The sequence below is a fragment of the Streptomyces albiflavescens genome (assembly GCF_014645835.1).
GTDB lineage: Bacteria > Actinomycetota > Actinomycetes > Streptomycetales > Streptomycetaceae > Streptomyces > Streptomyces albiflavescens.
The window spans coordinates 1-111937 of the sequence record NZ_BMMM01000006.1 but is presented as its reverse complement, the minus strand read 5'-3'; the positions used below and the strand labels follow the sequence as shown (position 1 = coordinate 111937).

The window sequence follows — 111937 nt, the reverse complement described above, 5'->3', positions numbered from 1 at the left end:
CAGCCAGCCCTTGGCGGGGTGACGGTCGCCGAAGGTCATCTCGCACGTGTTGGAGGCCTTGAGGCCCATCTTGTGCTCGACGTTCGTCGCGTAGACGCCGTTGCGCTCGCCCAGCTCGCCGGTCTCGAAGTCGAACTCGTACTTCGGGACGAGGAAGAGGGACAGGCCCTTGGTGCCGGGGCCGTGGCCCTCGGGGCGGGCGAGGACGTAGTGGAGGATGTTCTCCTCCATGTCGTGCTCGCCGGACGTGATGAAGCGCTTCACGCCCTCGATGTGCCAGGAGCCGTCCTCCTGCTGGACGGCCTTGGTGCGGCCCGCGCCCACGTCCGAGCCGGCGTCCGGCTCGGTGAGCACCATGGTGGAGCCCCACTGCTTCTCGACGGCGATCTTCGCGATGTGCTTCTGGACCTCGTTGCCCTCCTCGTAGAGGATGCCCGCGAAGGCCGGGCCGGAGGAGTACATCCAGACCGCCGGGTTGGCGCCGAGCACGAGCTCCGCGTAGGCCCAGATCAGGGAGCGGGGCGAGGTGGTGCCGCCGATCTCCTCGGGCAGGCCGAGGCGCCAGTACTCGGAGTCCATGAAGGCCTTGTAGCTCTTCTTGAAGGACTCGGGCACGGGCGCCGTGTTGGTCTCCGGGTCGAAGACCGGCGGGTTGCGGTCGGCGTCCGCGAAGGATTCGGCCAGCTCGTTCTCCGAGAGGCGCGTCAGCTCCTCGAGGATGCTCTTGGCGGTGTCCGTGTCCATCTCCGCGAACGGGCCGGTGCCGTACAGCTTGTCGCGCCCGAGCACCTCGAAGAGGTTGAACTCGATGTCGCGGAGATTCGACTTGTAGTGCCCCATGGCGACGGCTCCGTTAAGGGATCGGCGAGGCACTGACTCCTCGCACCTAGTTCACGTACCAACAAGTAGCTACGATGATGCTACCCGTCAGTAATAAGAATCAACCCCTGATGGTCCATATGTGGCCCACTACTCTTTGACGCATGTACGGCTACGACCAGAGCGCAGGCGCCCAGCAGGGGTACGTCCCGCCGCAGCAGCAGATGCCCGGGCAGATGCCGGGCGGGCAGATGCCCGGCGGCTACGGCCAGCAGCCCCCGCTGTACCCGGAGCCGTCTCCACCGTCCCTCGCGGACGCGGTCCGCGCGTTCACCACGGGGTCGCTGTCCGCGGAGGACTTCCAGCAGGTCTTCGCGACGTCGAAGGTGTACTGCCCGCGCGGTGACAACCCCGGATTCCTCGCGCTGCACAACACCCAGCAGCCGGTGATCCCGATGTTCACCTCGCTCAAGGAGCTGCGCCGGTACGCCGGTAAGGAGTCCAAGTACTTCGTGATCACCGGTGCCGAGGTGATCGACCTGCTGCCGACGGGCTACGGCTTCGTCCTCGACATGGAGGGCGAGCACCGGATGGTCTTCGACGCCAAGGCCGTGGAGCAGATGGTGGACTTCGCGATGCGCCGTATGTACGGATAGATCTCGCGGGCCCCAGGTCCCGCTCTCGTACGACATCCCGGACGCCCGGAGGGAATGCCCTCCGGGCGTCCGTCGTTACGGGTGGCAGAAAGTTCATTGTTCAACTAAACTCGCACCACAAGGAGGTACCGACATGCCTGCAGTGACCGTCGAGAACCCGCTGACCCTGCCCCGTGTGGTCGCGCCGGCCGACGCCGTTTCCCGCCCCGTGCTCGCCGTGACGACCGCCCCCAGCGGCTTCGAGGGCGAGGGTTTCCCGGTCCGCCGGGCGTTCGCCGGGATCAATTACCAGCACCTCGACCCGTTCATCATGATGGACCAGATGGGCGAGGTGGAGTACGCGCCGGGAGAGCCGAAGGGCACCCCCTGGCACCCCCACCGCGGCTTCGAGACCGTGACCTACATCATCGACGGCATCTTCGACCACCAGGACTCCAACGGTGGTGGCGGCACCATCACCAACGGTGACACCCAGTGGATGACCGCGGGCTCGGGCCTCCTGCACATCGAGGCGCCGCCGGAGTCGCTCGTCATGTCCGGCGGCCTCTTCCACGGCCTCCAGCTGTGGGTGAACCTCCCGGCCAAGGACAAGATGATGGCCCCGAGGTACCAGGACATCCGCGGTGGCACGGTCCAGCTGCTGAGCACCCCGGACGGCGGCGCGCTGCTGCGCGTCATCGCCGGTGAGCTCGACGGTCATCAGGGCCCCGGCATCACGCACACGCCGATCACCATGGTGCACGCGACCGTGGCGCCCGGCGCCGAGATCACGCTCCCGTGGCGCGAGGACTTCAACGGCCTCGCGTACGTCCTCGCCGGGCGCGGCAGCGTCGGTACGGACCGCCGTCCGGTGCACACCGGGCAGACCGCCGTGTTCGGCAAGGGCGGCTCGCTGACCGTGCGCGCGGACGAGAAGCAGGACTCCCACACCCCGGACCTGGAGGTCGTCCTCCTCGGCGGACAGCCCATCCGTGAGCCCATGGCCCACTACGGCCCCTTCGTGATGAACACCCGCGAGGAGCTCCAGCAGGCCTTCGAGGACTTCCAGAAGGGCCGGCTCGGGACGATCCCCGCCGTGCACGGGATGTCCGAGGGCGGGCTGTAAGCCTTCGCCGTACGAGTCACGGGAAAGCCCCGTCCGGTCCACCGGACGGGGCTTTCCCGTGCGCGCGTGCTGTTCGGCATGCCCGCCCGGGGCGCGGCCGGTAGCTTGTCGTCCAGACGTGTTGGCGGGGTCGTCACATCCCGGCTCTTCTCTTCCGGGCCACCGCAACTCACCTGCTAGGAGCGCTCCATGCTCACCTCGACGAATGTTCCGGGCGGGCCGAACTGGCTCGACCTGGGGACACCGGACATCGACGCCGCCGTCGCCTTCTACGAGGGCACGTTCGGCTGGCAGTTCCAGTCCGCGGGACCGGAGGCCGGGGGCTACGGCTTCCTGCAGAAGGACGGCAAGACCCTGGCCGCCGTCGGCCCGCTGACCGAGGAGGGGGCGTCGTCCGCCTGGACGGTCTACTTCCGCACCCTGGACGCCGACGCCACCGCGAAAGCGGTGGAACAGGCCGGCGGCACGGTCCGCTTCCCGCCCACGGACATCTTCACCGAAGGGCGGATGGCCGGCTTCACGGACCCCGCGGGCGCCGAGTTCGCCGTGTGGGAAGCCCGGGACATGGACGGCCTGGAGGTCGTCAACGAGCCACGCACCCTCAGCTGGATCGAGCTCTACACCACGGACGCCGCGGCGGCGAAGGACTTCTACCGCGCCGTCCTGTCGTGGGAGATGCGTGACATGCCCATGGGCCCGGACGTCGTCTACACCATCGCCGGGCCCGCGGGCGGCGGCGAGGCAACCATGCACGGCGGCATCATGCAGCTCCCGGCGGAGCACATGCAGCGTGGCTCGTCCTCCGAATGGCACCCGTACTTCGAGGTCGAGAACTGCGACACGGTGGTGGCCAGGGCCCAGGAGCTGGGCGCGACGGTCATCATCCCCGCCGTCGACGCCGATGGCGTCGGACGCCTCGCCATGCTCCTCGACCCGTTCGGAGCGCCCTTCGCCGTGATCACCAGCGAAACGGCCTGAACCGAGCTGCTCAGCGCCGGTCGCTGACGCCGTGTCACCCGGGCGGGCCCTCCCCACAGGACGGCCCGCCCGCTGCGTGTTCGGGTGGAAGCGTGCAGCTACTCCCCGAAGGCGCCCGGCGGCTGGCCGCGTGGTGCGTCGTGATCCTGCTCGTCGCCGGTGTGGCGTGGGTCGGGATCCGGCTGTGCGGGGAGTTCCGAACGGCGGTGGTGCCGGTGCTGCTCGCCCTGCTCGGCACCGCGCTGCTCAGGCCGCTGTTCCGGCAGTTGGTGAAGGTACGGGTCAACCGGTCGCTCGCCGCCGGGCTCACCTGTGTGGGTGTGGTCGTGGTCGTCGGCGGCGCCGTCTACATCGTCGTCGCCGCGCTCATCGACACCGGCGACCAGATCGTTGCCTCGCTCAAGCAGGCGGCGAAGTCCGTCGCCGAACACTTCGGTGCGGCGGGCACGTCCCTCGACGACCTCGCCTCCAACTCCAAGGAACTGCTGACCAAGTTCGGCGGCACGGCCGCGTCCAATGTCATCAGCGGCGTGAGCGTCGTGGGCGAGTCCATCGCCGTGGCCGTACTGGCGCTGCTGCTCGTCTTCTTCTTCCTGCGGGACTCGCACCGGGCGGCCGACACGCTTCGATCGCTGGCGCCGCGCGGCACCTCCGACACGGTCGAAGCCATGGCCCGGCGCGCCTTCCAGGCCGTCGAGGGCTTCATGCGCGGGACGACGATCATCGCGCTCATCGACGCCCTCTGCATCACCATCGGGTTGCTGATCCTGCGCGTCCCGGGCGCGGTGGGGCTGGGTGCGCTCGTCTTCGTGACCGCGTACATCCCGTATCTCGGCGCGTTCCTCTCCGGCTCGGTGGCCGTGCTGGTGGCGCTCGCGGACCGCGGGTTCGTCATCGCGCTGTGGGCGCTCGGGGTCGTCCTCGCCGTGCAGGTCCTGGAGGGGCATGTGCTGCAGCCGATGATCCAGAGCCGGACCGTGCAGATGCATCCGGCGGTGGTGATGCTCACGATCACGGGGGGCGCGTCCGTCGCCGGAATCCTGGGCATGCTGCTCGCCGTCCCGCTGACGGCGGCCGCGTTCGGGGTCTTCTCGGAGCTGCGTACGCGTTACGCCTCGCCGGACGGCTCAGCGGGCTCGTAGAACTCGAACCAGATGCTCTTCCCCTCGCCCCGCGGGTCCACGCCCCACGATTCCGCGAGGAGCTCCACGAGCACCAATCCCCGGCCGGAGGAGGCCAGTTCGCCGGGATAGCGCCGGTGGGGCAGGTCGTCGCCGGCGTCGGTGACCTCGACCCGCATCCGCCGCTTGCCCGGATCGCCCGTTATTTCGGCGACGAGCAGCGCGTCGGCGTCGGTGTGCACGAGGACGTTGGTGACCATCTCCGAGACGAGCAGGACCGCGGAGTCGAGCTGGTCCTCGCAGGCCCAGTCGTGGAGGAGTTCCCGCAGCTGCTGGCGGGCTCCGGCGATCCGCTCGGGCTCGGCCTGCGCCACGGTCAGCACCGTGCGCCGCATCGGCGGCAGTACGGCGGTGGCCGTGTCGCCGCAGCCGCAGCCCGGCCCCACGCGGCACAGCAGCAGTACGGCGATGTCATCCTCGCGCCGGTCGGCCAGCGGCCCGGTGGTGTGGTGCGAGGAGGGCCCGTGCACGGCTTGGACCAGGGCGTCGGCGAGAGACTCCATGTCGCCGTCGTGGGCTTCGAGGGTCCGGCGGATGCGCCGCCAGCCGGTGTCGAGGTCGTGGCCGCCGGTCTCGATCAGCCCGTCGGTGCAGAGCAGCATGGTTTCGCCGGGCTCCAGGACGAGCCGGGTCGTCGGGTAGTCGGCGTCCGGGTCGATGCCGAGCGGCAGCCCGCCCGCGGTCAGCCGCATCAGCACGGTTCCGTCGGCCATGCGTATCGCGGGGTCCGGGTGTCCGGCGCGGGCGATGTCGAGCGTCCCGGTCGTCGGGTCGACCTCGACGTACAGACAGGTCGCGAAGCGCAGGTCGGCGTCGTCGCCCCCGTCGGGCCCGCCGCCGCGCGCGCCGTCGTTCGTACCGCCGCCGCTCGACCCGTACGTCACCGAGTCCGTGACCCCGTACAGGAACCGTGAGGCCCGGGAGAGCACCGCGTCCGGGCGGTGGCCTTCGGAGGCGTAGGCGCGCAGGGCGATGCGGAGCTGGCCCATCAGGCCGGCCGCGCGGACGTCGTGGCCCTGGACGTCGCCGATGACGAGGGCGAAGCGGCCGGTCGGGAGCGGGATCATGTCGTACCAGTCGCCGCCGACCTGGAGCCCGCCACCGGTGGGCACGTAGCGGGCGGCGACGGTCATGCCCGGGATCTCGGGGCCCAGGGTGGGCAGCATCGAGCGCTGGAGGCCGTCGGTCAGTTCCCGCTCGGTCTCGGCGGCTCCGGCGCGCGAGAGGGCCTGCGCGAGCATGCGGGCGACGGTCGTCAGAACCGAGCGCTCGTCGGGCGTGAAGCTGACGGGGTACGTGAAGGCCGCCATCCACGCGCCCATGGTGCGCCCCGCCACGGTGAGCGGCAGGAAGGCCCAGGACTGCCGGCCGAAGGTCCGGGCCAGCGGCCAGGAGGCCGGGTAGCGCTCTTTGTAGTCCTCGGGGGAGGAGAGATAGACGGCACGGCCCGTACGGACGACTTCCGCGGCCGGATAGTCCGTGGTCAGGGACATGTGCGAGAAGGGGCCCTCGGCCCCCGGCCGGTGCCCGTGGTGGCCGATGATCGTCAGCCGGTCGCCCTCCGCGCCGAAGACGGCGAGCCCGTCCGGCGAGAACCCGGGCATCGACAGGCCGGCCGCGACCCGCAGCACCTCCGCCGTGGACCGCGCCTCGGCGAGCGCGCGCCCCGCGTCCAGCAGGAACGCCTCCCGCGAGCGGCGCCAGTCCCCGGTGACGGGGGTGCGCGCGGCGGCGCCCGGCGGCTGCTCGGTGACCTCCTGGAGGGTGCCGATCAGCTCGTACTCCCCGGTCGTCGGGTCGATGATCGGCTTGGAGCGGCTGCGGACGGTGCGGATCACCCGGCCGTGCGCGTCCATGATCCGCATCCGGGCCTCGGCGAGGGTGCCCTCAGCGACGGCGAGCTGCACGATCCCGTCGATCTCGTTCCAGTCGACGGGATGGAAATGGGCGCGCGTCCCCGCCTCGGTGAGTGTCGCGGGCTCCGGGGGCAGCCCGATGAGCCGTGCGGCTTCGGCGTCGAAGGTGACCAGCCCCGCGGCGTTGTCCCAGCGCCACAGGCCGGTCGCGAGGGCGGCCAGGACGTCCCCCACGCCGGGCAGGGGCTCACCAGTGCGCATTGCCCCACTGTATGAAGAGTTGATCGATACCTGCCACCGAGAGTATAGGGAGTGGCGATCACGGGGTGCCCGGTACCCTTGGGGGGTCCGGGCCTCGGCCCCGACGTTTCACGTGAAACAGACCCGGATGAGCAGATCCGGATCATCAGCCCCCAATCCGCGAAGACTGGATGATCGACGATGCATCGGTACAGGTCCCACACCTGCGGCGAGCTCCGCGCCTCTGACGTCGAAAGCGACGTCCGGCTGAGCGGCTGGCTGCACAATCGCCGAGACCTGGGCGGCATCCTCTTCATCGATCTGCGCGACCACTACGGCATCACGCAGCTGGTCGCCCGCCCCGGCACGCCCGCCTACGAGGCCCTCGACAAGCTCTCCAAGGAGTCGACGGTCCGCATCGACGGCAAGGTCGTCTCGCGCGGCACGGAGAACGTGAACACGGACCTGCCCACCGGCGAGATCGAGGTCGAGGTGAGCGAGGTCGAGCTGCTCGGCGCGGCCGCCCCGCTCCCGTTCACGATCAACGCGGAGGACGGGGTCAACGAGGAGCGGCGCCTGGAGTACCGCTTCCTGGACCTGCGCCGCGAGCGCATGCACCGCAACATCCTGCTGCGTACGGCCGTGATCTCGGCGATCCGTCACAAGATGACGGCGCTGGGCTTCAACGAGATGGCGACGCCGATCCTGAGCGCGACCTCCCCCGAGGGCGCCCGCGACTTCGTGGTCCCCTCCCGTCTGAACCCGGGCAAGTTCTACGCCCTCCCCCAGGCTCCGCAGCAGTTCAAGCAGCTGCTGATGATCTCCGGCTTCGACCGCTACTTCCAGATCGCGCCCTGTTTCCGCGACGAGGACGCGCGCGCGGACCGCTCGCCGGGCGAGTTCTACCAGCTCGACGTCGAGATGAGCTTCGTGGAGCAGGAAGACGTCTTCCAGCCCATCGAGAAGCTCATGACGGAACTCTTCGAGGAGTTCGGGAACGGCCGTCATGTGACGTCCCCCTTCCCGCGCATCCCGTTCCGCGAGGCGATGCTGAAGTACGGCTCCGACAAGCCGGACCTGCGGGCCCAGCTGGAGCTCGTCGACATCACCGACATCTTCGAGGGCTCCGAGTTCAAGGCCTTCGCGGGCAAGCACGTACGCGCCCTACCGGTGCCGGACGTGTCCTCGCAGCCCCGGAAGTTCTTCGACCAGCTCGGTGACTTCGCGGTCTCGCAGGGCGCGAAGGGCCTGGCCTGGGTCCGTGTCGCCGAAGACGGCTCGCTGACGGGCCCGATCGCGAAGTTCCTGACGGAGGAGAACGTCGCGGAGCTGACGAAGCGCCTGTCGCTCTCCGGCGGCCACGCGGTCTTCTTCGGCGCGGGCGAGTTCGACGAGGTCTCGAAGATCATGGGCGCGGTGCGGGTGGAAGCCGCCAAGCGCGCCGGTCACTTCGAGGAGAACGTCTTCCGGTTCTGCTGGGTCGTCGACTTCCCGATGTACGAGAAGGACGAGGACGGGAAGATCGACTTCTCGCACAACCCCTTCTCGATGCCGCAGGGCGGCCTGGAGGCCCTGGAGACCCAGGACCCGCTGGACATCCTCGGCTGGCAGTACGACATCGTCTGCAACGGCGTCGAGCTGTCCTCCGGCGCGATCCGGAACCACGAGCCCGAGATCATGCTCAAGGCCTTCGAGATCGCGGGCTACGACCGTGAGACCGTCGAGGCGCAGTTCGCCGGCATGCTCCGCGCCTTCCGCTTCGGCGCTCCGCCGCACGGCGGCATCGCCCCGGGTGTCGACCGCATCGTGATGCTGCTCGCGGAGGAGCCGAACATCCGCGAGACGATCGCGTTCCCGCTCAACGGCAACGCGCAGGACCTGATGATGGGCGCGCCGACGGAGCTGGACGAGACACGTCTGCGGGAGCTGCACCTCTCCGTGCGGAAGCCGCAGCCGAAGTAGTTCTTCGCGTGAGGGTGGCTCGGAACCGACGCCGGTTCCGGGCCACTTTGCATGAGCGGGCGAAACCACAGTCCTTACCCACGTCATTGACAGGTTGCGTCCCTAGCGTCCGGCGCATGACTGAGACCCAAGGACCGGCGCACAAACGGAACATGACGCGACGCAAGGTCGTCGTCGCAGGTGGAGCGGCCGTCGCGGCCGTGGGCGTGGGCGGCGGCATCGCCGTGAACGCGTTCGCGGGCGAGACGAGCAGCGACACCTCGTCATCGTCGTCGAGCGCCGAGACGTGTTACAAGCTCACCACGGAGACCACTGAGGGCCCGTACTACATCGACGCGGACAAGATCCGCCAGGACATCACCGAGGACCAGGAGGGCATACCCCTGACCCTCAAGCTCAAGGTGATCGACGCGGAGACCTGCAAGCCCGTCAAGAACGCGGCCGTCGACATCTGGCACTGCACGGCGATGGGCGTGTACTCCGGCTACGAGGCGATGAGCAACGGCAGTGGTGGCGGCGCTCCGTCGGGCGCCCCCACGGACGCGCCCTCCGGCATTCCGACCGGCGAACCCCCGTCCGGCGCCCCCTCCGGCGGCACGGGCGGCGGCCACTCCGAGCCCACCGACGACGAGCGGTACCTGCGCGGCACCTGGAAGACCGACAAGCACGGCTACGTCACCTTCAAGACGATCTTCCCGGGCTGGTACCAGGGCCGCTGTGTGCACATCCATGTGAAGGTCCACGTGGACGGCGAGTGGACCTCCGCCGGTTACGAGGGCGGCCACACCTGCCACACCGGCCAGTTCTTCTTCGACGAGAAGTCGGTCCTGGCGTCGGCGGAGGTGTCCCCGTACTCCACGAACACCACCACCCGCACGACCCTCACCGAGGACACGATCTACCCGCAGAACGGCCATGAGGGCGGCCTGCTGTACCTCAAGTACAACAAGAAGAACATCGCCGAGGGCGTCCACGCCCACCTGACGATGGGCGTCGCCCCGGACGAGACCCACGACAGCACGGACACACAGCCGAGCGCGTCGGCTTCGGCGTCGTAGCCGTCGGTACGCACACCAGGGCGCCCGGGACTGCTGAAGTTCCGGGCGCCCCTTGGCGGTTTTGCTGCGCGGTGGCCCGCTACTTCGCCACGTACTGCGTGAGGATCGCCGGGACTTCGTAGATGTCGACGCCCTTGGTGAAGGTCTTCTCGACGGGGGCCGCGGTGCCGGAGATCCAGATCTTGAGCTCGGCGTCGAGGTCGAAGGTGCCGGCGGTCTCCACCGAGAAGTGGGTGATGCTGCGGTACGGGATGGAGTGGTACTCCACCTTCTTGCCGGTGATGCCCTGCTTGTCGACGAGGATGAGGCGGCGGTCGGTGAACAGGATGCTGTCGCGTATCAGCAGATACGCGGCGTGCACCTGCTCGCCCTGGCCCAGCAGGCGCGCGTAGTCCTGCCGGCACAGGCGCACCGCCGACCAGCGCGGCTCGCTACGGGCGCCGGTGGTCGAAGGCAAGAACGTACGAGTCAGGCCTGATCCGGGGTATCTTCCGCAGCCTCGGGGTTCCCGACGAACAGGTCCTCGGCAGCGGTGGCCGTCAGGGCGCGGTCGAACCAGAGGGCGAGAGTGTCGAGATCGGTGCAGGAGGTGATGCGGTCGCGGGTGTCCTCGGGGACGGAGACCCCGTGCTTGTCCAGCACGCGCAGAATCAGCGAGGCCCGATCTTCGGCCTTGCCTTCGGCCTTCCCTTCGAGGTAGGCCGTCTCGCGAACGGTGCCCCGGCCCGGGAAGTAGCTGACGAAACTCAAGATTTCCCTCCACTTGTCTCCGGCGGGGGTGGCCCCCAGACCGACTTCCACGAACTCGTAGTAGTACTCGGCAGACTTTCCGTCCATTGACTGAAGGACGCGGGCCAGTGGATCCAGTATGGCCGTACCCTCCGTGCTGCGACCGTGTACGACGGCGGAAAAGGCCGCCATCGCGACGTTCTCCGCCACGGCCCTCCGTTCCGTGATCACTGGTAGGTTGTCCGGCCCGACGACCAGAGGGTGTGTGGTCTGCGCGGTCCAGCCCCGAGCCCCGCAGGAGAAGGGGCCCGTCGCCCATTTCGCCGTGCCCCGGTCCTGGCAGACGACGAGTAGCAGTACCGGTAGGCGGTATTTCGCCCAGAGGTACGACACGTAGTACGCCCAGCTCGACTCCTTGTCCGCGTCTCGACGGCCCTGCGCCTCAATGGCGAGCAGGAAACCGTCTCCGTCGGACGGACCGATGCGCAGCACGCTGTCCACTCGTCGTTCGAGAGGGCGTAACTCCGTTGCGTCGGGCGTGAGTACGTCCACTGTTGCCTTCTCCGGCAGCGGGATGCCCAGGATTCCGAAGACGGGCGTGAGGATCTCCGGTCGCTCCTGGAAGATCCGGTGCGAGGCCTCGTGGGCTGATGTGACCATGTGGGGAACCTAGATGGATCAAGGGCCGGACTGGCAGCCGATGGAATGGGATCACTCTTTCGGGGGTGGAAGGAACGTTCACGCCGTCGCGGCCAGTTCGCACCAGATGTACTTGCCGGTGCCGACGATGTTCTTGGTGTCCCTTTGAGGGACCCAGCCCCAGGTGTCGGCGCAGGTGCGGATCAGGATCAGGCCGCGGCCCGTTTCGGCGTCCGGGGTGGTGCCGTCGGGCGGGCGCGGCGGTGTGGGGTCCGCGTCCCAGACGCCGATGCGCAGGGCGCCGTTCTCCGCGCGGAGTTTTATGGCGGCGGGGCCCTTCGTGTGTTGTACGGCGTTGGTGACCAGCTCCGTCGCCAGCAGTTCGGCGGCTTCCGTGAAGTGGGGCAGGCCGTGGGCGGCGAGGATCAGGCGGAGGGTGCGGCGGCAGATCGTGACGGCGCGGGGGTCGTTGGGGACGTAGAGGGTGTACTCCCAGGGTTGGTCGTCGGCGGGTTCTCCGCTTTTGGGCATGCGGGACTCCTGGTCAGGGAGGGGGAGTTGGGGGTGGCTGTGGAGTTCGGGCGGTGGCATGCCGCGCCCGCCATGGCATGGCGGGGCGGTGCGCTTCCGGTGGCCCCGGGTTCCGCAGCGTGTGCGTCGCGTCACTGACGGTAGGGCAACAATTTATGCTGAGGCAAGCTGTTGGCGTAATCTCGAACCCGAACGGGTTGGGGCAACAAGGCCTGCAATCAATGCTGTTGGCGAGAGGGGGAGCGGGTGACGCTGAGGAGTCAGCCAACCGCTCGTCAGGTCCGACTGGGTGCTGAGCTGCGCAAACTGCGAGATGCGGCAGGCATGACGGCCCGGGAGGTGGCGGGGCTCCTGGGATCCAACTCGGCCCAGATGAGCCAGATGGAAGCAGGCAACGCGGGTGCCAGCGAGGAGCGTGTCCGTCGGCTGGCCGCCCACTACGCCTGTACAGACACGGAGCTGATCGACGCCCTGGTGGAGATTGCGACGGATCGAACCCGAGAGTGGTGGGAGGAGTACAGGGGCGTTCTGCCCCCTGCGTTCCTGGATCTGGCGGAGCTGGAACACCATGCGACGTTCATCCAGGTGATCGGTACTGCGCACGTCCCCGGACTGCTCCAGACCGAGGAGTACGCACGTGCAGTGTTCGCGTACTGGCGCCCGGAACTCCCGGCGAGCGAGCTGCAGCCGAGGGTGGATCACCGAATGCGTCGCAGGGCAGTACTCGCCCGGGAGGACGCAGCCCCTTATTCGGCGGTGCTGCATGAGTCCGTGCTGCGTACGCGTGTCGCCGATCGGCGCGTCGCCCGGGCTCAACTCGACGAAATCCTGAAGGAGTCGGAGCGTCCCCATGTCACCGTGCGCGTGATTCCGTTCGACGTGGACGGCTTCGCCGGGGCAAGTTCATCGCTGGTGTACGCAGGTGGGCGCGTACCTGTGCTGGACACGGTTCAGAGAGACACACCGTACGGCTCCGCCTTCCTGGATGCCGCTGCTCAACTCCAGTCCATGCGAACACTCTTCCGTAAGGTGGAGTCGGCATCCCTGGATCCCGCCCAGTCGCGGGACTACATCCATGGACTGGCGAAGGAGTTGTAAGGCGTGACCGAGTGGCAGAAATCCTCGTTCTCCGGCGGTGCGGACGGCAACGAGTGCGTAGAACTCGCCCACGGCAACGGCACGTTGCTGCTCCGTGAAAGCGACCAGCCCGCCCGAATACTCCCCCTCTCCCGAGACGGCCTCGCCGCCCTGCTCCAGCAGATCCGCGCGGACCGTACATGAGCGACGACGAGTTCGCCCGCGTTCTCGAAGCCGTCCTTCGGGACCTCCGCGCCCAGTGCTCCGTACAACCGGACGTACGCGAGCCCGAGGACGACTATCCCGGCGTCATACTCTGGGCCCCCGACGGCTCCGGTCAGGGCGTGTACGGGGAGCCGGACGACCGGCCCGGTGTGCGGCTCGCCGAGGTCGCGGACCAGGCGCAGGACTGGGCGGTGGAAGCCCTCTGTGCGGCGGGGGAACCGGCGGTCTGGCCGCACTGTCCCGAACATCCGAACACGCACCCGCTGAACGCGATCCCCATCAAGGGGGAAGCCGTATGGGTCTGCCCGAGGACCGGGGCCGTGGTGGCCCGCATCGGCATGCTCGCGCCTCGCCGCACGTGAGCGTCACACCCTCGGCGCCACCACCAGGCTGGAGCAGTGCTCCCGCATCGACTCCGTCACGTTCTGCGGGCGGCCGCGCAGGTCCGACAGCATGATGGCCGGGAGCACCAGCGGGTTCGGCTGGCCGGTGGTCAGATGGGTCGTGCGGCGGGGGACGACGGTGACCCAGGGGTGGCCCGGGGTGCTCGGGCGCACGCCCGCGATGTTCGCCCAGGAGATGAAGCCGAAGCGGACGTAGGTCACGCCCTCGTCCGAGAGGATCAGCGGGGGGCGGCGCCATGAGAGCAGTCGTTTGACGAGGGGGTAGAGCCCCGCGAAGGCTCCCAGCACGAACGAGCTGGCGGCGCTCCCCGGGAGCCAGCCCATCTTCGGGACGTACTCCTTCAGGAGGCCCACGACGATGACCGGCGTGACGACCAGCCCGAGGACCAGCAGCAGCCCCAGCCACTGCGCCACCACCCGCGACGCCGGCCAGCGGTACTTCGTCACCGGCCCGTCGCCCGTCGGGGGAGCGAGTAGGGCCGCCGGTCTCGGATTCGGTGGCAGCAGGCGGGCGTCCTCGGCGGGACTGGCCGGAGCGGTGGGTTCCAGGGTGACCAGCAGGTCGCCGCGGCCGCCGTCCTCGGTCGGCGCGCCGCGGCCCGGGACCCGTACGACCGTCCCGTATTCGCAGCCGATCGGCACCCGCACTCCCACCCAGTCGCCCGACAGCCGAAGGGAGACCGTGTTGCCCGATGCTCGTTCGGCGTGGCTGATCGCCAGCGTGGTCAGGAGGTCGTCACCGGAGCGGGTCAGGTCGGGGTCGGTGTCGACGTGTACGGTCACCAGCAGGTCGCCGGGGCGCCCGCCACCGGGACCTGCCCAGCCCTCCCCCTCCAGCCGGACGATCTCGCCGTCCGCGGCACCGGGGCGCAGGCGCGTGCTCAGCGAGCGGTGGCCTGCCGCCTCACCCGTGCCGTGGCACGTGCCGCACTCCTCGTCGTCGATCTTGCCGACGCCCTCGCACGGGGCGCACCGCAGCGGCACGCGGAGCGAGACCGTCGCGCCCTTCAGCGCCTCGCGGAACGGGACGACTGCCTCAGCGCGGATGTCGCGGCCGCGCTCGCCCGCGGCGAGGTTGCGGGCGAAGTAGAAGTTGCTCGCCTGGTCGCTGGTACGGCATCCCGGTTCGGGTTTGCGGTCGCGGACCAGCTCGCCCGCGACGGTGTCGAAGATGGCGCCGAGCCGCAGTCCCTCTCCCTGCCCGGGTATGCCGCGCTCAACGACATCGACGAGGTATTTGGTGAAATAGGTCTGCGGCTGCTCGACCTCATCAGCTGACTCGAACCAGGCGGTCGAGAATTCACCGCTCGCCATCATCAGGAATGAGCCGGGCTTGGGCGGCAATGTTCCGGTACCCGACAGAGTGCCCTCACGCGGCCCCGCCAGCCCGGCGAAGCAGCAGTCCAGGATGGCTATCTTGATGGCGGCCCTGCTGGCTCTGAACGCACGGCGTACCTGGTCGAAGGCCAGGCTGCTCGTCGTACGCAGAGCGGCGTCCACATTCGACTCGCCCAGCGCGAGGCAGAGTTGGTCCTCGGCGTCGTATTGTCCGTGGCCGACGTAGTAGAAGAGCGCGACATCGGTCACGTCCACGAAGCTCTTCACCAGCTCGTGGGGCAGCTCCCCGAGGGAACCGCGGTTGGGCACCACGAGCAGTCGCTCCTCCGGCCATCCGCACAACGGACCGGTCAGCAGCCCGTGCAGCCGGTCCAGACTGTGTCGGGCGGCCGGGACGGGTGGCAGTTCGGCGTAGTCCCACGTGCCGACGAGAACCGCTCGGGAACGGGAGAAGTCGCCGTCGAGCGCGTCAGCCATGCAGCGCCTCGTCGATGAGGCGCAGGGCGTCATCGGCATTGGCGGCGGTGATGACGAATTCACGGTCGCCCGTCTTGACCGTCACCGAAACGTCGGTGCGGCGGGACTTGATGAATTCGGGCAGCGTCCGGATGGCGACCACCAGTACGCCGCCGCTCGCCGCTGTCACTTGGAGAAAGTCCCAGACGCCCAGCTCTCCGGGACCGGGAGTACCCGGGAGCTGTTCGACATCGAGATGTCCGTGTCTGCGGAGATGTTCGCGCAGTGACCTGGTTTCGGCCCGGTCCGACACTGAAATCGCAACTGTGACCATGACGAGTCCCCCGGCTTCCGTCCTGCGATCAATGATGGCGCGCAAAGTCCGACTGGTAACTCCCTGGATTTCACGCCACCATGACTCACGATCAGTTTGCCAGGGCAGTGTGCCTCGCGTCGGCGAAGTTGTCGATCAGCAAACCCACGAGACCGAGGAGGCACCGCCATGTCGTCGGCGTCCGGCACGATCGTGATCCACCGGGGCGTGGAGCCCGAATTCATCGCCAGCGCCTTCAAGGTGAGGATCGACGGTGTCGTCGCGGGACGGATCAGAGTCGGCGCCACGGTCGAGTTCCCGGTCACCCCTGGCACCCACCAACTCCAGCTGACCATCGCCTGGTACGCCAGTCTCCCTCTGTCCGTCGACGTCCGCCCCGGCGAGCGGCACGAGTTGACGGCGGGAATCGGTGCGTACCTCGCCTCATTCTTCCGGCCCAAGCGCTATCTCGTCCTCACCGAGTGACGAGAACCGGCCTGGCACCCCACCCCGGCAACCTCCCGACCGAGCTGGCGGCCACGACCGGTGCCGGGGTGCTTACCTCGTAGGGCTCGTGGGAGGGATCAGTCGCGGCGGCCCCGTGCGTGTTTTCCACGGGGCCGCCTGAAGAGGCTGAGCAGGGACTTGCGTGGCGGGGGTGCCGGGGCCGGATCCGGTGGCACGGCAGGCGGCTGAACCTCTGGAACAGGCAGCTGAACCTCTGGAAAGGGAGTGATCAGCAGGCGCCTGCCCCGTGTGCGGGATGCCGGGGCGGGGAGCGTCTGTACGCCCGTGCCGTGATCGGTGGCGTAGTACGAGGGCGCGTTGGCGCCCGATGCATACGGGTCGGGGTAGCCGCTGTACGAGTCGTCGCCGTACGAGTCGTAGCCGTACGGGGCGGCATGGTCGTACGAGACCGGGTGACCGTCGTACGCGGCCGAGTAGCCGCCGAACCAGGCGGAGGAGTCGTACTGCGTGCCTGGGTCCGTGAAGTCCGCGATGAGCGCGTGCGGCGCGAGGCTGGTCCACGGAGGCAGGCCGATGGTGGCCTGATCGGTCACCGCCGGAGCGGCGTTGGCGGGAGCAGCGGCGGTGGACAGCTGCACGGCCGCCGACTCCCGGGCCCTCGTTTCGTTGAGTGTCGTCGTGAGCGCGGCGAGTCGGTCGCGGGCTGCTGCCGCGTCGCCCTCCAGGAGCTTGAGGCGGGCGGTGAGACGAGCCTGTTGGGCTCGGTGGGACTCCTTCTGACGACGGCGCTCTTCGTCGCGTTTGGCCGCCACGGCCTGGACCTGCGGCGTGAGCCAGGCCGTGTACGCGCGATAGGCGTCCAGGCGTTCGTCCACCATGAAGCGTTCGTGCAGGGAGGGAGCGCAGAGCCGGAGCATGTCGACGTAGCCGAGCAGGAAGGCCTGGCGGTCCTCCCTGGACAGGGGGCGGCCGTCCCGCGCCAACAGGTCGAGGAGCAGGTCGACTTCCCGGCGGTCGGGTGTCCGGGTGCCGTTGGCGATGGCTGCCAGATCGGCCGGGGTCAGCTCCTTGCCACGTGCTCCGTCAGATCCGCTGTCAGGGGGCAACTGCCGCAGTCGGACGCTGATGTCGTCGAAGTCTCCGCCCAGCGGGGTGAAGACGCGTCCGCGCAGCTCGGAGGCGAACCGCTGGGCGGACGCGGTGCCCGCGGTCGGCTCGGACGTCGCTTCCAGCTTGGCCGCCCGCCACAGCGCCTCGATTCTGGAGCAGATGTTCTGCTCCTCCTCGGGCGTGGACGGGTGCGCGCTGTTCATCCGTACGAGCGCGACGACTACGGCGTGCAGCGTCTCCCAGGTGGTCAGACGCTTGGCTCTGACGATCTCGGAGATCGTCGTACGGCTCGCGGTGCCCGGGAGTTCGTTCTTGTCGCTCGCGCCGATGAACTGCTCGACAGCACGCAGCGACGGGCCCTTGGCGGCCAGCCGTAGCGCGCTGATCTCGCGCGCCAGCCGGTGCAGCGCACCCTGTGGCTGTTGCTCATCCGGCGACCCTGCCGTCATGGTCGCGGTACCCCCGCTGTGTCGGACGCGATGTCAGATCTGTGTCAGATCGATGGGGCCCGAGCATCCCATATGTCAGCCGTTCGTCAGACGGTGTGAGGGGGCGTGCGTCAGAGCGCATCGATGGAAGTTCTGCCCCGTCAGAGGCGTCAGTGCCCGCCCCCGAGGGTGTCGACTGGAAGAACCGGCTGCTCAGCGACGGCCGGTCCTGCCGAGACCGGGCCGTGCTTCCTGCTGCCCGCCGGTCCGCGACGGCCCGGTCTCTCCCACCCACTTCATTCAAAGGGGCGATATGTTCAAGCTAAGGCAGACGTGTGCGCGTGGGGTGCTTCCTGGCCGAAGCGGTGGCTGTGCGGCGCCACTGCGGTACCGTTTGGTCCTTTGTGCGCTTCTGGTGGCATGCCTGCCCGTCGGGCCGGCGGCAGCCGCTCCCACGCCACCTCCTCCGGCGAGGGCGACGGCGACGGTCACGGCGACCGCGCCTGCGGTTCCGCGGGGCGCGACGAGCGGACATTCACTCGTACGGGACGCCCTGCCGGAGTTCCTCGGCTCGCTCGGGGCGGGTGTCCTGCTCGCGCTCGCAGGGGCCGGTGTCAAACGATTCCGCGCCCGTCGAGCCCGAGTGGAGGACGGGGCCCAGGTCGAGGATCGATCAGGCCCCGTCGGGTGAGCCGCAGGCCCGGTCAGGTGTCGTACGTGCCGTCCCACGGCTCGCCGAAGCCGAGGCGGTCCGGGTAGAGCTCGGCCCAGGCCTCGCCCTCGTCCTCTCCCGTCACCAGGCCGAACAGCACGCCGTCGACGGTGAGTTGGAAGGGGTGGATCGCGATGTCCGTGTAGGAGCGGCGCGGGAGGCTGCGCAGGAGCTTCGCCAGGTGGACCCGGGCGCGGGAGAGCACCGAGTCGTCACCGTGCGGGTCGCGCTGCTGTTCGGCCCAGGTGCCGGCGCACCAGATCTCCGAATCGCGGTAGCTGCCCGCGGAGTCGAAGGTATGGAGCACCACGTAGAGGCGCTTGTGCTCTTCCCAGCCGTCGTCGGGACGGAACCCTTCGGGGAAGGCATACGTGATCGACGCCAGGAACTGACCGTCCGCGTACCGTCCGATGGTCTCGGTGCGGTGCTTCGGCTCGTAGGCGATCGGAATGAGCTCGGGGACTGGGACTGCCATGGCGGAAACCATACGGGTGGGTGAGGACATGTCAGCGTCGGGGGCCACCCCCGGACCGGCTGCCGCGACAGCCCGGAAATGGTTCGTGCCGGCTTCGGCTTCGGCGGAGCAGTCGTCCGTACGACGACGAGGGCGCCCGGGACGTGAAGTCCCGGGCGCCCTGCGGCAGGTGAGGTGCCTCAGGAGAGGGACCTGTATCCGCCCCACCCGGTCGCGATCGCCGTACGCGAACCGAACGACCCCCTGCCGTCTCCGCTGTTGCGGTACAGGTTGCCGCTGGTGTCGCGGGAGACCAGGTCGGCCTTGCCGTCGTCGGTGATGTCGCCGACGCCGACGACGGCGTTGTAGGAGCCACCCCAGTCGGTGAACACCTTCGCGCGGGCCGCGAAGGTACCGTCGCCCTTGCCGTCGTAGCGGTAGAGGGTGTTCGCGGTGTCCTGGGCGAGCAGGTCGGCCTTGCCGTCGCCGGTGATGTCGCCGACGCCGACGATCTTCTTGTAGCCCTTCCAGCTGTCGTAGAGCTTCACGCGGGCGGCGAGCTTGCCGTCGCTCGTGCCTTTGTAGAGGTAGACGGTCCCGGTCGACGCGTTGCGCGCGATGAGATCCGGGCGGCCGTCGCCGCTCACGTCACCGGGCGAGGTGAGCGCGTTGTACTGGGTCCAGCCGCTGGTGGCGAGGGTCGTGTACGACGTCGACGGCGTGACCGCCTTGCCGCAGCCCGGCTTGTACAGGCGCAGCGCCCCGCTGCTGTACCGCACCAGGACGTCGTTGCAGCGGTCGCCGTTCAGGTCGCCGAAGGGGATCGCCGTGATGGTGGTGGCCCAGCCGGTGCCGGTGTACTTAGAGTTGAACTTGCCGGTGCCGGTGCCGCTGTGGAAGGTGAGGCCGCCGGAGGAGTTCAGGGTCAGCAGGTCGCCGCGGCCGTCCGGGCCGTCGGGGCTGGTGAAGTCGTGGCGTACGGCGACGCCCCGAGAGAGGAAGCCGTCGCCGCTGGCCACCGTGGTGGCGGTGGAGGTGCCGCGGCCTGTCGCCTTGAGGGTCCAGGTGAAGTGGCCGGTGGGGAAGTAACTCCCGCTCGCGGTCTTGCCGTACCAGTTGGTACTCACCCGCGCCGCGGACGCGCCGCCGGTGACCGTGAAGGTGGCCTTGCCGTTCGCACCGCTCTGGACCGAGGTGAAGGTCACGGACCAGGAGGTGACCGGGCGGGACAGCAGCCAGGAGCCCACGAAGGGCGTGTTCGGGTCGACGTAGCTGGGGACCTGCGTCTCGAAGGACGTCACGGCGGACGGGGCGATGCCGGTGGTGGCGACGTGCGTCTGCTCGTACGCGCCGACCCAGGCGACCAGACCCGTGTACTCGTCCACGGTCCAGCGGTATCGCCGGTCGGCGGCCATGCCGGTGTCGGGGACCCCGGAGGCAAGGACGCGGGTGGTACCGGTGGCCGCCTCGGTCAGGACCAGCTGGTCGGTGGCGTGGTCGTGGCGGACGGTGAAGCCGTCGCCGAGGAGCACGTCACCGGGGGTGACCGAGCGGGACGTACCGGCCTTGGAGTCGTACACGCCCGCCGAATCCGTGCCGCACGCCCAGTAGATCCAGCGGCCCGCCGCTTGGAGTTCGCTCGGCACACAGGCGAGGCCCGGGACCGTCACCGTGGCGAGGGTCTTGTCGGTGATGAGGCTGTACGAGATGAGCTGACCGGCGGTGGTGTTGGCGCTCCAGAGGGTGGGGCCGTTGAGGGCCGCGGCGCGGATGGAGCGCTTCAGCCTCTGGCCCTGCCCGAACTCGCCGACGTACTGCATCGGGGTCGAGCCGCCGGAGTTGTAGACGGCGTAGTTGTCGGAGACATCGACGATCGCGCCCTTCTCGGTGTGGAACTCCAGGGGGTTGGCGCCGATCGCGACCAGCCGGTCCGCGTTCGACAGGCCGCTGCCGCCCTCGTCGCCGTCGTAGTACGTGTCGAGGTAGACGTCCCTGGGCCCGTTGCCGAGGTTGCCCCACATCGCCGAGCAGGTGGTGCCGGTGTAGGGACACTTGGCGCTGATCGAGCCGTTCTCCGTGGCGGGGGTCGCGGTCAACTGGCCGCCGACGTTGTCGATGGTGCGCCACGAGGTGGTGTCGGAGGCGCTGGACGGGTTGTCCTCCGCGACACGCAGGCTGCCCCGGCTGAGGGCGAGCCCGGTCTTGGTGTTCTCGTACGGGGCGACCTTGAACAGCTTCTCCAGCTGCGGGGCGCCGTCCGCGCCCGGGGTGACCCGCTGGATCCACCAGTCGCTCGTGCTCGTGCCGCCCGTCACGAGGGCGTCGCCGTCGGGGGTGGCCAGCGGGGTGCCGTACGCCTTCGTCAGCAGCGTGCGGGTGGAGCTGTCACTGAGGGAGACGGAGGTGACGCCGCTGGACGTGGTGAGCACCAGCCAGTCGCCGACGAGGGTGGGGTAGCCGCCTGTGGTGGCCCCGGCGGCCACCGGGACAGTCTCCTCGGCGGTGAGGTCGGCGCGGGACTTGAGGTGCAGCCCGCCGGCGGCCGTGTACCAGCCGACGCGGTCGTCGGTGAGGACGAGTTCCGGCTCGCTCTCCAGGCCGGTGAAGACCGGGGTGAACTGCGCGGTGGCGAAGTCGATGTAGCTGACGGTGTACGTGTCGACGCCGGTGTTCGCGTCGTGGACGGCGTACGCCAGCAGGAAGCCGTTCTCGTCGCCGGTGCGCGGGGTGCTCACGTTCCAGGACCCGTCGGTCGGGTAGCCGGTCACCACGCGGTCGCGCTGTTCGCCGTCGACGAGGTCGACGAGGTGCAGCCAGTAGCCGTCCAGCTGTTCGGCGTCGACGACGCCGTTCCACTCGACCGTGACGAGCGTGTTGCCGTACGTGCCCACGTAGTCGGCCGACTGCCTCAGGTCGACGGTCCGCAACGCGCCGCCGTCCGGCGTCCACAGCGACACCGGGTCGCCGTAGGTGGCGTGCGGCAGCGCCACGGTGTCGACGGCCTGTCCGTACATGCCCGAGGCGCAGCGCATGCTGATGTCGTAGCAGGTGGTGGTGGTCGGCTTGTACACCCCGGACGGGCCCTCGATGGTGACGGTGCTGCCGTCGTCGTAGTCCGTCCACAGGAGTCCGGCGACGTTGGCCTGGCGGTGCAGGAATCCTGTCTCGCCGGCGGCGAGCAGCCGGTCGCTGCGCGGGGTGTCGAGCCGCGGATCGTCCAGGACGATCTCCGTCGTCCCGGTGGTGGAGGCGGCCGTGGTGGCTGCCTGCGCGGCGCCGCCGCCGTCCGGCGTGCCGGAGAACAGGGTGATGGTTCCGGCCACTACGGCGACCGTGAGTGCGGAGACGAGGGCGGTCGGACCGCCCCGTCTCAGGGCGTGTCTGCCCACGTGAAATGTCCCTCCCCGCGAGGGCCCCCGCCCTCGCACAAGTGAGCGGATGCTAACAAGGTCTGTCGGGGGCCCTGCGGGGAGGGCTTGCGGGCGCGCGGCGCTACTTCGCCACGTACTGCGTGAGGATCGCCTGGACTTCGTAGATGTCGACGCCCTTGGTGAAGGTCTTCTCGACGGGGGCCGCGGTGCCGGAGATCCAGATCTTGAGCTCGGCGTCGAGGTCGAAGGTGCCGGCGGTCTCCACCGAGAAGTGGGTGATGCTGCGGTACGGGATGGAGTGGTACTCCACCTTCTTGCCGGTGATGCCCTGCTTGTCGACGAGGATGAGGCGGCGGTCGGTGAACAGGATGCTGTCGCGTATCAGCAGATACGCGGCGTGCACCTGCTCGTTCTGACCCAGCAGGCGCCCGAAGTCCTGCTGTGCCGCGGCCGGGTCGATGGTGCTCGCGTTTCCGAACAGTGCCATGGATGAACCCCCCACTCAGTGGACTCGCATGTCCACTCAAGTCCCAGTAAGCCAATGGCTTCACATGATCTTCGCAATGTATACAGTGCGGGAGAGGGCGTGCACAGAGGAGCAGGGGGTTCCGCTTGGTGCCGCTGTCGCGTTCCGAGGCTCTGACGCCGAGGGCCCGGGAACTGTTCGTTCCCGGGCCCTCGGTCGCGTGGCTGCCGCTACTCCGGTGCGCCGCCGAAGCGCTCCTTGTACGCCTCCAGGTCCTCGTCCGTGATCTTGGCGAAGAGGACCGGGGGGACCGTGAAGGGGGTGCCGGCCGGGACCGAGTTCAGGGACCTGGCCTCGTCGGTCGTGACCCAGATGGCCGTGTCGTCCGTGAGGGCGAAGGCCGAGCGCATCGCGCGGGAGGACGCGGGGATGAAGGGTTCCGAGACCACCGCGTAGAGGTGGATCAGGTTCATCGCCGTGCGCAGGGTCAGGGCCGCGCCCTCGGGGTTGGTCTTGATCTCCAGCCAGGGGGCCTTCTCCTCCAGGTAGGAGTTGCCCGCCGACCACAGGGCGCGCAGGGCCGCCGCCGCCTTGCGGAACTGGAGAGCCTCCATCTGGGTCTCGTACTCGGCCAGGAGGGTCGCGATCTCCTCGCCGAGCTTCGCCTCCGGCTCGCCCGCCTCCGCGCCCGCCGGGACCTCCTCGCCGAAGCGCTTCTTGGAGAAGGACAGGACGCGGTTGACGAAGTTGCCGAGGGTGTCGGCCAGGTCCTTGTTGACCGTGGCCGTGAAGTGCTCCCAGGTGAAGGACGAGTCGTCCGACTCGGGGGCGTTGGCGATCAGGAAGTAGCGCCAGTAGTCGGCGGGGAGGATCTCCAGCGCGTGGTCGGTGAAGACACCGCGCTTCTGCGACGTGGAGAACTTGCCGCCGTAGTACGTCAGCCAGTTGAAGGCCTTGACGTAGTCGACCTTCTTCCAGGGCTCGCGCACGCCGAGTTCCGTGGCCGGGAACATGACGGTGTGGAAGGGCACGTTGTCCTTCGCCATGAACTCCGTGTAGCGGACCGTGTCGTCCGCCTCGTACCACCACGACTTCCAGTCGCGGTTCTCCGGGTCCTGGTCCGCCCACTCCTTCGTCGCACCGATGTACTCGATCGGGGCGTCGAACCAGACGTAGAAGACCTTGCCCTCGGCGGCGAGCTCCGGCCAGGTGTCGGCCGGGACCGGGACGCCCCAGTCCAGGTCACGGGTGATCGCACGGTCGTGCAGGCCCTCGGTCAGCCACTTGCGGGCGATGGAGGAGGCGAGCTGCGGCCACTCGTGCTCGTGGCGCGCCACCCACTCCGAGACCTCGCTCTGGAGCTTCGACTGGAGGAGGAAGAGGTGCTTGGTCTCGCGGACCTCCAGGTCCGTCGAGCCGGAGATCGCCGAGCGCGGGTTGATCAGGTCCGTCGGGTCCAGGACTCGGGTGCAGTTCTCGCACTGGTCACCGCGGGCCTTGTCGTAGCCGCAGTGCGGGCAGGTGCCCTCCACATAACGGTCCGGGAGGAAGCGGCCGTCCGCCGGCGAGTACACCTGGCGGATCGAGCGCTCCTCGATGAAGCCGTTCTCGTTCAGGCGGCGCGCGAAGTGCTGGGTGATCTCGCGGTTCTCCGGGCTGGAGCTGCGGCCGAAGTAGTCGAAGGCCAGCTCGAAGCCGTCGTACACGGCCTTCTGCGCGTCGTGCGCCTGCGCGCAGAACTCGTCGACCGGCAGGCCCTGCTCCTTGGCCGCCAGCTCGGCCGGGGTGCCGTGCTCGTCCGTCGCGCAGATGTAGAGAACGTCGTGGCCGCGCTGGCGGAGGTACCGGGAGTACACGTCCGCCGGGAGCATGGACCCCACCATGTTGCCCAGGTGCTTGATCCCGTTGATGTACGGAAGGGCGCTGGTGATGAGGTGTCGAGCCATCGCGGGCTGCTCCCAAGTCGCTACGTGGGGTGACGATCGTCGGTTCAGGTCGTGTCGTCGGTCGTCTTACGAACCTTGAAATCGTAGCCGACATGGGTGGGCCGCCCGCTTCCCGTTTTAAGAGGTGGGAAGCGGGCGGCCCGGTTCGTCGTGGGTGGGGCGGCTACGGGCGCCAGTTCTCCAGTACGCCGTCGTAGATCTCCGCGTCCGTCAGTTCGCGCGGGGTCGGGCCTGCGTGGAAGAAGGCCGTGTTGTCGGTCTTCAGCTTGCGGAGGTAGTCGAAGGCCTTGTTGTCGTGCTCGCCGAAGGCGATGAAGGAGAAGAAGACGGTGGGGTGGTCCTTCGCCGCGTCCGTGAGGGACTGGGTGGCGGGGGTCTTGGCGTCGGGGGCGCCGTCCGTCTGGAAGATCACGAGGGCCCGCTCCGCGTCCGGGTGGTGCTTCTCGTGGTGGGTGAGCACTTCCTGTACGGCGGCGTGGTAGCTGGTACGGCCCATGCGGCCGAGCCCTGCGTGCAGGTCGTCGATCTTGTTCTCGTACTCGGTGAGGGTGAGCTCGCCGGTGCCGTCCAGCTCCGTGGAGAAGAAGACGACGTGGGCGGTGGACTCCGGGTCGAGGTGCGCGGCGAGGGCGAGGGCCTGTTCGCCGAGGGCCTGGGCGGAGCCGTCCTTGTAGTACGGGCGCATACTCGCGGAGCGGTCGAGGACGAGGTAGAGGTGGGCGCGGGTGCCGGTGAGGTCCCGCTTCTTCAGCGCGGTTCCCGCCTCGTTGTATGCGGTGACCAGGGCCGGGGCGTGGGTCTTGACGTGGGTGAGGGGGGTGGCGGGCTCCGGCTCGGCCTCCGCCTCGGCTTCCGGCTCGGCCTCCGCCTCGGCTTCCGGCTCGGCCTCCGCCTCGGCTTCCGGCTCGGCCTCCGCCTCCGGCTCGGCTTCGCCTTCGGCGGCTACCGGTTCCGGGGCCGGCTCTGTGGTCTCCTCGGCTGTCGGTTCGGGCTCGGCCTCGGCTTCGCCTTCGGCCGTGTCGTTCCCGCCCGCACCACCCGTGCTGCTCTCGCTGTCGGCTGCGGGTGGTCCCTGTGGGGCCTGACCGCCGTCGGCGGCCGTCGACTCGTCCGCCTGTGCGGCCAGGGGTTCGTCCGCCTCCGCGGCCACCTCGTCCGCCTGTGCGGCCACCTCGTCCGTCTGTGCGGACACCTCGTCCGCCTGTGCGGCGGCCGGCTCGTCTGCCTCCGCAACGGTCGACTCGTCTGCCTCCGCGGCGGTCGGCTCGTCCATCTGTGCGGCCGGGGGTTCGTCCGCCTGTGCCGATGCGGGCTCGTCCGCCTGTACGGCGAGGGAAGCGGGCTCCTCGGTGATGACAGGCTCGGGCTCCGGCTCTGCCGCCGCTGCCTCGGCCGCGGGCTCCGGCTCTGCTGCCGGGACCTCTTCGGCTACGGGCTCGGGGGCGACCTCGATCTCGGGCTCGGCCTCGACCTCAGCCTCGGCGGCTGGCTCAGCCTCGGCGGCGGGCTCCGGCTCGGCCTCGATCTCGGGCTCGACCTCAGCCTCGGCCGCAGGCTCCGGCTCGGCCGCAGGCTCCGGCTCAGCCTCGGCCGCAGGCTCCAGCTCGGCCTCGACCAGGGGCTCAGCCTCGGCCGCAGGCTCCGGCTCGGCCTCGACCACGGGCTTCGGCTCGGCGGCGGGCTCCGGCTCCACCTCAGCCGCAGGCTCCGGCGTCACCTCAGCCGCCGTGGGCTCCGCGGGCTCCTCCACCGTCTCCGCCGCAGGTGCCGGCGTCGGCTTCGGGACCGTTACGTTGTCGAATGCCGCCGACACCAGCTCGTCCACCACGGACGGCTTGGCCTCCGGTGTCAGCTCCGGCTCGGGTGAGGGAGACGGAATCTTCGGCTCGGCGGCGGACTCCTGTACGGGAACCCGTGCGGCCTCCTCGGAGGAGGGAACCGGCTCGGCGGCCGGGGCCGGAACGGTCGGAGCCGAAGCCTCTCGCGAGGTCTCCGCGTCGGCGTCACGACCCTTGCGTGAGCGGCCGAACGCGTTCCGCAGGAGAGTGAGAATGCCCATGTGCGCAACCCTTCGCGTGAGTTGATGCCCGTTAATCCCTGGCCAGGACGGACACGTAAGGTTAGCGGCCGCCGTCGGTGATCTTGGGCAGGGGCGGGGGGCCGTAATGCCGCCGTGTCAATACCCCCTCGGCTCCCACAGGTTCACTCTTCGTTCACCGGAGTGCAGCGTTCCTGCATGCGCGCGCCCCTAACGTCACGCTGACACCAAGGGATCGCATGGGGAGAGTAAAGTGCGCAGACTGCTGCCGTTGATCGGAACGCCGGGGACATCGGGAACGCATCCCGGCGGGCGCTCGGCCATGACCTGTCGGTTCCGCTGTGGTGACGCCTGCTTCCACGAGGTGCCCAACACCAGCGACAACACGTACGTCGGTGACGTCATCGCCGGTGCGCTCAGCCGTCGTTCGATGATGCGGGCCGCGGCCGTCGTGACGGTGGCCACGGCGACGGGCGCGGCGGTCGTCGGCACGGGCGCCCCGCTGGCCCGAGCCGCGACCGAGTCGGCGGATAGTGGTGAAAAGGGGGCGCGTGGGCTTCGCTTCACGACCGTCGCTCCGAACACCACCGACGCCGTCGTCATCCCCGACGGATATCGGCAGAACGTTGTCATCCGGTGGGGCGAGCCCATCCTCCGCGGTGCCCCCGCCTTCGACCCGGAGAACCAGACCGCCGCGGCCCAGGCGGGCCAGTTCGGCTACAACAACGACTTTCTCGCTCTCCTCCCGCTGCCCGGCGAGCACGGCCGACAGGTCCTCGTCGCCAATCACGAGTACACCGACGAGATCCTGATGTTCCGCGGGTACGACGCCGAGAACCCCACCCGCGAGCAGGTCGAGGTCGCTTGGGCAGCGCACGGCCTGTCCGCCGTCGTCGTCCAGAACGACCACCGCACCGGCAAGCTCACCGCCGTCCCGCGCCACCACCTCAACCGCCGCGTCACCGCCACCACCGAGTTCCGGCTCACCGGCCCGGCCGCCGGATCGGATCTGCTGAAGACCTCCGCCGACCCGACCGGCCGCAAGGTCCTCGGCACGCTGAACAACTGCTCCGGCGGTACGACCCCCTGGGGGACCACCCTCCACGGCGAGGAGAACTTCAACCAGTACTTCGCCAACAGCAGCCGTGCCACGGACAAGCGGTACGGCATCGGCACGGGTGCCACCGAGCGCAAGTGGGAGCGTTTCGACAAGCGTTTCGACGTCGCCCAGGAACCGAATGAGGTGCACCGCTTCGGGTACGTCGTCGAGTTCGACCCGTACGACCCGACGTCCACGCCCCGCAAGCACACCGCTCTCGGCCGCTTCAAGCACGAGGCGGCGACCGTGCGTCTGACGGAGGACGGCCGGCCCGTCGTCTACACCGGTGACGACGAGCGCTTCGACTACTTCTACAAGTTCGTCGGCAGCAAGCGGATGAAGAAGGGGTCGAGCAGGGCGGTCCGCGAACACAATCTCTCCCTGCTCGACGAGGGCACGCTCTACGTCGCCAAGCTCACCGGCGACTCCCCGGCCACCGACATCGACGGCAGCGGGAAGCTGCCGGCCGACGGCGAGTTCGACGGGAGCGGGGAGTGGATCCCGCTGGCCACCGCGACCGCCGACGGCGCCGTCTCGCACGTCGACGGGATGACGGCCGAGGAGGTCTTCGTCTTCACGCGCCTCGCCGGTGACAAGGTCGGCGCCACCAAGATGGACCGGCCCGAGGACATCCAGCCCTCGCCGCACACCGGCAAGGTGTACGTAGTCCTCACCAACAACAGCAACCGTGGCAAGACCGGGTTCGCCGCCGCCGACGAGGCCAACCCCCGCAACGCCAACAAGCACGGCCACATCCTGGAGCTCACCGAGCGCGGCAACCGTGCCGAGAGCACCACCTTCGCCTGGTCGCTGTTCCTCGTCGCGGGCGACCCGGCGGACCCGGCCACCTACTTCGCGGGCTTCCCGAAGGACAAGGTCAGTCCGATCTCCTGCCCGGACAACGTGGCCTTCGACTCGTACGGCAACCTGTGGATCTCCACCGACGGCAACCAACTCGGCTCGCACGACGGCCTGTTCGGCGTCGCGACCAAGGGTGAGCGGCGCGGTGAGCTGAAGCAGTTCCTGACCGTGCCGACCGGCGCGGAGACCTGCGGCCCGCTCGTCCAGGACCGGCGCGTGCTCGTCGCCGTCCAGCACCCGGGCGAGATCGACGGCGCGTCCGTCGAGAAGCCGGCGAGCGTCTGGCCCGACGGCCCCGGGAAGATCGTCCGCCCGGCCGTGGTCGCGGTGTGGCGCGCTGACGGCTGCGATGTAGGGGTCTAGTGCTAGCGCGGTAGCGCCAGCGGTAGCGGTGCATACGGGATGGGGGCGCCCTTCGGCCCGAAGGGCGCCCCCATCCCGTACCGGATCATTCGGAGCAGAGCAGAGCAGAGCAGAGCAGGGCAGGGCAGAGCAGAGCAGAGCGGTGGGACGAACGTTCCGTCAGTGCGGTGAAGCGATCGCCCGCGCCGCCGCGACCTCCTGGCGGAGCGGTTCGAGCACGGAGCCCGAGGGGCCGGTGAGATCCGTACGGACGGCGAAGAGCACCTCGGTCTCGCGCAGCCCCTCGGACAACTCCCGCAGCTGCAGGACGACGTGGGCGACCTCGGCGGCGGACGGCTCGGGGGCGCCCTCTTTGACGCGGACCCGGGCCGCGGTCGTGGCGTCCACCATCCGTTCGACGGCCACGACGAGTGGCCACCAGGCGGCGGCGCGGCGCCCGGTCGGCGGCGGTTCGGTCAGGGCGCGCTGGAACTCCGTACGGACGGACGACAGGTCGCGGTACAGCCGTCGTCGTCTGCGGGCGCGGGCAGCGGGATCGACGCCCGCCCCGAACGCCAGCTCCACATAGCCGGCCGTGTCCGCGACCGCGTCGGCGAGCCGGTCGCCGACCCGGGTGTGCCAGCTCTCCGGCCACAGCAGGTATCCGGCGACGAGCGCGATCGCGCACCCCATGAGGGAGTCGACCAGGCGGGGGACAAGGAGCCCCGTGCCCTGGTGGTTGAGGACGTCGGAGAGGAGGAGGATCACCGGGGTGATCGCGGCGGTCTGGTAGCCGTAGCCGCGCGGGGTGAACGCCGGGATGAGCGGGCCCAGGACGAGCAGGACGGGCACGTCCCACCAGCCGCGTGGTACGACGGTGAGGACCCCGGCCGCGACGACGAGCCCGGCCACCGTGCCCAGCGCGCGCAGCAGCGCCCGGGAGAAGACCGACCCGAAGTCGGGCTTCATCACGAAGGTGATGGTGAGAGTGACCCAGTACGAGCGCGGCACCGGGATGATCGAGACCAGCACCTGGGCGAGGCCGATGCACAGGGCGAGGCGCAGTCCGTAGCGCCAGGAGGCGGCGGACAGGAGGACGTTTCGCGCGGCGCGCGCGGCGCGGATGCGGAGCGCGGCAGGCCGGCCGAGGCGGTCGTCGACGGGATGGGGTCCCGGCGCCTGGCCGGTCACGACGTCGGCGGCGTAGCGCAGGGCATGGTCGACGGCGCGCGCGGTCTCGTTGGCGGGGGCGGGCAGTCGGAGCCCTATCGGTCCGGTGTAGCCGGTCTCCACCGCTTCGGCGAGATGGCGTACGGCGGCGGGGACCTCGGCGGGCAGCGGCTTGCCGTGCTGGTGGGCGGCGGGGGCGGCCTCGACGACGGGCGTGACGGCGTTCAACTGCGCCAGCAGCCGGACGAGGTCGGGGCTGCGGCCGTGGTGGAAGGCGCGCCGGGCGAGAACGACGTCGTACGACTGGTTGAGGGATTCGGTGACGGCGTGGCGCAGATCGTCATAGGCGTCGGTGCCGCTCGCGGCGAGCAGGTCCGCGACCGTGCGGTACGTGCTCGCGACGGCGGCCCGCTCCGGCACCCCGGACCGCAGCGGCCAGGCGAGCAGTGCCAGGGCGAGGACGAGGAGCCCGCCGCCGGACATCAGCAGGGGCGCCAGCCACCACTCGCCCGGCAGTGGAAGTCCGGCGCCGATCGAGCAGTTCAGGAGCAGCAGCAGTCCGGACACGGAGGCCACGGCGCCGATCGTCGAGATCATCCCGGAGACCAGCGCGACCCCGGTGACGGCCCCGACGGCGACCCAGCCGTGCCCGAAGACGAGCGAGCCGATCGTGACGCCGATCGCGCCGAAGAGCTGCGGCACGGCGATGTTGAGGATCCGTAGGCGGTAGGCGTCCGCGGTGTCACCGATGACCCCGGACAGGGCGCCCATGGAGGCGAGCGCGCCGTAGCCCGGCTCTCCCGCGGCGAGACCGATGGCGAGCGGGAGGGCCAGGGCCATCGCGGCGCGGGCGATGGCCGCCCAGTTGACGGACGCCTGCTGCGGTTGGAGGTTCCGGACCAGCCAGTCGGGAGGGGTGAGGCCGACGGGGAACTCTCGGGACATGGACCAAGTATGACGGCCCGGCCGGGCCGCCCCCCGGCTCATCGGCGCTGGTGGAGAGTGAGATCGACGACCAGGGCGCGGTGATCGGTACCGGTGATGCGCGGGAACGTCGCCTCGTTCGCCGAGAAGTCCTCGGAGACGAGGACATGGTCGATCTGCGCGCCGAGCGTCGGGGTGGTCCGCGCGGGCCAGCTCGGGGTGCGGGGGTCTCCGGCGAGACGGGCGCTGTCGCGCAGGCCGGCATCGAGGACGCGGCGGAACGCGGCGTGGTCCTGGGAGGCGTTGAAGTCCCCGGCCATGATGGTCGGACCGCTGCCGTGGGCGGCGTAGTCACGCAGCTCGCCGAGCTCGCGCCGCCAGACGCCGAGCTGTCCGGGGAGCGGGGGCATGGGGTGCGCGAGCTGCAGCCGTACGTCGTGCCCGCGCACGTCGGCGACGGCTCCGGGCATGCCCATCGTCCCGCGCACGCCCTCGCCCCCGGTGAGCGGGAACCGGCTCATGATGACGGACCCGTCGGATCCGGCCCCCTCGACGGCCTCCCGGTACGGATAGACCCCGTCACTCCCGCCGAAGGCGTCCCGCAAGGCCCGCGAACACCCGTACTCGCACTCCTCCACGAACAGGATGTCGGGCTTCTCCCGTCGCACCACCGGAATCAGCGCGCCGGTCCCCCGCCCGAACTCCACGTTCGAGGTCATCACCCGCAGTTCGGCCACCGGAGTCCCACTGGGCTCGCTGGACTTCCCGTACGGCTCGACGAACCACGCGACGACCCCCAGCGACAGCACCGCCCACACCATCCCGACCCGCCACCGCGCGAGCAGCGCGAGCAGCAGCCCGAGCCCGGTGGGTGCCAGCAGCCACGGCAGAAACGCCAGCAACTGCGGCACGGGCGTGATCCCGTCACTGTCGGCCGCCCGGCAGCCGATGACCACGCTCACCCCGGCCAGCAACAACCCCGCCGCCCAGGCCTCGACCACGCGCCCGGTCCGCCGCCCCCCGACCGGTCTCTCCGAGCCCGTCCACTCGGCCGCCGCAGTGTCCAAGTCCCGGCCTTCCGCTCGTCCGTGGTGGGTGCCCGAATCCTCCCTCAAAGACGGGGTGGCGCGGCGGAGGGTTGCTCTCCGGAGGCCGCCGGGGTCGGCCCCGGGTCGCGGCGGGATCGGTCTCGGAGCCGTGACTGGGTCAGTTTCGAGCCGCCGCGGGCTCAGCTCCGAGCGGTGGCGGGACCGGTCTTCGACCGGGTCAGTTTTCGAGCCGCGCCAGGAAGGCCGCCAGCACCTCGTTGAACTCCTCCGCCCGCTCCAGGTTCGGCATGTGGGCCGCCGAATCGATCACGTGGAGCGTGGAGTCGGGGAGCGCCGTGTGCATCGCCCGGGCGTCGGAGACCGGGGTGTACTCGTCGTCGGCGCCCACGACGACCAGGGCCGGGACGGTGACCCGGGTCAGCAGTCCGCGGTAGTCGGGGCGTTCGGCCCGGCCCCGCAGGGCGGCCGCCGCTCCCTCGGGGGGTGTCGAGGTCATCATGCGGTGCACGTGGGCCGCGACCCGCGCGTCCGCGTACGGTGCGACCATCTTGTGCAGCACCTCGTCGGCGTACCCGCGCATTCCCTCGCGCAGGAGACGGTCCGCCATCTCGTTCCGTGTCTTCTTGCCCTCGGGCGTCTCGGCCGCCGGGAAGGTGTCGGCGAGTACCAGCCCGCGGATCCGTTCCGGAAACTGCCGGTAGCACTCCATGGCGATCTGGCCGCCCATGGAGAGCCCGGCCACGACGAACTCCGTCACCCCCAGTTCGTCCAGCAGCGCCGCGATGTCCTCGGCGAAGGTGGAGAGCGGAGTCACCCCGGGGGTCACGGGAGACGCGCCGTAACCGCGCAGGTCCGGGGCGATCACGCGGCGCCCCGCCGAGAACGCGGCGATCTGCGGGGCCCACATGGTGTGGTCGAAGGGGTGGCCGTGGATCAGGACGAGGGACGGCGCCGTCGAGTCGGCGCCCCCCTGGTCCTCGTACGCGAGGAGAGGTGCCATGACAACGACCCTAGGCTCGCCCAACTCCTCGGTGCAATAAGATCTTTGCCCTCGGTGCAATCCTGCTCCGGGGAGCGGAACAGGGGGTTGACGTGGTGGAGGACTACCGACGGATCGCCGACAGGATCGCCGACGAGATCGCCGCCGGGCGGCTCAGGCCCGGTGAACGGCTGCCCCCGCAGCGGGTGTTCGCACGACGGCGCGGGATCGCCGGATCGACGGCCGGGCGGGTGTACGGCGAGCTGGTACGGCGCGGACTGGTGGTCGGCGAGGTCGGGCGCGGCACGTTCGTCCGGGCCGCGCCGCCCGCCTCGGGCCACGCACTCGCCGAACCGGCGACCACATCGCCGATCAACCTGGAGCTCAACTACCCCTCCGCACCGGGCCAGTCGGAGCTCCTCGCCCCGGCCCTGGCCCCGCTGCTGCGCCCCGACGTCCTCACGGAGTCCCTGCGCACCGCTCCCGCCACCGGCACGGCCGCCGCCCGCGAGGCTGCCGCCGCGCTCCTCGCCACCCCGGGCTGGCGTCCCGCCCCGTCCCGGCTGGCCTTCGCGGGCAACGCCCGCCAGGCCATCGCGGCCGCGCTCGCCTCCCTCGTCCGGCCCGGCGGCCGCGTCGGTATCGAGTCCTTGACGTATCCCCTGGTCAAGGAGATCGCGACGCGCCTGGGCATCACCCTCGTCCCGCTGCCCATGGACGCGGAGGGGCTCCGCCCGGAGGCGGTCGCGGCCGCCCACCGCTCGACGCCGCTCTCCGCCGTGTACGTCCAGCCGACCCTGCACAATCCCACCTCGGTGACGATGGGGGATCGGCGCAGGCGTCAACTGGCCTCCGTGGTGACGGACTTGGATCTTCCCGTCGTCGAGGACCGCATCTGGTCCTTCCTCCACGAGGGGCCCCTCGATCCCCTCGGCGCGTACGCCTCCGAGCGCACGTACGTCGTCGACGGCCTTTCCAAGCGCGTGGCGCCGGGCCTGACGGTGGGTTTCCTCGTCGCCCCGGAGGGGCGGGTGGAGCAGGTGGCGGCGGCCCTGCGCTCCGGCGTGTGGACCGCGAGCCGGTTCGCGCTGGAGGCGGCGGTGCGCTGGATCGCCAACGGCACGGTGGAACACCTGGTCCGCGCCAAGCGAGCGGATGCGGCGAGCCGTCAGGCGCTCGTCGCCGAACACCTCGCCGGCTTCTCCCTACGGACCGACCCGCACGCGTATTACGCCTGGTGGGAGCTGCCGTACAGCTGGCGGGCTGACGCCTTCACGGCGGCGGCAGCGGACCGGGGGATAGCGATCACCCCGGGTTCGGCTTTCTCCGTCGGGGGCGTCGGCCCGCACGTGCGTGGTGCCGCTCCCCAGGGGACGGGCACCACCCCTGGCGGTACGCACGCCCACGGCCATGACGCCCGGCGAGCCACTTCACCGCAGGACTGCGTCAGGCTCGGACTCGCGTCGACGGCTCATCAGGAGCTTGCGAGGGCCCTGCGGACGCTCGCCGGTATCGCGCGTACGCACCCGTGAGCACGGCGCCCAGGGCCACCGCGAGGCCCAGCGCCAGCAGCCCCCAGGCGACGAGCCGCAGGGTTTCCGTGAGCGCGTCGTACACCGCTCCCGCGGCCGTCCGCGACACGTCGGGCGGCAGATCGGCGAGGGTGAGCCGGCGTCCCAGGGCGATCCCGGCGCCGAGCAGCGCGGCGCCCAGCGCGGTGCCGAGCCCGGTCGCGAACACCGCCCGGCGGCGGCACACCGCCAGAACGATGCCGGCGAGGGAGAAGACGACCGCGGCGACCGGCAGCCAGATGCCGGCGACTTCGAGCACGTGGAACCCCTTCCGGAGCTGGTCCAGATCCTCGGCTTCGAGCACCGTGATCTCGGTGTGCTCGACGGGGATCCGGCTCGCCAACGGCATGTGGTCGTCGGCGAGTTGGCGCTTCACCTGCTCGGTGATCGGCGCGAGATCGACGGTCACCGCCCCCTCGCGGTCCTCGCGCAGTGCCCGCATCACGGCTTCGTGCGCGGCCATGTTCGCGGCCTGCCACGCCGTGCGGTACGCCTCGGTCTCGGTGAACGAGCGCACCGCATCCCGCACGAAGTGGTTCACCGGCCCCTGCAGCCGCGGCCGTACATGGACCTCGCGCAGGATCCCGTCCGTGACGCCGGCCGCGATCGCGTCGCGTACGTCGGTGTCGGCGGCGAGCGGCGCCATCGTGGCCTCGTACCGCACGGGGTCGCCGAGCCCGTACATCGCCCAGGTCGACAGCGCGCCGAGCGGCGCGAGCAGGCAAGCGAGCACGATCAGCACGGCCGACAGAGCGCTCCGGAGACCTTGGGACACTCCACCAGGCAAGGCGTCCCGACCGCCCCGCGCGAGCGGCTCGACTGCAAATGGGCGCATAGGGCAAGCCGAACGGGGCCCGCGGGTCACTCACCCGGACCCCGCCCGCAGCTCGGCCGCCGCGAGGCCCGACACCCCGGTCATCACGGGCCGGGAGGCTCTCCGGTGGAGCGTTCACCCGAACGGGTGTTTCCTGGATCTGGGGAGAAGGAGGCCGACAGGCGCACCACTCCGGCCCTCCGGGCGCGGGCGCGACCCGAAGTGACAACTCCAACGGGAACGACTCGTCCGGGAACGGCGACCCCTGTGACGACCCCCGCCGGAGCTCCTCCGGCTCGGGAATCTGGAGCCTCGGCGTATCCGGCTCGTCCGGCTGGGACCTGAACGGCTCCTCCTCGGACTCCTCGGACTCCTGGGACTGGGTCCCAGGTGGCAGTAGGTGAGTGAGGGAGACGCACGAGGCCCCGGCGGCCTGCCGGGGCCTCGTGCGCCATGCGCCTAGGGCCTGTCGTCACATTCCCGTCGTCGCCCGAAGGGCGGCCCCGCGGCGTCTGGTGCGTGGTCTCGGCGTGCCGGGCGGAAGTCCTCGTACTGGACGTACTTGGGCTTTCGCCCGGTGCGGCGAGAGTGCGTGCCAGGCGTCGCGGGGCAGACGGGAATGTGACGACAGGCCCTGGCGCCGCGCGGCGCTAGCGCGGATCTGGGTGCCCCTCCGCGTCCTCGTGCGTGTAGTAGCGGTAGAAGGCCAGCACGAACACGCCCGCCGCGACGGCCAGTGCCATGAACGTGGACCGCAGGACGCTCGAGCCGGTCTGGCTGTACATGAACCCGAACGTGATGCCCGCGAACGCGCTCCACAGCACCGCGTGCAGTTCGCGCTTCAGCAGGGGCGCCACCAAACGGACGCCGATGTACAGAGCCGCGAACGCGATGGCGCTCACGAAGCCGAACAGGACGTTCCAGCCCGTGATCGGGCCACCGTCGCGGTTGATGCCCGCGGTCCAGTAGCCGTAGACGAGCCCGCCGACGACGGGGATCGCCCACCTGGCGATGGCGTGGGTGCGCTCGTCGAAGACATCGGGTGTGCTGGGTGTGGGTATCCGTGGTGGCTTCGGTACGGGTGCCGCATGAGCCATGGGAGCACTCCTCTCTCCTCGCCCCCGCCTTCCAGGGCACACCCCGCCAGGACGCCTGGCAAGTCGGGATGCGGCGCCTTTGCCCGCGTGTTTCGCTGAGTCCCATGAAGCTCGTTCTCTTCGGCGCCACCGGCATGGTCGGGACTCGTATCGCCACGGAGGCGGTGGCGCGCGGACACCAGGTCATCGCGGTGAGCCGGTCCGGGCAGTCCCCGATCCCCGGGGTCACGGCGACGGCGGCGGACGCCTCCGACCCGGCGAAGGTGGCCGGGCTGGCGGCGGGCGCGGACGCGGTGGCCTCCGCGTGCGTGCCGCCGAGAGACGGTTCGGAACCGCGCGAGCCCTTCCTGGCCCTCAACAAAGCGCTGGTCGAGGGCGTACGGCAGGCCGGAGTGCGGCGGCTCATGATCGTCGGAGGTGCGGGCACCCTGGAGAGCGCGCCCGGCCAGGCGCTGGTCGACCAGCCCGGCTTCCCCGAGGCCTATCTCTTGGAGGCCCTGGCCCACCGCGACGTCCTCGCCTTCTACCGCGCCCTCGACGACGGGGACCTCGACTGGACCTATGTCTCGCCCGCCGCCGAGATCCGCCCCGGTGAACGTACGGGCACGTTCCGTATTGGCGGTGACCGGATACTCACCGACGAGCACGGCAACAGCCGGATCAGCGCCGAGGACTACGCGATCGCCTTCGTCGACGAACTGGAGAAGGACGCCCACTCGCGCGCCCGGATGTCGGTCGCGTACTGATACCGGTCGCGGCGACGTGCGTCGTGGGCTGACAAGGACGAGAACGAGGTGGTACGGCGAGGTGGGCGGCCGGAGATCCGTACGCGACCAGCCGCCGCATGTGCGGCGGGCGGACGCTGCCCAGCGGCAGAAACTGCTGCGGGTGCGCGGCCGCAGTGTCGCGTGGCTGCCACCGCTGCTGCTGCTCGTCGTCATCGCGGTGCTCGACTGGAACACCTCGGGCGAGTTCCGGATCATCTCCTGGATCGTGCTGGTGCCCGGTGTCGCAGCGGCGATCTGCGGGGTGTGGGGCACGGCGGTGCTCGCTGTGCTCTCGCTGGCCGCCTACTTCATCGTGGACGCGTCCTGGCCGCACCAGTACCAGACAGGCCTTCCCGACTTCATCCTCGTCGCCGTCGGCGGCGTCCTCGCCGTCCTCGCCTGCGCTGTCCGGGTCCGCGGCGAGCAGCGCATGCTGCACATGCGGGACGTCGCCGAGACCACCCGGCGCACCGTGCTGCGCCCGCTGGCGCCGGGCTGGGGCGACCTGGACCACGCGGCCGTGTACCTCTCCGCCGACAGCGAGGCCCGCGTCGGCGGGGACTTCTACGACATCCAACCGGGCCTGCACGGCACCCGTGTCCTGCTCGGCGACGTCCAGGGCAAGGGGCTCGCGGCGGTGGAGGCGGCGGCCGCGCTGCTCGGCACGTTCCGTGAGGCGGCGTACCACGAACCCCTCCTGCACACGGTCGCCGACCGACTGGAGATCCGGATGCAGCGGCACGTCCGCTACACCGCCGCGCTCGGCCGGGGCGACAGCGACCGCTTCGCCACCGCGATGCTGATCGGCTTTCCGAAAGCGACCCCGGAGGCCCCGGACACCATCGAGGTGGTCAACTTCGGCCATGAGCCGCCGCTCGTGGTCGCCCCCGACGGCGTACGGTCGCTGCCGCCCGGCGACGGGCTGCCGCTCGGGCTCTGCGAGTTGACGCACGGCCTGCCGCCCGTTCTCAGCGTCGCGCTGGACCGCGGCGAGACGCTGCTGCTGGTCACCGACGGCGTGACGGAGGCCCGGGACGCGGGCGGCGTCTTCTTCCCGCTCCACGAGATCGTCGCCAAGGCCGTGGCGCAGGACCCGCGCACCGCCGACCCGCACGTGCTCGTGCGCTTCGTCCGCGACGGCACGCTGCGGCACAGCGGGGACCACTTGGCGGACGACACGACGATTTTCGCCGTACGACGCCCTTAGGGGCCCGGCACAGCCGGTCATCGGCGGGCGCTTCCCACTCCTGCTCCGGCGGGCGTTTGCACTCCTGCCGTCCCCCCTTTGCAGGCGCAGCGGTTACGGTGCTGCCGTACGTGATCGATGGGGGAGGGAACCTATGCCCGGAACCGTGCTGCTCCTCGCGGCCTCGCCGGTGGGCAAGGGGTGTCTGGTGGACGCGGCGTCCGTACTCCCCGTGCTGGCGGCGGTGTCGCCGGCGGTGCTGTCGGGCACCGACACCGCGAGCGTCGTGGAACTGGCCGACCCGCTGGAGCCGCAGGCGGTCCTCACCCGGCTGCGCGCGGCGGCGACGGCCCCCGGCCCGCTGACGGTGTTCGTGACCGGCCAGCTCCAGCTGGACCGCCGCCAGCACCTGCCCCACCTGGCCCTTGCCCGCACCACCCCGGCGACGGTCCGCTACACCGCCTTTCCCTGGCACTGGATCACCGAGGAGCTCCGCCTGCGCCCACCGGGCACGACCACCCTCTTCGTCGACCTGCACGCCGACGCGGAGAGCTGGGACCACCTCGTCGCCCGGCCGCTCACCGCCGGCCCGGCCGCCGCGCTCTACGGCCGGGTCGCGCCGCCTCCGCCGCGCCGCACGGTGGCGTCACCGACGTACATGCGAGCCGTCGCCACGATTCTCCGCAGCGGCTACCGTCCGCCGCTGCCGCAGCTGCACCAGCAGGCGCTGACACGGGTGTCGGTCGAGGGCGCGCGTACGGACATGGTGCTGGCGCCGGGGGCGCCCATGGCGGAGGCCCCGCCTGTGGCTGCCCCGCTGGTGGTGGCACCCCCGGTGGTGCCACCACCGCCCCTCCCGGCGCAGCCGCCCGCGCCCCCTGCGGACCCGCACGAGACCATCTCCGCCGCCGTCCAGGCGGGCCGGCACGATGAGGCCGAGGCGCTGGCCGGGCAGCGGGAGCAGGAGGCGCTGCGCACGTACGGTCCCGCCTCCGAGACGGTGCTGCACTGGATGGAGGTCCGGGCGGACCTGGCGATGTTCGCGGGGGACGCCGAGCGCAGTTGCCGTACCTGGCTGGCGATCGCGGGCGCCCGCCTGAACGCGGGGCAGGCCCCCGAATCCCCGGCCGTGGAGGCGGCCGTGGACCGGGCCCACCACCAGTGGGGCCGTATCGAGGACACGACGCGGGCCCGTGAACTCGGGCCGATGCTGGCCGACGTGAGGCTGCACGTGCCCGGGCGCAGGCAGGGTGCGCTGGACCATGTCCAGCAGCAGCTGCGCCGGCTGGAGCTCCAGACGCAGGCCTGAGGGTCAGGCCGGCGACAGCGAGGCGAGCGCTCCCGAGACCAGGGTCCGTACGCCCGGCGCGACCGTCGACAGGTCGGGGGCGAAGTGCGGACTGTGGTTGCTGGGCACCGCCGCGAGCCTCTCCATGATGTCGCCGCCACCGGGAGCCGCGTTCCACACGTCGGCCGGAGTGCTCGTCACGAACCAGTAGGAGTACGGCAGTCCACCCTCCGCGAGCCGGGGAAAGTCCTCGCTGCCCATCGCCGGACCGGGGTCGAGGATCGTCCCGGCGCCGAAGACCTCGCCGTGCACGGCGGCGACCCGGCGGTCGGTGTCGGGGTCGTTGACGGTCATCGGGAAGCTGCTGCCGACGGTGATGTCGGGCTCGCGCGGGCAACCGGCCGCCAGGCACTCGCCGGCCGCGATACGCCGGATCGCCGCGATCATCCGCTCGCGCACCTCCACCGACTGCGTACGGAGGTTGAGGGCGAGGTGGGCCTCGGACGGAATGATGTTGTGCCGGGTGCCCGCCTCGATCCTGCCCACGGTCAGCACCGCCGACTCGCGCGCCGCGACCTCCCGGCTGACGACCGTCTGCAGCCGGGTCACGAGGTAGGCCGCCGTCACCACGGGGTCGACGGTCGCCTCGGGCCGCGAACCGTGCCCGCCCCGCCCGTGCACCACGATGTCGATGTCGGTGGAGGCGGACATGATCAGGCCGGGCGAATGTGCGTACAGTCCCGCCGGGCCGGGCGCCGCGTGCTGGGCGAGCAGCACGTCCGGGCGCGGGAAGCGCTCGTACAGCCCGTCCGCGAGCATCCGTGCCGCGCCCTCCCCCGTCTCCTCGGCGGGCTGCCCGACCAGGACCAGCGTGCCGGACCAGGTGTCGCGCCCTGCCGCGAGCGCGTCGGCGGCGCCGGTCATCCAGGTGACGTGCAGGTCATGACCGCAGGCGTGCATGACTCCGGGGGTCTGGGAGGCGTACGACAGCCCGGTCTCCTCGGTGACGGGCAACGCGTCCATGTCGGCGCGCAGGAGCACGGTCGGCCCGTCCCCGTTCCGCAGCACCCCCACGACTCCCGTACCGCCCACGCCGTCGGCGGTCGCGTACCCGGCCTTCCGCAGCCGCTCCGCGAACGCGGCCGCCGTGCGGTGTTCGCGCAGCGACAGCTCAGGATGCCGGTGCAGATCCCGGTAGAAGTCCTCCAGGTCGGGGACCGGGAGGTCGGCGGTGATATCCAGCGCGGTGCGGGCGGCGGGTGACGTCACGGGGTCAGGGTATGCGGGGGAGAGCCGGAAGCGGCCGTCGGCGGAGGGGGGTTCCACCGACGGCCGCCGGCGCGGAGATCGCGCCCCGCGGGCGGATGGGCAGCTTGCCGAGCACGCGACCGGTGACCCGGTACGAGGGGGCGCTCAGGGGGTGGCTGCGGACCCGCCGACGTACTGGGCCTGCAGGGCGGGCTGCGGCTCCGCCGCCCTCGCCGGGCCCGCGTTCGCCGCCGTGACCAGTGCGGCCACGGCGATCACGGCCGCACCGAACCCTCGGAAGTAGCGCGCGTAAATACGTCGGAGCACAGCGACCTCGCAACAACAGCGGCGTATTAAGCATGCTTAACCTGTCGCTTAACGTAGAGGCTTCCGGCGCCAAAGGGCAAGAGGAACAAGGGGAGTTGGACATTGGTCAAGAGTCCACTGAATGTAAGTCGGCTTAATGGCATGCTTAATCCATGGCGGAGCGCGACGGCCCGGAGATCATCGGGCGCAGGGTGCAACAGCTGCGTACAGAACGCGGTTTGACACAGAAGCAGTTGGCGGAACCCGCGTATACGCCCGCGTACATCTCCACGCTGGAGGCGGGGCGGGTGCGGGCCTCAGAACCCGCCCTGCGGCACATCGCCGAGCGGCTCGGGGTCGCGTACGACGAGCTCGCCACCGGGCGGCCCGCCCACCTCGCCACCGACCTGCGGCTGCGGCTGACCGACGCGCAGCGCACGCTCGCCACCGGGGAGGCCGAGGTCGCGGCGGAGCAGTACGCCGGGCTGCTCGCGGAGGCGGAGGCGCACGGGCTGGTCGCCGAGCAGGCCGCCGCGCTGCTGGGGCTCGGCGAATGCGCCCTGGAGACCGGCGATCTGGCCACGGCGCGCGAGCGATTCGAGGAGTCCGAGCGCAGGATGGGGGACGCGCCGCTGCCGCAGCGCGTGCCCGCCGTGCGCGGAAGCGCCGTCTCCCACTATCTCGCCGGTGAACTCCGTTACGCCTGCTACCTGTTCGAGTCCACGCTCGACGAGCTCAATCGGACGGGACTGCACGACCCGGACGCGCTGCTGCTGCTCTACACCGGGGTCATCGCGCCCTACATGGACATGGGCGCGCACGCCCGGGCCGCCCAGGCGGCCGAGTTCGCGCTGGCCCTCGCGCCCCAGGTCGGCAACCCCGCGCTGGTGGCCCGGATGCACCGCTCGGTGGCCCGGACGATGATCGCCGAGGGGCGGATCGCCGAGGCCGACGTGTCCCTGGCCAAGGCCGCCGAGCTCTACCGCCAGCTCCAGATCCGCACGGAACTCGCCAACTGTCATTGGATGCGCGGGTACTTGTACGTCCAGAACGGTGAACTGGAGCGTGCCGAGGACGAGTTGCGTGAGGCGCAGGCCATGCTCTCCGCCAAGCGCGCCGCCCTCTACACCAGCCAGGTCGCCGTGGAGCTGGCGGACGTGCTGCACCGGCGCGGGAAGTCCGAGGAAGCCGCCGCGTTGCTGCACGAGGTGCTCGGGGACCTCAGCTCCGAGCGCGGGGCCGTGCACTCGGCCGGGGCGCACCGCCTCCTCGGGATCATCGCGGAGGACGCCCGGGACACGGAGGCGGCCGAGGAGCACTACGTGCGCGCGATGAGCCTGCTGGAGCGGGCCGGGGCGGCCGGGGACCTGGCCGACCTGTGCCGGCTGCTCGGGGATCTGCTGCGGCGTACCGGCCGGGTCGAGGCGGCGCTGGACGCCTACCGCACCGGACTCGGACACCGCACCGCGCCCGGCACCACGACCCTCGGCCCGGCTCCGGCACAGCCGCCGCTCTAGGGGGCTTCTGATGGATCTCCGCGGCGTCGCGACGCCCGGCACGCACTCTCGCCGCACCGGACAAAAGCCCTAGTAGCTCCTCCCCCACGCTCGGCTTCGCTCGCGCGGGGGGACCCCCATCGAGGACTTCCGCCCGGCACGCCGAGAGCACGCACCGAACGCCGCTCCTTCTTCCACGGAGATCCATCAGAAACCCCCTAGGACCCGTCCGGCGCCGGGACGGAAGGGCTGAACCTCGGCTCGCGTCCGAGGAAGGCCACGAGGCGCTCCACGGCGGGCGCGTTCTCGTCCACGGGGACGATCTCGCCGAAGGGCATGTTCTCGCCCCGGTACTGCGGGGGAAGCGTGGCCTGCGCCCGGGTCAGGGCTTCGGCCGCCTCCTCCTCGGTGAAGGGGGCCGGCCTGCCGGTGGCGACCGCCAGGTCCCAGCCGTGGGTCATGTACTCCATGAGCGTCATGTTGAACACCGTCTCGGCGGGCAACGTGCGGCTGCCGGTGACGGCGACCTCGCGATCGAAGCCGTACCGCTCCCAGCCTGCGACGAGACCGCCGGCCGCGGCGCGGAACTCGGCGGCCGGATCGGCGCCGCACCTGTGCCGGCCGGGATCACCGTCGTACGACCGGTCGTGACAGCCGGACTCGAACAGCAGGAGCCAGCCGACGAGGTGGTCGACCAGGGCCTCGACGTCGTAGTCGGGGCACGGGGTCGGCAGGCTCAGCTGGTCCGCGCCCACGCCCTCGACGAGGTCGCCGGTCTTGGTCAGGACGCCCGCGAGCAGATCGACTCTTTCCATGGGGCAACGGTAGGAGCAGGCGCGGTTCGCGGTCTTGAAGAAACCCGACACTTCGCCTTCGCCGCCTGGGCGCCCTCGTTATCTTGGTTGCGTGACTCGACCGGCCGAACAGGACACCCGCGGCATCGTCGACCCCCGGGCCGGGTTCGAGCGCTTCACGCTGACCCGGCACGAGCCCTCGGCCGATCTGGCCTGGGCCGTGGACCGCTACTGGGTGGTCCGCTGGGACCTGCGCGACGGGGACAGCTACGAGCAGCGCGTGATCCCGCACCCCGCCACGCATCTGGTGTTCGAGGCGGGCGCCGCGACCGTCGAGGCGATCTCGCCGCATGAATTCGTCCGTCGGCTGGAGGGCCGGGGCCAGGTCCTCGGCGTCAAGTTCCGGCCGGCCGGCTTCCGGCCGTTTCTGCGGGGCGCGATGGCGGACATCGCAGGGCAGCGGTCGGCCGCGTCGGTCGTGTTCGGTGCCGGGGTGGACGATGTCGCCCGCGTGCTGGGCGGGGCGGACGACGTGAACGGATGCACGGCCGTCGTGGAGGACTTCCTCCGCTCCTTCGGCACCCGGCCGCTGTCCAGGACCGCCGCCCTGAACGCCGTGGTCGAGCTCGTCGTCGCCGACAAGTCCCTCACCCGGGTCGGTGATCTCGCCGAGCGGCTCGGCATGAACACGCGCACCCTGCAGCGGCTCTTCGCCGACCATGTCGGCCTCAGCCCCAAGTGGGTCATCAACCGGTCCCGTATCCACGAGGTCGCGGACCTCGCCACCCGGCAGGAGTCCATCGACTGGGCGGCCCTCGCCGTCGAACTCGGCTACAGCGACCAGTCCCACCTGGTCCGCGATTTCACGGCGACGGTGGGCATGCCGCCGGGCCGGTACAGCAGGGGCTCGACTCCGGGGGCCTGATGCGGCTCGGGCAAGGCGCACGGGTTACGGCGTGACGACGGGGAAGGCCTTGTCCGGCTCGGAGACGTACGAGAGCAGGCGGGCCAGGAGCTCCGTGTCGCCGTCCGTCTCGATGCCGGCGAGGCCCTGGCCCGAGAGCAGCCCGAGCAGCTCGGGCCGGGTGAGGATCAGCGTCAGACCCGCGTGCGGCTTCGGTGTGTGGTGCACGGGCATGCTGCGGTGGGTGAGCGCCCCGTGGTGGAGATTGACCCGGTGGCGGCGCTGCTCGTCGATGACGACGAAGTCGAGGGTCAGGTGCTCGTTCCAGGCACGCGGGCCGTCGATGCGGACGGCGAGCGAGTCGAGGAGCATGCTCACGGTCAGCGCGGACGTCGTCTCGGAGCCGGCGGTGTCGATCTCGACAGCGGCCGTGCCCTCGCGCAGCTCCAGGGCGCCGGTGAGGTAGAAGTTGCGCCAGGTCCCGTTCTCGCAGCCGTGCCCGAGCCGGTCGTACACGGTGGCGAGGGCTTCCTTGGCCGCCGTGTTGTCCGGATCGGCGAAGACCAGGTGATTGAGCAGGGTCGCGGCGAAGCGAAGATCGCCGCCGTCGGCGTACGCGCGGGCCTTGTCGAGCACCTGCTCCGCACCGCCGCCCAGCTCCACGTACCGCCGGGCGAGTTCGACGGGCGGATGCTCCCAGAGGTGGGCGGGATTGCCGTCGTACCAGCCCATGTACCGCTGGTAGACGGCCTTGACGTTATGACTCAATGATCCGTAGTACCCCCGCGCATGCCAGGAGTTCTCCAAGGCGGGCGGCAGGCGCAGCTCCTCGGCGATCTCGGGGCCGGTGAGGCCGTTGTTGAGCAGGCGGAGGGTCTGGTCGTGCAGGTAGGCATACAGGTCCCGCTGCTCGCCCAGGAACCGGACGACGTTCTCGCGACCCCAGGTCGGCCAGTGGTGCGATCCGAAAGCGACGTCGTACATATCGCCGAAGACGTCGATCGTCTCGTCGAGGTACCGGGCCCAGACACGGGCGTCGCGGACCAGGGCGCCGCGCAGGGTGAGCACGTTGTGCAGGGTGTGGTTGGCGTTCTCGGCCACGCACAGGGCGCGCTGCTCGCGGAGCAGGAAGTTCATCTCGGCGGGCGCCTCGGTGCCGGGCGTCAGCTGGAAGACGAACCGCACCCCGTCGACGGTCTCCTCCTGCCCGGTACGGGTGATGTCCACGTTCGGCGCGACGAGACCGGTGCTGCCGGTGGAGATGACGGTGCCGAGCCCGGTACCGATCTGACCGCGCGGCCCCTTGGGCAGCCGGGTCCCGTACATGAAGTCGGCGCGCCGCAGCATCGCGTTCCCGGCGTAGACGTTCTCACTGACCGCGTGCTCCAGGAATCCTTCGGGCGCGAGCACCGCGACCCCGCCCTCGCTCCCGTGCGGCAGCACCCCGCGCGCACCGCCGAAATGATCGACGTGCGAGTGCGTGTAGATCAGCCCGGTCACGGGCCGCTGCCCCCGGTGCTCCCGGTACAGCGCGAGGGCGGCCGCCGCGCACTCGGCGGAGATCAAGGGGTCGATGACGATCACGCCCCGTGTGCCCTCGACGACGGTCATGTTCGAGAGATCGAGCCCCCGAACCTGGTACACGCCCTCGGTGACCTCGTACAACCCCTGCCGCGCGCACAACCGCGCCTGCCGCCACAGACTGGGATGCGCACTGTCCGGACAGTCGTCGGCCAAGAACGCGTACGCGTCCCCGTCATGGACGACCCGTCCCTCCCCGTCCCTGATCACACCCGGCACCAACGCCGCGATGAACCCCCGATCGGCGTTCTCGAAGTCCGTGAGATCGTCGAAGGGAAGGTCATCACGCGCCGGGGCAGTCATGCGTTCAGCCTGTGTCGCGGGCTGGGGGGTGGCTAGCCGTGTGGGCCGTTCGGGGAGTGGGTCAGAGTCGGTCCATCCGGGTGTAAGGGCTGAGGACGCGGACCTGGCGGGCGCCGAAGTCGACGAGCATCGCGATGCCCTCTTCGACGCCGACGATCGTGCCCAGGCCGTACTGGTCGTGGGAGACGCGGTCTCCGAGGCTGAACTCCTTGGCCACGGGGACGACCGGGGCGGCGAAGGGGCTGGTGGGCAGGTGGCGCCGGGGCGCGGAGGGTTTCGTCATCGTGTTGCCAGTATGGGCCCTATTTTTTTGCGGGGGGTAGGGCCTTATGGTCTCGATCCCGCTCCGACTCGGGCTTCCCGGCTCTCAGCCGGCCCCCTGGGCGCTGGACGTCTGTGCGGGGACGGGGACCGCTCCCGAGGCCGACGGCGCCAAACGGTCGCGTACGTCCGCGGTGACACGGGCGGCGAGATGCGAGGTGCCGGCGGGGAGCTGGGCCGTGCGGGGCGGGTGTTTGCCGTGTGCGGGGTGCTGGGCGAAGAGGGCGACGGTCACGGCGAGTCGCGGGTCGTATGTGTTCTGCCACAGGGTCCGGGTTCCGGCGCCCGCCGTGTACGTCGTCACGGGGGCCGGATCGGTGAAGTGCAGGAGTTTGGTGATCGTGGCCGCGCCGAACCGGTCCATCGCCGTCCGGGTGCGGGGGCGGGCGGTGAAGAGGGTGCGGCCCGCACGGGTGATCTTCTGGACGGTGTAGGGCTGGGCGTAGGTGCCCCCGGCCGCCGCCGTGGCGTACGCGGCGGCCATGTCCAGGGGCGTGGGGGCCGTGCGGCGGGGCAGGGCCGTCAGGGGCGCGCCCAGTTTCGCCGCCTTGAAGGGCTCGAGCGCCGTGCCCGCCTCCACCGCTCCGTGCAGCGCGTCGTTGAAGGGCTGCCGGGCGTAGTCCGCGCCGCCGTACAGCACGCGGACCGCGCCGTCGCCCGGCACCAGTGCGACCACTGCCGTGTGGAGTCGGGTGTCTTTGTCGGTCCCCGCGGGCCGATCGGCCGGCCCGTCGGTCACCAGTTCCGCCGTCGCGTCCTGGGCGGAGAGATCGAAGGTGGTGCGGACCGTGTAGCCGCCGCGGGCCAGCTCGTCCTGGGTGATGCCCAGCCGGTCGGCGGCCTCCGCCGCGGCCGCGTCGATCAGGTACTGGCGCTGGCCGTCCGTGTCCCCCGGAGGGTAGAAGCGGAACGCCGGGAAGCGGGCCGCGGCGCGCTGGGCGGGCGTGATGGCCCCGCTGTCGGCCATCGCGTCCAGCACCCACTCCCACCGGTCCGTCAGCCTGGCCGTCACTCTCGTGTCCGAGCCCGCCTTCTCGTAGTACGAGGGGATGTTGACGATGGCGGCCAGGGCGGCTCCCTGGCTGACCGTGAGGTCCTTCGCGTCCACGCCGAAGTAGTTGCGCGCCGCCGCCTGGATGCCCGCCGCGCCGCGGCCGAAGTACACCGTGTTCAGGTAGCCCCGCAGGATCTCGTCCTTCGACCGGGTGCGGTCGAGCTTGATCGCGATCAGGGCCTCCCGCGCCTTGCGGGACAAGGACTGCTGCGGGCTGAGCAGCGCGTTCTTCACGTACTGCTGAGTGATCGTGGAACCGCCCTGCCGGCCGCCGCCGCTCACCGTCGACCACGCCGCTCGGGCGATCGCGCTCGGCGAGATCCCCGTGTCCGTACGGAAGGAGCGGTTCTCCGCGGCGATCACCGCCTCCTGCACATGCCGCGGCACCTGCGAGAGCGGGATCTCCTGACGGTCGACCGGGCCGCGCCGCCCCAGATAGTCCCCGTGGGTGTCCACGAAGACCGTGCTCTGCATCGCCGTCTCCGGGTGCGGCTCGGGGATCACCGTCAGCTTGTACGCCACCACGGCCGCGCCGACGAGGGAGAGCAGCACGACGAGCAGGGCGATCAGCACGCGGCGCAGGCGGCGGCCACGGGTGCGGCGGGCCCGGACACGGCGGGCGCGGAGGTAGCGGCCGAGGCGGGCCCGGGCGCGTCGCCGCAGGGGCGGGCGGGTGTCGCCTCGTGTGCCCGCGCTCCTCCAGGCCCTCACGGCGCGAACTCCTGGCTCGCGATCACCCCGCCCGCCGCGTCGTACACGGTGACTCTCTTCGTGACGGTCGTCATGCCGCTCGCGGACGTCGCGGAGTCCGGCACCTTCGTCCGCAGGTACCAGACGCCCCAGCCGGGCTTGCCCGCGAGCGTGAGCGCGGTGCCGTTGCGGTCGCCCGCGGTGGTCACGACCTCCACACGTGCTGGTTCGCCCTTGCCATGGAAGATGCCGGAGAGGAAGTAGCTGCCGTCCTGCCCCGACTCCTGGAGGCTGACGCCGGGTTTGCTCATGTCGAGGTTGCCGTCGGAGACGCTGCGGAACTGGGCGTCGGGCACCCCCGGCTCCAGCCAGTGCTTGCCGTCCTCGGTCAGCCAGATCTTGATGCCGGGCGCGACCTGCACCCGCTCGCCGGGCGTTACGACCCGGACCTTGCCCGTGGGCGCCGAGGGCGAGGGGCTCGTGGTGCCGGCGCTCGCGGCGGGTGTCTTCACCCGCTCGCCGGGCCCACCGGCCGCGCCGTCGCGCAGCACCACCACGGCCAGCGGCACCAGCAGCGCCCCGCAGGCCGCCCCCAGTACGGCGGACCTGCGGCGCCGCCTGCGCCGGCGGCCCTCACGCTCGATGGCGGTCAGGGGCACCGCGGAGGGCGTGACGTCGTACGCGGCTTCGGCGAACACCTCGCGCAGCCGCTCGGCCTCGGCCGGGGGACGGGGGGAACGGAACGGGTGGTTCATGGGCGGGCTCCGGAAACGGGGTGTCGGCCGTCGAACAAGGGGTGGGCGCGCAGGGCCTCCAGGCCGCGCCGGGCATGGGTCTTGACCGTGCCGACCGAGCAGCCGAGCAGCTGGGCTATCTCGGGCTCGCCCAGGTCCTCCCAGTAGCGCAGCACCATCACGGCACGCTGCCGCGCCGACAGCGAGGCCAGCGCCTGGCCGAGGGCCGCACGCTGCTCGACGGCCTCCGCGTGCCCGGGCTCGCGCTGGTGCACCCGCTCCGGCAGGAACGGCATCAGCAGATGTGCGACCCGTCTCTTGCGCACCCGGCTGAGGTTGTTGTTGACCAGCGAGCGGCGTACGTAGAAGTCGATGTCGTCGCGCGGGATGCGCCGCCAGCGTGCGTAGACCTTGGCCAGGGTGGTCTGGACGAGATCCTCGGCCTCGTGGAAGTCGCCGGTGAGCATGTGCGCGGTGCGGACGAGGCGCGGCCAGGCCGCGGTGGCGTACGCCGCGAAGTCGCCGCTCTCGGCGGGGGCGTGGGAGGCGTCAGCGGGAACTTCGCGCGTGTCTGCGGCGATGTGGGAGGCGTCGGTGGGGTTGTGCGGCACGGCCGGCGGTCCCTCGGGTCGGGTGCGTGGGGGGTGGGGCGGTGCGGGGGACTCGGGACCTGAACCACCCGACTCCCCCGCCCGCACGCTCAGTTCAGCTTCAGCTGGGCGTAGACCTTGCCCGTGGTGGTGCGGACGGTGACGTTCTCGACGTAGTCGAGGCCGCCCTTGTCATCGGTCGTCGGCACCTCGGCGGTGGCGTACCAGACGCCCCAGCCGGGCTTGCCCGCCAGCTCCAGCAGCTTGCCGTGCACGGTCCCGGCCTTGGTCTCGACGGTGACGCGGGACGCGGTGCCCTTGCCGCCGTAGTAGAGGCCGGAGAGGAAGTAGTGGCCGTTCACGCCCTCCGTCTGCAGCGACACAGCGGGCCGAGTGAGGTCGATGTTCCCGTCGACGACACTGCGGAACTGCGGCTCGGGATTCTCGGGCGTCGTCCAGTGCTTGCCCTCCTCGGTGAGCCAGATCTCCGCGCCGCCGGGGACCTTCACGTGTTCGCCGGGGGCGACGATCCGAGCTGTAGGGGTCTTCTTGGCAGCGGCTCGGGCGACCGCGGCCTTCGCTTCGGTGACCCGCTGATGCGTGCCGGACGCCGCCTTCCCCTGTGAGGCGGCGTACGACACCGCAGGCGCCCCGACCAGTGCGACGGCGACCGCGGTGGCGGCCACGTACTTCTGTATCCGTGTCATGAACGGACAACTCCTCGCGATGCAGCGATGTGCGATGTACGAATCGGACTGGAGGGCGCCTCTCCACTCCTCCAAACTCCGGTCACCCGCACCCCGGATGACACCGGGGCCGAAATATCTCGCGCGGGCTTCACGCGAGGGCACTTCCCGCCCGCCACTGCTCCCAGCTCAGGTTCCAGTCGCCGTATCCATTGCCCACGGCCACCGTGTCCTTGGAGCCGACGACCGTGACGACGTCGCCGGGGATGACCTCGTCGTAGAAGCTCTTCGCCGTGCCGTCGGTGGCGAGCCCGATGCACCCGTGAGTGACGTTCTGGTGGCCGGCGTAGGTGTTGGCCTTCGGGTTCTGGTGGAGATAGGTGCCCGAGGTGGTGAGGTGCACGGCGTAGTAGTAGTAATCCGCGTACGCGTCGCCGTAGCCGACGGTCTGCGAGTTCATGAAGACCTTGGTCGCCTTGTCGGAGACGACCATGGTGCCGTTCCAGGTGTCCATGCCCGGGGCGCCCGCCGTGATGGGAACCCTTCGCGTCGAACCGGCCTTCTCAACCGTCATGGAGTGTGTGCGGACATCGACCGTGGCGACGAGGGAGCGGCCCACCGTGAAATGCCGAGTGATCCCGGCACCGGCCCGGACGGTGACCGCCGTGCCGGGCTTCCAGTACGTGCGCGGCCGGAAGTCGACGCGCTGCCCGTCCAGCAGATTGCGATCCTTGATCCAGCTCCAGGAGCCCTCGACATCCGCGCTGACCTTCAACTGCCGCTCCACGTCCGCCCGTTCGGCGGCGGGTATCACGTGGTCGAACGTCACGGATATGGGCATGCCGACGCCCACGGTCTGCCCGTCGGCGATGTTGACGCGGGCGCCCGCCAGGGACTTGAGCGGTGTGGACGTGGGCTTCGGCGTCGGATTGACCGTGGTGGTGACGGCCGGCTTCGCGCCGGCGTCCACCCCGGCGCCCGTACCCCCGCTCCCGTCCGCCACGGCCCGCGCGGAGCAGCCCGCCAGCGCGAGCGCACACACCGCCGCCGCGCCCCAGGCCCGCCCGAGCCGACGCCGGCCGGCTCCTCCGGCCCCCCAACTCCCCGTACTCCCCGTGCCCGTGGTCATCGCGCTCCCCCTGAGGTGTGTTTCGATGTGCGACGTACGGGACCTGTACGCACGGCAGGGACGGCCGGGTTGCATCGGGCCGCGGAAATTCCGGAAACTCCGGCGGGGGGCATGACCGAGGAAGAGTTCGACGCGTTCTACGCCGCCGCGTTCCCCCGGCTGACCGGCCAGCTCTACGCCTTCACCGGGGATCACAGCGAGGCGCAGGACGTCGTCCAGGAGGCGTTCGTACGCGCCTGGGACCGGCGGCGGGAGTTCCTCGCCGACGGGGCGCCCGAGGCGTGGATACGGACCGTGGCGATGCGGCTCGCGGTGAGCCGCTGGCGCCGTGCACGCCGCTGGCTGGAGCTCGTACGGCGCACTCCGCCGCCCGAGCACACCCCGGGCCCCGACCCCGAGCGCACCGCCCTGGTCGCCGCGCTGCGCACGCTGCCCGAGCCGCAGCGGATGGCGCTGGTCCTGCACCATCTGTGCGACCTGAGTGTCGAGCAGGTAGCCTCCGAAACCGGTGCCCCCGTGGGCACGGTCAAGGCCCGCCTGTCCCGCGGCCGGGCGGCGCTGGCACGGGTGCTGTCCGCGGACTCGGCGGAATCGGCGGATCCGGCCGGCAAGGGGGAGAGGGAGGACGACCGTGTCCGATGAACTCACCTCGGAACTGCGGGAGTTGGCCGCGGCCGGCGAAACGCTCCCGGCGCTGTCCGGTGCGGAGATCCGCGGACGGGCGGTACGCCGCCGACGCCGCCGCCGTACGACGCTGGCCGTGGCCGGCGTGTCCGCCGCGGCGGGGCTGGCCCTCGCGCTCGTCCTGAACCTCGGCGGCGGCACGGAACAGCGCCCGGCCCCGGCCGCGAGCCCCACCGGCACGCCCAGTCTCCCGGCGGTGCCGGACGCCACGGTCGACCTGTCCCGGCGGGTGATCTCGGTGGCGGGCCGCGAACTGCCACTTTCCTCCGGCACCGCGTGGACGCCCACGGGGACGGGCCGGATGACGGTCACCGCGAAGGAGTCCGTCAAGCTGGTGCCGGCCGGCGTGGCCGGACTCAAGGACGGCTACAACCTCAAAGTCCCCTGGGTGATCGAATTCAGTGCCTCCGACGGGAGGACGAACTACATCGCCGGCCTGACGTACGACGCGAAGGCCCCCGGCAACTACGACCTCACGACCGGCTGGATCGGCCTGCGCCAGAGCGACGCGAAGTGGCTGTACGAGCAGCTGAGCCCGGGCTCCGTGATCGACGTCGAGGGGACGGCTCCCTCGGCCACCCCGACCTCGAGGTCGACTTCCACGCCGCCCACCGCGACGCCGGGTGCGGGTACGGGTACGGGGACGTCCGGCGGCTAGGGCCTGTCGTCAGGGTCGCGGCGCGGAGGGTGAACGACGCGCGCTGCCGGGCCTGTTGCGCCGCATCGGTTCCGGCGGCGGCGGGTCCTAGGATCACTGGCCATGGAAATAACGGGTCTCTTCGTCCTCGCCGCGCTCATGATCGCGAGCTTCGCGGGGCTGGAAAGCAAGCTGGGTCGCACCGACCGCAGAATCGCGCGTGTCGAGCACAAACTCGACCTGATCCTCGACCACCTCGGCCTTCACCAGGACGACCCGCACCTTCCCCAGGTCGCCGCCCTCCTGCGCGACGGCAAGAAGATCCAGGCCATCAAGGCGTACCGCGAGGCCACGGGGGCCGACCTTCGGGAGGCGAAGGAAGCGGTCGAGCGGATGGGGTGAGCGGGGTGGTTTTCCGCCCCCTCCGCCCCTGCCCGACCCGTACCAGCCCTTCGGCTGCGGGCCGTTGGGAGCTTGTCGCGCAGTTCCCCGCGCCCCTGAGAGGGACGCGGCCCCCAGGTACGGGTCGGGGCGGAGGGGCGAGGGAACTCAGCCCTGTGTGGGCGGGGGCGTCTTGCCCGCCAGGACGTCCTTCAGACGGGTGGTGCCCGCTTGGACGGCCTGCTCGGTGGAGTCCTGCTCGGCTCCTTCGAGGCCGCCGTTGGTGAGGGAGAGGGCGCTGTCGCCGACGCGTACGGCGACGAAGTCCAGGGTCAAGGTGGAGGGAGCGCCGTCCACTTCACCGTCCACGGTGATCTGCAGCCCCTGGCGGGCGTCGCCCACGTTGGGCGGCGACGTCGAAATGACCTGGATGTTCTGCTGTGCGCCCTGAGCGTCGACGGCGGGGAACTGGTCGCACTTGTCCGGCAGCGTCTTCAGCCACGCCAGCTTCGCGTCCACGTCGGCCTTCGCGTACCCGGCGACCTGGTAGCGCATCTGCGCGTTGTTGCCGCTGTCGTCGAACGTGGTGGCGGCCTGTCCTCCCTTCGGGTCACCGAGCAGGTCCTCGGCGTACAGGCCGTCGAGCAGCTTCTGGCAGTCGACGGCGTTCTGCTTGTTCGTGACGAAGGCATTCGCGTCGACCTTGCCCTTGAGCAGTGAGTCGTGCCAGGTCGCCGTGCCCTGTGTCGCGGTCCACTGGGACCCCAGGTCGGAGTTGGTGATCAGCGCGGCCTGGGCCTGCTCCTGAGTGAGCGTGGTGGCGGTGGGGGAGTCCTTGGCCATGGCGGACGCCGGGACATCCGTATCACCGGAACCAGCACGGTCGCCGAAGCTCGAACACGCGGCCGTCGAGAGCAGCATGCCCGCGGTCAGGGCGGACGCGAGGAGACAGGACGGACGGTTCATGGCGAAGGCCTCCCGAGGACGTGGTGTGTCCTTCCACGCCACCACCGCGCACGGCCGCCCACCAGCGCACGGGGCCGTCCGGGTGAGCCCGGCCCCGCCCCGTCGGTGGACGCCCTCGGGGTGCCTTTCGTGGATCTGTCAGAGTGGAGGTGATGCACCTGCCCCAGGGAACCTCAGCGAGCCCCACCGACCGCTTTGAAGACGACGACTACCCCGCGTACACGATGGGCCGCGCCGCCGAGATGATCGGTGCCACCCCCGCGTTCCTGCGCGCCGTCGGCGAGGCGGGCCTGATCACGCCGCTGCGGTCCGGGGGCGGTCACCGCCGCTACTCCCGTAGCCAGCTGCGCGTCGCCGCACGCGCCCGCGACCTGGTCGACCAGGGCACGCCGGTGGGGGCCGCGTGCCGCATCGTCACCCTGGAGGACCGCCTCGACGAGGCCCTGCGGCTCAACGCGGAACTGCGCCGGTCGGCGACGCAGGACGCCTGACGACGGGCGCTCAGGGCCTGCGGCACCGTCTCCGGTCGGCCTGAATATCTGTTTCGGCCGATGCAGAAATTGGCTCGGGGTGCCGACAGATTTTTTATTCCCCGGAGTGGGGTGAGATAGTGCGCCCGCCTTCGGGACCAGTACCGTGCTAGTGTCGATATCAGTTGCAGTTGTGGTTCCCAAAGTTTTTCCGGTGCGTTTTCCGGATGGGGCAATCATCGCGGCGACGCAGGTCCACACAGTGTGGGCCTTCGAGCTTTGCCCCGAAGGAGATATGACATGGCTACTGGCACCGTGAAGTGGTTCAACGCGGAAAAGGGCTTCGGCTTCATCGAGCAGGACGGCGGCGGCGCCGACGTCTTCGCCCACTACTCGAACATCGCCACCCAGGGCTTCCGTGAGCTCCAGGAAGGCCAGAAGGTGACCTTCGACGTCACCCAGGGCCAGAAGGGCCCCCAGGCGGAGAACATCGTCCCCGCCTAGTCCGGGACCCGCTGACGCCTGACTTCCGAGTCGGCCGACGCTTACAGGTGACCGGGACCCGCACCCCTGAGGTGCGGGTCCCGGTCACCTGCTTTTTGTTTCCCTGGGGCTTCTTCCCGGCTTCCTCCGGGCGTCCTGCCTCAATGAATTTCGGGCGAATTTCTCGGCCCGCTTTACCCACTTTCGGTACCCCGAAACTCGCGTAACCCGTAATTCCCCGCGGTACTACACCGCCAGGACCGCGCGGACCGTCTTGCCGCCGAAGCCGGTGTTGACGACCTCCAGGCTGTGGGCGAGCTGCTGGACCATCGCGAGGCCGCGGCCGCTCTCCGAGTCGGCGTTCAGCGGGCCGACGTGGGGCCGCCCGGGGCTGTCGTCGTGGACCTCGACGGTCACCTGTCCCTGCCCCAGCTGCAGGCGCAGCCGGCAGCCGGTGCGGCCGTGCCGTATGGCGTTGGCGACGAGTTCCGAGGCGATCAGCGTGGCGTCGTCGACCTGGTCGGCCGTCGGCGCAGCCATCCGCGGCCGTGGCCGGGTGAGGAACGCCGACGTCAACCTGCGGGCCCTGCCCGCCGAGACGGCCGTACGCGGCAGTGTGTACTCCACACGGGCGGTCGTCCGGACGGCGCGCTGGTGCGCACGCATGACTGACACCTCTCTTCCCCCTCCAGGACAACCGGCACCCGGCGGCTCCATCCCCGCCGACCGGGACCCGCGCGAAAAGGTGCGCGGCCGGTCCTGCCTCCGGGTGATGCCCGCCCCTGGTGATCCGCAACCAGCGCCGTACGTCACAAAGCCGCGACGGAGTCTTTTCGGGCAGGTGTCACAGGCCCGAGTCGAGCATGCGGAAGTCCTCGTAGTCGAAGCCCGGGGCCACCACGCAACTGACCAGGACCTCCTGATCGGTTGCCGGGCGGGCGGACTGCCAGACACCGCCCGGGACGAGGGCCTGGGGGCGTTCGCCGGCCTCGATGGCGGGGCCGAGGCGGACGACCGTGGGGGTGGAGTCGGGGGTGTGGCCGTCGCCGCCGAGGAGCAGGTCCAAGGGGCCGCCACGGTGCCACAGCCACAGTTCGTCGGAACGCACCGTGTGCCAGGCGGACGTGTCGTGCGGGGTGAGCAGGAAGTAGATCGCGGTCGCGGCGGCGCGGGGGCCGGGGTAGCCGTCGGGGCGGAAGGCCTGTGGCGCCGTCCATGTCTCGACGAACCAGCCACCCTCGGGGTGTTGTTGCATGCCCAGTTCGGCGGCCAGCGGCGGGACGGCGGAAGGCGTCTCTGGAGAGGTCACCACATGGCTGTACCACGCAGATGAAGGCGGTTCAACCAACTCCCGGTGCGCGCCCCGACATGTCTGAAAGGGTGTGGGGATGCCGACCCTTCACAGAAAACTGCTAGGGCTGCTTCCCCGGATAGGGATGCGAGTGCTGGATCTCGGTTCGGGTACAGCGGTGGTCTACCGGCGTGGTGAGCGCAGACGCGTTCCGCTGGGCCGGGGTGCCGATCTGGTGCTGAGCGGCAGAACCGCGGCCTGGAGGAACGTGTCTCTCGGGGAGACCGGCGCACGCCTGCTCCTCGACGAGAAGGCGACGGCTGCCGACGAACGCCGCTTCCAGTTGTCGGCCGCGGCCTACCTCTGCGGGCAGCATGTCGCCGCACTCCTCGACCGGTACGAGGTGAACTGCGTCTTCGACGTGGGCGCCAACGCCGGCCAGTACGGACGCCAGTTGCGCCGCCTCGGCTACAGCGGCCGGATCGTCTCCTTCGAACCCACGGCGGAGGCCTTCGCCAAGCTCCAGAAGGCCGCGGAGGAGGACCCCGACTGGTGGGTGCACCAGGTCGGGCTGGGCCGCGAGGACGCCACCCGGTCCATCCATGTGGGCTGGAACACCATGAACTCCCTTCTCCCGCCCAGCGATTACGGCAAGGACCGCTACAAGCGGTTCGCGAAGACGCGCACGGAGGACATCGAGATCCGCCGGCTCGACGGGATGATGGACAAGGCGCTGGCCGGGATCACCGATCCCCGGCCCTATCTGAAGATGGACACCCAGGGGTACGACCTGGAGGTGTTCGCGGGCGCCGGGGAACGCGTCCCCGAGTTCGTCGGGATGCAGTCGGAGGTCGCGACACTGCGGCTGTACGAGGGCAGCCCCCGGATGGGCGAGGCGATCGCCGTGTACGAGGAGAGCGGCTTCGAGATCACGGGCATGTACCCGGTGTCGCGGGAAGCGGCGACGGGCCGGGTGGTGGAGTTCGACTGCGTGATGGTGCGCGCGGCCGCCGTGCCCGCGTCCGAATGATCGGCCGGGCAGGCACTGGGGCTATGCCGGATACGCGTGCGTCTGCGTGGCCTTCACCGTCGCCCAGACCGGGGCGCCCGGCTGCAGGTCGAGTTCCGCCGCGGCGACCGTCGTCAGGTCGGCGGCGAGCGGGAGTTCGCCGGTGAGGTCCGCGCGGATCTGGTCGCCGTGGGTCTCCAGTCCGCCGACCCGGCACTGCCACAGATTGCGGGCGCTGGAGCCGGTGGGGCGATCGCGGTACAGGGTGACGGCGCCGGGCGGGAAGGCCACGAAGACGGGTCCGTCGAGGTCCTCGGTGGTGGTGATCGCCGGGCCGGCGTCGAGCCGTACGGTGTGGCCCTCGGCCTGCCCCCGGTAGAGGTTGAGGCCGACCAGCTGGGCGATGTAATCGGTGCGCGGATGCCGGGCGATGTCCGACGGTGTCCCGTCCTGGACGACGCGCCCGTGCTCGATGACGACGAGCCGGTCGGCCAGCACCATGGCGTCCAGCGGGTCGTGCGTCACCAGGACGGCGACGGCCTCGAAGTCGGCCAGGTGGCGCCGGAGTTGGGCGCGCACATCGAGGCGGGTGCGGGCGTCGAGCGCGGCGAGCGGTTCGTCCAGCAGGAGCAGCCGGGGGTGGGTGGCCAGCGCGCGGGCGAGGGCGACGCGTTGCGCCTGCCCGCCGGAGAGGCGGCGCGGCTTGGCCCCGGCGTGCTCGGCCAGGCCCATGCGGTCCAGCCATGCGGCGGCCTGCGCCCGTGCCTCCGCCTTCCCCGCGCCCTGGCAGCGCGGTCCGAAGGCCACGTTGTCGAGGGCGGTCAGGTGCGGGAAGAGCAGATAGTCCTGGAAGACGACGCCGACGGGACGGGATTCGGGCGGCGTACGGTCCAGCGCGGCGCCGTCCAGCCGCAGATGCCCGCCGGCGGACAGCGGGGTGAGCCCGGCCAGTGTGCGCAGCGCGGTGGTCTTGCCCGCGCCGTTCGGACCGAGCAGCGCGACGACGTCGCCGGGGGCGGCGGTCAGCGCGACGTCGAGGTGGAAGGCGCCGCGGTGGACGACGAGGCGGGCGTCGAGGCCCTTGTCGGGTCCCTCGTCGGCGAAGCCCCGGTCGGCGGGGGCGGTCGGTTTCGTCATGGCGCCATCACCGTCTCGTAGGCGTCCGTCGGTCATGGCGCCACCACTGTCTCGTACCCGCCCGTCATGACGCCGCCGTCATCCAGCGGTCGCGCAGTCCCGCGAGGACCGCGATCGACACGGCCAGCAGCACCAGGCTCAGCGCGATCGCGGCGGCCGGGTCGTTCTGCAGGGCCAGGTACACGGCCAGCGGCATGGTCTGCGTACGGCCGGGGAAGTTGCCCGCGAAGGTGATCGTCGCGCCGAACTCGCCGAGCGCGCGGGCCCAGGCCAGCACGGAACCCGCCGCGATCCCGGGTGCTATCAGCGGCAGCGTGACCCGGCGAAAGGCGGTGAAGCGGGAGGCGCCCAGCGTCAGGGCGGCCTCCTCGTAGCGCGGATCGGCGGCACGCAGTGTGCCCTCCACGCTGATCACGAGGAAGGGCATCGCCACGAACGCCTCGGCCACGATCACCCCGGCCGTGGTGAACGGCAGCGTGATCCCGAAGGCCGAGTCCAGCCACTGCCCGACGATCCCGTTGCGGCCGAGGGCCAGCAGCAGGGCCACGCCTCCCACCACCGGGGGCAGCACGAGCGGCAGCGTCACCAGGGCCCGGACGAAGCCGCGCCCCGGGAAGTCGGTGCGCGCGAGCAGCCACGCGAGGGGCACGCCGAGCACCAGGCTCACCGCGGTGGCCGCCGTGGCGGTGACCAGGGACAGCTGGAGCGCCTGCCAGACCTCCGGGCTGGTCAGCTGGTCCGGCAGGCTGCGCCAGGGAGCCCGTACGAGGAGGGCGACCAGCGGGAGGAGCAGGAAGGCCAGGCCGACGAGGGCGGGCAGCAGCAGGGGAAGCGGCGCACCGCGTCGCGTACCTTTCCGGACGCGCCCGCGCCGCGGCCCACCGGTCAGGGTGTCGGCCGCGGCGTCGGAGGTGTCCAGACCTGTTGTCACGGCTTGAGGAATCCGGCCGCCGTCAGGACCTTCTGACCCTCGGCGGACTTCACCAGCTCGATGAACGCCTTCGCCGCGGCCGCGTTGGGCGCGTCCTTGAGCAGGGCGATCGGGTACGCGTTGATGGCCTTGGCCGACTCGGGGAACTCCACGCCCTCCACCTTGTCACCCGCAGCCTTCACATCGGTCTTGTAGACGACGGCGGCGTCGGCCTCCTTCAGCTCCACCTTCGTCAGGGCGCTCTTGACGTCCTGCTCGTAAGAGACCGGAGTGAGCTTGAGGCTGCTGGCGTCCAGCGCCTTCTGCGCGGCGGCGCCGCACGGCACCGTCTTGTCGCACAGGACGACCTTCAGGCCGGACTTGGTGAGGTCCTTCAGGGAGGTGACCTTGTCGGGGTTGCCGGGCAGGGTGGCGATCTCCAGCTGATTGCGGACGAAGGTGGCCGGGGTGCCGAGCGCGTCGCTCTTGTCCGTCACGATCGCCATCGTCTTGGGGCTGGCGGCGGCGAACACGTCGGCCGGGGCGCCGCCCGTGATGCTCGCGGCGAGCGTGTCACTGCCACCGAAGCTGAAGGTCACCTTCGTACCGGGGTGGGCCTTCTCGAATTCCTTGCCCAGCGTCGTGAAGCTCTCCTTGAGGGAGGCGGCGGCGAAGACGGTCACCGTGCCGGAGAGCTTCGAGGTGTCCTTGGCGGAGGCCGAGGAGTCCGGCTTCGCCGAGGAGTCGGACGAGGAGGAGCAGGCGCTCAGGGCCAGCAGCGCGGCGGCGCCGGCGCCTGCCACCTGCAGGGTCCGGCGGGTCCGGCGTGCGGTACGGGTCATCACGGTTCTACTCCTTCTCGAGCCTTAGTCATGCATACGCGGATCATACTTCCGCAGATGCCACCCGTAAGTCTCCTGTTGCATCGCATGAGCCCGGTGATCGACGCATGGATGTACGCATGTGCGTTTGTCCGGGACGGTGCTGCGGGTACCGTCTCCCGGGAGGTGGTACCCAGTGACCCAGTCCCTTACGGAACCGCCCGTCCGCCCGGCGGCGGAGCTGACCCTGACCGGAGACCTGGCCCGTCCCGCCCGGCTGACCGTGCCGGACCTGCTGGCCTGGCCCCAGCACCGGGTCCGGGTCAGCTTCGAGTGCGCCACCAGCGGCGTACAGCACCACCGCTTCGAGGGGCCGCTGCTGCATGACGTCCTGCACGCGGCCGGACCCGTCTTCGACCCGGCCCGCCGCAAGGACCGGCTGCGTTTCCTCATCGCGGTGACGGGCTCGGACGGCCACCACGCCCTGCTCACCTGGGCCGAGATCGACCCCGACTTCGCGCACTCCCCGGTGCTGCTGGCGGTCGGCATCGACGACACCCCGCTCGATGCGGCGGGTCCCCAGCTGGTGCTGCCCCAGGACCGCTGCGGCGCCCGGCACATCAGCGGCATCAACGCGATTCGCGTGGACGGCCGCTACACGTCGTGGACGGCCGGCGGCGACTGAGGCCGCCGAGCCGCCGCGTCCAGGGCCGGCCACACCCGGTCCCGGGTCAGCGGGAGCTCGGTGAACCGCGGTCCCGTCGCGTCGCGCAGGGCGTTCGAAGGCCGGGGCGACCGGGTTGAAGGGGCTCTCGCTCATCGACTCGGCGCCGAGGGGACCGATCGCGTCGGCGGTCTCCATGAAGTGGACCTCGGTGCGCCGGACGTCGGCGTACTGCGGCAGCCGGTAGCGGCGGAAGGCGGCCGTCTCGACCTCGCCGCGCCCGTCGACGCGCACGTTCTCGACGCCGGGAACACGTCCGCCGCGGCGCCGCTGAGGACCCTGGAGACGTTCCCCGCGTGCGACGGCTCCTGAGCACGGACGGCGGAGGCCCTGCACCTGCACGTCAACACCGTCCACTACCGCATTCAGCGCATCGAGCACTTCACCGGCCGCGACCTCTGCCGCCTCTACGACCGTCTCGACCTGTGGGCCGCCCTGCTCAGCCGGGAAGGCGACCCCTCCCATGACAGGATCGCCCGGCGTCTGCGACGCTGACCCGCCAACGGAGGTCACGCATGCTGCTGCGTCAGCTGGAGTACCTGGTCGCGCTCGCCCGGGAGCGGCACTTCGCGCGGGCGGCGGCGGCCTGTTTCGTCACGCAGCCGTCGCTGTCGGCGGCGATCCGCCGGCTGGAACACGAGCTGGACGTGCCGATCGTGCGGCGGGGCAGGAAGTACGAGGGGCTCACCCCGGAGGGCGAGGTCGTGCTCGCCTGGGCACACCGGATCCTCGCCGAGCGCGACGCCCTGCGCCAGGAGCTGTCGGCGCTGCGTGGCGGCCTGACCGGCACCCTGCGCCTGGGCATCGTCCCCACCGCGCTGCCCGCCGCCTCCCTTCTCACCACCCCGTTCTGCGAGCGGCACCCGCGGGCCCGGGTCAGGCTGGAGTCGTTGTCGTCCGCCGAGATCAGCCACGGCCTGGCCGAGTTCGAGCTGGACGCGGCGATGACGTATCTCGACGACGACGAGCTGCGTCACGTACGCCGCTTCCCGCTGTACGAGGAGCGGTATGTGCTGCTCACTCCGGTGGACGGCCCGCTGGCCACGGCGCCGACGGCCCGCTGGGCGCACGCGGCGGCGCTGCCGCTGTGTCTGCTGAGCCCCCGGATGCGCAACCGCCGGATCATCGACGAGTGCTTCGCCGCCGACGGCGCGACGGCCACCCCGGCGATCGAGTCGGACACCGTCGCCGGGCTGTACGCGCATCTGCCGGGCGGCCGCTGGTCCAGCGTGATCTCGCACGCCTGGCTGCACATGTTCGGGGTGCCCGAGGGGATGCGGGTGGTGTCGCTGGAAGGGCCCGCGCACGGGCCCCGGGTCGGGATCGTGGTGGCCCGGGAGGAGCCTCAGTCCGTGCTGGCGGAGGCGCTGTTGGAGGTGGCGCGGGAGGCGGACGTGCGGGACGCCCTCGATGCGCTGCTGAAGGAGCATCTGGGCGGGCGGAGCCGATAGCCGTCGGCTGTCCGGGTAGGGCAACGTTCGCTTTGGCCGGCGCGATTGACTCCGAGGTTGGTGAAAGCACCTCCCGATCAACGGAGTTGAGGAGAGACGCGTCATGGCCAAGGTGCTCTGCGTGCTGTACGACGACCCGGCCGACGGCCCCCCACGACGTACGCCCGGGACGATCTTCCCGTCATCGACCGCTGTCCCGGCGGTCGGACCACGCCCACCCCGAAGGCGACCGACTTCAACGTCCCCTCACGTGCGGTCGATGTGCACGTTCGTCGACTTCACCCGGGCGGTGGCCTCCATGCCGACCTCCAGGCCCAGTTCCTCGACGGCCTCTCGGGTCAGCAGCGAGACCAGCCGGTGCGGCCCCGCCTGGATCTCCACCTGGGCCGCGACGTCGCCGAGTTTGACGGCGGTGACGATGCCCGGGAACGCGTTGCGGACGGAGGTGTAGGAGGCACCCTCCTCACCGCCGGCCCCGGCCAGCTCGACGGAGAACGCGGCGAGATCCCGTCCGTCGATGAGCCGCCGCCCACCCTCGTCCCGATGCGTGGCCACCCGCCCGGCGTCCGCCCACCGCCGGGCGGTGTCGGGGCTCACGCCGAGGAGCCGGGCGGCCTGGCCGATTGTGTAGGACTGCATGGGCGTGACGATAACGCGACGACCGGAACGCGACGGCTCTACCGTGGCCCGCGCCGGGCCTCCGGGACGGCGGGCGGGAGCTGGGCCTGGACATCGGCGTTCACCTGGCCGCCCAGCGTCATCACGTTGAGCGTCGCGGAGTTCTCGTTGGCGATCGCCTTCTCGACGCGGGCGACCAGGGTGCGGAACGCCTCGCTCTCCGAGAGGCCCGTGTAGGGGCCCACCTTGGTCTCGAAGTAGATCCGCTCGTGGCCGAGGAGTTGTTCGGTCGAGCGGTAGTTCTTCCACTGCTCCCGGTAGCGGTACACGCTCTCCAGGGAGACGGAGCCGACCACGATCAGGCTGAGCACCGTCGCGGTGAGCTTGGCGAACGACAGATCGAGGTTGACTAAAACGGGCACCAGCGCGCCCCCGACGACGGAGATCGTCCGCATCCGCAGATGCATGGCCTTCATCCTGACGGCTTTCCTGTCGTACCAGCCCTGGTACTGCAGGAGCCTGCTCTCCAGATACCCCTGTGCCGTGACCGCCTCCGGACCGGGGGCGAGCGGGTGGCCGTCGAGCGACTGGTCTGCCGCCGGGTCGGTCATGGGGCAACTTCTCCTTCGCCGTGGAGTGCGGCACTGGCGCACACCGTTCAACGTCAACACCCAAGATACGTAGGTCACTTCGTGCGTGCGCCCGTGTCTGGAAGGGCGGCATGCGCAGGGTGCGGCGGGCGGGCGGTTCGATCGTGCGGCAGACGATGCCCGCGACCGCCGGGCTCCGCCCGCCGACGGGCCCGAAGCTCCCGAATGGCATGCGCCACAGTCCCGGAAAACCGCGGCGACTATGGTGTCGCTGCGTGTCGATGCGAATCGAACACCAGGAGAGACCACCAGGGGCACCAGAAACGTCGGCGAGGGGCGCGCAGTGTCGGACGAGGGGCGGCTGGTCGCCGGGCGCTACCGGTTGATCGACAGGATCGGCCGCGGTGGCATGGGCACCGTGTGGCGCGCCGAGGACGAGGTGCTGAGCCGCCAGGTCGCCCTGAAGCGGCTGCACGTCCAGCCGCATCTGAGCGACGACGAGCTCGCCACCCTCTACGAGCGCACCCGCCGCGAGGCACGCAGCGCCGCCCGTATCGCGCACTCGAACGTGGTCGTCGTCCATGACGTCGTGGACGACCAGGGGCTGCCCTGCATCGTCATGGAGTACGTCCCCTCGACCACCCTCGACGCACTGCTCAAGACAGGCGAGGTCCTCCCGCCCGCCGAGGCCGCCCGCATCGGACTCGGCATGATCGCCGCGCTGCGTGCCGCGCACACGGCCGGGGTGCTGCACCGCGACGTCAAGCCCGGCAACGTGCTGCTGGGCGCCGGCGGCCGCGTCGTGCTCACCGACTTCGGCATCGCGATGACGAGCGGCACCTCGACGCTGACGAAGACCGGCGAGATCGTCGGGTCGATCGACTACATCGCCCCCGAGCGGATGAAGGGCCGGAACTCCGGTCCCGCCGCGGACCTCTGGGCGCTGGGCGCGACCCTGTACCAGTCCGTCGAGGGACGGCCCCCGTTCCGCAAGGACACGGCCGTCGAGACGGCGTACGCCATCGTCGTCGACCCGCTCGCTCCCCTGAAGCAGGCCGGAGCTCTCGAACCCCTCATCGAGGCTCTGCTGGCCAAGGACCCGGCGGAGCGGCCGTCGATGGAGGAGACGGAGCGGGTGCTGCGGGCGGTGGCGTCGGAGGCTCCGACCCAGCTCCAGACGCAGCCCTTGTCGCAGCCGCGGCCACAACCGGCACCGACGCGCTCCCTGCCTGCACGGCCGTCCGATCCCACCCGCGTCGACAACGATGGCGGCGGTCGCCGCAAGGGCGACGACAACGATGGCAGCGGTCGCCGCAAGGACAAGGGCAAAGGCGGCCGTCGCAAGCGCCGCGGGCCCCTCCTGGGTGCGGTCGCCGTGACCGTCGTGGGCGCGGCCGTCGCGGGCGGACTGTACATGGCGGCGCACCGCGACAGCGGCTCGCGCACGCACGGCACCGAGGCGGCGCCCACGCCCGCGTCCGCGTCCGTCCCCAAGGGTTTCCACCTGGTCGAGGACAAGACGCTGGGCGCCTCCTATCCCGTCCCGGACGGCTGGAAGCGCGGCACTTCGAGCTTCGAGCAGGTCAAATACACCGACCCGTCCCGCCTGGTGGAACTCACCATCGGCACGGTGGACCCCGCGGGCCCGAACCCCGAGTCGCACTTCAAGAACATCGAGGCGAACACCAAGCGCAACTACTCCACGTACCGGAGGATCCGGATGGAGCGGACCACCTTCCAGGGGAAGGCCGCGGCGATCTGGGAGTTTACCTTCAAGGGACGGGTACGGGCGTTCCGCGCCATCGACCTGGGCTTCGGGCAGGAGGGCGGCAAGGAGTACGACATCTACGTCTCGGCGCCGGAGGCCCAGTGGGACAAGTACCGCCCCGTCTTCGACACGGTGAAGGCCGGCTTCCGCACGGACTGAGGCGTGCGCCGGCGGCCGAGGCACACCTTCGGGTGAGCGAAGGGCGGCGCGCGCGTTCAAATCAACTCTCCGGGTAGGCAACCCGGAAGAGGACTGGCCCCTCCTAGAGAACAGTCGAACCAACCCGGGTACTCGGAGAGGACTGTCAGGTGGCCCGTCAGTTGTCCCGCCGCAGGTTCATGGTCTACACGCTGGCGGCGTCCACCCTGACCGTCGCGGCGCCACTCGGCTGCGACGGATCCTCGGCGGAGGGCGTCGAGCCCACCGCGGCGGGCGTCAGCACCCCGTCCGACGTCCTGGTGACCGGCACCGACGAGGAGATGCTGGTCCTGGAAGTCACGGCGGCCAACAGGGTGGTCGTACGACTGCCACGCGTCGAGGTCGGCCAGGGCATCACGACCGCGGTCGCCATGATGATCGCCGAGGAGCTCGACGCCCGGCTCGCCGACGTCGACATCCCGCTCGCCGAGGCCCGGAAAAAGGGGAACCAGTACACCGGCGGCTCCAGTTCGGTCACTTCGCTGTACGGTCCCGCCCGCGAGCTGGCGGCCACCGCGCGCGCCAAGCTGGTGACCGCGGCCGCTCGGCGCTGGCACCTGCCGGCGGGGCAGCTGCGTACCCGGGACACGATGGTGATCGCACCCGACGGGCGTACGGCCACCTTCGGGTCGCTGACCGAGAGCGCCGCACGGATCCAGCACCCCGCCGTGTCGACCAAGCCCAAGCCGACGTCCGAGCACCGGGTGATCGGGCGGCCGACGACCCGGATCGACGCGCGGGACATCGTCACCGGCAGGGCGAAGTACGCCGGGGACGTGGCGGTGGCCGGAGCGAAGCCGACCGTGGTGGCGCGGCCGCCGACGCTCGGCGGGAAGGTCGTCTCGGTCGACGACCGGGCGGCCCGCGCCCTGCCGGGCGTCCACGCGGTCGTCAGGATCGCCGGTGGTGTCGCCGTGGTGGCGGACTCCTTCCACCACGCCTTCAAGGCCAGGGACGCGCTGCGGATCACCTGGGCCCCGGGCCCGCTCGCGGCTCTGTCCGACGCCGGGATCCGGTCCCGGCTGCGGGCCGCCGTTCCGCCGCTCGGGACCCCGCTGCTCGGAACGAGGCAGGTGACGGGCGAGTTCGAGTTCGCGTTCGTCAGCCACGCGCCGATGGAGGTGCTGACCGCGGTCGCGGACGTGCGCGCCGACCGTGCCGAGCTCTGGTTCTCGTCCCAGACGCCGATGGACGCGCGCGACAGCATCGCCTCGGCGGTGGGGCTGCCGGCGTCGAAGGTACGGGTCCATGTCACGCGGGGCGGCGGCTCGTTCGGACGGCGGCTGAACTTCGACGCGGCGATCGAGGCGGCCCTGATCTCCAAGGCGGCTCACCGGCCGGTGAAGCTGATGTGGAGCCGTAACGACGACATCAGGCACGGCAGGATGCGCCCGGCCAGCCACCACCGGATCCGCGCCAGCCACGCCGGCGGCAGGGTGGTGTCCTTCACCCACATGATGGCCTCGGTGAACGAGTCCTATGAGCAGGAGGGGCCGGCCGCCCAGGGCGGTGTCACCGGCGTCGTGTCCGGCTCCCGGGTGGCGGGCCCGCTGCCCAGCGACAGCGGGCTGTACAACTTCGGGCGCGTCTCCGGGGATTCGGGCGGAGTGGAACTGGCGATGCCCCTCGGCGCTTGGCGTTCGGTGGACTCCGGGACCTCGCGCACCGCGGAGGAGATCGTCGTCGACGAGGTCGCGGGGAGCCTGGGCGAGGACCCGGTCGCCTTCCGGCGTACGACACTCCGGAGCAAGAGGGTCAAGGCGGTGCTCGACAAGGTCGCGAGCACCGGGAACTGGGGCCGGACCATGCCGGCCGGCCAGGCCCAGGGCGTGGCCGTCCACGAGGAGTACGGCTCCTGCGTGGCCTGCCTGGTCGAGATCGACGCCACCGACCCGAAGAAACCCCGGGTGACCAAGGTGGTGATGGCGGCCGACGTCGGAACGGCCGTCAACCCGCGCGGGCTTCAGGCCCAGCTCATGGGCACCGCCGCCGACGGCATCTCCACCGTGCTGCAAGCGGGCCTGCACATCGACCGGGGCGCCGTCCGCGAGGGCAGCTTCGCCGACTTCCACTACGCCCGCCAGCGGCACGCTCCCCTGCATTTCGAGGCGCACATCATGCCCTCCCGGCGGGACCCCGGCGGGGCGGGCGAACTCGGCGTCCCCGCGGCTGCGGGCGCCGTCGCCAACGCCTACGCCCGCGCGACGGGTACCCGCCCCCGCCGATTCCCGATCAACTTCTGAGACGGTGCCGATGCCCTCCTACTCGTTCCTGCTCAACGGGAAGCCGGTCACCGTCGAGGCGCCGGCCGACATGCCGCTGCTGTGGGTCCTGCGCGACCTGCTGGACGTCACGGGTCCCAAGTACGGCTGCGGGGTCGGCGTCTGCCGCGCCTGCACCAGCCATCTCGACGGGGCGGAGATCCAGCCCTGCGTCGTCCCGGTCGCGGACTGCGCGGGCCGCAAGGTCACCACCATCGAGGGCCTGGCCGACGGCGACACGCTGCACCCGGTCCAACAGGCCTGGCTCGACTGCGATGTCGCCCAGTGCGGCTTCTGCCAGCCCGGGCAGATCATGGCCGCGGCGGCCCTCCTCAAGAAGACGTCCAGCCCGACGGACGCCGACATCGACCGCATCGAGAACGTCTGCCGCTGCGGTACGTACTCCCGGATCCGCGAGGCGATCAAGAAGGCCTCCGCCCAGGGCTGAGGATCTCGACGCCTCCCGACGGCCATGGCGGCCGTCGGCGCGCGACCGCCGCACGCCGTCGCCTTGTCCCGCTGATCGCGGTGGGTGCGCGGAAGGCCGAGCCTCCGCGCACCCACCGGGTACTCACTGGCCCCGTCGGGCCCGTCCGCTCACGTGGTGGGCAGGGCCGGAACCGCCGACGTCACGCCGCCGAGCAGCCCCGCGACCACGCCGAGCACGCCGAGCACCGACGACACCAGGCCCGTCGCCGTGCCCGGCGCGCCCGTCAGGGCCTTGACCGGATTGCCGACGGTCGACTGGAGCTGTGCCACCAGATCCGACACCGGATCGGCGAGCGCGACGCCGGCTCTGTCCGTGGCGCCGGAGGCGGAGTGGACCCGGTCCTTCAGCTGCCGCTGGGCGGATACGTTCGCCGTTTCCAGAGCCGGCCGCACCCTGACCAGTTCCTCACATGTCTCGTCCAGGCTGCCGATCATGGCTTCATCAACCAGTCGCCCGTTCCCCGTGGGGATGGCGGCCGCAGCCCTGGTCCTGACCGTGACGCTTGTCGGGTGCGCGGGCGCCGGGTCCACCGAATCGACCCCTGGAGCCCTCGGCACCCCCGGCACCCCCGGCACCACTCAGGCCATGCCCCGGCAATCCTCCGCGGCCGACGAGGCGTCCCCCGCAGCCGTCCCCGCGCCGCTGCCGGGCCTGGGCCCCGCGACGCTGGCCGGGATACCCCGGAACGCGCGGCAGGTCGTCCTGGTCACCGGCCGGGGCAAGGACTCCCCGATATCGCGGGTGGTGCTGTACCGGCGTACCAGCGGCGGGGGCTGGCGGCCGGGGGCCACCTGGCCGGCCCACAACGCCCTCAAGGGCTGGACGGACGACCACCACGCCGGTGATCTCCGCTCGCCCATCGGCGTGTTCGGCCTCACCGACGCCGGCGGGCTGCGGCCCGATCCCGGTACCAAGATGCCGTACGACCGCTCGGGTGGCTTCGCCGTCGGCGGCACGGGCTTCGGGGGCGAGCCGCTCGCGGGCTCCTTCGACTACGTCGTCGCGATCGACTACAACCGCGAGCCCGGAACCTCCCCCCTCGACTGGACCCGCCCCCTCGGCGCGGGCAAGGGCGGCGGCGTCTGGCTGCACGTCGACCACGGCGGCCCCACACACGGCTGTGTGAGCCTGGCACGGGAGCACATGAAGGAGCTGCTGCGCACCCTCGATCCCGGCCGGCACCCGGTGATCGTCATGGGGGACGCCGAGTCCCTCGCCCGCTGACGTCCCGGTCGAGGACGTACGACAAACCCCCTAGGCCCTGTCGTCACATTCCCGTCTGCCCCGCGACGCCATGCACGCACTCTCGCCGCACCGGGCACAGACCCAAGTACATCCAGTACGAGGGCCTGTGCCCGGCACGCCGAGAGCACGCACCTGACGCCGCGGGGCCCGCCCTCCGGGCGGACGACGGGAATTTGACGACAGGACCTAGGGGACGGTGACCAGGACCCGGCCGCGGACGCCGGCGTCGACGCGGTCGTGGGCGTGGGCGATCGCGTCGAGCGGGTAGCGCTCGCCGACGTCGACGGTGAGGGCGCCGACGGCGGCCGCGGCGGTGAGGTCGCGGGCGGCCTGTCGTTTCGCCTCGGCGGGGAAGTCGTCGCTGCCCAGCAGACGCAGGGTCACGTTGTGGAACAGCAGGGGCCAGAAGGGGAGGCGGGGCCGGTCGTCACGGGTGGCGTAGGCGGCGACGACCGCGTCGTTCGCGACGACCGCGGCGTCCAGGTCGGCGTTGTCGGACAGGTCCACCTCGACGACGCGCTGCACCCCTTCGGGGGCGTACGCGCGGATCGCCTCGGCCGGGTCGTCCCGGTCGAGGGCGACGGCGTGGGACACCACGTGGGGGTCGACGTGGTCCAGGTCCGCGCCGCGCCGCACGGTGCCGATCACCGTCGCACCGCCCCAGCGGGCGAGTTGCGCGGCCAGTGAGCCGACGCCGCCGAGGACGCCGTGCACCAGAACGGTCCTGCCGTCGACCGGGCCGTCGCCGAACACCGACCGGTGCGCGGTGATCCCGGGGATGCCCAGACTCGCGCCGAGTTCGTCGCTGAGGTGGTCGGGCAGGGGCACGGCTTGCGGGGCGGGCACCACGGTGTACTGGGCCGCGGTCCCGAACGGCCGGTAGGACTGGGCTCCGTGCACCCACACCCGCTGCCCGATGCGGTGTGCGTCGATCCCCTCGCCGACGGCGTCGACGACACCGGCCGCGTCGCTGTGCGGGACCACTCGGGGGAAGGGCATCGACGAATCGAGCCAGCCGCGCCGCTTCTTGGTGTCGCCGGGGCTGACTCCCGACACGGTCACGCGGACGCGGACCTCGCCGGGGCCGGGCTCGGGGTCGGGCAGCTCGCCGACCTGGAGCACGTCGGCCGCCGGGCCCTGCCGGTCGTACCAGGACGCGAGCATTGCGGACCTCCGTAGCCTCTCGGCGGGTGTGCCCGTCGAGCGTATGCGGATCATGCCCCCCGCGCGCGGAGTGCGGGTCGGCCCGTGAGCGTGTCGACCGGCCGGAGCGCGCTGCCCGCGCGTCACCGGAGCGGCTTGGCGCGCGTGGCGGTCGACGACGCGTTCACCGTCAGGGTCGGGTTGTTCAGCGTCGGGTCGCTGAGCGCCTTGAGGGTGTAGCCGCTGGTCGCCCCCACGAGGGCGAAGAGCCGGGAGCTGTCCGGGGCCCGGCGCAAGGGGGTCGGGCCGTGGTCGCGCCGGTGTTGTAGGTGCGGACCGACAGGGTCGCGTTCGGCTGGTGGACTGCCACCGTGTCGCCGTTGGACTGGGCGACCAGTCCGTTCGCGGCGATGTCGGCGCCCTGCCCGTCGGGGTAGGCGCCGTGGGCGGTGACCGACCGGTCCGACGCGGCGTCACCAGCCGGTGAACAGCAGGTGATTGAGGGTCAAGGCGAGGATGGCCTGTGCGGTGAGCCAGGCGCGCGGCCGGGGGAGGAACGCGCACGCCGGGAGCAGCCACATCGCGAACGGCAGCCAGATGCGCTCCGTCTCCGCCTTGCTCATGCCGGAGAGGTCGGCGACGAGAAGGGCGAGCAGGGCGGCGAACACCAGGAGCGACAGCCGGGGTTCGGCCGCGGGGTCACGGAGGCAGCCGCGGACGCCCTTGCGCACGGGGGCCGCACCCGCCCGGCGCAGGCCCGCCGCCGTCGCCGGGCCCACGATGAGCGCCGTGCACGCGAGGTTCGCCCACACCCAGTAGCCGTACGGCCGGATGCCGCCCGCTCCTTCGTAGTAGCGGGTGACGAGCAGGCGGTACGCCTCCCACCAGTTGAAGCCGAGCAGCGTGAATACCAGCGGCACGACGGCGAGTCCGGCGACGACGTACGGGAGAGGCTGCAGCCGTTGGCGGCCGAGCAGCAGGACGGCGCAGGCGATCACCGCGAACAGCGTCAGCCCGTACGAGAGATACGCGGTGAGGCCGAAGAGGAGCCCGGAGGCGAGACCGGTCGCCCGGGGCCGGTGTCCCGTGACCGCGAGGGCGAGGAACGCGACGGCCCAGGCCGCGACCGCCGTGAAGTACCCGTCCGCGGAGGTGCCCATCCACACGGCGGCCGGGGCGAGGACGAGGAACGGGGCGGCCCGGCGGGCGAGGGCCTCCCCGGCCAGCGTCCGTACGGTGACGAGGACCGCGGCGGCCGCCGTCGCCCCGACGGTGATGCACCAGACGCCCGCCCAGGCCCCGCCGCCCAGCCCGATCCGGTCGAGCAGCACGAAGGTGAGGGTGGCCGCGGGGGGATGTCCGGCGACATGCGCGGGCCAGTGGTCGGGGGAGTGGATCAGGATGTGGTGGGTGAAGTCCCGCAGGGCGGCCGGGATGTCGTGGAAGCGGTTGACGGGGCTGATGACCTGCAGATATTCGTACCCGGTCGTCAGCCGCCCGGCGATCCCGCGCTGCCAGCCGTCGATCAGCGCGAGGGAGTACGTCCACGCCATGGCGGTGCCCCAGGCGGCGAACGGCAGCGCGCGCCAGGGCAGCCGGGCGGCGAGCGGCGGCCCGTACGCGACGACGGCGACGGCCACCACGATCGCGGCCGCGGTGCCGGGGCCGACATGCGGTTCCCAGTGGGCGTACAGCGGAGGCCAACTGACGTGCAGTGTGCCGTCGCGGCGCTCGATGGAGTTGCCGATCAGGACGGCCGCCGTGACGAGCAGAGCCGCGGCGAGGGCGGCGGACAGATCGAGGAGAAGATCGCAGGGAAGGCCGCGGGGGTCGCGGGGGTGGCGCGGGAGATCGCCGGGTTCGCGGGGACGGTCGCGGAGGCCGTGGAGCGAGTCGCGGGGGTCGCGGGGAAGATCGCGGTTCACACCGGCACGCTAGGCCGGGGGCGGCCCGGTGGGGCCCCCGCAGGGCTGGACGTCAGAGTTTCGTCATGGTTTGCGGACCCGTTCGGGGGGTGTTCCCGGCCTACCGTCGGGGCATGCCACGGTCTCCCTCCTCCCCTGCGTTCTGGCGCAGCCCGCTGCGCGGCCCCTGGTTCACCTCCGTGCTGGGCGTCGTGCTGCTCGGCGGGATCACGGTGCTGTTCGTCACGGGTCTCCTGTCGTACGCCGCGTACAACCCGGACCTGTCGCCGGTCAACGACATGACCCCGGACAAGGGGCTGCTCGGCTTCTATCTCTTCTCCTGGCCGACCGACCCGTCCTGGCTGTACCGGCTCACCCAGGGCGTCCACGTCACGCTCGGCATCGTCCTGATCCCGGTACTCCTGGCGAAGCTGTGGTCGGTCGTGCCGAAGCTGTTCACGCTGCCGCCGGCCCGGTCCCTCGCGCACGCCCTGGAGCGGATCTCGCTGCTCCTGCTGGTCGGCGGCGCCCTCTTCGAGTTCACGACGGGCGTGCTCAACGTCCAGCTCGACTACGTCTTCCCCGGCTCCTTCTATCCGCTGCACTTCTACGGCGCGTGGGTGTTCTTCGCCGCGTTCGTGGCGCACGCGGTGCTGCGGGTGCCGATGGCCGTACGCACTCTGCGCCGCATGAAGGACGAGCGCCACCCGGGAGACGAGCGTCATCGGGACGAGGAGGGCGGCGAGTTGGTGGCGCCGGACCCCGCCCCGCCCACCGTCTCGCGGCGCGGTGCCCTCGGGTTCGTCGGCGGCGGCTCGCTGCTCCTGTTCGCCACGACGGCGGGCCACAGCTTCGACGGGCCGCTGCGGGAGACGGCCCTGCTCGCCCCGCACGGCGGCGCCGAACCGGGCTCCGGTCCCGCCGGATTCCAGATCAACAAGACGGCCGCCTCGCGCGGGATCAGCGCGAGCGAGACGAGCGGGGAGGCCTGGCGGCTGGTCGTCGAGGGGCCCCGCCGGACGGTCCGGCTGAGCCGGGCCGAGCTGCTGCGACTCCCGTTGCACAGCTCCGCGTTGCCCATCGCCTGCGTGGAGGGCTGGTCGACCTCCGACCAGTGGTGGCGGGGGGTGCGGCTGCGGGACCTGGCGGCTCTCGTCGGGTACGAGGAGGGCGCGGCGCCCGACGTGCTGGTGGAGTCGCTCCAGCGGCACGGGGCCTTCCGCCGGGCCGCCCTGCGCGACAACCAGGTGCGCGACCCGCGCTCCCTGCTCGCCCTGTTCGTCAACGGCGAGGATCTGACACCCGACCACGGCTACCCGGCGCGCATCATCGTTCCCGCCGCGCCCGGCGTGCTCAACACCAAGTGGGTGGCCCGGATGACGTTCGGAGACCTGTGATGCGACGGCCGTTCGGAAAGCCCGCGCTGGGCAGTCCGCTCCACATCCTGCTGTTCGCCTGCTCGTTCGCGCTCGCCGGGTACGCGGCGGTGCGACTGCTCGGCGACGACTGGTTCGAGGTCGCGCTGTGGTTCGTGGGCTTGGCGGTGCTGCACGACCTGGTGCTGGTGCCGCTGTACGCGGGGGCGGACCGGGCCGTCACGGGGGCGCTGGACGGGGTCGGCCACCGGGAGTGGACGGTGTACGTCCGGGTCCCGGCGGCGCTCTCCGCTCTCCTGCTGCTGGTGTGGTTTCCGCTGATCAGCGGGCAGGTCGCGGACCATTACAGGTCCGCGACCGTCCTCTCGGGCGACGACTTCCTGTCCCGCTGGCTGCTGATCACGGCGGTGCTGTTCGGCGGCTCGGCGCTGCTCCTCGTACGGAGGCTGCGGCGGTTGCGCAGGGCGACGAAGGAGCGGCCGCCGGTCGCCCACTGACCGTCCGGGCGCCAGCCCGCGCGCGTCGCGTGCCGCAGCAGGGCCGGGGTGCCGAGGCGGGCCCATGGGAAGGCCGGGCCCACGCCACCGTGGGCGCCGGCGACGCGGACGACGTGGACGTCGACGCATTCGTCGACGTCCACGTCAGGGACGGTCTCGGCGATCAACAGGCCGCCCGGGGCCAGGACGTGGGACATCCGGCTCAGCAGGGCGGCCGGGTCGCCGCCGATGCCGACATTGCCGTCGATGAGGAGCCCGGTGTCCCAGCGGCCCTCACCGGGGAGCGGCTCGAAGACGGAGCGCTGCAGCGCCTGCCCGCCGAGCCGCACCGTGTGCGCGACGGCGGCCTCGCTGACATCGATCCCGAGCGCGGGCCACCCCCACGCCGCAAGCTCGGCGACCAGCCGCCCCGGCCCGCATCCCACGTCGAGCACGGCCCCTTCGCAGCGCCGCAGCGCCTCCAGATCGGCCGCGTCGGCCCGCGCACACCACCGCTCTACGTCGAGAGGGAGCAGCCACCCGTCGGCACGGCGAAGGTAGAGGGGGCCTCGGCCGGTACGGAGCGCGTCGGAGTACGGGTCCGTGGACCAGGGAGCAGCCGTGGCCGTCTTGGCCGCGAGCATGCGTGCCGCCAGGGGTGGCGCTGGAGGGCGCGGCGGCATCGTGCAGGCGCCGGCACCCACCTCCAACTCGGCCCCGACGCCGGGTGCCGTGCTCATCGGTGGTTCACCGCCCGCACCCGGGCCAGCTCCGCGGCGAACCGGCCATGAGGCGCCCCCGCCGCGACCAACTCCGCGTCGCGGGCCGTGTCCACGTCCCGCAGGCGGGGCAGATCCCGCACCCGCAGCCCCGCGGCGACGAGCCGCCCACGCTGCGCCGCCCCCGTCGTCGGCGTGGACATCGGCACGCCCCGCAGCAGTCCGGGGTCGGGCTCCGCAAGCCCCAGCGCCCAGAACCCCCCGTCCTCGGCCGGCCCGAAGTACGCGTCACAGTCGGCGAAGTCCACGCTGAGCAGCTCGGGCGTCACCTGCGGCGTGTCCATGCCGATGAGCAGCGCCGGCCCGTCGCAGTGGGCGAAGGCCGCGGCCAGCCGCTCGTCCAGACCCCCCGCGCACTGCGGTAGGACGTCGAAGCCGGGCGGCAGCCAGGCCCCCGGCTCTCCGTCCAGCACCAGCACGCGACGCCGCGCGGGCGTCGCCGCCACCGTACGCAGGGTGTCCACGAGGGCCGCCTCGGCGAGCAGCGCGGCTTCCCGGGGCGTGAACGGCGGAGTGAGCCGGGTCTTGACCCGTCCTGGCCGCGGTTCCTTGGCGATGACGAGGAGAGTCGTCACTGGGTGGTTCCTCCCTGAGAGGGGGCGGGCGTCTCGAGGTGCGCCGGCGGTTCCGCGAGGACGCGGCGCATGTCCCGTACCGCCTGCCAGGTGCCCCGCCAGGTGCCGGTGACCTTGGAGACGCCGGTGCGCGGCAGGTACGGAACGTCGTGCTCGGTGATGTGCCAACCGGCGTCGGCGGCCCGGACGACCATCTGCAGTGGGTAGCCGCTGCGGCGGTCGGTGAGGCCGAGGCCCAGCAGCGGCTCGCGGCGGGCGGCCCGCAGCGGTCCGAGGTCGTGCAGGCGCAGCCCGGTGCGGCGCCGGAGCATCCGCGCCAGCGCAAGATTGCCCGCCCGGGCGTGCGCGGGCCACGCGCTCCGGCCCTGCGGGCGGCGCCGCCCGAGCACGAGATCGGCCCCACCGTCGCGCACGTCGCGGACGAACGGGACGAGGAGGGCCGGGTCGAGTGAGGCGTCGCAGTCGCAGAAGCACACGATGTCCGCGGTGGCGGCGGTCAGCCCCGCATGGCAGGCGGCACCGAACCCGCGCCGCGCCTCGCGCACCACGGTCGCGCCGAGGCCACGGGCCAGCTCCGCCGAGCCGTCCGTGGAGCCGTTGTCGACGACCAGCGCGCGCCAGCCGGGGGGGATGCGGGCGAGCACCCAGGGCAGGGCTTCGGCCTCGTTGAGACAGGGGAGGACCACGTCGACTTCCGGGTCCGATGGGGGACAGGCGGGATGGGCAGTCACGGCCTTCACCCTACGAACGCGAAAGGTAAATATCGGACTTGAGGTCCTTACGAAACGCGGACGTCGGGCCCGTCGCGGACACGGACGTCGGGACTCCTTACGAATCACGGACGTCCAGGTCGGAGGTCGGCACGGACCCGCGGCCGGTGGGAGGCTGGACACATGCATCAGCCGTACGAAGCCCCAGGTGCCGGAGCCGCCCCGAGCGGGTACGGGGCCACGACGCGCGTCCTCGTCGTGGACGACGACCCGACCGTCGCCGAGGTCGTCTCCGGGTATCTCGACCGTGCGGGCTACGTCGTGGACCGTGCCGCGGACGGACCCGCCGCGCTCGCCCTTGCCGCCGCGCAACGGCCGGACCTGGTGGTCCTGGACCTGATGCTGCCCGGCATGGACGGCCTGGAGGTGTGCCGGCGGATGCGCGGACGCGGACCCGTGCCGGTCATCATGCTCACCGCCCGCGGTGACGAGGACGACCGGATCCTGGGCCTGGAGGTGGGCGCGGACGACTACGTCACCAAGCCGTTCAGCCCCAGGGAACTGGTCCTGCGCGTGGAGTCCGTCCTGCGCCGGACCCGGCCCTCCCCCTCCGCGCAGCCCCTGCACACGGCCGGTCTCACCGTCGCCCCGGCCGCCCGCCGCGCCACCAAGGATGGCGTCGAACTCGCCCTCACCATCCGGGAGTTCGACCTCCTCGCCTTCTTCCTCCGGCATCCCGGCCGCGCCTTCAGCCGCGAGGACCTGATGCGCGAGGTCTGGGGCTGGGACTTCGGGGACCTGTCGACGGTCACGGTCCACGTACGCCGACTACGGGGGAAGGTCGAGGACGACCCGGCCAGACCCCGCCTGATCCAGACGGTGTGGGGCGTCGGCTACCGCTTCGACGCCGCGCCCGGCGAGGAGGCGGTCTGACGATGTTCGCTGCCGTGTCCTGCCGGGAGGCCGGTCCGAGGATGTTTGCTGCCGTGTCCTGCCGGGAGGCTGGTCTGAGGATGTTCGCTGCCGTGTCCTGTCGGGAGGCCGGTCCGACGATGTTCGCTGCCGTGTCCCGCCGCGAGGCCGGTCCGACCATGTTCGAAGCCATGCCCTGTTGTGAGGCGGTCTGACCATGCGCGACATGCTGCTCATCGCCCTCTTCGCCTTCCTCGGCGCCGCCGCGGCCGGGCTGCTCGGCGCGGGCGCGCTCTGGCTGATCCGGCGGCGCTCGCTGACCGCTTCGCTCGCGGTCGTCGCCACCGTGGCCGTCACCGCGATGCTCGCGGGGACGCTGGCCGTGGCATGGGCGATGTTCCTGTCCTCGCACGACCTGACCGTCGTCACCCTGGTCGTCGCGATGGCGGCGGTCGTCTCGCTGGCCACCGCGCTGCTGCTGGGCCGCTGGGTGGTCGCCCGCAGCCGGGCGCTCACCCTGGCCGCCCGTTCCTTCGGCGACGGCGGCGACTTCGCGGCTCCCGACGGCCCGGCGACGGCCGAACTCACCGCGCTGACCCGGGAGTTGCAAGCCACCAGCGCGAAGCTCGCCGAGTCCCGCGACCGCGAACGTGCGCTGGAGACCTCGCGCCGTGAACTCGTCGCGTGGATCTCGCACGACCTGCGCACCCCCCTGGCGGGGCTCCGGGCCATGTCCGAGGCCCTCGAAGACGGCGTCGCCGCCGACCCCGACCGCTATCTCCGCCAGATCCGCACCGAGGTCGAGCGCCTCAACGACATGGTCGGCGACCTGTTCGAGCTCTCCCGCATACACGCCGGGACCCTCGCTCTCTCCCCCTCCCGGATCTCCGTGTACGACCTGGTGGGCGATGCCCTCGCGGGCGTGGACCCCTTGGCCCGCGAGCACGGCGTACGGCTGGTCGGCGACCGGATCGAGCAGGTTCCCGTCGAGGTCGACGGGAAGGAAATGAGCCGTGTGCTGGGCAATCTGCTCGTCAACGCGATCCGGCGTACGCCTGCCGACGGCACGGTCGCGGTGGCGGCGGAACGCTCGTCCCAGGGGGTCGTCCTGTCCGTCACCGACGGCTGCGGGGGGATCCCCGAGGAGGACCTTCCGCGCGTCTTCGACACCGGCTGGCGAGGTACGCACGCGCGCACACCTCCCGCCGGGGCGGGCCTGGGCCTCGCCATCGTCCGCGGCATCGTGGAGGCCCACCAGGGCCAGGCCGCCGTCCACAACGTCCCCGGCGGCTGCCGCTTCGAGGTCACGCTCCCCATGGCCGGGGCCTGAGGGCTTCAGGGGCGCGGGGAACTTCGCAATCTTTCAGGGGGGTCTGGGGGCGCAGCCCCCAGGCAGGGACGGGCAGGGACGGGCAGGGACGGGCAGGGACGGGCAGGGACGGGCAGGGGGGCAGGGGCGGAGGGGGCGAAAACAGCTACTCCCCGCTCAACCGCGCCGCCGCGAACTCCCGCATTCCCTCGGCGAATCCGACCTCGGCCTTCCACCCCAGCTCGGTCCGCAGCCGAGCCGAGTCCGCGGTGATGTGCCGCACGTCGCCCAGCCGGTACTCACCGGTCACCACGGGCTCAGGGCCGCCGTACGCCGCGGCCAGGACACGCGCCATCTCGCCGACGGTGTGCGGTTCGCCGCTGCCGGTGTTGTAGGCGATGAGCGCACCCTCGCGCGCACTCGCCTCCAGCGCGGCCACGTTGGCTGCCGCCACATCGCGTACGTGCACGAAGTCCCGCCGTTGCCCGCCGTCCTCGAAGACGCGCGGGGCCTCGCCCCGGGCGAGCGCGGACCTGAAGAAGGAGGCGACGCCGGCGTACGGGGTGTCGCGGGGCATCCCCGGCCCGTACACGTTGTGGTAGCGCAGCGACACGGCGCCGCCGCCCGTCGACCGGGCCCAGGCCGCCGCCAGATGCTCCTGGGCCAGTTTGGTCGTCGCGTACACATTCCGGGGGTCGACCGGGGTGTCCTCGCCCACCAGACCCGGCGTCAGTTCCTCACCGCACCGGGGGCACCGGGGCTCGAAACGCCCCGCGTCCAGATCCTCGACCGCCCGGGGCCCAGGTCGCACCACCCCGTGCCCTGCGCACTCGTACCGTCCTTCGCCGTACACCACCATCGACCCGGCGAGCACGAGCCGCCGTACGCCCGCGTCGGCCATGGCGGTGAGCAGCACCGCCGTACCGAGGTCGTTGCGCGAGACGTACTCGACCGCGTCGCCGAATCCCGTCCCCAACCCCACCATCGCCGCCTGATGGCACACGGCGTCCACTCCGGGCAGCGCTGCCGCGACCGCCCCGGCATCGCGCACGTCCAGACCGTCGCGCAGGTCGAACACGACCGGCTCGTGCCCCCGCCCGGCCAGCGCCTCGACGACATGGGACCCGATGAACCCGGCACCGCCGGTGACCAGTACGCGCATGAGCCGAACGCTAGGGCCCCGGGCGCGCCGTACGGCAGAGCGGCGCCGGGCACGTCATGGAGCCGTAAGAAGTGTCCCGAACTGTCTGCCGTCGAGAGAGCCCGCCATGGCGGCGTCGCCGTCCCCGAACCCCGACCACCGCTGAGCCGGTGACAGACCTCGGCCGAGCCCGTGCGTGACCCGGATCACAGCGGCGGAGTGCATCGTGGCGGGGGCTCCAGTGTCTTTCCCCTTGTGGAGGGAGCCGGTGCAGGGAGCCGGCGAGAACGGGGACGGTGCGGATGGAGCAGGAACGGGCCGATGGGTTCGACGGGTTCGTGGCGGCCCGTTGGTCCGCCTTGTTCCACCTCGCCCGGTTGCTCGTCGGCGGCGACCGGCACCGGGCCGAGGACCTGCTTCAGGAGGCCCTGGTCAAACTCTGGTTCGTCTGGCCCAAGATCGCCGAGGAGGCGCCGGAGGCGTACGTACGCAAGGTCCTGGCCCGAGCGGCGGCACGCTCGGCCCGCCGGCGCTGGTGGGGTGAGCGCCCGGTCGAACAGCTCCCCGACCTGCCGGAGGCGGGCGATGTGTCCGCCGCCGTGGTGGAGCGCTCGCGACTGGAGGCCGCGCTGGCCCAGTTGCCGGCGCGGCAGCGGGCCGCGGTGGTGCTGCGCTACTACCAGGACCTGCCCGAGAAGCAGGTCGCTGAGGCGCTGGGGTGCCCGGTGGGCACCGCTCGATCCCATGCGTCACGGGGCGTTGCGCGGCTGCGTCGGATCCTGGCCGATGTCATCGAGCCGGTGGGGTGAAGGGGAGTCCATGGATCACTTCGAGCGGGAGTTGGCGCGGCTGATGCGCGACACCCAGGAACACACCCCCTTCGAGCCGAAGCACCGGACGCGTCTCCGGGCGGGCGTACGGGCCCGCCGCCGTGCCCGCGCGGCGCAGAAGGCCGTCGGCTCCGTCCTGGCGGTCGCCGGACTCGGCGTCGGCTTCTTCCTGCTGCCCCACGACCCCGCCAAGGACAGGCCCCAGGCTCCCCTTCCACGGCCCGCGACGAGCCCGTCGTACCCGGGTACGACGCCGACGCCGGACGCGTCCCCGAGCGAGACCACCACCTCGTCCCCCACGACCACGACCACGGCCGGGACCGCCGACTCGACCTCCGGCCCGCCCACGACACCGACCGCGACCGGGAGTTCGGTCACGGTGTCCGCGGACCCGACCATGACCCCGACCAGGACGCCGCCGCCCTCGTCCTCGGAGACGCCGAGCGCACCGGCCACGCCGTCGACCACACCCTCGACCGTCGAGTCGTCCTCGCTCGCCGACTCCGCCGCCCCCGGGTAGCGGATGCGGCGCCGCGTCCCCGACCGGCGACCCGCGACTTGCCACCCCTGAACCCTGACACCTGACCCCTGGCACCTGACCCCTGGCACCTGACCCCTGACCCCTGACTCCTGGTACCCGGCACCTGACATCTGCCCCTGATCGCACCCTGCCGTGGGTGACTTCGGCATGCCCTGCGACAGAACACAGACATGGACGCATCGTGACAAATGCAGGGCTGATCGCCTTGACGGACTCCGTGGTGGACGACCTCATGGACCAACTGCCGCTCCGCACACCGGTGCCGGCGCACCACCGGGAGCCCGTCCTGGACGTGGTCGTTCCGGTGTTCAACGAGGAGAGGGATCTGGAGCCGAGCGTGCGGCGGCTCCACGCGCACCTGCGCGAGACCTTCCCCTACCCGTTCCGGATCACCGTCGCCGACAACGCCAGCACCGACGAAACCCCGCGCATCGCGGCCCGGCTGGCCGCCGAGCTCCCCGAGACGGAGTGGCTGCGGCTGGCCGAGAAGGGACGGGGCCGGGCGCTGCACACTGCCTGGTCGCGTTCGCCGGCCCCGGTACTCGCGTATGTGGACGTGGACCTGTCGACCGACCTTTCGGCGCTGCTGCCGCTGGTCGCCCCGCTGATCTCCGGGCATTCCGACATCGCCATCGGCACCCGACTGGCCCGCGGCTCCCGCGTGGTGCGCGGCCCCAAGCGCGAGGTCATCTCCCGCTGCTACAACGTCCTGTTGCGCTCCACGCTCGCCGTGGGCTTCTCCGACGCGCAGTGCGGTTTCAAGGCGGTGCGGCGCGATGTCGCCGAGCGGCTGCTGCCCCTGGTGGAGGACTCGGGGTGGTTCTTCGACACCGAGCTGCTGGTGATCGCCGAGCGGGCCGGGCTGCGCATACACGAAGTCCCGGTCGACTGGGTGGACGACCCCGACAGCCGCGTCGACATCCTGTCCACGGCACTGGCCGACCTGCGCGGCATCGCCAGGATCGGCCGGGCACTGGCCCGCGGCACGCTCCCGATGGCCGGGCTGCGCCGGAGCGCGGCCGGTGAGTCGCGGGGCGGCCTGGCGGGCCAGCTGCTGCGCTTCGCCGCCGTGGGAGCGGTGAGCACCGTCGGATACGTCCTGCTGTACGCGGCGCTGCGCCCGGCGGCCGGGCCGCAGGCCGCCAACGCGCTGGCGCTGCTGGTGTGCGCCGTCGCCAACACGGCCGCGAACCGGCGGCTCACCTTCGGGCTGCGCGGCCGTGGCGGTGCGATGCGCCACCAGGCCAAGGGGCTGCTCGTCTTCGTGGTCGGCCTGGCACTCACCGGCGGGTCACTCGCCGCCCTGCACCACGTGGCGCCCGGGGCTGCGCGCCTCACCGAAGTCGCGGTGCTCGTCGCCGCCAACCTGGCCGCGACACTCCTGCGCTTTCTGCTCTTCCGGGCCTGGGTCTTCCCCGCCCGCCGCACCCGCCGCCGCGGGACGGGACCGACGGCCTCATGAACCACACGACGCCGAACCACGGGACGACGAGCCACGGGACGGCGAGCCACGCGACGGCGAGCCACGCGACGGCGAGCCACGCGACGGCGAGCCACGCGACGGCGAGCCACGCGACGGCGAGCCACGCGACGGCGAGCCACGCGGCGAGAGGCCACGCGACTGCGATCCACGCGACGACAGGCCAAGCGGCAATGAGCCACGCGACGACAGGCCAAGCGGCGATGAGCCACGCGAAGCCGGCGGCTCGTCCGGACGCCGGTCTTCCCGGGTTCTCCGCCGCAGCCCCCACCAGGCAGGAGCGGCTGCGCCGGGCCGCGCGGCACTACGGCCCCGTCCTCGCGATGTACGGCGCACTGAAGCTCATCGGCTTCTCCGTCTTCATGTACCTGCTGCACTCCGCCGGGGACTACCGCACCAAGCACCCGCGCTTCGGCGGCGGCGCCCACCCCTGGGACGTACTGGCCACGTGGGACGGCTGGTGGTACCAGCAGATCGCCGCGCACGGATACCATCCCGCGCTCGTCCCGGTTCCCGGGGCGAAGGGCCTGATCACCCTCGAGGGCAACTCGGCGGCGTTCTTCCCGCTCTACCCGGCGGCGATGCGCCTGGTCTCCGAGTGCACCGGCCTCGGTCCGTACGGCGCCGGCATGCTGGTCTCCGTCGTCGCCTCCTTCGTCGCCGCGCTCGGCGTCTACGCCGTCACCGCCCGGTTCGGCGGCAGGCGGGCCGGGCTGGCCGCGGCCGGACTGTGGGCGGTCTGGCCCGGCTCCGGCATGGAGTGGTCGGTCTACTCGGAGTCCCTCTACGTCGCCCTCGCCGTCTGGGCCTGCCACGCCGTCATGACCCACCGCTGGCTCACCGCGGGCGTCCTCACCTTCACCGCCGGACTCAATCGCCCCACCGCCGTCGCGCTGATCGCCGCCCTGACGCTGGCCGCGCTGTCGGCACTCCACCGCCACCGCCGCCGGGACGGCATGGTCCGCCCGCTGATCGCGATACTGATCGCCCCGCTCGGCCTGGTGGGCTACCTGCTCTGGGTGGGCCACCGAATGGGCGACTACGGCGGCTACTTCAAGCTCCAGACCGGGGCCTGGGCGCACACCTTCGACTACGGCAGCCACACTCTCGACGTGCTCACCTCCGTCCCGGTGGGCCACTTCGACTACCTCTTCGCTTTCCCCTTCGAAGACCTCATCGGCGTAGCCGTCGTCCTCCTGTGCCTGCTGCTGCTTCCCCTCCTGATCCGCCTGCGCCCCCCGGCCGTCCTGGTGGTCCACACCCTCCTGACCATCGCCCTGGTCCTCGGCAGCCGGCAGATCTTCGGCAACGTCTCCCGCTACCTGCTCCCCGCCTTCCCCCTCTTCATCCCGCTCGCCCTGCAGATGCGTGGCCTGCGACTGCCCACGCAATTCACGCTGCTCGCCGTCGCCGCGGTGGCCTCGGGCTCGTACGCGGGCTACGCGCTCTTCGAACTCGGCGTCCCTTAGAGGCCGGTTGGGCCGGTTCTGCGGCTCACCCGGCCGGAGGAACGCCCGACGTAGGCCGCACCTGCGCAAGCCCCAGGCCGTCGGCCTGGGGCTTCGATGGAGACAGGGGTGACGAGAGCGGAACTCGGCCGGCCTCGGAGGCCGGCCCGGGCGTGGCTCTCGAGGCGCGGTGGGGTCAGGGGGCGACCTTCGCCGCCTTGGCCTGGACGTGGGCGACGTAGCGGACGGTGAAGATCATCGGGAGGGCGAAGCCGGCGATCTGGATGAGCGTGGCGGGGGTCGAGTGGGCGTTTCCGGCGTGTGCGACGACGGCGAGCACAAGGGCGGTCAGGGCAAAGGCCACCGTCCATGCGGCGGTGATGACGACGTTGGTCCGGATGAACGGCTTGAGCCCCCAGACCTCGCGCGGGGTGGTGCGCTTGGCTATGCCCATCGTGAACGGCTTGCCGATGGCCAGCGAGCCCCCGGCTATGACCGCCAGCGTGCCGGAGGAGAGGGCCGCGGAGTAGTCGTGCAGGCCGGAGTGCGGATCGGCGAAGGCGATGACGGCCAGGGCGGCGAAGAAGACCGCCGAGCCGAGCTCGATGATCAGCGCGTCGAATCCGACACCGGCTCGTACCTGCTGGGCGATCACCGCCACCGCGACCACCAGGGCGGCCAGCGCGGCCCACTGCCAGCTCCCCGAGGGCAGCACGGCGAAGATGATCCACGGGAGGAAGGTGCGCAGGTAGGACATGAGGTCTCCGGTTTCGGGGGTTTCGCTCGTGATTCCGCTGCTGACATGTCAAAAGTAGAATGTGCAGTGGTGACATGTCAAGACTGGAATGTAGAGTGCGAACATGAGCCTCCGACATGCACTGCTGGGCCTCCTCTCCGATCGCCCCGCGAGCGGGTACGACCTGCTGAAACTCTTCGAGACATCGCTGGCCAACGTCTGGCCGGCGACCCAGAGTCAGATCTACACCGAGCTGACCAAGCTGGACGGCACAGGGCTGATCACGGTGGCGGCCGAAGGTCCGCGGGGCCGCAAGGAGTACGCCATCACCGACGAGGGGCTGGCCGAGCTGCGGCACTGGCTGACCGAGACCAGGCCGCAGCGGAACACCCGCAGCGATGTTCTGCTGCGGGTGTTCTTCCTCGGGGTGCTGACGCCGGAGCAGGCGCGGGGCTACCTGGCCGAGCTGATCGAGATGTCCGACCAGGGTTATGAGAACCTGCGCCGGCTGATGGAGTCGGTCGACTGGGACGACGACGACCTCTCGGTCTACGGCCGGATCGCCCTGGAGTACGGCCTGCGGTTCAACGCCATGCGCCGCGAGTGGGCCGAGTGGGCGGCCGGACAGATCAAGTAGGGGCCAACCGCGGACGATTCCGGCCGTGATGGTGCCGCAGGTGGCCAAGGGCCGCCGAACTCGTTTGCTCGGCAAGGGAGTTCGTGGGAGGCCGGCGGTCCGTCAGGTGCTGCCCCGACGGTCCGACGCGATGCGCCACAGCGGCGCCGCGTACTGCTCCGGACGGCTGCTCAACAGGAGCGCCCTGAGGTCCTGGCGCCGCTCGTCGCCGAGGCCGAGTGCCTCGGTGATCCTGCGGAACGTCATGTGTGTGATGCATCGGGCGCGGGCCTCGGCCTCGAGCCGGTCGAGCAGACGGAGCGTGCTGTCCGGGTCGAGCCGCTGTTCCGGCCGGCTCCCGAGCCGGCCGGCCCTGTTTCGCTCGTAGTCGATCTCCGAGTAACCGCAGACGTCGCGGCTGGCCTGTTCGGCCTCCTCAAGGCTCTCCGTCTCGAGGAGGGCGCGGGCGAGTTCGTTGCGATTGAGGGCCTCGTCCAGGTCCGCTTCGTGGACGGTGGGGCCTTCGTCGGTGAGCGGGACCGGCAGGCCGACGTCCCTGACTTCGCACAGGCCGCGGACTCCACGGGCCGTGGCCGCCAGCATGGCCGCCGCCTCGGACGGGTGCCACTCCAGCACCGAGCCGACCGGTTCGACATCCTCGGCCGTGAGTGTCAGGACCGCCGGGCCCATGCGGTCGCGCAGCTCCACGGCCGGGAGTTCGCCGTCCAGCCCGGGACCGGCGATCAAGAGCCGCACGGATGCGTTGACTTGGCAGCATGCGGCCAGAGTGAGGGCGTCGGCGAGAGGGCTGCGAAGGGTGGGCTCGTCACCCCGGGCGAGGATGTCGCCGCCGACGTCCAGGAGGTCGATGGACTCGGGATCCAGGAGCTGGATGAGCTCTTCCAGTTGCCGCGTGATGCCCTCGGCGCCGTGCAGCGGATCGAGCAGGGCGAAGGTGTGCGGCTGCTCGGCCGCCAGGCGGGGGAGCGTCGAGCCCGCCGGAGCGATCGGCTTCGCCTCGGCGGGGACGGTCCGCACGCTTCGCGTCATGGGTCTGAGACCGGTGAAGTGGTCAGGGCCTCGTGGCCCCGGCACCGGATCGATCAGCTGGCGGTCCCACGCGTAGGTGAGGACCAGCGCCGGACCGCCGCGGCCTGCGTAGAGGGCCGCGTAGAGCATCGAGGCGGCGACGGCGTCGCCCCCGCCTCCGGCTGCCACGATCAAGCGCGTCACCCTCGTCAGCGTACGGGCTCGCGCACTGGCCACTCACCGTATAGTGGCCAGTGGCCATAGCCACTTGGGAAGGGGCTCCGATGCCGCAGATCGAAGAGACCCGGCCCAAATACCTGCAGATCGCGCACTACATTCGCGAGCAGATTCTCCGGGGCGACCTGCGGCCCGGCGACGAGGTTCCCTCGGAACGCCGATTGGCGGCCGACTGGAGCGTGTCACGGCCGACGGCCGCTCGGTCGCTGGAGGCCTTGCGTCAGCAGGGGCTGGTCGAGAAGCGCCAGGGATCGGGCACCTATGTGCGCCCGGTCGCCGCGAACCGGCGTGCCCGGGAGTTCTACGGCCGGGCCAGGCGGACCGGCAGGATCCATCCGCCGGGCGAGTACGCGGTGATCACCTCGGCCGGCTGGCTGCCGGCTCCCGACCACGTTACCGAGGCGCTGGGCCTGACGCCCGGAACCAGGGCTGTCCACCGGCGCCGGGTGACCAGGAACGAGTCGGGGCCGATCGCGGTCTCCACGTCCTGGTTCGCCTCCGATGTCGGAGAGCGGGCCCCGAGGCTCCATCAGCTCGACCGGATTCAGGAGGGGACGCTCCTGTACGTCGAGAGCTTGACGGGCCGTCAAGGAAGCCATGCCGAGGACCGGTTGTGCGCGCGCCCGGCGACGGAGGGCGACGCGGTCGACCTCGAACTCGAGCCCGGAGCACCTGTCCTGATCGTCCATCACGTCGTCCATGACACGCGGGACCGCCCCTTGGAGTTCGCCGAAGCGACGTACCCGCCGGGCCGTTGGGCGTTCGAGCAGGGTTATCCGATCGGATAGCACGTCGCGCCCGCTACGTGTCGCAGTGAGCGGCGGCCGGCGCGGGGCGTCAGTAGTCGAGGTTCGGGTACCAGTCGCCGCGGCCCTGCGGGGTCAGGTCGAGGAGGTGCCAGACGGGGGCCAGGAGGTCGATGCCGCGCTGGTCGATGTCGTCGGCCATGCGTGGGTGTGCGGAGTAGAAGTGGCGGACCGTGCCGTCGCCGTCGCGGGTGAAGACGGAGAGGGTGGAGTCCTGTTCGCCGTCCTTGTCCTCGCTGCCCAGGTCGTACTTGAACGTGCTGTCGCCGCAGCTCAGGAGCCGTAGCCGGTGCCAGCCGCGGTTGCGGGCGTGCTGCCGCAGGGCGGGCGGGTCGGCGGCCGCGGCGATGACGAAGTCGGCGTTGCGCTCGACGTGGTGGGCGATGCCGTTGAAGCCGTCGATCCACAGGGTGCACATCGGGCAGGGGGAGGTCTGCAGCTTGCCGTACATGAAGTGGTAGACGATCAGCGGGCGGTCCGGGGCGGTGAACAGCTCGCTCAGGGTGGTCTCGCCGACCGGTGCGTCGCCGGCGTCGAGGTCGGCGGGGCCCTCGACGAAGGCGTAGTCGTCGACGGGCGGCCCCTGCGGGAGCGCCCGTCGCAGGGCCGCGACCCGCTCGCGTCGGCGCATGAGCTCGATCTCGGCCAGGCGCAGCTCTTCGCGGGCTGCGAGATAGTCCGCCGATTCCCCGGCCAGTCGGGTGTGCCGCAGCATCGCGTCCTCCTGGAGTGGCCTTCCCCCGCTCCCGCCCCCGGTCCGGGGCCCCGGCTCCCGCGTCCCCGAACCGGTTCTTCAAGCCTAGGGCCGCCGCGCACGGTCCGCAGAGCCGAGCACGACGGAATGGGGAGTGCGACGGAACGGGGAGTGCGACGGGGAGGGGAGGCGTGGCTCGGCCCGGTCAGCCGATGCACACCACCAGCAGGCAGATCTCCGACGGCGACGTCGCCGCCGGCGTGGGGGCGGTCTGCGACGTTCCCGAGTCCGTGCCGGCAGCGGGCGCGGACGTCTGCTGCGCCGCCGTGCCGCCGTGCTCGGGGACCGTTCCGACGGAGGAGGGGGACGCGGTCGGCTGCTGCGGGGCCACCGTCGCCGTCGTACGGGACGTATGAGGAGTGGCGGTGGCGGCCGGCCGAGCGCTCGGCGGAGTGGCGTTGGGCAGGGCGGCTGTGGACTGCGCGCGCGGGAGGTTGGTCGCGGGCGACTGCGAGGGGGCAGTGGACGAGGACCGGTGAGTGCCGGGCCGTGCCTCCGCCGGACGGGTGTGCTGCGAGGTCGGTTCGTCCGCGGTGACCGTGCTCGGGAGCTCCGGCGCCGTGGCCGCCTGTGCCCGGTCGCCGGACTGCCGGTCCATCGCGGCAACGGTCAGACCGCCTCCGACGAGTGCGACGGCAGTCGCCACCACGGCCCGGCGCTGGTTCTTCTTCCAGCGGGCCCGCTGGCGACGCCGTGCCGCTCGCCCCTGCGGCGCGGGGGGTACGTCCTTGAGATCCCCGGACGGGCCGGCCTGTGCGACCTCGTCCATGCCGCCCCCGAGCGCCGTCGCCCCGGCACGAAGACCTGTTGTCCCGTGACGAGGACGGCCGTCGTGCCACGCCTCGGAGGTCGTGTAGTCCCACGCGGCCGCCGCGCCCGTCGTCGCTTGCGCGGGCCGGGCGGGGACGGTGCGGCCGTCGGCCGCGACCGGAGCGATGTCCGGAGCGTAGGCGCCGCACCCGGGGCACACCAAGGCGCCATTGAGATGCCGACGACACGAGGAGCAGTAGTCCATCTGCGGTCTTCCTGAGTTGACGTGCCGTCGCCCCCATCGGGCCGCGACCTGATCACGTTCGCACGTGGGATCGAACGGCCAGCAACCTAACGAGTCTTTCGCAAGACTGTGTGCAGTCTGTGTGATGCTCCTGCACGAATCCCCTGAGGGGATCGCGTGTGCGAAGGCTGACGAGCAGGACGCTCGGACAGCAGACGGCCAGGACCGACGTCCGTCGGCCGCCGCGGGGCCGGGACACGGGACGCTTCCCCTCAGAGCCGGTTCGGGGCGTGGGAGTCGGTGAAGTCCCGGACCACGGCGAGGAGTTGCCCGGGCGTCTCGATCTGCGGCATGTGGCCGGTCTCGTGGAGCAGCTCGAACCGGGCCTCCGGGATGGCCGCCGCGTACGCACGCCCGTACGCGGCGTCGACGACCTCGTCACTCTCGCCCCACACGACGAGGGCCGGGTGCGTGACCTTGGCCAGACGCTCGCGAAGGGTGGGGTCCTCCATGACGTACGGCCCCGAATAGACCTGGAGGGCGGCGCGGTTGGCGGCCATCACCGCGCGGGCGGCCTCCGGAAGGGTGGCGGGGTCGACGGCGAACTTCGTGGGGTCGTGGAAGGCGAGCCGCGACAGCTCGGCGGGGGTGAGGGAGAAGGGGTCGGCGACGGGGTGGCCGGGGACCTTGATGCCGGCGGCGTCGACGAGGACGACGCCGCTGATCCGGTCGCTGCCGAGCAGGGCGATTTCGGCGGCGATCCAGCCGCCGATGGAGTTGCCGACGACGGTGACGTCCGTGACGCCGAGGTCGTCGAGCAGTCGTACGTAGGCCTGGGCGAGGGTGGGGACGTCGGTCAGCCAGTGGGGCCGGGCCGTGCCGCCGAAGCCCGGGTGGACGGGGGTGATGACCCTGGCCGGCCGCTGTGCGGCGAGCAGTCCGGCGAACGGCGCGACGGTCTGGGGACCGCCGCCGCCGTGCAGCAGAAGGAAGGGGTGACCCTGCCCCTGGTCGTCGACGGTGACGTCGAGGTCGCCGGAGGGGAGGCTGAGGGTGCGGACGGTGCTGGTCATGGTGATTCCTTGGGGGAGTCGGCCGGTCGGGCGAAGTCGGTGGCGGGAACGGTGGCGTAGCGGCTCATGACCTCGACGGTCGACTCGGCGTTCAGCTCCTGACCGCCGGCGATCATGTCCCGCAGGTCGCGGAAGTACTGCACGTACAGGTCGGGCGTGAAGGTGTTGACCATCACCGCCGGTTCGTCGCCGGGGTTGGCGAAGGTGTGCGGGGCGCCGGGCGGGATCATCGCGAGCGTGCCGGCCGGGGCGATGTGCGTGGTGTCCCCGATGGTGAAGTGCACGGTGCCGGAGACGACGTAGAAGCCCTCGTCGTGCTGGGCGTGACGGTGCTGTGGCGGGCCCTCGGCGTGCGGGGCGAGGGTGATCTCACCGATCCCGATCCGGTGTCCGGTCGTGCTGCCGTCCTCGAGGATGCGCATCTGGGCCGGGCCGAGACGGATGGTCTCGCCGCCGTCGGGGCCGACCACGGAAACCTCGCTCATTGCCGCCTCCTTCGTGAGAGTTCGCTCTCATGACCATAGGGAGGACGCCCTTGTTATGCAAGTGAACTCTCATGACGAGAGCCGGCAGTGGTAAAGTGCCGGTGGATGGGGGATGGGCGGACCGCCGGAGACGAGGACGGGCATAGCGATGGCGACGACACGGACGGACACCGGCCGCAGCAACCAGAAGAAGCGCACGCGCACGGCGATCGTCGAGGCCGCCCGCGAACTCATCGGCACGGGTGCCGAGGTGACCATGCCCGCGATCGCCCGAGCGGCCCTGGTCTCGGAAGCCACCGCCTACCGGTACTTCCCCGACCTTCCGTCACTGATCAGCGAGGCCTTGGCCGGTGTCTGGCCCGCGCCCGCCGACGCGCTCCGACCGGTCGCGGACTCCCGTGACCCCGTCGAACGCGTCGCCTTCGCCTGCGAGTTTCTGCTCCGCGGCATCCTCGCCCGCCAGGGCGCGGTGCGTGCCATGATCGCCGCCACCATCACGCGCCCCGAGACGGTGACCACGCGCCCCGGTATCCGCTTCGGCCTCATCGACCACGCGCTCGTCCCCCTCCAGGACACCTTGAAGGCGACGGATCCGGAGGCCTTCGTCCAGCTCGAGCGGGATCTCGCGGTGGTCGTCAGCGCGGAGGCCCTGTTCTCTCTCACCGATCTGTGCGGGCTCGATCCGGACGAGGCGGTCGCCAGCGCCGTACGGACCGCGACGACCCTGACCGAGGCGGCGGTCCGCGCGTCGGCTTCCCTGGCCTGCGGTGATGCCTGAGGGGCATGGCCGGCGAGGCCGGGCGGGCACTGATCCGAAAAGCGCGCCGCTCCTCGGGCAGCCCTCCGCCGGGGAGCTGCTGCGACGGCCCAGGTCGCTCGTCGCCCCTTGGTCACCCCGCTGCTATATAACCGGGGCATGATCTATCACGTCGTACCGCTCGGTGAGTGGAATGCCGGCCCCGACCAGCCGTACGCGCCCGCTTCCCTCGCGGAGGAGGGCTTCGTCCACTGCTCGCCCGACGAGGAGACGACGCTCACCATCGTCAACACGTTCTACCGCACCGCTCCGAGGCCGCTGCTGGCGCTGCTCCTCGACGAGGACCGGCTCACCGCGACCTGCGCATGGGAGGCGGCCGTACCCGCTCCGCCGCCCGGGGTCGCCGAGAACACCTTGTTCCCGCACGTGTTCGGGCCCATCAACCGCGACGCCGTCGAGCGTGTGCTGGAGGTCCGCTGGGACGAGGACGGCCGCGCGACGGGGCTGGAGGACGTCGACTGACGGTGGCGGGCGCCGGACGGTCGGGTACGGTGAAATCGTGACATAAGGCGCAACTCCGAAAGACCCGGAGTGTGATGCCATGCCTCGTCGCCGCACCGATTCGTCCAGTGGCACCGCGGAGCTGCTGGACACGCTCGGTGATCTCACCGGCCGGATACTGGATCGGATCAAGGTCCAGCAGGCCCGCGTGGAACTCGCTGCCGCGCTGCAGCGCCAGGTCCTCGCAGGCGAGCTGCCGGACCTGCCCGGCCTGCACGTGGCGGGACGGTACGCACCCGCGCGGGACGGGCTGGACATAGGGGGCGACTGGTACGACGGCTTCCTCATGTCGGACGGCTCGGTGGGATTCGTGATCGGAGACGTACAGGGCCACGATGTCGAGGCCGCTGCTCTCATGGGGCAGGTGCGCACCTGTCTGCGCGCTGTCGCCACCGCCACCACGGACCCGGCGGAGGTACTCCGGCGCACCAACGACCTGCTCGTCGCCCTGGACTACGGGCTGTTCGTGACCTGCACGTTCCTGCGCTTCGACCCGGTCACGAGCGAGCTCGTCGACGCCCGTGCCGGGCATGTCCCCGCCATCTGGGCCACGGCGGCCGGCCGCTGCGAGGTCGTCCTGCCCGGCGTCGGTCTGCCGCTGGGCATCCAAGCCGGCGAGAGCTACCGGCCCACCCACCGACGGCTCACCGACGAGGGCGCGTTCGTGCTGCTCACCGACGGTGTGGTGGAAGGCCCCGACTACCCGATCGAGGAAGGTCTCAAGCGGGTGGCCGAACTGGTCGCCGACGCCTGTCGCACCGACCCGGACGAGCTGGCCGCACAGGTGATCAAGGTGGCGGACCTCACCGGCCACAGCGACGACGCCGCGGTCCTTGTCCTTCGTTACGGGGGCCTCCGGGACGAGCAGCGTTGCAGAGGGCGACAGGAGCAGCCGCAGGGCGAAGAATGAGTGCATGCACGGCATGTGCGACCTTGGTGCGGCGCGCCTCACCCGGTGTGACCGCCGACGCGCGGGCGGGGATGATCGACGTGGCGCGCAGTGAGCGGCTCCGGCGGTACACCGTAGAGGGCCTGCGGGTGGTTGCCGTTGCGGCCGCCTATTACGTCAGCGCCAAGATCGGGCTGCAGCAGCAACTGGTGCGAGGACAGGTCACGCCCCTCTGGCCGCCCACCGGCATCGCTCTCGTCGTCCTGATGCTGTGGGGCCTTCGCATGTGGCCGGGCATCGCTCTCGGGGCGTTCCTGGTGAACGTGATGCTCGGGCCGTCGATCCTCCCCGTGCTCGCCATCGCGGTCGGCAACACGCTCGCCCCGATCTGTGCCTACCTTCTCCTGCGGCGTGTGGGATTCCGTATCGAACTCGACCGGCTGCAGGACGCGCTGTCGCTGGTCTTCCTCGGGGCCCTGGGCGGGATGCTGATCAGCGCCACGCTCGGCACCGGGGTCCTGGTGGCCTCCGGCGCGCTGACGGCCCAGGATTTCTGGCCGACCTGGTCCGTGTGGTGGACGGGCGACGCGATGGGAGTCCTGGTCATCGCGCCGTTCCTGCTGGCCGCGCGCACCGTGCGATGGCCGCGGGGCACCCCTGTCCTCCGCTGGGTCGAGGCGCTGGCTCTGGTCGGCGGCACGGCAGCGGTCACCGCCGTGGCCACCCACAGCTCGCTGAACCTTCTCTTCCTCGTCGTTCCCTTCGTGATCTGGGCGGCCTTCCGCTTCCAGCTGGCCGGTGCCGCGCCCTGTGTGCTGATCGCGTCCGTGATCGCGATCGACGCAGGTGCCACCGGGTCGGGCCCGTTCGCCGGTCAGGACCTCCTGGCCAAGATGGTCATCCTGCAGGCCTTCAACGGCACGGTGTCACTGACCGCCCTTTTGCTCGCGGCGGTCATCACCGAGCGGAACCGCACCCTCCGTGAGATCGAAGAGGCCTGCGAGCGCCTGACGGAAGCGCTGTCCCGGCTCGCGTCGAACGAGGGGCTCGATCAGTTGCCGACCTCCCGCCCCAAGCGACGCGATCGTCGCGAGTAGCTCGGCACAAGACGCGACACGGGCGCGCCCGGCAAGGTGCCGGACGCGCCCGCCGGGGCGTGCGGACGACTACCTCGCGGCCGTCACCTGCAGGGGCGCGAGGTCCGGGCTCGGAGCGGACAGGGCGCTGTTGGGCAGCGTCTGAGCAGCCGTGGTCTGCGGCGCCGCGCCCTTGTAGTACGACGTGTAGTCGTAGTGGGTACCCACGCCGATCGCCGCACCGATCTTGGGAATGACGGACGTGTCGACCGACGCCGTGCCGCCGAAGACGGCCACGTGGTTCAGACTCGACGACATCCGCATCAGGTACCGCTTGGTGTCGTACGGCAGCGAGGTGACGTCCGTCCACAGCAGCGGACCGTAGGTGGTCATCGCCGACGATGCGGAGACGCCGCCGCGCCAGCTGTCCACGGAGGCGACCGCGGCGTCCGACGGCAGCGACCACCAGAAGTCGGCGAGCTGCATGGCGTTCGACTGCGGCGTGGAGCCGGCGACCCGGTAATAGGTAAACCTGCTGGGCCAGTTCGGCATCTTGCCGGCGTTGTACGCCTTGGCCAGGGCCGACTCGGCGTCGGTCCCCACCGTGATGACCTTCGTCGTGCTCGGGCTGTACTTGTTGAGGTAGCCGTAGACCGACGTGGTCATGGTCGACCCCTCGGTCAGCAGGACGGTCGCCGTTCCCGAACTGCCCATGGCGCCGGCGGCGGAACTCGCCGCGAGGGCGTTGTGGTAGTCGGTGCCGGTCGCCAGGAAGACGTACTTCGGTGTGCTGGTGAGGGCCTTGGCCACAGCCACCGAGGTGGAGTAGCGCGAGACGTCGGACAGCCGCTTGGCCGTGTATCCGAGTGACGTCACCTTGGACGCCACCGCACTGCTGAGGATCTTGGTGCCGCCGACCAGGTAGACCGTCTTGCCCTTCGGCAGCATGCGCTTGAGCTCCGTCTGCACCGAGGAGTCCAGGCCCGTGCCGGAGGTCATCAGCACCGGCCCCCGCTTCTTGCCGGCCAGCGACGTGGCGGTGGTGGCGTACGCGGCGTCGGACTTGCTGATGAGCACGGCCGCGCCGGCGTTCGTCAGGCCCGGCGTGCTCGTGCCGACGGTGTTCCAGGTCCACTTGGACGCGGAGATGTTGGTGTCGTACGTGTCGGAGCCGTAGACGCGGGAGATCGCGTTGTCACGGATCGGCTGCCAGGCCACGTTGGTGCCGTTGGCCATGGGCGCCTGCGTCTGCTCTCCCGAGCCGATCGTGTGGATCCACACCTGCGGGCCCCCGACGACGTCCGGGCTGCCGGGGACGTCGATGTCGTACGCGATCCGGTCGCCCTGCGGCGACCAGGCGGGCCGGTTGTGGTCGACGGCGTCGGTGGTGAGCTGGGTCAGTCCGGTGCCGTCGGCCCTGACGCTGAAGATTTGCTTGTGCCCGTCGACCGACCGGGTGAAGGCCACCGACTGGCCGTCGGGGGAGATGCTCGGCTCCCTCGCGTTGTCGGCCAGCTTGGTGAACGCCCCGGTACGGCCGTTGTAGACCCAGACGGCCGCGGTGCCCGCGGTGGGACAGCTCGTCCCCGTGCGTACGAACGCGAGCATGCCGTTCACCGCGCCGCTCGGCTGGGAGTCGCAGCCGTCGACGTCGGTGCCGAACAGGGACTTCGGCGTGCGGGTGCCGTCGGCCGCGGTCAGCCGCAGCCGGCCGGCGGCCGTGAAGACGATGTCGCCGCCGCCGTACCAGAAGGTCGGATCGGCTGGGTGCCAGCCGCTGCCCGAGGGCATGGTGATGTCGACGCCGGTGTCCTCCGAGCCCGCCCACGCCGTGCGGATGTGGTCGTCGTAGTGGTTCACGAACGCGACCTGGCTGCCGTCGGCGGACCAGGCGCCCTGGTCTCCGGTCGGGTAGAACTGCGACGACGAGGACCCATCGGGATTGATGAGGCCCATCTCATTGTCGGCGACTGTGTACAGCAGCTTCCCGTCGGTGGCGGGCCAGCTGGACGAGGCGGCCGCGGCCGGCCCCGGGAGCGCGGCGACGAGACCGGCCGCGAGCGCGGCGAGGCTGGTGAGCGCCGCGGATCTGCGACGCGTACGCGTGTTCAAAATGCCCCCACAAGTGAATAAATGGCCGCCGGGCCCCTCCCCCGAGGTGAACGGACGGCGTCCGCACGGCAGCGGCGAAACTTTAGTGGCAGCCACTGTCAGCTGGGAAGGACGGCCGTCTCGTCCGCCCGGTACGCCCAGCCGTCACGGGGTCGTCGGGCGCTCGGGTGGTACGTTCCGCCGATCAGGTGTTACCTGGTGTGAGGGGAGAAACCGGAGGGGTGCGGACATCTCGGGGCAAAGGAGACCGAAATATGCACAGGAACCCGGTCATGCGAACCCTTGCCGCCGCCCTTCTTGCAGGCGGCGTCGTCGTGGGAGCGGTCGCGAGCCCGGCCTCAGCCGCAGCCACGACGGACGGCGTCGCGTCGCTGTCACCCAGCAGCCTGGTCAACGGCGGGTGCCGGTACGGCGGCGGCTTCAACCGCGGCTTCAACTCGAACTGCGGGTTCGGGTTCGGCTACCCGTTCGGGACCGCCGGATTCTTCGGCGGGTACGGCGGGTACGGCGGCTTCGGCTACAGCAACGCCCCCGTGGTGGTGATCGTCCGCTGACGCGCCTACGGCATAGAAGGGGACCGGAGGAGGGCCACCGCGTCGCTCGCGGCGGCCCTCCTCGAGCTTCGGCGGTGACCGAGGCTGTTCGTGCGTGTAGGTGTGAGGCGTCGTTGCCGGAAACTGCGGACGCCGAGCATCGCCGGAAGCGCAGGGCTGTGCGGCGCCGTGCAAGCCGCTCGGTGGGTGCATGTGCGGACGGGCCCCGGCGTCGACGATCGCTGCATCGGGTGAATCCGCCCCCCGATCGGCACGGGCAGGCCACTGCTGGGTATTCATCGATTCCCTGCACCCGGCCAGATCCGCCGAACCGGGTGATTGCTCTTGCAATGACAGGGCCCGTGTTGCCCATGTCACCTTCCCAACCCGGGAGTTCGGCGTGAGCAGAGCACTCGGGCCGGTGACGTTTCGGCGTCGGCGCGGGTAAAACGTCGGGAGGCCAGTGGTGGTACGGCGCATGGCAGCGGCAGTGGTGCTGCTGGTCGCCGCTGTGCTCCTGCACTTCGCGACGCCCCACCACGCCGCCTCCTCGCACACGGTGTCGGCGATGGCACTCGCCATCGAATCGGAGCCGAGGAAGTCGAGCGGCTCCGCATGCGCGCAGTCGCAGGCCGGTACCGGCTCGGCCCACGTGGGGACGGCGGCCGACTCCCCTGCCCTGCCGCCGCGAACGGATCACCTTGTCGAGGCGCCGCCGCTCGTCGCCGGCACGTGGGCCGGCAAGGCGGCCATAGAGCTCGATGCCCCGCCGCGGGCCGCCCATCCGCGCACCGCGAGAGACACCTGGAGCCCCGCCTCCGCACTCGCGCCCGACGCCACCGTCCTGCAGACGTTCCGCCGCTGACCGGCGGCGTGCAGGACGCGCTCCTCGTACCGGACCACATCTCCGCACGCAGGCACCCGCCGGACAACCGGCCTGTCGGCATACGCGGTTGAGCCCGGCGCCGTCGCGCGCTGCACGCACTCTTCGCACCCCTTTTTCCGCTCCCTGAGCACCACGAAGAGTCACGAGGCCGATTCATGCAGACCCTCATCGAGCACGCCCGCACGTTCCCTGACGGCATCTCGGACCAGAGGGAGCAGTTCACCCGCCTGGCCCGCGGCCAGAAGCCCCAGGCCCTGTTCATCTCCTGCTCCGAGTCCCGCGTCATTCCCACGCTGTTCACCGGCGCCCGCCCCGGTGACCTCTTCGAGCTGCGCACTGCGGGCTGGGCCGGACACCGCCCCGGCACGGACGAGCCCTGGCAGACCCGGGGCCTGGGCGAGGACCCCGTCGCGGTGACCCAGCAGCACGTGCTGACCCAGCTCGACCATCTGCGCGGCTACCCGTTCATCGCCCGGCGCCTGGCCTCCGGGCGGCTGCGGCTGCACGCCTGGTACTACACCGTCGAAACCGGCCAGGCCCTCACCAGCGCGTCGGGCGGCGGTGCCTTCGAGCCCCTGTGACCGGCCGACCACCGCCTCACCCGTACCCGTGCCACCCGGTCGCCTTTCCCGCGACGTTCCTTCCGCCACAGAAAGAACGCCCATGACCTCACCTCTCACCTCACTCAGGTCCGCCCTGCGTACGGACTTCACGTCGTCCCTCGTCGTCTTCCTCGTCGCCCTGCCGCTGTGCGTGGGCGTCGCCGTCGCCTCAGGTGTCCCGGCCGAACTCGGCCTGATCACCGGCATCGTCGGCGGCCTGCTCACCGGATTCCTCCCGGGGAGCAGCCTGCAGGTCAGCGGTCCGGCCGCAGGTCTGACCGTGCTTGTCCTCACCGCTGTGCAGGCCTACGGGCTGACCGCCCTCGGCGTGATCGTCCTCGCCACCGGGCTGCTCCAATTGGCGCTCGGCGTCCTGAGGTTGGGCCGCTTCTTCAGGGCGATCTCCCTGTCCGTCGTCCACGGCATGCTCGCCGGCATCGGGCTCGTACTGATCGCCGGCCAGGTCTACGCGCTCGCCGACGCCAAGACACCCGGCAGCGGCACCTCGAACATCGCCGGGGTGCCCGCTCTCGCCGTGAACGTCCTCGGTTCGGGACCCGCCCTGACCGCCGTAGGGACCGGAACCACCACCGTCCTGATCATGATGCTGTGGAAGAAGCTGCCGGGCCGGGCCCAGTTGCTGCCCGGCCCGCTCGTCGCCGTCGGCGCCGCGACCCTGGTCACCGCCCTCTTCGACCTGCCCGTCGAGCGCGTCCAGGTCAGCGGCCTGCTGGAGGCCGTCCAGCCGCCCGGCCAGGGAGACTTCGCGCGGCTGACGGAGGTCGGCCTGCTGACCACCATCGTCGCGTTCACTCTCATCGCCTCCGCCGAGTCTCTGTTCAGCGCGGCCGCCGTGGACCGGCTGCACGACGGGCCGAAGACCGCCTACGACAAGGAGCTGATGGCCCAGGGTGCGGGCAACACCGTGTGCGGGCTGCTCGGTTCGCTGCCCATGACCGCGGTGATCGTGCGCAGCGCCACCAACGTCCAGGCCGGCGCGAAGACCAGGGTCTCCCGCGTCCTGCACGGAGTCTGGCTGCTGCTGTTCGCCGCCCTGCTCCCGGGCGCGCTCGGCATGATCCCCACGGCGGCGCTGGCCGGCGTGCTGATCCACGCCGGCTTCAAGCTGCTGCCCATCAAGGAACTGGGACCGCTGTGGCGTGAACACCGAGGCGAAGCAATCGTGTTGGTGATCACCGCCGGGGCGATCCTGATCACCAACATGTTCGAGGGTGTCCTGATCGGGCTCGGCCTGGCGGTGGCGAAGACGGCGTGGGAGACCTCGAACGTGCACATCGAGGTCGACGACCAGGGCGACGGCCCGGTGCTGGTCCGGATACTCGGCAACGCCACCTTCCTGCGCCTGCCGCGCATCCTCGACGCCCTGGAGCGACTGCCCACCCACCGGCCCGTCGAGCTCAACCTGGCCGGGCTGCGCCACCTCGATCACGCCTGCATGAGCGCCCTGCAGAACTGGGCCGACCAGCACAACAACACGCACACCGTCCAGCCCGAGCGCAACGGCGTGAGGGCATGAGGACGGGCCCGTGGGGCGGTGTCCCGACCGCCCCACGGGCTCTCGCCTCCCGTACGCGCTGAACACCCCCTGGGCTTGCTGTGGACCGGCGCCACCGTCGTCGAAGTGCCTTGGGCCAGCCTCTTTGTGTGGCTTTGAGTGGCCGGATACCGTCGCATATCGGTTATATGCTGACGAATTGGATGAGATCCGTGAAGCCAACGGTCTGCCTCAATATGATCGTCAAGGACGAAGCCCACGTCATCCGGCGTTGTCTCGAATCCGTACGGCCCTTGATCGACACATGGGTCATCGTGGACACGGGCTCGACCGACGGTACGCAGGACGTCATCCGCGAGGTCTACGGCGATCTGCCCGGCGAGCTGTACGAACGCCCCTGGAAGGGGTTCGACGGCAGCCGCACCGAGGCGGTCGAACTCGCCCGTAGCAGGGCGGACTACCTGCTCTTCATGGACGCCGACGACGTGATGGAGGTCGAGTCCGGCTTCCGCCTGCCGGAGCTGGCCCTCGACGCCTACAACATCACCGTGCGGGACGGCTCCAGCGTCAACCGGCGCTCCGCTCTGGTCTCGACGCGGCTGCCGTGGCGGTACGTCGGCGTCCTGCACGAGTACCTCGACTGCGGTACGCGGTGCACCCTCGGGACGATCGAAGGCGCCTGTATCCGCATTGTGGGCGGCGGGGGACGCAGCATGGGCAAAAGCATGCGGGAGAAGTATCTGCGCGATGCCGAGATCCTTGAGCAAGGCCTGATCAAGGAGCCCGACAACACCCGTTACGCCTTCTACGTCGCCCGGAGCTGGCACAACGCTCTTGAGCCGGAGAAGGCGCTGGAGGCCTATGACCGCAGGGCGGCCATGGGCGGCTGGGACGAGGAGGTCTTCTGCGCCCACCTGTCCGGCGCACGGCTCGCGGAGAGACTGGAACGGCCGGCGGGCGAGGTGATGGACCGCTACCTTCGCGCGCACGAGGCCCGGCCCGCACGCGCCGAGCCACTCGGCGAGCTCGCGCGCTGGTGCCGGTTCGGCCAACGATGGCCACTCGCCTACATGTTCGCGCGGCAGGCGTTCCGGATCCCCTACCCCAGCGGTGACCATCTGTCCGTCGAGTCGGACTGGTACGACTGGCGCGCACTCGACGAACTCGCGATCTCCGCCTTCTGGGCCGGAGAGTACGAGGAGTCGAAGAGCTGTTGCGAACGCCTGCTTGACGGCGGCAAGCTGCCCGCCGATCAGCGCCGGCGTGTGACCGAGAACCTCGAATGCGCACTCGCACAACTCAAGGCGGGCTCGGAGCAGCTCGTAGAGGCCTGACGCGGGCCTCAGCTCATGCGCGACGCATCTTGGCGCGGGCTGAGCGTGAGCGTGCTCGTTGACGAGTCGTGCGAGATGTCAACGAGCCTGTGTCTACGGTGCTTTCGGGCCTGTGCTGGGCCGGCCCCGCGGCCGGGCCGGGGTCGTCGAGGATGTGATCGACGAGGGTGAGCGGATCTGGGTCACTATGCGGAGCTGGGCTGAGCCGACGAAGCGTCGACGCGGACACTCTCTGGTTGCTCGCCGTCGCTCCCCGTTGCTCCCCGGCGGTCACTTCTTGACGCACGGGCGGCCCCCCTGTGACGTGTGAGCCTGCAGGTGCGCTGGATACTGTGGGTCAGTCTTGTGACGGCTGTGCCTAAGCCATGGCAACGTGAACTGGGGGATGAAGGTGGCACCGCGTGCAGCACGTCATCGGTGTTCGCCGAAGCGACGTGTTCTTGCCGGGTTGCGGTCGCTGCGGCGGCCGGGATCGCAGTCACCGCGACGATGGCCGTCAACGCCGAGGCGGCGTAAGCGCCGGCATGCAACGTGTAGGCGCCCTGCTGCTCCGCCGCCGACTCGCCTCAGGTCTCGATCGACCGCCAGGGCGACGCCCTGGCGTACGGCCGGGTGCCCCAGGTCGACGCCCGCCCGGACTCCCGGTTCACGGTGATCTGGCAGCTGGAGACCTTCCCGTACACGATCAAGTCCGTCACCGGTCCCTGACCGGCTTCAACTGCCCGGCCGTGCCCCGCTCGGCGGGTTCCCGCTCTTCCCTCCGTGAAGGAGATACATGCGCAAGCGCACTGCCTTTGCTCTGCTCAGTGCCGTCGCCGCGGCCGCGCTGGCCGGCTTCGCCGTCCCCGGTGCCTACGGGACCGAGACCCAGACCGACGTCCAAATCAGCAACGTGTCCTTCGACGGTGGCAAGAACATCGTGGTCGATCTCTACGCCAAGACGATCACGGTTTCAGGGACCTTCACCCACCCGTCGGGCATCCAGGACGCGGACTTCGTCCTGTGGCGTGGACCGGATGGGGCGAACCCCTACGAGACCTACGACGACCGCATCGTGTCGAACCAGTACTACTCCCACGCGGACTGCGTCGCCTCGAGTGCCACCACCTCCACCTGCTCGCAGACGTTCTCCCTCGAACCGGACTGGAAGTACGGCGGCACGGCGCTCACCAACGCCCACGCCGGCACCTGGAAGGTCAGTGTGCAGGGGGTGGCCAATGACGACAGCTGGACCCACACGGCGAGCTACACCACGACCCGTCTGCAGCGGCACTCCAAACTCACCGTGGACGCGGGCCCGGAGCCGATTGCCCAGGGCAAGACCCTCACCGTCACCGGCAAGCTCACCCGGGCCGACTGGAACAATCTCGACTACTTCGGCTACACCAACCAGCCGGTCAAGCTTCAGTTCCGCAAGGCCGGTACTACGACCTACACCACCATCAAGACCGTGTACACCTCCAGCACCGGCAACCTGACGACCACGGTCCCCGCGTCCGAAGACGGTTACTGGCGCTGGAACTTCGCAGGCACCTCCACCACCCCGGCCGTCAAGGTAACCGGCGACTTCGTGGACGTGCAGTAACCCGAACGTCGCTCTCGACAGCTCACGCCCGCACGGCGATCACATAAAAGTGCCCTCGCTCTCCTGCAGGGAAGCGAGGGCAGCAGGAGCCACCGAAACCCTCATGGTGCGCCAGGGGCACGCACCCCGCCTCCGGTCTGGACAACAAAGAACCCCCGGGTCTCTGACCTGGGGGTTTCGCATGGAGCGGGTGACGAGAATCGAACTCGCGCTCTCAGCTTGGGAAGCTGATGTTCTACCATTAAACTACACCCGCGTAAGACGCCGGTTGAGCCGGTGTCTAATTGCTCGCTCACTCTACCTCATGCCTGGCCCCCGGCGCTGGAGCCGCGGGGCCCGCTCGCGTTTCGGAGGGTGGATGCGGCTGCGGGGGACCGGAGTTGGGGCGTACGGTGGTGGCTCGGAGAAGGGTCTGGGCGGGACCGGAGTGCCGCCTGGAGGGCCGTCCCTTTGATCCCGTAATGTGGCTTTCGTCGTCAGTCACGCCAGTGCGTGACGAAGGCTCTTGGGGAAGGGACTCAGAGGACTTGATGGAGCGCACCGTCGTCCGTTGTGCCGAGGGGCACGTGTTCAGCACCGCTTCGTTCCCGATGCAGCAGGCCGAGCGGCTCGGTCCCGGTCGGTTGATCCGGTGTCCGCGGTGTGCGCGGCTCCGGAACGTCGTTCCGGTGGAGCTGGAGAAGCACTAGGGGCAGAAAGCAGAAGCGTTCACGCCGACGTGGGCAGGCGCGCGCACCGTCACGATTGTGGCCGGTCCGCGCGCCTTGCGTATCCTCGGGACGTGCTTCTCTCAGACAAGGACATCCGGGCCGAGATCGACGCCGGGCGGGTCCGGATCGATCCCTACGACGAATCCATGGTGCAGCCGTCGAGCATCGACGTGCGGCTCGACCGCTACTTCCGGGTGTTCGAGAACCACCGCTACCCGCATATCGACCCCTCCGTCGAGCAGGCGGATCTGACGCGGCTCGTCGAGCCCGAGGGCGATGAGCCGTTCATCCTGCACCCCGGGGAGTTCGTGCTCGCCTCGACCTACGAGGTCATCACGCTGCCCGACGACCTCGCCTCGCGGCTCGAGGGGAAGAGCTCGCTCGGGCGGCTCGGGCTTGTCACCCACTCCACGGCCGGGTTCATCGACCCCGGGTTCTCCGGGCACGTCACCCTTGAGCTGTCCAACCTCGCGACGCTCCCCATCAAGCTGTGGCCGGGCATGAAGATCGGGCAGCTGTGCATGTTCCGGCTCAGCTCGCCGGCCGAGTTCCCGTACGGCAGCGATCGGTACGGGTCCCGCTACCAGGGGCAGCGCGGGCCGACCGCCTCCCGGTCCTTCCTCAACTTCCATCGGACCCAGGTGTGAGGGCATGAGCATGTCCCAGGCGCGTGAGAACCTCACCTACGAGGCGTTCGGAGTCGCGGTTCGCGAGCTCGCGCAGACCATCGCCGACGACGGATACGAGCCCGACATCGTGCTGTCCATAGCCCGCGGCGGTGTCTTCGTCGCGGGCGGGCTCGCCTACGCCCTGGACTGCAAGAACATTCACCTCGTGAACGTCGAGTTCTACACGGGCGTCGGGACCACCCTTCCGATGCCCGTCATGCTGGCGCCCCTTCCCAACGCCATCGACTTCTCCCAGAAGAAGGTCCTGATCACCGACGACGTCGCGGACACCGGCAAGACGCTCAAGCTCGTGCACGACTTCTGCGTCGACGCGGTCGCCGAGGTCCGCACCGCGGTGATCTATGAGAAGTCCCACTCGCTCGTGAAGTGCGAGTACGTGTGGAAGCGGACCGATGAGTGGATCAACTTCCCGTGGAGTGTGTTGCCTGTAGTACGTAAGTCGGGCGAGCCGGTGACGCCGTCCAAGGAAGCGCTCTGACCTGCGAAATGTCATGAGCGTTACTGCCCGCGTAGGAGGAGAGGCCCTCGGCTGCCGTCGGGGGCCTCACTCCATGGCTGTGTATCGGACGTAACCCTCGACCGAGCATCGTGGCGAACGTGGCTCAACTTCTCACATGTGCATGTTTCACGTGAAACATGCGTGCGAGCGGGTCTCCCCATGGGCTCGGTCCCGTAACAGCCCGGGGCCGAACAGGGGAAAGCCGCCCGCACCGGGCGGGTCACGGCTGACGCTCGCGCCGCCGCGCCGCTATGGCTTTCGCCATGGCAACTCTCTCCCCTACTGCCCCGCGCACGGACGACGATCCGGCCCGCGAAGCACAGCACGGCGACCGGAAGGCGACCGCGGTCCGTCTGTGGGGGTGGCCGGCGATGGCCACTCTCCTCCTGGCGATGTACCGGATCGGCGAACCGCTACTCGGCCGCGACGAGTTGACGAGCTGGGACATGTCCGGCCGCAGCGTCGGCCAGGTGCTGGCCACGGTGCAGCGGGTGGACGGGGTGATGGGCACGTACTACCTGATCCTGCACGCCTGGACGAGCGTCTTCGGTGACTCGGCCCTCGCCCTGCGCATGCCCTCAGCGCTGGCCATGACCGGTGCCGCCTGCTGTGTCGCGCTGGTCGGGCGGCGGCTGTTCGGCCACCGCGCGGGACTGGCCGCCGGTCTGCTGTTCGCCCTGATCCCGGGCGTGAGCCGCTTCGCCCACGAGGCCCGCCCCTATGCCCTGGTGATGCTGGCCGTGATCCTGTCCGCGCTGCTGCTGCTGAGGGCCCTGGACCGTCCCGGCAGCCCGTGGCGATGGGCGGGTTACGCGCTCGCCCTGACGGCCGTCGGACTGTTCCACTTGATCGCGTTGACGTGCCTGATCGGGCATCTGGTCCTGGTGGCCATGCGGGCCCGGCGCGACCGCCGGACCTGGCTCGGCTTCGGCTGCGCGGTCCTGGCCGGCGTGGTCTGGCTGGTCCCGGTCGTGGTGCTGGGCAGGGCCCAAACCGCGCGGCAGATCTGGTGGATCACCAAGCCGGAGTCGTGGGACCTGATCGACATCTGGTCCCAGCTGTTCTACTCCGGCCTGTGCGCGGGGACGGTGCTCCTGCTGGCCCTCGTCGCCTGCCAGGCGCGCCGCGACGCCGTCGTCTTCTGCACCGTGTCGGCCGTGGCGCCCGTCCTGCTGATCTGGGCGGTCTCCCACGGACACGTCTCGTACTTCTACTTCCGCTACATGCTGTTCACCCTGCCGGCGCTCGCGATGCTGGCCGGGGCCGGGCTCGCCACCGGGGCGCGGTCCCGGCGGGTGATCGCGTCGGTCCTCGCGGCCCTCACCCTGCTCACGCTCTCGGACCAGAAATCCATGCGCGAGCCGCTCGCGCACTACTGGCCGGGCGGCCCCGACTTCGCCGCGGCCGCACGAACCATCCAGCAGGGCTACGCATCCGGCGACGCGATCGTCTACAACCGGGTCCAGGAGGAGGCCCTCTCGCTGGGCGTCAGCTACTACCTACCCCGCGACCTGAAGCTGCGCGACGTCTTCCTCTCCGAGTCACCGATCCGGCGCAACGACCTGGCGGCGACCGAGTGCCTCGAGCCGGCCCGGTGCCTGCGGGGCGAGAAGCGGATCTGGGTGGTGGTGGAGGGGAACGCGCCGGATCCGCTGCACGGGCTGCCCCCCACCCAGGCGGCGGCGCTGCAGGCCCACTACAAGGTGTCCGAAGAAGCGCGCCCCACCGGCCTCACGGTGTCCTTGCTGGTCCGCACCAGCCGCACCAGCTAGCCTCACGCTTTCATGAGGCGGGGCTGTCCGACCGGCTCTGTTCTGACCGGGGCCGCGCTAAGCGCTGATCGACTCATGGCTGCTGGCCCTATCCACACGTGGGCGCGCGTCGGCGCAGCGCCCCGATCCCCATCCACACGTGGGCGCGCGTCGGCGCAGCGCCCCGATCTCCTCGCGGCCTGCCTCGCCGATAGCCCCTGAGGAGGGCGAGGCAGGCGCACGGGGCAGGGCAGAGCGACGGGTCACTCTGTGCCCCTCAACCGACGGGCGAGGAACTTGCCCAGTTCCCACAGCACCAGGAGCACGACGGCGGACAGCAGCGCCCAGCCGAACTGGCGGGCGTTGATCTCGGTCGTCCCGAGGATGCGTCGGAACCCGTCCATCTGGGTCACCGCCACCGCGAGCACGAACTGGGCCACCGCCACCCAGTTCATCTGCTTGCTGTCGAAGGTGGACGTCGTCAGCACCGAATCCGTCTCACTGCGGCATTCGAACGCGGCCACGATCAGACAAAGCGCGAAAGCGGTGAACGCGATCGACTGACCGACGCCGACGCTGCCGAAGTGAGCCTGACCGAGCCTGATCAGTCCGAGCAGGACGACGGTGATAACCAGTCCACCGAGCCCGACCGTGACCAGCACGGCGCGGGTGAGCACCGACTCCCCTCGTGGACGCGGTGTGCGCCGCATGAGTCCGGGGCTCCCCTGGTCGAAGCCGAGCGCGAAGCCGAAGGAGGCGTTGACGACGAAGTGGATCCAGAGGACCTGCGGCGGGGTGAAGGGTTCACCGGCGGCGATGTTGAAGACGGTCGCCCCGAGGAATGTCAGCACGAACGTGACCAGCAGAAGCAGCACGAACCGGATGTACTTGGTGAGGTTGTCGTAGATCTTCCGGCCCTGCTCCACGGCGTAGACGATGGTGGCGAAGTTGTCGTCGGAGAGGATCATGCGTCCGGCGTTCTTCGCCACGTCCGTGCCGCTGCCCATGGCGATGCCGATGTCGGCGGCCTTGATGGCGGGTGCGTCGTTGACGCCGTCCCCGGTCATCGCCACGACATCGCCCTTCTTCTTGAGCGTGTCGGCGAGCAGCACCTTGTGCTCCGGCGCGACCCGCCCGACCACGCCGATGCCGTCGATGCGGGCGAGCCGCTCGTCCTCGGTCAGGGCGGCGAAATCGGCGCCGAGGACGGCCTCGCCGGGGATGCCGAGCTGCCGGGCGATCGCCGCCCCGGTGGTGACGTCGTCCCCGGTCACCATGCGGACCCGGATGTGCGCCGCCTGGGCGTCGGCCACGGCGGCCCTGGACTCCTCACGGGGAGGATCGACCATGCCGACGAGGCTGGTCATCCGCAATGCGGTGACGTACGGGAGCAGGTCCCCGTCCGGGTCGAAGCCCGCCGGGGCCAGATCACGGGTGGCCGCGGCCATCACCCGGCGCCCCTCGCCGCCCATGCGCTCGGTCAGTGCCTCGGCGCGCCCGAGCAGTTCGGCGCCCCACGGGATGGTCTCGCCCGCCGCGAGTGCGGTGGTGGCCCGCGCCACCACCGCCGGGGCCGCGCCCTTGACGAAGCAGCGGACCACCTGACGCCCGGAGGCGTCGACCGCCGAGTTGAAGGTGGCCATCAGCTTGTAGCCCGGGTCGAACGGCAGTGTGGCGAGCCGGGGAAGGCCCTCCCTGGTGGCGTCGATGTCCAGCCCGGCCTTGTGCGCGAGCACCAGCAGCGCGCCCTCGGTTGGATCGCCCACCACCTCGCCGTCGACCAGCGTCGCGTCGCTGGCCACCACGTACGGCAGGATCGCGTCCTCGATGCCCCCGGAGGAACCCGCGGCATGGTGGATCTTGCCCGCGAGCCCGTAGCCCGTGCCCGAGACGGTGTATCGGTCGGTGGGACTCACCACTTCGACCGCGGTCATCTGGTTCATCGTCAGGGTGCCGGTCTTGTCCGAGTTGATCGCCGACGTGAACGCCAGCGTCTCGACCGACGGCAGTTCCTTGACGATGGCGTTGCGTTTCGCCAGGTTGAGGCTGCCGACGGACAGGATCGCCTGGGTCACGGTCGGCAGGGCCTCGGGTATGGCGGCGATGGCCAGCGAGACCGCGCTGACGAACAGGACGTCCCAGGCCTGGCCCCGCTCGCGGCCCAGGGCGAACATCACGATCATGGTCAGGCCCGCTGCCCCCGTGATCCACAGCGTCAGGTTGTTGAGTTCCCTGGTGAGCGGCGGCTCCTCCTTCTCGGTGGCCGACAGCATCCCGGAGATCTTGCCCAGCTCGGTGCCCGCGCCGGTCGCGGTGACGACGAGAACGCCGCTGCCGTGGGTGACCGGGGTGTTCATGAACGCCATGTTGGTCTGGTCACCGGGTGCCGGTCGGCCGGCGGGCAGGGTGTCGGCGTCCTTCGTGGCGGGAACGCTTTCGCCGGTGAGTGCCGACTCGTCGATCTGCAGGGCGTTGGCCTCGATGATGCGTCCGTCCGCCGGCACCTGGTCCCCGGCGGCAATGAGCACCGTGTCGCCGACGACGAGCTGTTCGGCGGGGATCTGCGACTCCGTGCCGTCCCTGCGCACCCGCGCCGTCGCCTTCATCATCGACTTCAGCGCGTTCATCGCGCTCTCGGCCTTGCCCTCCTGGCGCAGGCCCACGACCGCGTTCAACAGTGTCAGCGCGAACAGCAGGATCGCGGTGCTCCACTCCTTGATGAGCAGGGAGACGACCGCCGCGGCCATGAGGACGAGCTGCATGTAACTGCGGTATTGGTCGAGGAACCGGCGCCAGGCCGGAGTCCGCTTCTCCTCGGGCAGTGCGTTCGGGCCGTACGCGGCCAGGAGTTCGGCGGCCCGTGCCGCGGAGAGACCGGTCGCCGGATCCACACCGAACGTCGCCACGAGATCCTCGGGAGAACGCGCGTACCAGTCGTCCTGTGGAGCTGCGGGCCGCTCTGCCCCGGCGTCTGACTGCACCGTCATCGTCGTGCCTCCGATCCGGTCCGGCCGGTCCGCAGGCCCCGGCCGGTCCTTCGGGTCCTAGCCGGTCCTCCGGGTCCTAGCCGCGCTTCGTCTTCCCCTCTCTCCCGGCCCGGTCGGCCGCCGGATGCCGGGCGGCATACGGGTCGGCCGGGGCACCAGCGGGGGCCTCCTGCTCCAGCTCCCGCTTGGTCGCGAGCAGGTCCTTCCGTGTCTGCTCCCCCACCTCGGGGTACTGGGGATCGATGTCCATCAGGGTGTGCGCGAGCACCGCCGCCGCGCATATCCGCGCGAACCACTTCCGGTCCGCCGGTACGACGTACCAGGGCGCCCACTTCGTACTCGTTGCCGACAGCATCTCGGAGAACGCGTGCTGGTAGTCGTCCCACCGGTGCCGCTCCCGGACGTCGGCCGCGGAGAACTTCCAGTTCTTCTCCGGCAGGTCGATCCGCTTCATGAAGCGGGTGCGCTGCTCCTCCTTGGAGAGGTTCAGGAAGATCTTCACCACCTTGAACCCGTTGTCCGTGAGGTAGCGCTCCCAGTTGTTGATCTCCCGGTAGCGGCGATCCCATACCCCCGGCCCGCGCGCGTCGTCCGGCAGCTTCTGCCGGACGAGGTTCTCGGAGTGCACGCGCACCACGAGAACCTCCTCGTAGTGCGAGCGGTTGAAGATGGCGATCTCCCCGCGCGCGGGGAGCCGAATGGCGTAACGCCACAGGTAGTCGTGGTCGAGTTCCTCGCTGGAGGGCACCTTGAAACTGCTGACCCGTACGCCCTGGGGATTGACGCCGCTCATGACGTGGCGGATCGTCCCGTCCTTGCCCCCGGCGTCGAGCGCCTGGAGACAGAGCAGTACGCCGTACGTGTCCTGGGCGGCCAGCCGCTCCTGGTACTCGGCCAGCAGGGACACGCCGGTCCGCAGCAGTTCGACCCCGTCGCGCTTCTTCAGGCCGGCCTTGTAGCGAGGGTCGAAGTCCCGGCCCAGGTTCACCGTCGAGCCCGGTTTCACCCGCAGCGGCTCGATGAACTCCGCGATGCGTTCGGCTCGCTCGTCCGCCATGCCCGATCAGCCCTTCTTTCCGCTCACGGTGAGCGGAGCGCGTCCCGGGCTCTCGCCATCGCCGCTGACGACGGTGGCATCGTCGGCCATCGCCTGAGAGCGAGTCCGCCAGGCTCATTCTCCGGTCGATCGGTCAAGATCGCCCCCGGAGCACCGACGAGGCCGACGGCGCGACGAGGCCGACGGCGCCGCTTCGGCCAGGACGCCCGGCGTGGTGAAACGCAAAGAGAGGGGGCTTCAGGCGTTGTGCCTGAAGCCCCCTCTCGTAAGGGCGAGAAGTACTGGGGCAAGAAGTACTAGAACGTGCCCAGCTTGACGATCGACAGGATCGCGATCAGCTGGATGGCCGACGCGCCGAGCGCCTTCGGCCAGGGGAGGTCGTGGGACTTGCTGACCATGAGGGTCAGCAGGGCGCCCGCCGCGACCCAGGTGGCCCAGCCGAGGAGCTGGACGAAGGGCGCGTCGCCGCCGAAGAACATGGCGACGAGCAGGCGTGGGGTGTCCGTGAGGCACATGATCAGCATCGAGAGGCCGACCGTGGGCTGCCAGGCCCCGTCGCCGCCGAGCTGGCGGGCCAGGGTGTGGGTGACCACGCCCAGGATGAAGGTGCTGATGACGATGGCGACGGCCGTCGTCAGGACGATGGGGACCGCGTTGGAGAGGGTGGCGTTGATCGCGTCCTCGCGGGCTCCGTCGAAGCCGAAGACCGCGAGCAGGCCGTAGATGAACGTCACGATCAGGGCCGGGGCCCACATCGTGTAGTCGCGCATCTGCAGGAAGGTCTGGTTGGGGGACAGGACGATGCCCCTGAGCAGGTCCTTCCAGTGCAGGCGGGGGCCCACCGGCGCGGCCGCCGCCTGGCCCGCACGGTAGGTCTCGCTCTGGCTGTAGGGGTCCTCGCCGATCGAGAACGCCTGGGTGTGGCCGGGGCTGTTCGCCGCGTACGGGTCCGGGCCCTGCTGCGGGTGTCCGTCGCCGAAGTACTCCGGCTCGCCCTGGCCGCCGTGGGGCCAGCCGCCCTGCTGACCGCCGTAGGCCTGACCGCCGTACTGCTGCCCCCCGTACTGCGGCTGCGAGGGCGCAGACGGATAGCCGTACGGCGGCTGCTGGCCTCTCTGCGGTGCCTGCTGCCCGTACGACGGTCGGTGTTGTTGCGGTCGCGCCTGCGGTGCACGGTTGTCCCGGCCGCCGCGTCCGATCCTGAATCCAGCCACGTAATCGAACGTACCTGGTCCCGCACCATCGCGTGCCGGGCCCGGGGAACGGGCCCGGCATTGGGGCCGACCTGTGACATCCCCTAGACGAGTCATTCCGATGTGATCAGTGGTCATAAGCGATCAAGGATCGTATGGCGGGCTGGCC

Annotated in this window: 105 protein-coding genes, 1 tRNA gene and 2 pseudogenes (1 of these 108 cut by a window edge); 52 read left to right on the top strand and 56 right to left on the bottom strand. The window is 70.9% G+C overall.

Features of this window, described 5'->3' with window-relative positions:
- Positions 1 to 840 carry the beginning of an acyl-CoA dehydrogenase gene (locus IEY95_RS18010; RefSeq protein ID WP_189187056.1) on the bottom strand. It extends 987 nt beyond the left edge of the window, so 840 of the gene's 1827 nt are visible here — the first part of the coding sequence; the start codon lies at positions 838 to 840; the stop codon falls past the left edge of the window.
- A gap of 143 nt (positions 841 to 983) precedes the next feature.
- Between IEY95_RS18010 and IEY95_RS18005 the strand changes: the two genes are divergently transcribed.
- From IEY95_RS18005 to IEY95_RS17990, 4 genes are all read left to right on the top strand, one after another.
- Complete coding sequence (locus tag IEY95_RS18005) at positions 984 to 1475, top strand: SseB family protein (RefSeq protein WP_189187055.1); 492 nt, start codon at positions 984 to 986, stop codon at positions 1473 to 1475.
- 133 nt (positions 1476 to 1608) lie between these two features.
- Complete coding sequence (locus IEY95_RS18000; protein ID WP_189187054.1) at positions 1609 to 2580, top strand: pirin family protein; 972 nt, start codon at positions 1609 to 1611, stop codon at positions 2578 to 2580.
- 189 nt (positions 2581 to 2769) lie between these two features.
- Positions 2770 to 3558 (top strand): VOC family protein, encoded by a 789-nt coding sequence (locus tag IEY95_RS17995; protein ID WP_189187053.1) that lies wholly within the window; start codon positions 2770 to 2772, stop codon positions 3556 to 3558.
- A gap of 92 nt (positions 3559 to 3650) precedes the next feature.
- Positions 3651 to 4700, top strand: a complete 1050-nt coding sequence (locus IEY95_RS17990) for an AI-2E family transporter (RefSeq protein WP_189187052.1) — start codon at positions 3651 to 3653, stop codon at positions 4698 to 4700.
- Here the strand turns inward: IEY95_RS17990 and IEY95_RS17985 are convergent.
- Entirely contained in the window at positions 4667 to 6856 is a 2190-nt protein-coding gene (locus IEY95_RS17985) for a SpoIIE family protein phosphatase (RefSeq protein WP_189187051.1), read from the bottom strand. The two genes, IEY95_RS17990 and IEY95_RS17985, sit on opposite strands and share 34 nt — an antisense overlap.
- A gap of 180 nt (positions 6857 to 7036) precedes the next feature.
- Here IEY95_RS17985 and aspS point away from each other — a divergent pair, with 180 nt between their 5' ends.
- Positions 7037 to 8797 carry an aspartate--tRNA ligase gene (gene aspS / locus IEY95_RS17980; RefSeq protein WP_189187050.1) on the top strand — a complete coding sequence of 587 codons (1761 nt, stop codon included), beginning with the start codon at positions 7037 to 7039 and terminating at the stop codon, positions 8795 to 8797.
- A 116-nt stretch (positions 8798 to 8913) separates the two neighbouring features.
- The gene (locus IEY95_RS17975; protein ID WP_189187049.1) at positions 8914 to 9855 is read left to right on the top strand and encodes an intradiol ring-cleavage dioxygenase; all 942 of its coding nucleotides are present in this window, start codon (positions 8914 to 8916) and stop codon (positions 9853 to 9855) included.
- Between the two features lie 79 nt (positions 9856 to 9934).
- Here the strand turns inward: IEY95_RS17975 and IEY95_RS17970 are convergent, their stop codons facing one another.
- The 3 genes from IEY95_RS17970 to IEY95_RS17960 all read right to left on the bottom strand — a co-directional run bounded on the left by IEY95_RS17970 (position 9935) and on the right by IEY95_RS17960 (position 11754).
- Complete coding sequence (locus IEY95_RS17970; RefSeq protein ID WP_189187359.1) at positions 9935 to 10267, bottom strand: PH domain-containing protein; 333 nt, start codon at positions 10265 to 10267, stop codon at positions 9935 to 9937.
- Between the two features lie 56 nt (positions 10268 to 10323).
- On the bottom strand, positions 10324 to 11244 hold the full coding sequence (locus IEY95_RS17965) for a hypothetical protein (RefSeq protein ID WP_189187048.1): 921 nt from the start codon (positions 11242 to 11244) through the stop codon (positions 10324 to 10326).
- Positions 11245 to 11322: 78 nt separating this feature from the next.
- A complete protein-coding gene (locus IEY95_RS17960) occupies positions 11323 to 11754 on the bottom strand; it encodes an ATP-binding protein (protein WP_189187047.1) in 432 nt (143 codons plus the stop codon).
- Between the two features lie 246 nt (positions 11755 to 12000).
- Between IEY95_RS17960 and IEY95_RS17955 the strand changes: the two genes are divergently transcribed.
- The 3 genes from IEY95_RS17955 to IEY95_RS17945 are packed head-to-tail and all read left to right on the top strand — an operon-like array spanning position 12001 to position 13418.
- On the top strand, positions 12001 to 12852 hold the full coding sequence (locus tag IEY95_RS17955) for a helix-turn-helix domain-containing protein (RefSeq protein WP_189187046.1): 852 nt from the start codon (positions 12001 to 12003) through the stop codon (positions 12850 to 12852).
- A 3-nt stretch (positions 12853 to 12855) separates the two neighbouring features.
- Entirely contained in the window at positions 12856 to 13035 is a 180-nt protein-coding gene (locus tag IEY95_RS17950; RefSeq protein WP_189187045.1) for a DUF397 domain-containing protein, read from the top strand.
- Positions 13032 to 13418 carry a hypothetical protein gene (locus tag IEY95_RS17945; RefSeq protein ID WP_189187044.1) on the top strand — a complete coding sequence of 129 codons (387 nt, stop codon included), beginning with the start codon at positions 13032 to 13034 and terminating at the stop codon, positions 13416 to 13418. The genes IEY95_RS17950 and IEY95_RS17945 overlap by 4 nt, the downstream gene beginning before the upstream one ends.
- A gap of 3 nt (positions 13419 to 13421) precedes the next feature.
- On the opposite strand, the gene IEY95_RS17940 is transcribed toward IEY95_RS17945, so the two are convergent.
- Both IEY95_RS17940 and IEY95_RS17935 read right to left on the bottom strand, forming a co-directional pair.
- A complete protein-coding gene (locus IEY95_RS17940; RefSeq protein ID WP_189187043.1) occupies positions 13422 to 15275 on the bottom strand; it encodes a caspase, EACC1-associated type in 1854 nt (617 codons plus the stop codon).
- Positions 15268 to 15633: an effector-associated constant component EACC1 gene (locus tag IEY95_RS17935; protein ID WP_189187042.1), complete on the bottom strand. Its 366-nt coding sequence runs from the start codon at positions 15631 to 15633 to the stop codon at positions 15268 to 15270. Before IEY95_RS17935 ends, IEY95_RS17940 begins: the two co-directional genes overlap by 8 nt.
- Before the next feature lie 123 nt (positions 15634 to 15756).
- Here IEY95_RS17935 and IEY95_RS17930 point away from each other — a divergent pair, with 123 nt between their 5' ends.
- Positions 15757 to 16053 (top strand): hypothetical protein, encoded by a 297-nt coding sequence (locus IEY95_RS17930; RefSeq protein ID WP_189187041.1) that lies wholly within the window; start codon positions 15757 to 15759, stop codon positions 16051 to 16053.
- A gap of 98 nt (positions 16054 to 16151) precedes the next feature.
- On the opposite strand, the gene IEY95_RS17925 is transcribed toward IEY95_RS17930, so the two are convergent.
- The 6 genes from IEY95_RS17925 to IEY95_RS17900 form a co-directional block, all read right to left on the bottom strand.
- The gene (locus IEY95_RS17925) at positions 16152 to 17594 is read right to left on the bottom strand and encodes a hypothetical protein (RefSeq protein WP_189187040.1); all 1443 of its coding nucleotides are present in this window, start codon (positions 17592 to 17594) and stop codon (positions 16152 to 16154) included.
- A 683-nt stretch (positions 17595 to 18277) separates the two neighbouring features.
- Positions 18278 to 18760: a hypothetical protein gene (locus IEY95_RS17920; protein WP_229703116.1), complete on the bottom strand. Its 483-nt coding sequence runs from the start codon at positions 18758 to 18760 to the stop codon at positions 18278 to 18280.
- Between the two features lie 179 nt (positions 18761 to 18939).
- Positions 18940 to 22128: an FG-GAP repeat domain-containing protein gene (locus IEY95_RS17915; protein WP_189187039.1), complete on the bottom strand. Its 3189-nt coding sequence runs from the start codon at positions 22126 to 22128 to the stop codon at positions 18940 to 18942.
- Between the two features lie 103 nt (positions 22129 to 22231).
- Complete coding sequence (locus tag IEY95_RS17910; RefSeq protein WP_189187038.1) at positions 22232 to 22597, bottom strand: PH domain-containing protein; 366 nt, start codon at positions 22595 to 22597, stop codon at positions 22232 to 22234.
- Between the two features lie 209 nt (positions 22598 to 22806).
- Entirely contained in the window at positions 22807 to 24522 is a 1716-nt protein-coding gene (gene metG / locus IEY95_RS17905; RefSeq protein ID WP_189187037.1) for a methionine--tRNA ligase, read from the bottom strand.
- A gap of 163 nt (positions 24523 to 24685) precedes the next feature.
- Positions 24686 to 26581: a VWA domain-containing protein gene (locus IEY95_RS17900; protein ID WP_189187036.1), complete on the bottom strand. Its 1896-nt coding sequence runs from the start codon at positions 26579 to 26581 to the stop codon at positions 24686 to 24688.
- A 232-nt stretch (positions 26582 to 26813) separates the two neighbouring features.
- On the opposite strand from IEY95_RS17900, the gene IEY95_RS17895 reads away from it, so the two are divergent.
- A complete protein-coding gene (locus IEY95_RS17895; protein ID WP_189187035.1) occupies positions 26814 to 28883 on the top strand; it encodes a PhoX family protein in 2070 nt (689 codons plus the stop codon).
- A 159-nt stretch (positions 28884 to 29042) separates the two neighbouring features.
- Here the strand turns inward: IEY95_RS17895 and IEY95_RS17890 are convergent, their stop codons facing one another.
- The 3 genes from IEY95_RS17890 to IEY95_RS17880 form a co-directional block, all read right to left on the bottom strand.
- A complete protein-coding gene (locus IEY95_RS17890) occupies positions 29043 to 30977 on the bottom strand; it encodes an FUSC family protein (RefSeq protein ID WP_189187034.1) in 1935 nt (644 codons plus the stop codon).
- Positions 30978 to 31015: 38 nt separating this feature from the next.
- Entirely contained in the window at positions 31016 to 32023 is a 1008-nt protein-coding gene (locus tag IEY95_RS17885) for an endonuclease/exonuclease/phosphatase family protein (protein WP_189187033.1), read from the bottom strand.
- Positions 32024 to 32222: 199 nt separating this feature from the next.
- A complete protein-coding gene (locus tag IEY95_RS17880) occupies positions 32223 to 33005 on the bottom strand; it encodes an alpha/beta fold hydrolase (protein ID WP_189187032.1) in 783 nt (260 codons plus the stop codon).
- A 95-nt stretch (positions 33006 to 33100) separates the two neighbouring features.
- Between IEY95_RS17880 and IEY95_RS17875 the strand changes: the two genes are divergently transcribed.
- On the top strand, positions 33101 to 34516 hold the full coding sequence (locus IEY95_RS17875; protein WP_189187357.1) for an aminotransferase-like domain-containing protein: 1416 nt from the start codon (positions 33101 to 33103) through the stop codon (positions 34514 to 34516).
- Here the strand turns inward: IEY95_RS17875 and IEY95_RS17870 are convergent.
- Both IEY95_RS17870 and IEY95_RS17865 read right to left on the bottom strand, forming a co-directional pair.
- A complete protein-coding gene (locus IEY95_RS17870; RefSeq protein ID WP_189187031.1) occupies positions 34431 to 35330 on the bottom strand; it encodes a hypothetical protein in 900 nt (299 codons plus the stop codon). The two genes, IEY95_RS17875 and IEY95_RS17870, sit on opposite strands and share 86 nt — an antisense overlap.
- Before the next feature lie 689 nt (positions 35331 to 36019).
- Complete coding sequence (locus tag IEY95_RS17865) at positions 36020 to 36466, bottom strand: hypothetical protein (RefSeq protein WP_189187030.1); 447 nt, start codon at positions 36464 to 36466, stop codon at positions 36020 to 36022.
- 104 nt (positions 36467 to 36570) lie between these two features.
- On the opposite strand from IEY95_RS17865, the gene IEY95_RS17860 reads away from it, so the two are divergent.
- From IEY95_RS17860 to IEY95_RS17850, 3 genes are all read left to right on the top strand, one after another.
- The gene (locus IEY95_RS17860; protein WP_189187029.1) at positions 36571 to 37212 is read left to right on the top strand and encodes an NAD(P)-dependent oxidoreductase; all 642 of its coding nucleotides are present in this window, start codon (positions 36571 to 36573) and stop codon (positions 37210 to 37212) included.
- 61 nt (positions 37213 to 37273) lie between these two features.
- The gene (locus IEY95_RS17855) at positions 37274 to 38440 is read left to right on the top strand and encodes a PP2C family protein-serine/threonine phosphatase (protein ID WP_189187028.1); all 1167 of its coding nucleotides are present in this window, start codon (positions 37274 to 37276) and stop codon (positions 38438 to 38440) included.
- 133 nt (positions 38441 to 38573) lie between these two features.
- Positions 38574 to 39728 (top strand): hypothetical protein, encoded by a 1155-nt coding sequence (locus tag IEY95_RS17850; protein ID WP_189187027.1) that lies wholly within the window; start codon positions 38574 to 38576, stop codon positions 39726 to 39728.
- A 3-nt stretch (positions 39729 to 39731) separates the two neighbouring features.
- Here IEY95_RS17850 and IEY95_RS17845 read toward each other — a convergent pair whose 3' ends face one another.
- Together IEY95_RS17845 and IEY95_RS17840 are read right to left on the bottom strand one after the other, a co-directional pair.
- The gene (locus tag IEY95_RS17845) at positions 39732 to 40976 is read right to left on the bottom strand and encodes an amidohydrolase (RefSeq protein ID WP_189187026.1); all 1245 of its coding nucleotides are present in this window, start codon (positions 40974 to 40976) and stop codon (positions 39732 to 39734) included.
- A gap of 144 nt (positions 40977 to 41120) precedes the next feature.
- A complete protein-coding gene (locus tag IEY95_RS17840; protein WP_189187025.1) occupies positions 41121 to 41282 on the bottom strand; it encodes a hypothetical protein in 162 nt (53 codons plus the stop codon).
- 152 nt (positions 41283 to 41434) lie between these two features.
- Between IEY95_RS17840 and IEY95_RS17835 the strand changes: the two genes are divergently transcribed.
- Complete coding sequence (locus IEY95_RS17835) at positions 41435 to 42778, top strand: helix-turn-helix domain-containing protein (protein ID WP_189187024.1); 1344 nt, start codon at positions 41435 to 41437, stop codon at positions 42776 to 42778.
- A gap of 197 nt (positions 42779 to 42975) precedes the next feature.
- Here the strand turns inward: IEY95_RS17835 and IEY95_RS17830 are convergent, their stop codons facing one another.
- Entirely contained in the window at positions 42976 to 43572 is a 597-nt protein-coding gene (locus tag IEY95_RS17830) for a TIGR03086 family metal-binding protein (RefSeq protein ID WP_189187023.1), read from the bottom strand.
- Between the two features lie 91 nt (positions 43573 to 43663).
- Between IEY95_RS17830 and IEY95_RS17825 the strand changes: the two genes are divergently transcribed.
- Complete coding sequence (locus IEY95_RS17825) at positions 43664 to 44476, top strand: AraC family transcriptional regulator (RefSeq protein ID WP_189187022.1); 813 nt, start codon at positions 43664 to 43666, stop codon at positions 44474 to 44476.
- Between the two features lie 24 nt (positions 44477 to 44500).
- Here the strand turns inward: IEY95_RS17825 and IEY95_RS17820 are convergent, their stop codons facing one another.
- From IEY95_RS17820 to IEY95_RS17790, 7 genes are all read right to left on the bottom strand, one after another.
- Positions 44501 to 46339: an alkyl/aryl-sulfatase gene (locus tag IEY95_RS17820; RefSeq protein WP_189187021.1), complete on the bottom strand. Its 1839-nt coding sequence runs from the start codon at positions 46337 to 46339 to the stop codon at positions 44501 to 44503.
- A gap of 61 nt (positions 46340 to 46400) precedes the next feature.
- A complete protein-coding gene (locus IEY95_RS17815) occupies positions 46401 to 46622 on the bottom strand; it encodes a hypothetical protein (RefSeq protein ID WP_081218430.1) in 222 nt (73 codons plus the stop codon).
- An 84-nt stretch (positions 46623 to 46706) separates the two neighbouring features.
- Positions 46707 to 48425 (bottom strand): transglycosylase domain-containing protein, encoded by a 1719-nt coding sequence (locus IEY95_RS17810; protein WP_189187020.1) that lies wholly within the window; start codon positions 48423 to 48425, stop codon positions 46707 to 46709.
- The gene (locus IEY95_RS17805; protein ID WP_189187019.1) at positions 48422 to 49159 is read right to left on the bottom strand and encodes a hypothetical protein; all 738 of its coding nucleotides are present in this window, start codon (positions 49157 to 49159) and stop codon (positions 48422 to 48424) included. The genes IEY95_RS17810 and IEY95_RS17805 overlap by 4 nt, the downstream gene beginning before the upstream one ends.
- Complete coding sequence (locus IEY95_RS17800) at positions 49156 to 49719, bottom strand: SigE family RNA polymerase sigma factor (RefSeq protein WP_189187356.1); 564 nt, start codon at positions 49717 to 49719, stop codon at positions 49156 to 49158. The genes IEY95_RS17805 and IEY95_RS17800 overlap by 4 nt, the downstream gene beginning before the upstream one ends.
- A 119-nt stretch (positions 49720 to 49838) precedes the next feature.
- Positions 49839 to 50435 carry a hypothetical protein gene (locus IEY95_RS17795; protein WP_189187018.1) on the bottom strand — a complete coding sequence of 199 codons (597 nt, stop codon included), beginning with the start codon at positions 50433 to 50435 and terminating at the stop codon, positions 49839 to 49841.
- 130 nt (positions 50436 to 50565) lie between these two features.
- Positions 50566 to 51543 (bottom strand): L,D-transpeptidase, encoded by a 978-nt coding sequence (locus tag IEY95_RS17790; RefSeq protein WP_189187017.1) that lies wholly within the window; start codon positions 51541 to 51543, stop codon positions 50566 to 50568.
- Positions 51544 to 51654: 111 nt separating this feature from the next.
- Between IEY95_RS17790 and IEY95_RS17785 the strand changes: the two genes are divergently transcribed.
- From IEY95_RS17785 to IEY95_RS17775, 3 genes are all read left to right on the top strand, one after another.
- Complete coding sequence (locus IEY95_RS17785; protein WP_189187016.1) at positions 51655 to 52185, top strand: SigE family RNA polymerase sigma factor; 531 nt, start codon at positions 51655 to 51657, stop codon at positions 52183 to 52185.
- On the top strand, positions 52175 to 52885 hold the full coding sequence (locus IEY95_RS17780) for a L,D-transpeptidase (protein ID WP_189187015.1): 711 nt from the start codon (positions 52175 to 52177) through the stop codon (positions 52883 to 52885). The genes IEY95_RS17785 and IEY95_RS17780 overlap by 11 nt, the downstream gene beginning before the upstream one ends.
- Positions 52886 to 52987: 102 nt before the next feature.
- A complete protein-coding gene (locus tag IEY95_RS17775; protein WP_189187014.1) occupies positions 52988 to 53266 on the top strand; it encodes a ribosomal protein L7/L12 in 279 nt (92 codons plus the stop codon).
- Between the two features lie 147 nt (positions 53267 to 53413).
- Here IEY95_RS17775 and IEY95_RS17770 read toward each other — a convergent pair whose 3' ends face one another.
- Complete coding sequence (locus IEY95_RS17770) at positions 53414 to 54211, bottom strand: hypothetical protein (RefSeq protein ID WP_189187013.1); 798 nt, start codon at positions 54209 to 54211, stop codon at positions 53414 to 53416.
- A gap of 152 nt (positions 54212 to 54363) precedes the next feature.
- Here IEY95_RS17770 and IEY95_RS17765 point away from each other — a divergent pair, with 152 nt between their 5' ends.
- Positions 54364 to 54702 carry a MerR family transcriptional regulator gene (locus tag IEY95_RS17765; RefSeq protein ID WP_189187012.1) on the top strand — a complete coding sequence of 113 codons (339 nt, stop codon included), beginning with the start codon at positions 54364 to 54366 and terminating at the stop codon, positions 54700 to 54702.
- 279 nt (positions 54703 to 54981) lie between these two features.
- On the top strand, positions 54982 to 55185 hold the full coding sequence (locus IEY95_RS17760; protein WP_010986199.1) for a cold-shock protein: 204 nt from the start codon (positions 54982 to 54984) through the stop codon (positions 55183 to 55185).
- Positions 55186 to 55410: 225 nt separating this feature from the next.
- Here the strand turns inward: IEY95_RS17760 and IEY95_RS17755 are convergent, their stop codons facing one another.
- On the bottom strand, positions 55411 to 55830 hold the full coding sequence (locus tag IEY95_RS17755) for an ATP-binding protein (RefSeq protein ID WP_229703114.1): 420 nt from the start codon (positions 55828 to 55830) through the stop codon (positions 55411 to 55413).
- Positions 55831 to 56008: 178 nt separating this feature from the next.
- Complete coding sequence (locus tag IEY95_RS17750) at positions 56009 to 56473, bottom strand: cupin domain-containing protein (protein ID WP_268240478.1); 465 nt, start codon at positions 56471 to 56473, stop codon at positions 56009 to 56011.
- Positions 56474 to 56723: 250 nt separating this feature from the next.
- Between IEY95_RS17750 and IEY95_RS17745 the strand changes: the two genes are divergently transcribed.
- A complete protein-coding gene (locus IEY95_RS17745; protein WP_229703112.1) occupies positions 56724 to 57485 on the top strand; it encodes an FkbM family methyltransferase in 762 nt (253 codons plus the stop codon).
- Between the two features lie 21 nt (positions 57486 to 57506).
- Here IEY95_RS17745 and IEY95_RS17740 read toward each other — a convergent pair whose 3' ends face one another.
- The 3 genes from IEY95_RS17740 to modA all read right to left on the bottom strand — a co-directional run bounded on the left by IEY95_RS17740 (position 57507) and on the right by modA (position 60353).
- Positions 57507 to 58601: an ABC transporter ATP-binding protein gene (locus IEY95_RS17740; RefSeq protein WP_189187010.1), complete on the bottom strand. Its 1095-nt coding sequence runs from the start codon at positions 58599 to 58601 to the stop codon at positions 57507 to 57509.
- Positions 58602 to 58665: 64 nt separating this feature from the next.
- Positions 58666 to 59532, bottom strand: coding sequence for an ABC transporter permease (locus tag IEY95_RS17735; RefSeq protein WP_189187009.1), 867 nt, complete (start codon positions 59530 to 59532; stop codon positions 58666 to 58668).
- On the bottom strand, positions 59529 to 60353 hold the full coding sequence (gene modA / locus IEY95_RS17730) for a molybdate ABC transporter substrate-binding protein (protein ID WP_189187008.1): 825 nt from the start codon (positions 60351 to 60353) through the stop codon (positions 59529 to 59531). The genes IEY95_RS17735 and modA overlap by 4 nt, the downstream gene beginning before the upstream one ends.
- A 175-nt stretch (positions 60354 to 60528) precedes the next feature.
- Here modA and IEY95_RS17725 point away from each other — a divergent pair, with 175 nt between their 5' ends.
- Entirely contained in the window at positions 60529 to 61017 is a 489-nt protein-coding gene (locus tag IEY95_RS17725) for a molybdopterin-dependent oxidoreductase (protein ID WP_189187007.1), read from the top strand.
- Here IEY95_RS17725 and IEY95_RS49095 read toward each other — a convergent pair.
- A pseudogene (locus IEY95_RS49095) lies at positions 60987 to 61296 on the bottom strand (aldehyde oxidase); the annotation flags it as partial. The gene IEY95_RS17725 and the pseudogene IEY95_RS49095 sit on opposite strands and share 31 nt — an antisense overlap.
- 15 nt (positions 61297 to 61311) lie before the next feature.
- On the opposite strand from IEY95_RS49095, the pseudogene IEY95_RS17720 reads away from it, so the two are divergent.
- Positions 61312 to 61551, top strand: a pseudogene (locus tag IEY95_RS17720) (helix-turn-helix domain-containing protein); the annotation flags it as partial.
- Between the two features lie 20 nt (positions 61552 to 61571).
- Positions 61572 to 62507, top strand: coding sequence for a LysR family transcriptional regulator (locus tag IEY95_RS17715; protein WP_189187006.1), 936 nt, complete (start codon positions 61572 to 61574; stop codon positions 62505 to 62507).
- Between the two features lie 246 nt (positions 62508 to 62753).
- On the opposite strand, the gene IEY95_RS17710 is transcribed toward IEY95_RS17715, so the two are convergent.
- Positions 62754 to 63146 carry a TOBE domain-containing protein gene (locus tag IEY95_RS17710; protein ID WP_189187005.1) on the bottom strand — a complete coding sequence of 131 codons (393 nt, stop codon included), beginning with the start codon at positions 63144 to 63146 and terminating at the stop codon, positions 62754 to 62756.
- A gap of 38 nt (positions 63147 to 63184) precedes the next feature.
- Entirely contained in the window at positions 63185 to 63736 is a 552-nt protein-coding gene (locus IEY95_RS17705; protein WP_189187004.1) for a DUF4231 domain-containing protein, read from the bottom strand.
- A gap of 322 nt (positions 63737 to 64058) precedes the next feature.
- Here IEY95_RS17705 and IEY95_RS17700 point away from each other — a divergent pair, with 322 nt between their 5' ends.
- The 3 genes from IEY95_RS17700 to IEY95_RS17690 all read left to right on the top strand — a co-directional run bounded on the left by IEY95_RS17700 (position 64059) and on the right by IEY95_RS17690 (position 68390).
- A complete protein-coding gene (locus IEY95_RS17700; RefSeq protein ID WP_229703111.1) occupies positions 64059 to 65642 on the top strand; it encodes a serine/threonine-protein kinase in 1584 nt (527 codons plus the stop codon).
- A 179-nt stretch (positions 65643 to 65821) separates the two neighbouring features.
- A complete protein-coding gene (locus IEY95_RS17695) occupies positions 65822 to 67924 on the top strand; it encodes a xanthine dehydrogenase family protein molybdopterin-binding subunit (protein WP_189187353.1) in 2103 nt (700 codons plus the stop codon).
- Between the two features lie 10 nt (positions 67925 to 67934).
- Positions 67935 to 68390 (top strand): (2Fe-2S)-binding protein, encoded by a 456-nt coding sequence (locus IEY95_RS17690; protein ID WP_189187002.1) that lies wholly within the window; start codon positions 67935 to 67937, stop codon positions 68388 to 68390.
- A 149-nt stretch (positions 68391 to 68539) separates the two neighbouring features.
- On the opposite strand, the gene IEY95_RS17685 is transcribed toward IEY95_RS17690, so the two are convergent.
- The gene (locus IEY95_RS17685; protein ID WP_189187001.1) at positions 68540 to 68866 is read right to left on the bottom strand and encodes a hypothetical protein; all 327 of its coding nucleotides are present in this window, start codon (positions 68864 to 68866) and stop codon (positions 68540 to 68542) included.
- Here IEY95_RS17685 and IEY95_RS17680 point away from each other — a divergent pair.
- Positions 68865 to 69656 (top strand): L,D-transpeptidase family protein, encoded by a 792-nt coding sequence (locus tag IEY95_RS17680; protein ID WP_229703108.1) that lies wholly within the window; start codon positions 68865 to 68867, stop codon positions 69654 to 69656. The genes IEY95_RS17685 and IEY95_RS17680 overlap by 2 nt on opposite strands.
- Before the next feature lie 207 nt (positions 69657 to 69863).
- Here IEY95_RS17680 and IEY95_RS17675 read toward each other — a convergent pair whose 3' ends face one another.
- The 3 genes from IEY95_RS17675 to IEY95_RS17665 all read right to left on the bottom strand — a co-directional run bounded on the left by IEY95_RS17675 (position 69864) and on the right by IEY95_RS17665 (position 72745).
- Positions 69864 to 70841 carry an NADPH:quinone reductase gene (locus IEY95_RS17675; RefSeq protein ID WP_189187000.1) on the bottom strand — a complete coding sequence of 326 codons (978 nt, stop codon included), beginning with the start codon at positions 70839 to 70841 and terminating at the stop codon, positions 69864 to 69866.
- A 122-nt stretch (positions 70842 to 70963) separates the two neighbouring features.
- Entirely contained in the window at positions 70964 to 71116 is a 153-nt protein-coding gene (locus IEY95_RS17670; RefSeq protein ID WP_189186999.1) for a hypothetical protein, read from the bottom strand.
- A gap of 177 nt (positions 71117 to 71293) precedes the next feature.
- Positions 71294 to 72745 (bottom strand): hypothetical protein, encoded by a 1452-nt coding sequence (locus IEY95_RS17665; RefSeq protein ID WP_373294487.1) that lies wholly within the window; start codon positions 72743 to 72745, stop codon positions 71294 to 71296.
- A 113-nt stretch (positions 72746 to 72858) separates the two neighbouring features.
- Between IEY95_RS17665 and IEY95_RS17660 the strand changes: the two genes are divergently transcribed.
- A complete protein-coding gene (locus IEY95_RS17660; protein ID WP_189186998.1) occupies positions 72859 to 74121 on the top strand; it encodes a molybdopterin-dependent oxidoreductase in 1263 nt (420 codons plus the stop codon).
- 322 nt (positions 74122 to 74443) lie between these two features.
- On the opposite strand, the gene IEY95_RS17655 is transcribed toward IEY95_RS17660, so the two are convergent.
- From IEY95_RS17655 to IEY95_RS17645, 3 genes are all read right to left on the bottom strand, one after another.
- Positions 74444 to 75220 carry a class I SAM-dependent methyltransferase gene (locus tag IEY95_RS17655; RefSeq protein WP_189187350.1) on the bottom strand — a complete coding sequence of 259 codons (777 nt, stop codon included), beginning with the start codon at positions 75218 to 75220 and terminating at the stop codon, positions 74444 to 74446.
- Between the two features lie 92 nt (positions 75221 to 75312).
- Complete coding sequence (locus tag IEY95_RS17650) at positions 75313 to 75930, bottom strand: TIGR04282 family arsenosugar biosynthesis glycosyltransferase (protein WP_189186997.1); 618 nt, start codon at positions 75928 to 75930, stop codon at positions 75313 to 75315.
- A complete protein-coding gene (locus tag IEY95_RS17645; RefSeq protein ID WP_189186996.1) occupies positions 75927 to 76670 on the bottom strand; it encodes a glycosyltransferase family 2 protein in 744 nt (247 codons plus the stop codon). Before IEY95_RS17645 ends, IEY95_RS17650 begins: the two co-directional genes overlap by 4 nt.
- A gap of 153 nt (positions 76671 to 76823) precedes the next feature.
- Between IEY95_RS17645 and IEY95_RS17640 the strand changes: the two genes are divergently transcribed.
- Both IEY95_RS17640 and IEY95_RS17635 read left to right on the top strand, forming a co-directional pair.
- Entirely contained in the window at positions 76824 to 77573 is a 750-nt protein-coding gene (locus tag IEY95_RS17640) for a response regulator transcription factor (protein ID WP_189186995.1), read from the top strand.
- 196 nt (positions 77574 to 77769) lie between these two features.
- A complete protein-coding gene (locus IEY95_RS17635; RefSeq protein ID WP_189186994.1) occupies positions 77770 to 78882 on the top strand; it encodes a sensor histidine kinase in 1113 nt (370 codons plus the stop codon).
- A 145-nt stretch (positions 78883 to 79027) separates the two neighbouring features.
- Here the strand turns inward: IEY95_RS17635 and IEY95_RS17630 are convergent, their stop codons facing one another.
- Positions 79028 to 80023 carry an NAD-dependent epimerase/dehydratase family protein gene (locus tag IEY95_RS17630; protein ID WP_189186993.1) on the bottom strand — a complete coding sequence of 332 codons (996 nt, stop codon included), beginning with the start codon at positions 80021 to 80023 and terminating at the stop codon, positions 79028 to 79030.
- Between the two features lie 281 nt (positions 80024 to 80304).
- On the opposite strand from IEY95_RS17630, the gene IEY95_RS17625 reads away from it, so the two are divergent.
- The 4 genes from IEY95_RS17625 to IEY95_RS17610 all read left to right on the top strand — a co-directional run bounded on the left by IEY95_RS17625 (position 80305) and on the right by IEY95_RS17610 (position 84322).
- Entirely contained in the window at positions 80305 to 80811 is a 507-nt protein-coding gene (locus IEY95_RS17625; protein WP_189186992.1) for a SigE family RNA polymerase sigma factor, read from the top strand.
- 10 nt (positions 80812 to 80821) lie between these two features.
- Entirely contained in the window at positions 80822 to 81352 is a 531-nt protein-coding gene (locus tag IEY95_RS17620; protein WP_189186991.1) for a hypothetical protein, read from the top strand.
- Positions 81353 to 81605: 253 nt separating this feature from the next.
- Positions 81606 to 82835 carry a bifunctional glycosyltransferase family 2/GtrA family protein gene (locus IEY95_RS17615; RefSeq protein ID WP_189187349.1) on the top strand — a complete coding sequence of 410 codons (1230 nt, stop codon included), beginning with the start codon at positions 81606 to 81608 and terminating at the stop codon, positions 82833 to 82835.
- A 341-nt stretch (positions 82836 to 83176) separates the two neighbouring features.
- Complete coding sequence (locus IEY95_RS17610) at positions 83177 to 84322, top strand: putative hexosyltransferase (protein ID WP_229703155.1); 1146 nt, start codon at positions 83177 to 83179, stop codon at positions 84320 to 84322.
- A gap of 175 nt (positions 84323 to 84497) precedes the next feature.
- Here IEY95_RS17610 and IEY95_RS17605 read toward each other — a convergent pair whose 3' ends face one another.
- A complete protein-coding gene (locus IEY95_RS17605; protein ID WP_189186990.1) occupies positions 84498 to 85058 on the bottom strand; it encodes a hypothetical protein in 561 nt (186 codons plus the stop codon).
- Between the two features lie 103 nt (positions 85059 to 85161).
- On the opposite strand from IEY95_RS17605, the gene IEY95_RS17600 reads away from it, so the two are divergent.
- Positions 85162 to 85674, top strand: a complete 513-nt coding sequence (locus IEY95_RS17600; RefSeq protein ID WP_189186989.1) for a PadR family transcriptional regulator — start codon at positions 85162 to 85164, stop codon at positions 85672 to 85674.
- Positions 85675 to 85776: 102 nt separating this feature from the next.
- Here IEY95_RS17600 and IEY95_RS17595 read toward each other — a convergent pair whose 3' ends face one another.
- Positions 85777 to 86886, bottom strand: coding sequence for a DUF1152 domain-containing protein (locus IEY95_RS17595; protein WP_268240477.1), 1110 nt, complete (start codon positions 86884 to 86886; stop codon positions 85777 to 85779).
- Positions 86887 to 86966: 80 nt separating this feature from the next.
- On the opposite strand from IEY95_RS17595, the gene IEY95_RS17590 reads away from it, so the two are divergent.
- Positions 86967 to 87707, top strand: a complete 741-nt coding sequence (locus tag IEY95_RS17590; RefSeq protein ID WP_189186988.1) for a GntR family transcriptional regulator — start codon at positions 86967 to 86969, stop codon at positions 87705 to 87707.
- 49 nt (positions 87708 to 87756) lie between these two features.
- On the opposite strand, the gene IEY95_RS17585 is transcribed toward IEY95_RS17590, so the two are convergent.
- From IEY95_RS17585 to IEY95_RS17570, 4 genes are all read right to left on the bottom strand, one after another.
- Positions 87757 to 88440 (bottom strand): DUF899 family protein, encoded by a 684-nt coding sequence (locus tag IEY95_RS17585; RefSeq protein ID WP_189186987.1) that lies wholly within the window; start codon positions 88438 to 88440, stop codon positions 87757 to 87759.
- Between the two features lie 184 nt (positions 88441 to 88624).
- On the bottom strand, positions 88625 to 89449 hold the full coding sequence (locus tag IEY95_RS17580) for an SCO2400 family protein (RefSeq protein WP_229703151.1): 825 nt from the start codon (positions 89447 to 89449) through the stop codon (positions 88625 to 88627).
- Between the two features lie 296 nt (positions 89450 to 89745).
- On the bottom strand, positions 89746 to 90546 hold the full coding sequence (locus IEY95_RS17575) for an alpha/beta fold hydrolase (protein ID WP_189186985.1): 801 nt from the start codon (positions 90544 to 90546) through the stop codon (positions 89746 to 89748).
- Entirely contained in the window at positions 90543 to 91031 is a 489-nt protein-coding gene (locus IEY95_RS17570; protein WP_189186984.1) for a cupin domain-containing protein, read from the bottom strand. The genes IEY95_RS17575 and IEY95_RS17570 overlap by 4 nt, the downstream gene beginning before the upstream one ends.
- Before the next feature lie 148 nt (positions 91032 to 91179).
- On the opposite strand from IEY95_RS17570, the gene IEY95_RS17565 reads away from it, so the two are divergent.
- The 4 genes from IEY95_RS17565 to IEY95_RS17550 all read left to right on the top strand — a co-directional run bounded on the left by IEY95_RS17565 (position 91180) and on the right by IEY95_RS17550 (position 94335).
- Positions 91180 to 91809: a TetR/AcrR family transcriptional regulator gene (locus IEY95_RS17565; protein WP_189186983.1), complete on the top strand. Its 630-nt coding sequence runs from the start codon at positions 91180 to 91182 to the stop codon at positions 91807 to 91809.
- Positions 91810 to 91947: 138 nt separating this feature from the next.
- The gene (locus IEY95_RS17560; RefSeq protein WP_189186982.1) at positions 91948 to 92310 is read left to right on the top strand and encodes a DUF952 domain-containing protein; all 363 of its coding nucleotides are present in this window, start codon (positions 91948 to 91950) and stop codon (positions 92308 to 92310) included.
- Positions 92311 to 92389: 79 nt separating this feature from the next.
- On the top strand, positions 92390 to 93259 hold the full coding sequence (locus IEY95_RS17555) for a PP2C family protein-serine/threonine phosphatase (RefSeq protein ID WP_189186981.1): 870 nt from the start codon (positions 92390 to 92392) through the stop codon (positions 93257 to 93259).
- Positions 93260 to 93330: 71 nt separating this feature from the next.
- Entirely contained in the window at positions 93331 to 94335 is a 1005-nt protein-coding gene (locus IEY95_RS17550; RefSeq protein WP_189187346.1) for an MASE1 domain-containing protein, read from the top strand.
- 69 nt (positions 94336 to 94404) lie between these two features.
- Here IEY95_RS17550 and IEY95_RS17545 read toward each other — a convergent pair whose 3' ends face one another.
- Positions 94405 to 96426, bottom strand: coding sequence for a cell wall-binding repeat-containing protein (locus tag IEY95_RS17545; RefSeq protein ID WP_189186980.1), 2022 nt, complete (start codon positions 96424 to 96426; stop codon positions 94405 to 94407).
- A 254-nt stretch (positions 96427 to 96680) separates the two neighbouring features.
- Here IEY95_RS17545 and IEY95_RS17540 point away from each other — a divergent pair, with 254 nt between their 5' ends.
- From IEY95_RS17540 to IEY95_RS17515, 6 genes are all read left to right on the top strand, one after another.
- Positions 96681 to 96980 (top strand): hypothetical protein, encoded by a 300-nt coding sequence (locus IEY95_RS17540; RefSeq protein ID WP_189186979.1) that lies wholly within the window; start codon positions 96681 to 96683, stop codon positions 96978 to 96980.
- A 457-nt stretch (positions 96981 to 97437) separates the two neighbouring features.
- Positions 97438 to 97824 (top strand): hypothetical protein, encoded by a 387-nt coding sequence (locus IEY95_RS17535; RefSeq protein WP_189186978.1) that lies wholly within the window; start codon positions 97438 to 97440, stop codon positions 97822 to 97824.
- Between the two features lie 176 nt (positions 97825 to 98000).
- Positions 98001 to 98426, top strand: coding sequence for a carbonic anhydrase (locus IEY95_RS17530; RefSeq protein ID WP_189186977.1), 426 nt, complete (start codon positions 98001 to 98003; stop codon positions 98424 to 98426).
- Between the two features lie 82 nt (positions 98427 to 98508).
- Positions 98509 to 99984, top strand: a complete 1476-nt coding sequence (locus IEY95_RS17525; protein ID WP_189186976.1) for a SulP family inorganic anion transporter — start codon at positions 98509 to 98511, stop codon at positions 99982 to 99984.
- A gap of 182 nt (positions 99985 to 100166) precedes the next feature.
- Positions 100167 to 101297, top strand: coding sequence for a glycosyltransferase family 2 protein (locus IEY95_RS17520; protein WP_229703106.1), 1131 nt, complete (start codon positions 100167 to 100169; stop codon positions 101295 to 101297).
- A gap of 775 nt (positions 101298 to 102072) precedes the next feature.
- Entirely contained in the window at positions 102073 to 102882 is an 810-nt protein-coding gene (locus tag IEY95_RS17515; protein WP_189186975.1) for a calcium-binding protein, read from the top strand.
- Positions 102883 to 103064: 182 nt separating this feature from the next.
- Here the strand turns inward: IEY95_RS17515 and IEY95_RS17510 are convergent.
- Positions 103065 to 103138, bottom strand: a tRNA-Gly gene (locus tag IEY95_RS17510).
- A 525-nt stretch (positions 103139 to 103663) separates the two neighbouring features.
- Here IEY95_RS17510 and dcd point away from each other — a divergent pair.
- The 3 genes from dcd (at position 103664) to IEY95_RS17495 (ending at position 106552) form a co-directional block, all read left to right on the top strand.
- Positions 103664 to 104239 carry a dCTP deaminase gene (dcd, locus tag IEY95_RS17505; protein WP_189186974.1) on the top strand — a complete coding sequence of 192 codons (576 nt, stop codon included), beginning with the start codon at positions 103664 to 103666 and terminating at the stop codon, positions 104237 to 104239.
- Positions 104240 to 104243: 4 nt separating this feature from the next.
- On the top strand, positions 104244 to 104759 hold the full coding sequence (locus tag IEY95_RS17500; protein ID WP_189186973.1) for a phosphoribosyltransferase: 516 nt from the start codon (positions 104244 to 104246) through the stop codon (positions 104757 to 104759).
- Between the two features lie 284 nt (positions 104760 to 105043).
- Positions 105044 to 106552 (top strand): glycosyltransferase family 39 protein, encoded by a 1509-nt coding sequence (locus IEY95_RS17495; protein WP_189186972.1) that lies wholly within the window; start codon positions 105044 to 105046, stop codon positions 106550 to 106552.
- A gap of 242 nt (positions 106553 to 106794) precedes the next feature.
- Here IEY95_RS17495 and IEY95_RS17490 read toward each other — a convergent pair whose 3' ends face one another.
- From IEY95_RS17490 to IEY95_RS17480, 3 genes are all read right to left on the bottom strand, one after another.
- On the bottom strand, positions 106795 to 109518 hold the full coding sequence (locus tag IEY95_RS17490; protein ID WP_189186971.1) for a cation-translocating P-type ATPase: 2724 nt from the start codon (positions 109516 to 109518) through the stop codon (positions 106795 to 106797).
- A 76-nt stretch (positions 109519 to 109594) separates the two neighbouring features.
- Positions 109595 to 110575 (bottom strand): polyphosphate kinase 2 family protein, encoded by a 981-nt coding sequence (locus tag IEY95_RS17485; protein WP_189186970.1) that lies wholly within the window; start codon positions 110573 to 110575, stop codon positions 109595 to 109597.
- A gap of 296 nt (positions 110576 to 110871) precedes the next feature.
- Positions 110872 to 111789 carry a Yip1 family protein gene (locus tag IEY95_RS17480; RefSeq protein ID WP_229703104.1) on the bottom strand — a complete coding sequence of 306 codons (918 nt, stop codon included), beginning with the start codon at positions 111787 to 111789 and terminating at the stop codon, positions 110872 to 110874.
- Positions 111790 to 111937: the final 148 nt, after the last annotated feature.

Bases quoted from the DNA above. Each gene is read 5' to 3' on its own strand.
- IEY95_RS17975 (WP_189187049.1), top strand. From the start codon at position 8,914: ATGACTGAGACCCAAGGACCGGCGCACAAACGGAACATGACGCGACGC.
- IEY95_RS17755 (WP_229703114.1), bottom strand. From the start codon at position 55,830: ATGCGTGCGCACCAGCGCGCCGTCCGGACGACCGCCCGTGTGGAGTAC.
- IEY95_RS17635 (WP_189186994.1), top strand. From the start codon at position 77,770: ATGCGCGACATGCTGCTCATCGCCCTCTTCGCCTTCCTCGGCGCCGCC.
- IEY95_RS17920 (WP_229703116.1), bottom strand. From the start codon at position 18,760: ATGGCAGTCCCAGTCCCCGAGCTCATTCCGATCGCCTACGAGCCGAAG.
- IEY95_RS17675 (WP_189187000.1), bottom strand. From the start codon at position 70,841: ATGCTCGCGTCCTGGTACGACCGGCAGGGCCCGGCGGCCGACGTGCTC.
- IEY95_RS17690 (WP_189187002.1), top strand. From the start codon at position 67,935: ATGCCCTCCTACTCGTTCCTGCTCAACGGGAAGCCGGTCACCGTCGAG.
- IEY95_RS17820 (WP_189187021.1), bottom strand. From the start codon at position 46,339: ATGACTGCCCCGGCGCGTGATGACCTTCCCTTCGACGATCTCACGGAC.
- IEY95_RS17605 (WP_189186990.1), bottom strand. From the start codon at position 85,058: ATGTCCTACCTGCGCACCTTCCTCCCGTGGATCATCTTCGCCGTGCTG.
- IEY95_RS17555 (WP_189186981.1), top strand. From the start codon at position 92,390: ATGCCTCGTCGCCGCACCGATTCGTCCAGTGGCACCGCGGAGCTGCTG.
- IEY95_RS17515 (WP_189186975.1), top strand. From the start codon at position 102,073: ATGCGCAAGCGCACTGCCTTTGCTCTGCTCAGTGCCGTCGCCGCGGCC.
- IEY95_RS17890 (WP_189187034.1), bottom strand. From the start codon at position 30,977: ATGTCCCGAGAGTTCCCCGTCGGCCTCACCCCTCCCGACTGGCTGGTC.
- IEY95_RS17525 (WP_189186976.1), top strand. From the start codon at position 98,509: ATGACCTCACCTCTCACCTCACTCAGGTCCGCCCTGCGTACGGACTTC.
- IEY95_RS17945 (WP_189187044.1), top strand. From the start codon at position 13,032: ATGAGCGACGACGAGTTCGCCCGCGTTCTCGAAGCCGTCCTTCGGGAC.
- metG (WP_189187037.1), bottom strand. From the start codon at position 24,522: ATGGCTCGACACCTCATCACCAGCGCCCTTCCGTACATCAACGGGATC.
- IEY95_RS18000 (WP_189187054.1), top strand. From the start codon at position 1,609: ATGCCTGCAGTGACCGTCGAGAACCCGCTGACCCTGCCCCGTGTGGTC.
- IEY95_RS17960 (WP_189187047.1), bottom strand. From the start codon at position 11,754: ATGCCCAAAAGCGGAGAACCCGCCGACGACCAACCCTGGGAGTACACC.
- IEY95_RS17495 (WP_189186972.1), top strand. From the start codon at position 105,044: ATGGCAACTCTCTCCCCTACTGCCCCGCGCACGGACGACGATCCGGCC.
- IEY95_RS17965 (WP_189187048.1), bottom strand. From the start codon at position 11,244: ATGGTCACATCAGCCCACGAGGCCTCGCACCGGATCTTCCAGGAGCGA.
- IEY95_RS17535 (WP_189186978.1), top strand. From the start codon at position 97,438: ATGGCAGCGGCAGTGGTGCTGCTGGTCGCCGCTGTGCTCCTGCACTTC.
- IEY95_RS17765 (WP_189187012.1), top strand. From the start codon at position 54,364: ATGCACCTGCCCCAGGGAACCTCAGCGAGCCCCACCGACCGCTTTGAA.
- IEY95_RS17570 (WP_189186984.1), bottom strand. From the start codon at position 91,031: ATGAGCGAGGTTTCCGTGGTCGGCCCCGACGGCGGCGAGACCATCCGT.
- IEY95_RS17805 (WP_189187019.1), bottom strand. From the start codon at position 49,159: ATGAACCACCCGTTCCGTTCCCCCCGTCCCCCGGCCGAGGCCGAGCGG.
- IEY95_RS17585 (WP_189186987.1), bottom strand. From the start codon at position 88,440: ATGCTGCGGCACACCCGACTGGCCGGGGAATCGGCGGACTATCTCGCA.
- IEY95_RS17615 (WP_189187349.1), top strand. From the start codon at position 81,606: ATGGACCAACTGCCGCTCCGCACACCGGTGCCGGCGCACCACCGGGAG.
- IEY95_RS17485 (WP_189186970.1), bottom strand. From the start codon at position 110,575: ATGGCGGACGAGCGAGCCGAACGCATCGCGGAGTTCATCGAGCCGCTG.
- IEY95_RS17995 (WP_189187053.1), top strand. From the start codon at position 2,770: ATGCTCACCTCGACGAATGTTCCGGGCGGGCCGAACTGGCTCGACCTG.
- IEY95_RS17620 (WP_189186991.1), top strand. From the start codon at position 80,822: ATGGATCACTTCGAGCGGGAGTTGGCGCGGCTGATGCGCGACACCCAG.
- IEY95_RS17530 (WP_189186977.1), top strand. From the start codon at position 98,001: ATGCAGACCCTCATCGAGCACGCCCGCACGTTCCCTGACGGCATCTCG.
- IEY95_RS17695 (WP_189187353.1), top strand. From the start codon at position 65,822: ATGGTCTACACGCTGGCGGCGTCCACCCTGACCGTCGCGGCGCCACTC.
- IEY95_RS17900 (WP_189187036.1), bottom strand. From the start codon at position 26,581: ATGGGCATTCTCACTCTCCTGCGGAACGCGTTCGGCCGCTCACGCAAG.
- IEY95_RS17630 (WP_189186993.1), bottom strand. From the start codon at position 80,023: ATGCGCGTACTGGTCACCGGCGGTGCCGGGTTCATCGGGTCCCATGTC.
- IEY95_RS17880 (WP_189187032.1), bottom strand. From the start codon at position 33,005: ATGGCACCTCTCCTCGCGTACGAGGACCAGGGGGGCGCCGACTCGACG.
- IEY95_RS17625 (WP_189186992.1), top strand. From the start codon at position 80,305: ATGGAGCAGGAACGGGCCGATGGGTTCGACGGGTTCGTGGCGGCCCGT.
- IEY95_RS17865 (WP_189187030.1), bottom strand. From the start codon at position 36,466: ATGGCTCATGCGGCACCCGTACCGAAGCCACCACGGATACCCACACCC.
- aspS (WP_189187050.1), top strand. From the start codon at position 7,037: ATGCATCGGTACAGGTCCCACACCTGCGGCGAGCTCCGCGCCTCTGAC.
- IEY95_RS17760 (WP_010986199.1), top strand. From the start codon at position 54,982: ATGGCTACTGGCACCGTGAAGTGGTTCAACGCGGAAAAGGGCTTCGGC.
- IEY95_RS17930 (WP_189187041.1), top strand. From the start codon at position 15,757: ATGTCGTCGGCGTCCGGCACGATCGTGATCCACCGGGGCGTGGAGCCC.
- IEY95_RS17910 (WP_189187038.1), bottom strand. From the start codon at position 22,597: ATGGCACTGTTCGGAAACGCGAGCACCATCGACCCGGCCGCGGCACAG.
- IEY95_RS17540 (WP_189186979.1), top strand. From the start codon at position 96,681: ATGCACAGGAACCCGGTCATGCGAACCCTTGCCGCCGCCCTTCTTGCA.
- IEY95_RS17655 (WP_189187350.1), bottom strand. From the start codon at position 75,220: ATGCTCGCGGCCAAGACGGCCACGGCTGCTCCCTGGTCCACGGACCCG.
- IEY95_RS17565 (WP_189186983.1), top strand. From the start codon at position 91,180: ATGGCGACGACACGGACGGACACCGGCCGCAGCAACCAGAAGAAGCGC.
- IEY95_RS17710 (WP_189187005.1), bottom strand. From the start codon at position 63,146: ATGCAGTCCTACACAATCGGCCAGGCCGCCCGGCTCCTCGGCGTGAGC.
- IEY95_RS17740 (WP_189187010.1), bottom strand. From the start codon at position 58,601: ATGACGAAACCGACCGCCCCCGCCGACCGGGGCTTCGCCGACGAGGGA.
- IEY95_RS17500 (WP_189186973.1), top strand. From the start codon at position 104,244: ATGAGCATGTCCCAGGCGCGTGAGAACCTCACCTACGAGGCGTTCGGA.
- IEY95_RS17860 (WP_189187029.1), top strand. From the start codon at position 36,571: ATGAAGCTCGTTCTCTTCGGCGCCACCGGCATGGTCGGGACTCGTATC.
- IEY95_RS17600 (WP_189186989.1), top strand. From the start codon at position 85,162: ATGAGCCTCCGACATGCACTGCTGGGCCTCCTCTCCGATCGCCCCGCG.
- IEY95_RS17705 (WP_189187004.1), bottom strand. From the start codon at position 63,736: ATGACCGACCCGGCGGCAGACCAGTCGCTCGACGGCCACCCGCTCGCC.
- IEY95_RS17850 (WP_189187027.1), top strand. From the start codon at position 38,574: ATGCCCGGAACCGTGCTGCTCCTCGCGGCCTCGCCGGTGGGCAAGGGG.
- IEY95_RS17490 (WP_189186971.1), bottom strand. From the start codon at position 109,518: ATGACGGTGCAGTCAGACGCCGGGGCAGAGCGGCCCGCAGCTCCACAG.
- IEY95_RS17660 (WP_189186998.1), top strand. From the start codon at position 72,859: ATGCCACGGTCTCCCTCCTCCCCTGCGTTCTGGCGCAGCCCGCTGCGC.
- IEY95_RS17795 (WP_189187018.1), bottom strand. From the start codon at position 50,435: ATGACACGGATACAGAAGTACGTGGCCGCCACCGCGGTCGCCGTCGCA.
- IEY95_RS17520 (WP_229703106.1), top strand. From the start codon at position 100,167: ATGAGATCCGTGAAGCCAACGGTCTGCCTCAATATGATCGTCAAGGAC.
- IEY95_RS17830 (WP_189187023.1), bottom strand. From the start codon at position 43,572: ATGGAAAGAGTCGATCTGCTCGCGGGCGTCCTGACCAAGACCGGCGAC.
- IEY95_RS17835 (WP_189187024.1), top strand. From the start codon at position 41,435: ATGGCGGAGCGCGACGGCCCGGAGATCATCGGGCGCAGGGTGCAACAG.
- IEY95_RS17775 (WP_189187014.1), top strand. From the start codon at position 52,988: ATGGAAATAACGGGTCTCTTCGTCCTCGCCGCGCTCATGATCGCGAGC.
- IEY95_RS17940 (WP_189187043.1), bottom strand. From the start codon at position 15,275: ATGGCTGACGCGCTCGACGGCGACTTCTCCCGTTCCCGAGCGGTTCTC.
- IEY95_RS17590 (WP_189186988.1), top strand. From the start codon at position 86,967: ATGCCGCAGATCGAAGAGACCCGGCCCAAATACCTGCAGATCGCGCAC.
- IEY95_RS17550 (WP_189187346.1), top strand. From the start codon at position 93,331: ATGATCGACGTGGCGCGCAGTGAGCGGCTCCGGCGGTACACCGTAGAG.
- IEY95_RS17640 (WP_189186995.1), top strand. From the start codon at position 76,824: ATGCATCAGCCGTACGAAGCCCCAGGTGCCGGAGCCGCCCCGAGCGGG.
- IEY95_RS17560 (WP_189186982.1), top strand. From the start codon at position 91,948: ATGATCTATCACGTCGTACCGCTCGGTGAGTGGAATGCCGGCCCCGAC.
- IEY95_RS17575 (WP_189186985.1), bottom strand. From the start codon at position 90,546: ATGACCAGCACCGTCCGCACCCTCAGCCTCCCCTCCGGCGACCTCGAC.
- IEY95_RS17610 (WP_229703155.1), top strand. From the start codon at position 83,177: ATGTACGGCGCACTGAAGCTCATCGGCTTCTCCGTCTTCATGTACCTG.
- modA (WP_189187008.1), bottom strand. From the start codon at position 60,353: ATGACCCGTACCGCACGCCGGACCCGCCGGACCCTGCAGGTGGCAGGC.
- IEY95_RS17685 (WP_189187001.1), bottom strand. From the start codon at position 68,866: ATGATCGGCAGCCTGGACGAGACATGTGAGGAACTGGTCAGGGTGCGG.
- IEY95_RS17715 (WP_189187006.1), top strand. From the start codon at position 61,572: ATGCTGCTGCGTCAGCTGGAGTACCTGGTCGCGCTCGCCCGGGAGCGG.
- IEY95_RS17925 (WP_189187040.1), bottom strand. From the start codon at position 17,594: ATGACGGCAGGGTCGCCGGATGAGCAACAGCCACAGGGTGCGCTGCAC.
- IEY95_RS17985 (WP_189187051.1), bottom strand. From the start codon at position 6,856: ATGCGCACTGGTGAGCCCCTGCCCGGCGTGGGGGACGTCCTGGCCGCC.
- IEY95_RS17815 (WP_081218430.1), bottom strand. From the start codon at position 46,622: ATGACGAAACCCTCCGCGCCCCGGCGCCACCTGCCCACCAGCCCCTTC.
- IEY95_RS17785 (WP_189187016.1), top strand. From the start codon at position 51,655: ATGACCGAGGAAGAGTTCGACGCGTTCTACGCCGCCGCGTTCCCCCGG.
- IEY95_RS17680 (WP_229703108.1), top strand. From the start codon at position 68,865: ATGGCTTCATCAACCAGTCGCCCGTTCCCCGTGGGGATGGCGGCCGCA.
- IEY95_RS18005 (WP_189187055.1), top strand. From the start codon at position 984: ATGTACGGCTACGACCAGAGCGCAGGCGCCCAGCAGGGGTACGTCCCG.
- IEY95_RS17790 (WP_189187017.1), bottom strand. From the start codon at position 51,543: ATGACCACGGGCACGGGGAGTACGGGGAGTTGGGGGGCCGGAGGAGCC.
- IEY95_RS17770 (WP_189187013.1), bottom strand. From the start codon at position 54,211: ATGAACCGTCCGTCCTGTCTCCTCGCGTCCGCCCTGACCGCGGGCATG.